The sequence below is a fragment of the Streptomyces sp. NPDC059816 genome (genome assembly GCF_042732055.1).
In the GTDB taxonomy this organism is placed as follows: domain Bacteria; phylum Actinomycetota; class Actinomycetes; order Streptomycetales; family Streptomycetaceae; genus Streptomyces.
Window position 1 is genome coordinate 1 of sequence record NZ_JBHWIQ010000015.1, and the last position, 113,832, is coordinate 113,832.

General features: G+C 71.2%; 105 protein-coding genes, 1 tRNA gene and 1 pseudogene (1 of these 107 only partly in view). 65 read left to right on the forward strand and 42 right to left on the reverse strand.

The window, feature by feature from the left end:
* Positions 1 to 86 precede the first annotated feature (86 nt).
* Positions 87 to 1,292 (forward strand): MFS transporter, encoded by a 1,206-nt coding sequence (locus ACFV88_RS20220; protein ID WP_385493234.1) that lies wholly within the window; start codon positions 87 to 89, stop codon positions 1,290 to 1,292.
* Here ACFV88_RS20220 and ACFV88_RS20225 read toward each other — a convergent pair.
* The gene (locus tag ACFV88_RS20225; RefSeq protein WP_385493025.1) at positions 1,289 to 1,954 is read right to left on the reverse strand and encodes a TetR/AcrR family transcriptional regulator; all 666 of its coding nucleotides are present in this window, start codon (positions 1,952 to 1,954) and stop codon (positions 1,289 to 1,291) included. The two genes, ACFV88_RS20220 and ACFV88_RS20225, sit on opposite strands and share 4 nt — an antisense overlap.
* Positions 1,955 to 2,094: 140 nt before the next feature.
* On the opposite strand from ACFV88_RS20225, the gene ACFV88_RS20230 reads away from it, so the two are divergent.
* The gene (locus ACFV88_RS20230) at positions 2,095 to 2,382 is read left to right on the forward strand and encodes a YiaA/YiaB family inner membrane protein (protein WP_385493026.1); all 288 of its coding nucleotides are present in this window, start codon (positions 2,095 to 2,097) and stop codon (positions 2,380 to 2,382) included.
* Between the two features lie 113 nt (positions 2,383 to 2,495).
* Positions 2,496 to 3,122: a TetR/AcrR family transcriptional regulator gene (locus tag ACFV88_RS20235; protein ID WP_385493027.1), complete on the forward strand. Its 627-nt coding sequence runs from the start codon at positions 2,496 to 2,498 to the stop codon at positions 3,120 to 3,122.
* Between the two features lie 16 nt (positions 3,123 to 3,138).
* On the opposite strand, the gene ACFV88_RS20240 is transcribed toward ACFV88_RS20235, so the two are convergent.
* Positions 3,139 to 3,600, reverse strand: a complete 462-nt coding sequence (locus ACFV88_RS20240; RefSeq protein ID WP_385493028.1) for a MaoC family dehydratase — start codon at positions 3,598 to 3,600, stop codon at positions 3,139 to 3,141.
* A 125-nt stretch (positions 3,601 to 3,725) separates the two neighbouring features.
* On the opposite strand from ACFV88_RS20240, the gene soxR reads away from it, so the two are divergent.
* On the forward strand, positions 3,726 to 4,271 hold the full coding sequence (gene soxR, locus ACFV88_RS20245; protein WP_385493029.1) for a redox-sensitive transcriptional activator SoxR: 546 nt from the start codon (positions 3,726 to 3,728) through the stop codon (positions 4,269 to 4,271).
* A gap of 157 nt (positions 4,272 to 4,428) precedes the next feature.
* Here the strand turns inward: soxR and ACFV88_RS20250 are convergent, their stop codons facing one another.
* Positions 4,429 to 5,031, reverse strand: a complete 603-nt coding sequence (locus tag ACFV88_RS20250; protein WP_385493030.1) for a hypothetical protein — start codon at positions 5,029 to 5,031, stop codon at positions 4,429 to 4,431.
* 258 nt (positions 5,032 to 5,289) lie between these two features.
* Positions 5,290 to 6,570, reverse strand: coding sequence for an exo-beta-N-acetylmuramidase NamZ domain-containing protein (locus ACFV88_RS20255; RefSeq protein WP_385493032.1), 1,281 nt, complete (start codon positions 6,568 to 6,570; stop codon positions 5,290 to 5,292).
* A gap of 572 nt (positions 6,571 to 7,142) precedes the next feature.
* Between ACFV88_RS20255 and ACFV88_RS20260 the strand changes: the two genes are divergently transcribed.
* A complete protein-coding gene (locus ACFV88_RS20260) occupies positions 7,143 to 7,736 on the forward strand; it encodes a TetR/AcrR family transcriptional regulator (RefSeq protein WP_385493033.1) in 594 nt (197 codons plus the stop codon).
* A 12-nt stretch (positions 7,737 to 7,748) separates the two neighbouring features.
* Here the strand turns inward: ACFV88_RS20260 and ACFV88_RS20265 are convergent, their stop codons facing one another.
* The 4 genes from ACFV88_RS20265 to ACFV88_RS20280 all read right to left on the reverse strand — a co-directional run bounded on the left by ACFV88_RS20265 (position 7,749) and on the right by ACFV88_RS20280 (position 9,987).
* On the reverse strand, positions 7,749 to 8,063 hold the full coding sequence (locus tag ACFV88_RS20265) for a DUF202 domain-containing protein (RefSeq protein ID WP_385493034.1): 315 nt from the start codon (positions 8,061 to 8,063) through the stop codon (positions 7,749 to 7,751).
* Positions 8,060 to 8,473, reverse strand: coding sequence for a YidH family protein (locus ACFV88_RS20270; RefSeq protein ID WP_385493036.1), 414 nt, complete (start codon positions 8,471 to 8,473; stop codon positions 8,060 to 8,062). The genes ACFV88_RS20265 and ACFV88_RS20270 overlap by 4 nt, the downstream gene beginning before the upstream one ends.
* A complete protein-coding gene (locus ACFV88_RS20275) occupies positions 8,470 to 9,012 on the reverse strand; it encodes an NUDIX hydrolase (RefSeq protein WP_385493037.1) in 543 nt (180 codons plus the stop codon). The genes ACFV88_RS20270 and ACFV88_RS20275 overlap by 4 nt, the downstream gene beginning before the upstream one ends.
* A 63-nt stretch (positions 9,013 to 9,075) precedes the next feature.
* Positions 9,076 to 9,987 carry a DMT family transporter gene (locus ACFV88_RS20280; protein WP_385493038.1) on the reverse strand — a complete coding sequence of 304 codons (912 nt, stop codon included), beginning with the start codon at positions 9,985 to 9,987 and terminating at the stop codon, positions 9,076 to 9,078.
* Between the two features lie 235 nt (positions 9,988 to 10,222).
* On the opposite strand from ACFV88_RS20280, the gene ACFV88_RS20285 reads away from it, so the two are divergent.
* From ACFV88_RS20285 to ACFV88_RS20295, 3 genes are all read left to right on the forward strand, one after another.
* The gene (locus ACFV88_RS20285) at positions 10,223 to 11,878 is read left to right on the forward strand and encodes an FAD-binding dehydrogenase (RefSeq protein ID WP_385493039.1); all 1,656 of its coding nucleotides are present in this window, start codon (positions 10,223 to 10,225) and stop codon (positions 11,876 to 11,878) included.
* Positions 11,879 to 12,384: 506 nt separating this feature from the next.
* Entirely contained in the window at positions 12,385 to 13,335 is a 951-nt protein-coding gene (locus ACFV88_RS20290; RefSeq protein WP_385493040.1) for a hypothetical protein, read from the forward strand.
* A gap of 352 nt (positions 13,336 to 13,687) precedes the next feature.
* Positions 13,688 to 15,247: an APC family permease gene (locus ACFV88_RS20295; protein ID WP_385493041.1), complete on the forward strand. Its 1,560-nt coding sequence runs from the start codon at positions 13,688 to 13,690 to the stop codon at positions 15,245 to 15,247.
* Positions 15,248 to 15,316: 69 nt separating this feature from the next.
* On the opposite strand, the gene ACFV88_RS20300 is transcribed toward ACFV88_RS20295, so the two are convergent.
* Together ACFV88_RS20300 and ACFV88_RS20305 are read right to left on the reverse strand one after the other, a co-directional pair.
* The gene (locus ACFV88_RS20300; protein WP_385493042.1) at positions 15,317 to 16,714 is read right to left on the reverse strand and encodes a gluconate:H+ symporter; all 1,398 of its coding nucleotides are present in this window, start codon (positions 16,712 to 16,714) and stop codon (positions 15,317 to 15,319) included.
* A 111-nt stretch (positions 16,715 to 16,825) separates the two neighbouring features.
* Complete coding sequence (locus ACFV88_RS20305; RefSeq protein WP_385493235.1) at positions 16,826 to 17,341, reverse strand: gluconokinase; 516 nt, start codon at positions 17,339 to 17,341, stop codon at positions 16,826 to 16,828.
* Between the two features lie 259 nt (positions 17,342 to 17,600).
* On the opposite strand from ACFV88_RS20305, the gene ACFV88_RS20310 reads away from it, so the two are divergent.
* The gene (locus ACFV88_RS20310) at positions 17,601 to 18,302 is read left to right on the forward strand and encodes a FadR/GntR family transcriptional regulator (protein ID WP_385493043.1); all 702 of its coding nucleotides are present in this window, start codon (positions 17,601 to 17,603) and stop codon (positions 18,300 to 18,302) included.
* A gap of 27 nt (positions 18,303 to 18,329) precedes the next feature.
* Here the strand turns inward: ACFV88_RS20310 and ACFV88_RS20315 are convergent, their stop codons facing one another.
* The gene (locus tag ACFV88_RS20315) at positions 18,330 to 18,794 is read right to left on the reverse strand and encodes a YchJ family protein (RefSeq protein ID WP_385493044.1); all 465 of its coding nucleotides are present in this window, start codon (positions 18,792 to 18,794) and stop codon (positions 18,330 to 18,332) included.
* A gap of 327 nt (positions 18,795 to 19,121) precedes the next feature.
* On the opposite strand from ACFV88_RS20315, the gene ACFV88_RS20320 reads away from it, so the two are divergent.
* Positions 19,122 to 19,682 (forward strand): hypothetical protein, encoded by a 561-nt coding sequence (locus ACFV88_RS20320; RefSeq protein WP_385493045.1) that lies wholly within the window; start codon positions 19,122 to 19,124, stop codon positions 19,680 to 19,682.
* A 3-nt stretch (positions 19,683 to 19,685) separates the two neighbouring features.
* Complete coding sequence (locus ACFV88_RS20325) at positions 19,686 to 20,531, forward strand: Gfo/Idh/MocA family oxidoreductase (RefSeq protein ID WP_385493046.1); 846 nt, start codon at positions 19,686 to 19,688, stop codon at positions 20,529 to 20,531.
* Between the two features lie 369 nt (positions 20,532 to 20,900).
* Here ACFV88_RS20325 and ACFV88_RS20330 read toward each other — a convergent pair whose 3' ends face one another.
* Positions 20,901 to 21,164 carry a hypothetical protein gene (locus tag ACFV88_RS20330; protein WP_385493047.1) on the reverse strand — a complete coding sequence of 88 codons (264 nt, stop codon included), beginning with the start codon at positions 21,162 to 21,164 and terminating at the stop codon, positions 20,901 to 20,903.
* A gap of 822 nt (positions 21,165 to 21,986) precedes the next feature.
* On the opposite strand from ACFV88_RS20330, the gene ACFV88_RS20335 reads away from it, so the two are divergent.
* Both ACFV88_RS20335 and ACFV88_RS20340 read left to right on the forward strand, forming a co-directional pair.
* Positions 21,987 to 22,892 (forward strand): transcriptional regulator, encoded by a 906-nt coding sequence (locus tag ACFV88_RS20335; protein ID WP_385493048.1) that lies wholly within the window; start codon positions 21,987 to 21,989, stop codon positions 22,890 to 22,892.
* Between the two features lie 15 nt (positions 22,893 to 22,907).
* Positions 22,908 to 23,627, forward strand: a complete 720-nt coding sequence (locus ACFV88_RS20340) for a 5-formyltetrahydrofolate cyclo-ligase (RefSeq protein WP_385493051.1) — start codon at positions 22,908 to 22,910, stop codon at positions 23,625 to 23,627.
* 69 nt (positions 23,628 to 23,696) lie between these two features.
* Here the strand turns inward: ACFV88_RS20340 and ACFV88_RS20345 are convergent, their stop codons facing one another.
* The 5 genes from ACFV88_RS20345 to ACFV88_RS20365 form a co-directional block, all read right to left on the reverse strand.
* Positions 23,697 to 25,031 (reverse strand): DUF3987 domain-containing protein, encoded by a 1,335-nt coding sequence (locus ACFV88_RS20345; protein WP_385493052.1) that lies wholly within the window; start codon positions 25,029 to 25,031, stop codon positions 23,697 to 23,699.
* A gap of 409 nt (positions 25,032 to 25,440) precedes the next feature.
* Positions 25,441 to 26,172 carry a histone-like nucleoid-structuring protein Lsr2 gene (locus ACFV88_RS20350; protein ID WP_385493053.1) on the reverse strand — a complete coding sequence of 244 codons (732 nt, stop codon included), beginning with the start codon at positions 26,170 to 26,172 and terminating at the stop codon, positions 25,441 to 25,443.
* Between the two features lie 499 nt (positions 26,173 to 26,671).
* Positions 26,672 to 27,583: a hypothetical protein gene (locus ACFV88_RS20355; RefSeq protein WP_385493054.1), complete on the reverse strand. Its 912-nt coding sequence runs from the start codon at positions 27,581 to 27,583 to the stop codon at positions 26,672 to 26,674.
* A gap of 15 nt (positions 27,584 to 27,598) precedes the next feature.
* Positions 27,599 to 27,961 (reverse strand): hypothetical protein, encoded by a 363-nt coding sequence (locus ACFV88_RS20360; protein ID WP_385493055.1) that lies wholly within the window; start codon positions 27,959 to 27,961, stop codon positions 27,599 to 27,601.
* 911 nt (positions 27,962 to 28,872) lie between these two features.
* On the reverse strand, positions 28,873 to 29,031 hold the full coding sequence (locus ACFV88_RS20365; protein ID WP_385493056.1) for a helix-turn-helix domain-containing protein: 159 nt from the start codon (positions 29,029 to 29,031) through the stop codon (positions 28,873 to 28,875).
* A gap of 367 nt (positions 29,032 to 29,398) precedes the next feature.
* On the opposite strand from ACFV88_RS20365, the gene ACFV88_RS20370 reads away from it, so the two are divergent.
* Both ACFV88_RS20370 and ACFV88_RS20375 read left to right on the forward strand, forming a co-directional pair.
* Entirely contained in the window at positions 29,399 to 29,773 is a 375-nt protein-coding gene (locus ACFV88_RS20370; RefSeq protein ID WP_385493057.1) for a hypothetical protein, read from the forward strand.
* Positions 29,774 to 29,778: 5 nt separating this feature from the next.
* Positions 29,779 to 31,050 (forward strand): tyrosine-type recombinase/integrase, encoded by a 1,272-nt coding sequence (locus ACFV88_RS20375; RefSeq protein ID WP_385493058.1) that lies wholly within the window; start codon positions 29,779 to 29,781, stop codon positions 31,048 to 31,050.
* 88 nt (positions 31,051 to 31,138) lie between these two features.
* On the opposite strand, the gene ACFV88_RS20380 is transcribed toward ACFV88_RS20375, so the two are convergent.
* Positions 31,139 to 31,226, reverse strand: a tRNA-Leu gene (locus ACFV88_RS20380).
* A 230-nt stretch (positions 31,227 to 31,456) separates the two neighbouring features.
* Between ACFV88_RS20380 and ACFV88_RS20385 the strand changes: the two genes are divergently transcribed.
* Together ACFV88_RS20385 and ACFV88_RS20390 are read left to right on the forward strand one after the other, a co-directional pair.
* Complete coding sequence (locus tag ACFV88_RS20385) at positions 31,457 to 32,791, forward strand: M20/M25/M40 family metallo-hydrolase (RefSeq protein ID WP_385493059.1); 1,335 nt, start codon at positions 31,457 to 31,459, stop codon at positions 32,789 to 32,791.
* 152 nt (positions 32,792 to 32,943) lie between these two features.
* Positions 32,944 to 33,177, forward strand: a complete 234-nt coding sequence (locus ACFV88_RS20390; RefSeq protein ID WP_385493060.1) for a chaplin — start codon at positions 32,944 to 32,946, stop codon at positions 33,175 to 33,177.
* 301 nt (positions 33,178 to 33,478) lie between these two features.
* Here the strand turns inward: ACFV88_RS20390 and ACFV88_RS20395 are convergent, their stop codons facing one another.
* Positions 33,479 to 33,667: a DUF5703 family protein gene (locus tag ACFV88_RS20395; RefSeq protein ID WP_351242684.1), complete on the reverse strand. Its 189-nt coding sequence runs from the start codon at positions 33,665 to 33,667 to the stop codon at positions 33,479 to 33,481.
* A gap of 48 nt (positions 33,668 to 33,715) precedes the next feature.
* Between ACFV88_RS20395 and ACFV88_RS20400 the strand changes: the two genes are divergently transcribed.
* A complete protein-coding gene (locus ACFV88_RS20400) occupies positions 33,716 to 34,516 on the forward strand; it encodes a hypothetical protein (protein WP_385493062.1) in 801 nt (266 codons plus the stop codon).
* Between the two features lie 36 nt (positions 34,517 to 34,552).
* On the opposite strand, the gene ACFV88_RS20405 is transcribed toward ACFV88_RS20400, so the two are convergent.
* Positions 34,553 to 36,910, reverse strand: a complete 2,358-nt coding sequence (locus tag ACFV88_RS20405; RefSeq protein ID WP_385493063.1) for a helix-hairpin-helix domain-containing protein — start codon at positions 36,908 to 36,910, stop codon at positions 34,553 to 34,555.
* On the reverse strand, positions 36,907 to 37,890 hold the full coding sequence (locus ACFV88_RS20410; protein WP_385493065.1) for an aldo/keto reductase: 984 nt from the start codon (positions 37,888 to 37,890) through the stop codon (positions 36,907 to 36,909). The genes ACFV88_RS20405 and ACFV88_RS20410 overlap by 4 nt, the downstream gene beginning before the upstream one ends.
* A gap of 211 nt (positions 37,891 to 38,101) precedes the next feature.
* Between ACFV88_RS20410 and ACFV88_RS20415 the strand changes: the two genes are divergently transcribed.
* Both ACFV88_RS20415 and ACFV88_RS20420 read left to right on the forward strand, forming a co-directional pair.
* Positions 38,102 to 39,157, forward strand: a complete 1,056-nt coding sequence (locus tag ACFV88_RS20415; protein ID WP_385493066.1) for an LLM class F420-dependent oxidoreductase — start codon at positions 38,102 to 38,104, stop codon at positions 39,155 to 39,157.
* A 289-nt stretch (positions 39,158 to 39,446) separates the two neighbouring features.
* Entirely contained in the window at positions 39,447 to 40,235 is a 789-nt protein-coding gene (locus tag ACFV88_RS20420; protein WP_385493067.1) for a ferritin-like domain-containing protein, read from the forward strand.
* 64 nt (positions 40,236 to 40,299) lie between these two features.
* Here ACFV88_RS20420 and corA read toward each other — a convergent pair whose 3' ends face one another.
* The gene (gene corA / locus ACFV88_RS20425; protein ID WP_385493068.1) at positions 40,300 to 41,298 is read right to left on the reverse strand and encodes a magnesium/cobalt transporter CorA; all 999 of its coding nucleotides are present in this window, start codon (positions 41,296 to 41,298) and stop codon (positions 40,300 to 40,302) included.
* A gap of 58 nt (positions 41,299 to 41,356) precedes the next feature.
* On the opposite strand from corA, the gene ACFV88_RS20430 reads away from it, so the two are divergent.
* From ACFV88_RS20430 to mshC, 4 genes are all read left to right on the forward strand, one after another.
* On the forward strand, positions 41,357 to 42,088 hold the full coding sequence (locus ACFV88_RS20430; protein ID WP_385493069.1) for a histidine phosphatase family protein: 732 nt from the start codon (positions 41,357 to 41,359) through the stop codon (positions 42,086 to 42,088).
* A gap of 92 nt (positions 42,089 to 42,180) precedes the next feature.
* Entirely contained in the window at positions 42,181 to 42,771 is a 591-nt protein-coding gene (locus ACFV88_RS20435) for a DUF3090 domain-containing protein (protein ID WP_385493070.1), read from the forward strand.
* On the forward strand, positions 42,735 to 43,562 hold the full coding sequence (locus ACFV88_RS20440; protein ID WP_385493071.1) for an SCO1664 family protein: 828 nt from the start codon (positions 42,735 to 42,737) through the stop codon (positions 43,560 to 43,562). The genes ACFV88_RS20435 and ACFV88_RS20440 overlap by 37 nt, the downstream gene beginning before the upstream one ends.
* 49 nt (positions 43,563 to 43,611) lie before the next feature.
* On the forward strand, positions 43,612 to 44,841 hold the full coding sequence (mshC, locus tag ACFV88_RS20445) for a cysteine--1-D-myo-inosityl 2-amino-2-deoxy-alpha-D-glucopyranoside ligase (RefSeq protein WP_385493074.1): 1,230 nt from the start codon (positions 43,612 to 43,614) through the stop codon (positions 44,839 to 44,841).
* A 72-nt stretch (positions 44,842 to 44,913) separates the two neighbouring features.
* On the opposite strand, the gene ACFV88_RS20450 is transcribed toward mshC, so the two are convergent.
* From ACFV88_RS20450 to ACFV88_RS20485, 8 genes are all read right to left on the reverse strand, one after another.
* Positions 44,914 to 46,221, reverse strand: coding sequence for an RNA polymerase sigma factor (locus ACFV88_RS20450; RefSeq protein WP_385493075.1), 1,308 nt, complete (start codon positions 46,219 to 46,221; stop codon positions 44,914 to 44,916).
* A gap of 25 nt (positions 46,222 to 46,246) precedes the next feature.
* The gene (locus ACFV88_RS20455; protein WP_385493076.1) at positions 46,247 to 46,597 is read right to left on the reverse strand and encodes a YciI family protein; all 351 of its coding nucleotides are present in this window, start codon (positions 46,595 to 46,597) and stop codon (positions 46,247 to 46,249) included.
* A 259-nt stretch (positions 46,598 to 46,856) separates the two neighbouring features.
* Entirely contained in the window at positions 46,857 to 47,963 is a 1,107-nt protein-coding gene (locus ACFV88_RS20460) for a PAC2 family protein (protein ID WP_385493077.1), read from the reverse strand.
* A 198-nt stretch (positions 47,964 to 48,161) separates the two neighbouring features.
* Entirely contained in the window at positions 48,162 to 49,220 is a 1,059-nt protein-coding gene (locus tag ACFV88_RS20465; protein ID WP_385493078.1) for an LLM class flavin-dependent oxidoreductase, read from the reverse strand.
* A 165-nt stretch (positions 49,221 to 49,385) separates the two neighbouring features.
* Positions 49,386 to 51,002, reverse strand: coding sequence for an FAD-dependent oxidoreductase (locus ACFV88_RS20470; RefSeq protein WP_385493079.1), 1,617 nt, complete (start codon positions 51,000 to 51,002; stop codon positions 49,386 to 49,388).
* A 65-nt stretch (positions 51,003 to 51,067) separates the two neighbouring features.
* Positions 51,068 to 52,612 (reverse strand): glycerol kinase GlpK, encoded by a 1,545-nt coding sequence (gene glpK / locus ACFV88_RS20475; protein WP_385493080.1) that lies wholly within the window; start codon positions 52,610 to 52,612, stop codon positions 51,068 to 51,070.
* 82 nt (positions 52,613 to 52,694) lie between these two features.
* Entirely contained in the window at positions 52,695 to 53,465 is a 771-nt protein-coding gene (locus ACFV88_RS20480; RefSeq protein ID WP_385493081.1) for an MIP/aquaporin family protein, read from the reverse strand.
* Positions 53,466 to 53,996: 531 nt separating this feature from the next.
* Positions 53,997 to 54,764, reverse strand: coding sequence for an IclR family transcriptional regulator (locus ACFV88_RS20485; protein WP_385493082.1), 768 nt, complete (start codon positions 54,762 to 54,764; stop codon positions 53,997 to 53,999).
* Between the two features lie 584 nt (positions 54,765 to 55,348).
* On the opposite strand from ACFV88_RS20485, the gene metH reads away from it, so the two are divergent.
* The 4 genes from metH (at position 55,349) to ACFV88_RS20505 (ending at position 63,514) form a co-directional block, all read left to right on the forward strand.
* A complete protein-coding gene (gene metH / locus ACFV88_RS20490) occupies positions 55,349 to 58,870 on the forward strand; it encodes a methionine synthase (RefSeq protein WP_385493085.1) in 3,522 nt (1,173 codons plus the stop codon).
* A 256-nt stretch (positions 58,871 to 59,126) separates the two neighbouring features.
* Positions 59,127 to 59,825: an HAD family hydrolase gene (locus ACFV88_RS20495; RefSeq protein ID WP_385493086.1), complete on the forward strand. Its 699-nt coding sequence runs from the start codon at positions 59,127 to 59,129 to the stop codon at positions 59,823 to 59,825.
* A gap of 477 nt (positions 59,826 to 60,302) precedes the next feature.
* Positions 60,303 to 61,907: an ABC transporter substrate-binding protein gene (locus tag ACFV88_RS20500; protein ID WP_385493087.1), complete on the forward strand. Its 1,605-nt coding sequence runs from the start codon at positions 60,303 to 60,305 to the stop codon at positions 61,905 to 61,907.
* A 26-nt stretch (positions 61,908 to 61,933) separates the two neighbouring features.
* Positions 61,934 to 63,514: an ABC transporter substrate-binding protein gene (locus ACFV88_RS20505; RefSeq protein WP_385493088.1), complete on the forward strand. Its 1,581-nt coding sequence runs from the start codon at positions 61,934 to 61,936 to the stop codon at positions 63,512 to 63,514.
* Positions 63,515 to 63,595: 81 nt separating this feature from the next.
* Here ACFV88_RS20505 and ACFV88_RS20510 read toward each other — a convergent pair whose 3' ends face one another.
* Positions 63,596 to 64,267, reverse strand: coding sequence for a response regulator (locus ACFV88_RS20510; protein WP_385493089.1), 672 nt, complete (start codon positions 64,265 to 64,267; stop codon positions 63,596 to 63,598).
* 14 nt (positions 64,268 to 64,281) lie between these two features.
* Positions 64,282 to 65,229 (reverse strand): RecB family exonuclease, encoded by a 948-nt coding sequence (locus tag ACFV88_RS20515; protein ID WP_385493090.1) that lies wholly within the window; start codon positions 65,227 to 65,229, stop codon positions 64,282 to 64,284.
* Positions 65,230 to 65,337: 108 nt separating this feature from the next.
* Here ACFV88_RS20515 and ACFV88_RS20520 point away from each other — a divergent pair, with 108 nt between their 5' ends.
* The 3 genes from ACFV88_RS20520 to ACFV88_RS20530 all read left to right on the forward strand — a co-directional run bounded on the left by ACFV88_RS20520 (position 65,338) and on the right by ACFV88_RS20530 (position 68,756).
* Entirely contained in the window at positions 65,338 to 66,924 is a 1,587-nt protein-coding gene (locus ACFV88_RS20520) for a site-2 protease family protein (protein WP_385493091.1), read from the forward strand.
* 67 nt (positions 66,925 to 66,991) lie between these two features.
* Positions 66,992 to 67,894 carry a tRNA (adenine-N1)-methyltransferase gene (locus ACFV88_RS20525; RefSeq protein ID WP_385493092.1) on the forward strand — a complete coding sequence of 301 codons (903 nt, stop codon included), beginning with the start codon at positions 66,992 to 66,994 and terminating at the stop codon, positions 67,892 to 67,894.
* Between the two features lie 283 nt (positions 67,895 to 68,177).
* The gene (locus ACFV88_RS20530; RefSeq protein WP_385493093.1) at positions 68,178 to 68,756 is read left to right on the forward strand and encodes a hypothetical protein; all 579 of its coding nucleotides are present in this window, start codon (positions 68,178 to 68,180) and stop codon (positions 68,754 to 68,756) included.
* Positions 68,757 to 68,811: 55 nt separating this feature from the next.
* On the opposite strand, the gene ACFV88_RS20535 is transcribed toward ACFV88_RS20530, so the two are convergent.
* The gene (locus ACFV88_RS20535; RefSeq protein WP_385493094.1) at positions 68,812 to 69,144 is read right to left on the reverse strand and encodes a ferredoxin; all 333 of its coding nucleotides are present in this window, start codon (positions 69,142 to 69,144) and stop codon (positions 68,812 to 68,814) included.
* A gap of 520 nt (positions 69,145 to 69,664) precedes the next feature.
* Between ACFV88_RS20535 and arc the strand changes: the two genes are divergently transcribed.
* From arc to prcA, 6 genes and pseudogenes are all read left to right on the forward strand, one after another.
* The gene (arc, locus tag ACFV88_RS20540) at positions 69,665 to 71,428 is read left to right on the forward strand and encodes a proteasome ATPase (RefSeq protein WP_385493095.1); all 1,764 of its coding nucleotides are present in this window, start codon (positions 69,665 to 69,667) and stop codon (positions 71,426 to 71,428) included.
* A gap of 234 nt (positions 71,429 to 71,662) precedes the next feature.
* Positions 71,663 to 73,174 carry a depupylase/deamidase Dop gene (gene dop, locus ACFV88_RS20545; RefSeq protein WP_385493096.1) on the forward strand — a complete coding sequence of 504 codons (1,512 nt, stop codon included), beginning with the start codon at positions 71,663 to 71,665 and terminating at the stop codon, positions 73,172 to 73,174.
* 182 nt (positions 73,175 to 73,356) lie between these two features.
* A complete protein-coding gene (locus ACFV88_RS20550) occupies positions 73,357 to 73,575 on the forward strand; it encodes a ubiquitin-like protein Pup (protein ID WP_385493097.1) in 219 nt (72 codons plus the stop codon).
* A gap of 123 nt (positions 73,576 to 73,698) precedes the next feature.
* Positions 73,699 to 73,944 (forward strand): annotated as a pseudogene (locus tag ACFV88_RS20555) (endonuclease domain-containing protein); the annotation flags it as partial.
* On the forward strand, positions 73,899 to 74,744 hold the full coding sequence (prcB, locus tag ACFV88_RS20560) for a proteasome subunit beta (protein WP_385493098.1): 846 nt from the start codon (positions 73,899 to 73,901) through the stop codon (positions 74,742 to 74,744). The pseudogene ACFV88_RS20555 and the gene prcB, both read left to right, overlap by 46 nt.
* 49 nt (positions 74,745 to 74,793) lie before the next feature.
* The gene (prcA, locus tag ACFV88_RS20565) at positions 74,794 to 75,669 is read left to right on the forward strand and encodes a proteasome subunit alpha (protein WP_385493099.1); all 876 of its coding nucleotides are present in this window, start codon (positions 74,794 to 74,796) and stop codon (positions 75,667 to 75,669) included.
* Between the two features lie 80 nt (positions 75,670 to 75,749).
* On the opposite strand, the gene ACFV88_RS20570 is transcribed toward prcA, so the two are convergent.
* Positions 75,750 to 76,838, reverse strand: coding sequence for a LacI family DNA-binding transcriptional regulator (locus tag ACFV88_RS20570; RefSeq protein ID WP_385493100.1), 1,089 nt, complete (start codon positions 76,836 to 76,838; stop codon positions 75,750 to 75,752).
* A 144-nt stretch (positions 76,839 to 76,982) separates the two neighbouring features.
* Between ACFV88_RS20570 and ACFV88_RS20575 the strand changes: the two genes are divergently transcribed.
* The 10 genes from ACFV88_RS20575 to tatC all read left to right on the forward strand — a co-directional run bounded on the left by ACFV88_RS20575 (position 76,983) and on the right by tatC (position 85,678).
* Positions 76,983 to 78,242 (forward strand): MFS transporter, encoded by a 1,260-nt coding sequence (locus tag ACFV88_RS20575; RefSeq protein WP_385493102.1) that lies wholly within the window; start codon positions 76,983 to 76,985, stop codon positions 78,240 to 78,242.
* A 9-nt stretch (positions 78,243 to 78,251) separates the two neighbouring features.
* Positions 78,252 to 79,613 (forward strand): Pup--protein ligase, encoded by a 1,362-nt coding sequence (gene pafA / locus ACFV88_RS20580; protein ID WP_385493103.1) that lies wholly within the window; start codon positions 78,252 to 78,254, stop codon positions 79,611 to 79,613.
* Positions 79,614 to 79,851: 238 nt separating this feature from the next.
* Positions 79,852 to 80,850, forward strand: a complete 999-nt coding sequence (locus tag ACFV88_RS20585) for an FKBP-type peptidyl-prolyl cis-trans isomerase (protein ID WP_385493104.1) — start codon at positions 79,852 to 79,854, stop codon at positions 80,848 to 80,850.
* A gap of 42 nt (positions 80,851 to 80,892) precedes the next feature.
* A complete protein-coding gene (locus ACFV88_RS20590) occupies positions 80,893 to 81,264 on the forward strand; it encodes an FKBP-type peptidyl-prolyl cis-trans isomerase (protein ID WP_385493105.1) in 372 nt (123 codons plus the stop codon).
* A 132-nt stretch (positions 81,265 to 81,396) separates the two neighbouring features.
* Positions 81,397 to 82,374 (forward strand): helix-turn-helix transcriptional regulator, encoded by a 978-nt coding sequence (locus ACFV88_RS20595; RefSeq protein WP_385493106.1) that lies wholly within the window; start codon positions 81,397 to 81,399, stop codon positions 82,372 to 82,374.
* Between the two features lie 78 nt (positions 82,375 to 82,452).
* Positions 82,453 to 83,454 (forward strand): helix-turn-helix transcriptional regulator, encoded by a 1,002-nt coding sequence (locus tag ACFV88_RS20600; RefSeq protein WP_385493236.1) that lies wholly within the window; start codon positions 82,453 to 82,455, stop codon positions 83,452 to 83,454.
* A 167-nt stretch (positions 83,455 to 83,621) separates the two neighbouring features.
* On the forward strand, positions 83,622 to 83,897 hold the full coding sequence (locus ACFV88_RS20605; RefSeq protein WP_385493237.1) for a hypothetical protein: 276 nt from the start codon (positions 83,622 to 83,624) through the stop codon (positions 83,895 to 83,897).
* Between the two features lie 9 nt (positions 83,898 to 83,906).
* Entirely contained in the window at positions 83,907 to 84,107 is a 201-nt protein-coding gene (locus tag ACFV88_RS20610) for a hypothetical protein (RefSeq protein WP_385493107.1), read from the forward strand.
* A gap of 282 nt (positions 84,108 to 84,389) precedes the next feature.
* Positions 84,390 to 84,674, forward strand: a complete 285-nt coding sequence (tatA, locus tag ACFV88_RS20615; RefSeq protein ID WP_385493108.1) for a Sec-independent protein translocase subunit TatA — start codon at positions 84,390 to 84,392, stop codon at positions 84,672 to 84,674.
* Positions 84,675 to 84,721: 47 nt separating this feature from the next.
* Positions 84,722 to 85,678 carry a twin-arginine translocase subunit TatC gene (gene tatC, locus ACFV88_RS20620; RefSeq protein ID WP_385493110.1) on the forward strand — a complete coding sequence of 319 codons (957 nt, stop codon included), beginning with the start codon at positions 84,722 to 84,724 and terminating at the stop codon, positions 85,676 to 85,678.
* A 129-nt stretch (positions 85,679 to 85,807) separates the two neighbouring features.
* On the opposite strand, the gene ACFV88_RS20625 is transcribed toward tatC, so the two are convergent.
* Positions 85,808 to 86,305 carry a hypothetical protein gene (locus tag ACFV88_RS20625; protein ID WP_385493111.1) on the reverse strand — a complete coding sequence of 166 codons (498 nt, stop codon included), beginning with the start codon at positions 86,303 to 86,305 and terminating at the stop codon, positions 85,808 to 85,810.
* Between the two features lie 183 nt (positions 86,306 to 86,488).
* Between ACFV88_RS20625 and ACFV88_RS20630 the strand changes: the two genes are divergently transcribed.
* The 7 genes from ACFV88_RS20630 (at position 86,489) to ACFV88_RS20660 (ending at position 95,624) form a co-directional block, all read left to right on the forward strand.
* Positions 86,489 to 87,409 carry a diacylglycerol kinase gene (locus ACFV88_RS20630; protein ID WP_385493113.1) on the forward strand — a complete coding sequence of 307 codons (921 nt, stop codon included), beginning with the start codon at positions 86,489 to 86,491 and terminating at the stop codon, positions 87,407 to 87,409.
* Positions 87,410 to 87,499: 90 nt separating this feature from the next.
* Entirely contained in the window at positions 87,500 to 90,316 is a 2,817-nt protein-coding gene (locus ACFV88_RS20635; protein WP_385493114.1) for a DEAD/DEAH box helicase, read from the forward strand.
* Between the two features lie 581 nt (positions 90,317 to 90,897).
* Positions 90,898 to 92,559: an ATP-binding protein gene (locus tag ACFV88_RS20640; protein WP_385493115.1), complete on the forward strand. Its 1,662-nt coding sequence runs from the start codon at positions 90,898 to 90,900 to the stop codon at positions 92,557 to 92,559.
* On the forward strand, positions 92,556 to 92,963 hold the full coding sequence (locus ACFV88_RS20645; RefSeq protein ID WP_385493116.1) for a roadblock/LC7 domain-containing protein: 408 nt from the start codon (positions 92,556 to 92,558) through the stop codon (positions 92,961 to 92,963). The genes ACFV88_RS20640 and ACFV88_RS20645 overlap by 4 nt, the downstream gene beginning before the upstream one ends.
* Positions 92,960 to 93,334: a DUF742 domain-containing protein gene (locus tag ACFV88_RS20650; protein WP_385493117.1), complete on the forward strand. Its 375-nt coding sequence runs from the start codon at positions 92,960 to 92,962 to the stop codon at positions 93,332 to 93,334. The genes ACFV88_RS20645 and ACFV88_RS20650 overlap by 4 nt, the downstream gene beginning before the upstream one ends.
* Complete coding sequence (locus tag ACFV88_RS20655) at positions 93,315 to 93,965, forward strand: ATP/GTP-binding protein (protein WP_385493118.1); 651 nt, start codon at positions 93,315 to 93,317, stop codon at positions 93,963 to 93,965. Before ACFV88_RS20650 ends, ACFV88_RS20655 begins: the two co-directional genes overlap by 20 nt.
* Positions 93,966 to 94,106: 141 nt before the next feature.
* Entirely contained in the window at positions 94,107 to 95,624 is a 1,518-nt protein-coding gene (locus ACFV88_RS20660) for a cytochrome P450 (protein ID WP_385493119.1), read from the forward strand.
* Positions 95,625 to 95,651: 27 nt separating this feature from the next.
* Here the strand turns inward: ACFV88_RS20660 and ACFV88_RS20665 are convergent, their stop codons facing one another.
* On the reverse strand, positions 95,652 to 96,608 hold the full coding sequence (locus ACFV88_RS20665; protein WP_385493120.1) for a pseudouridine synthase: 957 nt from the start codon (positions 96,606 to 96,608) through the stop codon (positions 95,652 to 95,654).
* 144 nt (positions 96,609 to 96,752) lie between these two features.
* On the opposite strand from ACFV88_RS20665, the gene ACFV88_RS20670 reads away from it, so the two are divergent.
* Positions 96,753 to 97,352, forward strand: a complete 600-nt coding sequence (locus tag ACFV88_RS20670; RefSeq protein WP_385493121.1) for a GNAT family N-acetyltransferase — start codon at positions 96,753 to 96,755, stop codon at positions 97,350 to 97,352.
* 98 nt (positions 97,353 to 97,450) lie between these two features.
* Here the strand turns inward: ACFV88_RS20670 and ACFV88_RS20675 are convergent, their stop codons facing one another.
* Positions 97,451 to 98,287: a siderophore-interacting protein gene (locus ACFV88_RS20675; RefSeq protein ID WP_385493122.1), complete on the reverse strand. Its 837-nt coding sequence runs from the start codon at positions 98,285 to 98,287 to the stop codon at positions 97,451 to 97,453.
* 46 nt (positions 98,288 to 98,333) lie between these two features.
* On the reverse strand, positions 98,334 to 99,242 hold the full coding sequence (locus tag ACFV88_RS20680) for a 5'-3' exonuclease H3TH domain-containing protein (protein ID WP_385493238.1): 909 nt from the start codon (positions 99,240 to 99,242) through the stop codon (positions 98,334 to 98,336).
* A gap of 367 nt (positions 99,243 to 99,609) precedes the next feature.
* Here ACFV88_RS20680 and ACFV88_RS20685 point away from each other — a divergent pair, with 367 nt between their 5' ends.
* The 4 genes from ACFV88_RS20685 (at position 99,610) to ACFV88_RS20700 (ending at position 104,132) form a co-directional block, all read left to right on the forward strand.
* The gene (locus tag ACFV88_RS20685; protein ID WP_385493123.1) at positions 99,610 to 100,734 is read left to right on the forward strand and encodes a glycine betaine/L-proline ABC transporter ATP-binding protein; all 1,125 of its coding nucleotides are present in this window, start codon (positions 99,610 to 99,612) and stop codon (positions 100,732 to 100,734) included.
* Positions 100,727 to 102,535: an ABC transporter permease/substrate binding protein gene (locus tag ACFV88_RS20690; protein ID WP_385493124.1), complete on the forward strand. Its 1,809-nt coding sequence runs from the start codon at positions 100,727 to 100,729 to the stop codon at positions 102,533 to 102,535. The genes ACFV88_RS20685 and ACFV88_RS20690 overlap by 8 nt, the downstream gene beginning before the upstream one ends.
* Before the next feature lie 240 nt (positions 102,536 to 102,775).
* Positions 102,776 to 103,354 carry a helix-turn-helix domain-containing protein gene (locus ACFV88_RS20695; RefSeq protein ID WP_385493125.1) on the forward strand — a complete coding sequence of 193 codons (579 nt, stop codon included), beginning with the start codon at positions 102,776 to 102,778 and terminating at the stop codon, positions 103,352 to 103,354.
* A 46-nt stretch (positions 103,355 to 103,400) separates the two neighbouring features.
* Positions 103,401 to 104,132: a helical backbone metal receptor gene (locus tag ACFV88_RS20700; RefSeq protein ID WP_385493126.1), complete on the forward strand. Its 732-nt coding sequence runs from the start codon at positions 103,401 to 103,403 to the stop codon at positions 104,130 to 104,132.
* Between the two features lie 56 nt (positions 104,133 to 104,188).
* Here ACFV88_RS20700 and ACFV88_RS20705 read toward each other — a convergent pair whose 3' ends face one another.
* A complete protein-coding gene (locus ACFV88_RS20705; RefSeq protein WP_385493127.1) occupies positions 104,189 to 105,337 on the reverse strand; it encodes a C4-dicarboxylate ABC transporter in 1,149 nt (382 codons plus the stop codon).
* Positions 105,338 to 105,407: 70 nt separating this feature from the next.
* Between ACFV88_RS20705 and ACFV88_RS20710 the strand changes: the two genes are divergently transcribed.
* Together ACFV88_RS20710 and ACFV88_RS20715 are read left to right on the forward strand one after the other, a co-directional pair.
* Positions 105,408 to 106,334, forward strand: a complete 927-nt coding sequence (locus ACFV88_RS20710) for a LysR family transcriptional regulator (protein ID WP_385493129.1) — start codon at positions 105,408 to 105,410, stop codon at positions 106,332 to 106,334.
* Between the two features lie 10 nt (positions 106,335 to 106,344).
* The gene (locus tag ACFV88_RS20715; RefSeq protein WP_385493130.1) at positions 106,345 to 106,908 is read left to right on the forward strand and encodes an AAA family ATPase; all 564 of its coding nucleotides are present in this window, start codon (positions 106,345 to 106,347) and stop codon (positions 106,906 to 106,908) included.
* A 20-nt stretch (positions 106,909 to 106,928) separates the two neighbouring features.
* Here the strand turns inward: ACFV88_RS20715 and ACFV88_RS20720 are convergent, their stop codons facing one another.
* Positions 106,929 to 107,612, reverse strand: coding sequence for a gamma-glutamyl-gamma-aminobutyrate hydrolase family protein (locus ACFV88_RS20720; RefSeq protein ID WP_385493239.1), 684 nt, complete (start codon positions 107,610 to 107,612; stop codon positions 106,929 to 106,931).
* Between the two features lie 207 nt (positions 107,613 to 107,819).
* Between ACFV88_RS20720 and ACFV88_RS20725 the strand changes: the two genes are divergently transcribed.
* The 3 genes from ACFV88_RS20725 to ACFV88_RS20735 are packed head-to-tail and all read left to right on the forward strand — an operon-like array spanning position 107,820 to position 111,436.
* Complete coding sequence (locus tag ACFV88_RS20725) at positions 107,820 to 109,193, forward strand: glutamine synthetase family protein (protein ID WP_385493131.1); 1,374 nt, start codon at positions 107,820 to 107,822, stop codon at positions 109,191 to 109,193.
* A 44-nt stretch (positions 109,194 to 109,237) separates the two neighbouring features.
* On the forward strand, positions 109,238 to 110,617 hold the full coding sequence (locus ACFV88_RS20730; RefSeq protein ID WP_385493240.1) for an aldehyde dehydrogenase family protein: 1,380 nt from the start codon (positions 109,238 to 109,240) through the stop codon (positions 110,615 to 110,617).
* A gap of 3 nt (positions 110,618 to 110,620) precedes the next feature.
* Positions 110,621 to 111,436, forward strand: a complete 816-nt coding sequence (locus ACFV88_RS20735) for a 3-oxoacyl-ACP reductase (protein WP_385493132.1) — start codon at positions 110,621 to 110,623, stop codon at positions 111,434 to 111,436.
* Between the two features lie 16 nt (positions 111,437 to 111,452).
* Here the strand turns inward: ACFV88_RS20735 and ACFV88_RS20740 are convergent, their stop codons facing one another.
* Positions 111,453 to 111,881 (reverse strand): pyridoxamine 5'-phosphate oxidase family protein, encoded by a 429-nt coding sequence (locus ACFV88_RS20740; protein WP_385493133.1) that lies wholly within the window; start codon positions 111,879 to 111,881, stop codon positions 111,453 to 111,455.
* Positions 111,882 to 112,064: 183 nt separating this feature from the next.
* On the opposite strand from ACFV88_RS20740, the gene ACFV88_RS20745 reads away from it, so the two are divergent.
* A complete protein-coding gene (locus ACFV88_RS20745) occupies positions 112,065 to 112,685 on the forward strand; it encodes a TetR/AcrR family transcriptional regulator (RefSeq protein WP_385493134.1) in 621 nt (206 codons plus the stop codon).
* A 40-nt stretch (positions 112,686 to 112,725) separates the two neighbouring features.
* On the opposite strand, the gene ACFV88_RS20750 is transcribed toward ACFV88_RS20745, so the two are convergent.
* Positions 112,726 to 113,832, reverse strand: partial view of an amino acid deaminase/aldolase gene (locus ACFV88_RS20750; RefSeq protein WP_385493136.1) — the 3' portion only. The gene runs 93 nt beyond the window's last position; the window shows 1,107 of its 1,200 coding nt (coding positions 94–1,200); the start codon falls outside the window, past its right edge; it ends in the stop codon at positions 112,726 to 112,728.

Sequence of the window (113,832 nt, forward strand, 5' to 3'; positions counted from 1 at the left end):
GGTACTGCCACCCCCGGCGCCCGCCCGCCGCCCCTGTTGTGGCCCGCCCGACGGCGGTGGGCACCGCCCCGGGAGGCGCCTTGCACATACCCACCGGTACGTCCGGCGGACCGCAGCGGCACTGGCTGCTGCGCCTCGTCATCGCCTTCGCCTTCGCGCAGGCGGCGGTGTCGATGGCCCGGCCCGCCGTGTCGTACCGTGCGCTGGCACTCGGCGCCGACGAACGCGCCGTCGGCGTCATCGCCGGTGTCTACGCCCTCCTCCCGCTGTTCGCCGCCGTCCCCCTCGGCCGCCGCACCGACCACGGCCGCTGCGCCCCCCTGCTGCCCGCCGGGGTGGTCCTCATCGCCGCGGGGTGCGCACTCAGCGGCACGGCCGACTCCCTGACCGCGATCGCCGCCTGGAGCGCGGTCATGGGACTCGGCCACCTGTGCTTCGTGATCGGCGCCCAATCGCTGGTCGCCCGGCAGTCGGCGCCCGAGGACCAGGACCGCAACTTCGGGCACTTCACCATCGGGGCCTCCCTCGGCCAGCTGATCGGCCCGATCGGCGCGGGACTCGTCGTCTCCGGCCAGGGCGCCGAACTGGCCCGGACCAGCGCCCTCGCCCTCCTCGTGGCGGCGATCACCGGAGCCGTCGGCCTCAGCTCCCTGTGGCGGGTGGAGCACCGGGCGCCCGCCGGGCCGGCCCCCGCGCGCAGCGCGCCGGTCCCCGTCCACCGCATCCTGCGGACCAGGGGGGTGCCCGGCGGCATCGTCATCAGCCTGGCGGTGCTGTCGGCCACCGACGTGCTCACCGCCTTCCTCCCCGTCGTCGGCGAAGAACGGGGGATCAGCCCGCTGGTCGTCGGACTGCTGCTCAGCCTGCGGGCCGCGGCGACGATCGCCTGCCGACTGGTGATCACGCCGATGATCCGGCTCGTCGGCCGGACCGCCCTGCTGGTGACGAGCTGTCTGCTGGCGGGCGTCCTGTGCGCGGGCGTGGCGCTGCCCGTTCCGGTGTGGGGGCTCGCCCTGATGCTCGCGCTGCTCGGCTTCTGCCTCGGGGTCGGGCAGCCCCTGTCGATGACCACCGTCGTCCAGGCCGCCCCGCCCGAGGCCCGCTCCACCGCACTCGCCCTGCGACTCACCGGCAACCGGCTGGGTCAGGTCGCCGCGCCGGCCGCCGCGGGCCTGGTGGCCGGGGCCGCGGGGACGGCGGCCCCGTTCGTCCTCCTCGGCGTCCTGCTGTTCGCCTCGGGGGGCCTGGCCCTGCCGCCGCGCGGCAAGCCCGGACCGGGGCCCGGTCGCTAGCCCTCCTGCACCCGTACCCGCGCCTGCGGCGGCACGGCGAACCGGAGGGCCAGCCCGTCCAGCAGGGCGGCCAACCCCGCCTCGAAGGCCCGGTCGTCGACCGACCGCTGCCGCTCCGCGAGCAGATGGGCCTGCCCGAGCCGGGAGCGGGCCGCCGGGTCGTGGGCGACCTCCGTCGGGGAGTCGACGACCCCTCCGGCGAACGAGCCGAGGGCCGCCCCCATGACGAAGTACCGCATCGACGCCCCGACGGAGGTCGCCTGCACGGGGGGCCACCCCGCGTCCACCAGCGCGCCGAAGACCGCGTCCGCGAGACGCAGCGCGGCGGGCCGCCGGCCGGGGCCCCGCGCGAGCAGCGGTACGACGTGCGGATGGGCGGTGAGGGCCCGCCGGTACGACAGCGCCCAGTCGTGCAGGGCGGTGCGCCAGTCCCGGTCGTCCTCGAACATCGACAGGTCGACCTGCGCGCTCACCGAGTCCACCACCGCGTCGAGGATCTCGTCCTTGGTCCGGAAGTGGTTGTACAGCGAGGGGCCGCTCACTCCCAACTCCGCGGCGAGCCGACGCGTCGACAGGGCCGCCAGCCCCTCCGCGTCCACCAGGCCGAGTGCCGTCTCGACGATGCGGTCCTTGCTGAGGAGGGGTCTGCGGGGTCTGCCCATGCGCCACATCGTAGAGCCGTGGACGCGTCCCGGCGCTCACCCCGACGAGGGTGCGCGAGCGCAGGCCGGGGCGGGTGCTGAGTACGGATCTGAGTACCCGTACGGAGGTGGTTCCGGCCGCCCGGGGCGAGGGTGGGGCCATGAGTGAATCATCGGTCAAGCAGCAGTCGACGGCCGCGTTCTACGGCCAGGCCGTCGTCTCGTTCGCGGTCGCCCTCGGGGCCACCGGGGTCGGCATCGCCCGACTGGACGCGGACTCCTGGGTCCGGGCCTTCCTGGCCATCGCCGTCCTCTACCTCGTCACGTCGAGCTTCACGCTCGCCAAGGTGATCCGGGACCGCCAGGAGGCGGACCGCATCGTCAGCAGGGTCGACCAGGCCCGGGTGGACAAGCTGCTCGCCGCGCACGACCCGTTCGACAAGCTCTGAGCCGGCTGCGCGCCCCGCCTTCCTCCGCTAAGCGCTTGCTCACCTTCGGGGTATCGTTGCCTCCCGGTCAGGGGCCCGACCAGGGGCCCGGCCGGCGAGAAGAGGAGCGCGTGATGACTGCGGCGGACGAGACCGGCTGCGACACCCCGCCCTGGGGCCAGGTCACGCCGGACGCGGCCCGACGGCTGCTGGTGGCCGCCGTGGAGGCGTTCGCCGAGCGCGGCTACCACGCGACCACCACCCGGGACATCGCAGGCCGGGCCGGCATGAGTCCGGCCGCGCTGTACATCCACTACAAGACCAAGGAAGAGCTGCTGCACCGGATCAGCCGGATCGGTCACGACAAGGCCCTCGCCATCCTGCGCGAGGCGTCCCGTGCCCCCGGCACCCCCGCGGAGCGGCTCGCCGGTGCGGTGCGGTCCTTCGTCGGCTGGCACGCCGCCCAGCACACCACCGCACGGGTCGTGCAGTACGAACTCGACGCCCTCGGCGAGCAGGCCCGGGCGGAGATCGTCGCCCTGCGCCGCCGTACCGACGGCGTGATCCGCGACCTCATCGAGGAGGGCGTGCGCACGGGGGAGTTCGACGTCGAGGACGTCCCCGGGACCACCGTCGCCGTGCTGTCGCTCTGCATCGACGTCGCCCGCTGGTTCAACGTCGCCGGGCGTCGCACCCCCGACCAGGTGGGTGCGCTCTACGCCGACCTCGTCCTGCGGATGGTCGGGCACCGGACGCCCTGACACCGCGCGGGCGCCTTCAGAAGGAGTAGCGGGAGACCGACTCCGCGACGCAGACCGGCTTGTCGCCGCCCGCCCGCTCCACCGTCACCGCGGCGGTCACCCGGACGCCTCCGTCCACCTCCCGGACTTCGCGCAGCACCACCGACGCCCGGACCCGGGAGCCCACCGGGAGCGGGGCCGGGAACCGCACCCGGTCGGTGCCGTAGTTGAGGGCCATCCGCACGCCGTCGACCCGCATGACCTGCGGCACCAGCACGGGCAGCAGGGCGAGGGTGAGGTACCCGTGCACGATGGTGGTACCGAACGGACCTGCCGCCGCACGGTCCGGATCGACATGGATCCACTGGTGGTCCCCGGTCGCCTCGGCGAAGAGATCGACGCGATCCTGGTCGATCTCCAGCCACTCGCCGGGGCCCAACGGCTCGCCGACGGCGGCACGCAGCTCCCCGACGGAGGTGAAGATCCTCGGCCCTGCCACTCCCTGACCTCCCCGACCGTGCCGTTGCGACGACCTCCGGGCGCCCGCTCAGCATCGGGGGGCCGGCGGACCGTGTCAACGCGCACGCGACCGGTTGCCCGGCGAGGTGGATTAGGCTGCGAAGGGTGCCCCAGATCCCGGTCAAGGTCCATGAACTCACGGTCGGCCAACTCGCCGCCCGCAGCGGAGTAGCCGTCTCCGCACTGCACTTCTACGAGTCCAAAGGGCTCATTTGTAGTCGGCGCACCTCCGGCAACCAGCGCCGCTACCACCGGGACGCGCTGCGCCGGGTCGCCTTCGTCCGGGCCGCCCAGCGGGTCGGCATTCCCCTCGCCACCATTCGGGACGCCCTCGCGGAGCTCCCCGAGGAGCGCACCCCGACCAAGGAGGACTGGGCCCGGCTCTCCCGGGCGTGGCGCGCGGAGTTGGACGAGCGGATCAAACAACTGGGACGACTGCGCAACCACCTCACCGACTGCATCGGCTGCGGCTGCCTGTCCCTGGAGACCTGCGTCCTGTCGAACCCGGACGACGTCTTCGGCGAGGAGAACGCGGGCTCCCGGCTCCTCCCGTCCCGGCTGGACAAGCCCGCCCCGCCGGCGACGGACCCGGCGGACGACTGTTCCGGATCCCGGCCCGGGGACCCGACCGTCTGCGAGCCGTCGAACTGACGTCCGTCGTCCGGTGAACCGTGCGGGCGGCTCCGGACGTCTCCCGGCAGCTCCTGCCGTGCGCCCGGGGTGCGCCCGTGGTGCTCGTCGCCCCGACAACCGGTCGACGCACCGCGGGGCCGGCCCCGTGTGGAACCCCCGGCCCCAAAGTGACCGCCTACACGCCCACCAGGGCCCGGGCCCGCCGCGCCCTGGCCACCGCCGCCGTGGTCAACACGGGCCGCGGCACGACGATCCCGCACCTCTGGCACACCGCACCGGCCGAGGGGGCGTGCGCGAGGTCGTGCCGCCACACCAACTGCTCGTCCCCGCAGACGGGACAGCCGTCGCCCGCTTTCCGTTCCAGCGCGGCGATCAACCGCCGCAACACCTCGCCCAGCGGGGCCCGCGGGTGCAGCTGCGGGTCGTGGCACCAGGCGACCCCGAAGCCGCCCCAGGTCAGCCGGTGCCAGTCGTCCACGCTGCCGGGCCGGCGCAGCCCCCCGTGCTTCTCCCTGCGCCGTCGCGCCGCGAACTCCGACTCGTACGCGAGCCACACCGCACGGGCGTCCTCCAACTCGTCGAGCGCCGCCACCAGCCGGAGCGGGTCGGGCGACCGGTCCTCGGGACCGAACCCGGCCCGGGAGCACAGGTGGTCCCACGTGGCACGGTGCCCGTAGGGCGCGAACCGTTCCAGACACTTCCGTAGGGAGTACCTCCGTAGCGCCAGGTCGTTGCGGGGGTCCCGCACCTGTCTGGCGAGACTTCGGAATCCGGCCATCGTCCTGCACCTCCGTCACTTGTGCGGTAGCACTCGTTCGACGTCGTTCGGGCGTTGTCGAGTAGACGAATGAGGACCCGGATTGGCTCCCTCTCATCTTCGGAGGGTGTGTTCATCTGGCCGAAACTCGACGCTTCTGCCCGCATCGCCGCCGGATGGAGCCTTGGCCGCGAGCGCAAGTTGACCAATGTTCACCATCGAAGATGAGAGGCCGCCTTCACCAGCTGTTCACCAACGGTCGCCATCGCTCACGTTCGGTCAGCTGTAGCTCAGGTAGCGCCGTCGCAGGGTGCGGAACGCCGACAGTTCCCCCTGCCAGGCCCCCACGACCGCATCCGTGTCCGCGCCCGCGTCGATCATCGTGCGGACCCGGGACGATCCGGTGAGGTGGTCGACCCAGTGCGTCGCCGTGCCGTCGGGCCGGCGGTCGAGCCGCCAGGAGAAGTCGTCCCAGGTCCGCTTGGCGGTGACCAGCAGCCCGATCCCGGTGCGGACCGGGTCGAACGCCGCCCGGTCGTGGACGTGCAACTGCACGCCCCCGACGGTCTTGTTGACGAACTTGCCGAACGTCGGGGTGAAGTACGCCTCGCGCAGGTGCACCCCGGGCAGGTCCAGGTCGTTCGCGGCGGCGGCCCAGCGGCCGTCCAACCCCTCGGCGCCCAGCAACTCGAAGGGGCGGGTGGTCCCGCGCCCCTCGGAGAGGTTGGTGCCCTCGAACAGGCACGTGCCCGCGTAGACGAGCGCGGTGTCCGGGGTCGGCATGTTGGGGCTCGGCGGCACCCACGGCAACCCGGTCGCGTCCGGGAAGTCGGCGCGCCGCCAGCCGGACATCAGGACCGTGTCCAGCTCCACGGGGCGCTCCAGGAACTCCGCGTTGAACAGCCGGGCCAGTTCGGCGACGGTCATGCCGTGGGCCTGCGCGATGGGCTCGCGGCCCACGAAGGTCGCGAACTCCTTGCGCAGCGACGGCCCGAGCGCCGCCCGGCCGGTCACCGGGTTCGGACGGTCGAGCACCACGACGCGCCGGCCCGCCAACTGCGCGGCCACCATGCAGTCGTAGAGCGTCCAGATGTAGGTGTAGAAGCGGGCGCCGACGTCCTGGATGTCGAAGACGACGGTGTCCACCCCGGAGGTCCGGAAGACCTCCGCCAGCGCCTCACCGGTCAGCCGGTACGTGTCGTAGACGGGCAGTCCCGTCGCCGGGTCGTCGTGGCGGCCCTCCGAACCGCCGGCCTGCGCGGTGCCCCGGAAGCCGTGCTCCGGGCCGAAGACCGCGGTCAGGTCCACCCGCTCGTCCAGATGCATGACGTCCACGATGTGCCGGGCGTCGCGGGTCACCCCGGTCGGATTGGTGACGATGCCGACCCGGTCGCCGCTCAACTGGGCGTAGCCGCCCGTGGCCAGGCGCTCGAAACCGGTGCGGGTGGGGCGGCGGCCCCGCGGGGTGTGGGCGAGCGCGGGCGGGGCGGACGCGACCGCGCCGCCCGCGGCCACCGCGCCCCCGGTGACGGCCAGGAGTCCTCGACGGGAGAGAGTCATCGGCCGACCTCCGTCATCGCACACTCTCGAACGGAACACGTCATATTCGATCCCTTCCGCAGGCGGAAACGGTCATGATCGCGCACGCTAGCGTGTGGTCCGCTCCTGCGGAATGTGTCGGACACGGGCGATCCGCGCCACCCCCGGTTCCCCCGGTGGACCTGCCCGCGCTCGTGCGGCGCGCCCGGGGGTAAGGTCCAGGCCGATGGGGGCGAACCGGTGCACGACGCACCGCCCGCACGGCCGGCGTCGAAACACGGGGCGATGCGGTGCGGTGGGGTGCGGTGGGCCGGTGCCGTTCCCGGGCACCGTGCGATCACCGACGCTCCTGCGGACCCGCCCGATCGACGACGCGACGGTCCCCCCACCCCACGCGTCACGGGCGTCACGGGCGGCGCGTGTGGACCTCCTCCGCACCCCCTCGTACATGCCCGCACGCCCGCGCGGCGGCCGAGGACGGGGTGGGAAGATCCTCGGGCCGCAGCCGCAGCCGCAGCCGCAGCCGCAGCCGCAGCCGCCATTGATGCCGGCGCCCGGACGACGACCCACGACACAGGAAGGCGGGTGCCCACGTGCCCAAGACGAAGGACGGAGACGGAACGACCGTCCCGCAGCGACTCCTGGCGGCGGCCACCCGCCTCTTCGCCGACCGGGGCTACGACCGCACCTCCGTACAGGAGATCGTGGAGGCGGCCGGGGTCACCAAGGGCGCGCTCTACCACTACTTCGGCTCCAAGGAGGACCTGCTCCAGGAGGTCTACTCGCGGACGCTACGGCTCCAGCAGGAACGCCTCGACGCCGTTGCCGGGGCCGACGCCCCCGTGACGGACCGGCTGCGGGACGCCGCCGCCGACGTCGTGGTCACCACCCTGGAGAACCTCGACGACGCGGTCATCTTCCAACGCTCCATGCACCAACTGAGCCCCCAGAAGCTGCGGCAGGTACGGGCCGAACGCCGGCACTACCACGAGTGCTTCCGCGCGCTCATCGAAGAGGGCCAGACCAGCGGGGTGTTCTCCACCGCGACCCCGGCCGACCTCGTGGTCGACTACCACTTCGGCTCGGTCCACCACCTACCCGCCTGGTACCGGGCGGACGGCCCCCTGAGCCCCCGGCAGATCGCCGACCACCTGGCCGGCCTGCTGATGCGCGCCCTGCGCCCCTGATCACCGCGCCGGTCAGAACACGACCACCGCGGCGCACGCCGCGAGGACGACCGTGCCCAGGGCCGTGACCGCAGCCAGCCGCGGCGGCAACGGCGGCGGGGGCACGGCCCCGGAGAGCTGCCACGTCCTGCGGTGCGCCACCGCCAGGAACCCCAGCCACACCAGGACGCACAGCCCGCCGGCCACCGTGCAGACCACGGCCGACCCCCCGTCCGCGGCGGCCCGCACCGCGAGCACGGCCACCACCGTGGCGGTCAGCGTGGTGCGCCGCCACGCCAGCCTGGTCCGCTCAGGTTGCAGTCCCGGATCACGGACCCGGCCGGTCATTCCGCCCAGCCCGCGAGCACGATCACGACCATCGCCACGGCCACTATCGCCACGACGAGGCTCAGCAGGGCGGGGAAGCGCGACACGGGCAGGTCCTCGCCGCGTCGCATCGCGCGCTCGCAGCGCACCCAGTGGTTCACCGCGCGCAGGGCGCACAGCACCCCCGCGCCGAGGAGCGCGAGGGCCAGCCCCACGCGCCAGCCCCACCGCAGGTCGGGAAGGAACTGGTCCACCGCGAAACCGCCGCCGATCAGGGCCAGCGCGGTCCGCAGCCAGGCGAGGAAGGTGCGCTCGTTGGCGAGCGAGAAGCGGTAGTCCGGGGTGTCGCCCTCCTCGGCGATCCGCTGCGGCGCGAACCAGAGCCGCAGGGACGACAGGGCCCCGGATACGCGCCCCCCGCCCCCGCTCACCCGGACGCCCGTCCGGCCGCCCGGTGCTCCCGCAGCAGGCGGTACGCCTCCAGGCCGTCCGGCACCCAGGTCCAGGTGTCGAGCACGGCCAGCAGGTCCTCCTCGGGCAGGAAGGCGTGCCAGTCGACCTCCTCGACCTGCGGCCGGACGGGCCCGGTGCAGCGCACCTCGTGGACGGCCGACCACCAGCCGTTCCCCGTCTTGGGGTCCCGGTACAGGAAGGTGAACAGGGGCGTGGGCGCAGGGAGTTCCGTGACCCCCAACTCCTCCTCCGCCTCCCGCAGCGCGGCCGTCGCGTAGCTCTCCCCGGTCCCGACCACCCCGCCGACGAACATGTCGTACTGGGAGGGGAAGGCCAGCTTGGTGGCGGTGCGCCGGTGGACGAACACCCGGTCCTGCGGGTCCCGGACGAACACGAACACGCAGCGGTGCAGCAGTCCGCGCGCGTAGACCTCGCCCCGGGACGCGCGCCCCACCACCCGGTCCTGTTCGTCCACGACGTCGAGGACCTCGTCCGCGGCCGTGCCACCGTCACTCATCCCCCCATCCAAGCACCACCCCCGCGGCGCCGCCGATCGGGTCCCGTCGGAGGTCGGCGCAGGTCAGGGCGAGCCGGGGACCGTCCCGTGGTGCAGGTCGCCGGCCCGGGCGTACTTCTCCGCGCCCCGGGGCATGGCCGGGTGCAGCCCGAGCAGCACGATCCCCCCGACCACCGCCGCCAGGCCCGCCGCCTCCCAGGCCAGCGCGGCGGAGTCGGTGCGCAGTCGGTCCCCGAGGAACCCGACCCCGCACAGGATGCCGGCCAGCGGCTGCGCGGCGGTCAGTGCGGGCAGCGACATCCGCAGCGGCGCCGTCTCGAAGGCGCTCTGCACGAGCAGCAGCCCGGTGACGCCGAGCGCCAGTACCGCGTACGGCTGCCAGGAGGTGATCACCGAGCCGATACCGGAGTCGGCGAACCGCAGCCCGGTCACCCGGGTCAGCGCGTCCTGTACGCCGTACAGCAGCCCGGCCGCGCCCCCGAGCAGCACCGGCGCCATGACCAGCCGGGCCCGGAGCGCCAGCCCGACGAGCAGCGCCGCGGCCCCCAGTACCAGTCCGATGATCAGCCACTGTCGGAACGGGTCGGCGACCGCCTCCCCGGCCCGGGGGCTCCCCGCCACGATGAAGGCGCTCACCCCGCCCGCGAGCAGGGCCAGCCCCGTCCACCCCTGGGCGCCGAGCGGCTGCCCGGTCAGCCAGCGGGACAGGGCCAGCGCGAACAGCAGATGGGTGGCGAGCAGGGGCGCCACCAGACTCAGCTGCCCGTGCCCGAGGGCCAGGGCCCCGAGCACCATGCCGCACACCATCAGCCCGATGCCGGCGAGCCAGCGCGGCACCCGCACGAGGTCCAGCAGCAGCCGGAAGGAGAGGAAGTCGCCGAGCGGCGCCCGCTGGGCCGCGTCCTGTTGGAGGACGAACCCGAACCCCAGGCAACAGGCCGCGCCGACGGCCAGGACGAGCACGAGTACCGACACGCCGCAGACCACCTCACGACCGTCCGGCCCGGAGCGCCGGGCACCGTGATCCGTGGCCGGTGCGTTCCGGCCACGCCCGCACCGGAGGCCGCACCGAGCGAGGATCCCCGTCACGAGAGGTTGACGCGGGTCACCCCGCCCCCCAAGGATCTGACTCACCAGTAACCCCAGTATCCCACCCGGGCGCCGAGCCGCCGGTGCAACGGGGGGTCCCGGTGGACCGGAGGGACGGCGCATGGCGTACGACGCAGACGCGATCGTGATCGGCGCGGGCCTCGCGGGCCTGGTGGCGACCGCGGAACTCGTGGCCGCGGGCCGCAAGGTCATCCTCCTCGACCAGGAGCCCGCGCAGTCGCTCGGCGGCCAGGCGCACTGGTCCTTCGGGGGCCTCTTCCTCGTCGACTCCCCGGAGCAGCGCCGCATGCGCGTCCGCGACAGCCGGGACCTGGCCCTCCAGGACTGGCTGGGAAGCGCCGGCTTCGACCGCCCCGAGGACCACTGGCCCCGCCGGTGGGCCGAGGCGTACGTGGACTTCGCCGCGGGGGAGAAGCGTTCCTGGCTGCACCGGCGGGGGGTGCGCTTCTTCCCGGTCGTCGGGTGGGCGGAGCGCGGCGGCTACGACGCGACCGGCCACGGCAACTCGGTGCCCCGCTTCCACCTCACCTGGGGCACCGGCCCCGCCCTGCTCGCCCCCTTCGCCCGCCGGGTCCGCGAGGGTGCCGCCCGGGGCCTGGTGGACCTCCGGTTCCGGCACCGGGTGACCGCCCTGTCCGGCCCGGCCGCGGCGGTGGACACGGTGGGCGGGGAGGTCCTCGACCACTCGGAGGTGGCCCGCGGCAGGCCCAGCAGCCGCACCGTGACCGGTTCGTTCGAACTGCGCGCCCAGGCCGTGATCGTCACGTCCGGCGGCATCGGCGGGAACCTGGGGCTGGTCCGCCGCAACTGGCCCGCCCGGTTGGGCACCCCGCCCGCGCACATGGTCCGCGGGGTGCCCGCACACGTCGACGGGCTGATGCTCCAGATCACCGAGGCGGCCGGCGGCCACCTGGTCAACGGCGACCGGATGTGGCACTACACCGAGGGGCTGCACAACTGGAACCCCATCTGGGACGGCCACGGCATCCGCGTGCTGCCCGGCCCCTCCTCGCTGTGGCTGGACGCGCGCGGCAACCGGTTGCCCGTTCCGCTGTTCCCCGGCTTCGACACCCTGGGCACCCTCGACCACCTCATGCGGACGGGCCACGAACACAGCTGGTTCGTCCTCAACCGGCGCATCATCGGCAAGGAGTTCACGCTCAGCGGCTCCGAACAGAACCCCGACCTCACGGGTCGTTCCGTGCGCGGGGTGCTCGCCCGGGCCCGCGCACAGGTGCCCGCCCCCGTCCAGGCGTTCCTGGACCACGGTGCGGACTTCGTGGTCGAACGCGAACTCGGCCGACTGGTACGCGGCATGAACGCCCTTGCCGGGGAAGACCTCATCGACGAGGGGGAGTTGCGCCGGGTCGTCGTCGCGCGTGACCGCGAGGTCGCCCATCCGTTCACCAAGGACCTCCAGCTCACCGCGATCCGGGGGTCCCGTGCGTTCCTGGGGGACCGGCTGGTGCGCACGGTCGCCCCGCACCGCCTGCTGGACCCGGCGGCCGGCCCGTTGATCGCGGTGCGGCTCAGCGTCCTGACCCGCAAGAGCCTGGGCGGACTGGAGACCGACCTCGACTCTCGGGTCCTCACCGAGAGCGGCGAACCGCTCGGCGGGGTGTACGCCGCGGGCGAGGCGGCGGGTTTCGGCGGCGGGGGGATGCACGGCTACCGCGCCCTGGAGGGCACCTTCCTCGGGGGCTGCCTCTTCTCCGGCCGTGCGGCGGGCCGGGCCGCGGCTGCGGCGGTCGGCTGACCGATCCGCCGGCACGGCGTACGGCCGGCTTGGTGGGCGGCCCGCGCGGTGTGCCGACCGGCGTCGCGCGCGGGGTTGCCCGCAACCGCCCCGCGCCCCGGAAGTCGGGCCGTCGACGCCCGCCCCCCCAAACCGGTCCGTAGGTACCGGCTCCGGAAACCGGGCCGTCGGTACCGCCGCCCCGGAACCGGCCGCCCGCAGGCGTGCCGCCGAGGACCGGCGGGTAGGACGTCCTACGAACCGCACGTCAATCCCGTACGACCTCCCGCTCATTCGCCCGCGTCGACCCGGATCGTTCCCGAACGATCAAGGAACCAGCAGGTCGTTGAACCCGACCCGGCCCAAGTCGACTGGGGATGAAGCGGCATCCAAGGGACAACTCGACCGTCCGAACGGGTACTTGACACGTGTAGGTGATCCGGCCGCTCTTGACTCGGGGCACCTGGTGCCTGTTTGCTGTCCGTGATCATTCGCTCAACACACCGTGTCGGGGAGGAAGTCCCGCGGTGACGCCACCCCCACCGCCTCTGGGCCGCTCGCGCAAGCGCGGCCCGCACGTCTTCGACGCGGCCCTCGATGACGCACCCTTGGCCACTGCGCGTACCGCGCTCACCCAGGGCCGCTGGTCCGTGGTCCGCGGTCTGCTCGTCGACACCGGCGACGACTGGGACCGGCGGGGCCACCGCATCTCCGTACTCGCCCAGGAGGGCAGCACCCTGGCCTGGGCCCAGGACTGGAAGATCGCCGAGCCGGAGTCCGTCGACGCCGCCGTGCTCATCGGGTTCGCCACCGTTCAGCGCGCGCTGAACGGCAAGGCCCGCCCCGATGCCGCGCGCGCCGCCTGTCGCACGGCCACCGGTCTCGTCCCCGACGACCCCACGCCCTGGCTCGCCCTGCTGACGCTGGAACGCGCCTTGGGCACCGAGGACGACGTCGTGCGGCTCTTCGACGAGGTCAGGCACCGCCACGCCGAGCACCACCAGGCCCACCACCTGATGATCGCCCGGCTCGCCGAGCGTCGTGCGGACGCCGGCCAGGACCCCATGCACGAGGTCTACGACTTCGCGGCGTGGGCCGCCGAACAGGCCCCGGCGGACTCCCCCTTAGCGATCCTCCCGGTCGTCGCGCACGCCGAGCGGTACCGCGTCCTCGCCGCGGCCGGCAGCGAGCCCGCCGATCCCCTCTCGTCCGGACACTGGGTCGGTCGCCGCGCGCGGCAGGTCATGAAGGCCGCGTTCGACTGGTGGCTGGAGTGGGAGCGCGAGGACCACCCGCGCAACCGGGTCGACCTCAACTTCCTCGCCCACGCCAAGTACTGCGGAGGCAGGGGCGCCGAAGCCGCCGCCCTCTTCCACCGCATCGGCAACCACATCACCCCCGCCCCCTGGTCGTACCCCGACCGGGACCCGTTCGAGGCGTTCCGGGAAGCGCGCGGCGCCTCCCTGGGCACCGTCTGACGGCGCCGTTCCCCCGCGCCCGGCCGGTCGGCGCGGACCGCACCACCGAGCACCATCAGCACGGCCCCAGCAGCACCGGGGCACCGAGGCGGCGCGGGTCACCGGGCAACCACCCGGGACCCCGCGCACCTGCGGCACCGGCGACGCCGCCGCACGACGCGTCCGCACCATCCGCACACCCCCGCTCGACCAGCACCACGGCACCACCGCACCATCGGGCCGCACGCGAGTGCGACGCACGTACGGACGTACGGGCACGCGACGACCCGCCGGCCCGGAGCACACCGCAAGAGCCGCACCAGCAAGGCCCGCACCACGCTCAGAGGACCCACGCGAAAGGACCATCCCCGCCATGAAGACGGGCAGTTCGAGTTCCAGCGACACCAGATCCGCCCCCGGTGACAAGCCCGGTGGGATCAACACGTTCAAGGGCCACGACCGCGCGCTGCGCGCCGACCGGCTCGGTACGGCGGGTCTCCTCCTGTCCGTGCTGGCGGCGACCGGACCGCTCATGGTCGTCGCGGGCGTCATGCCCACCACCTTCGGCGTCATGGGCATCGTCGGGCAGCCGTTGCTCTTCGTCCTGCTGGGCGTCGTCCTGATCCTCTTCTCCTTCGGATACGCGGAGATGAGCCGTCACGTTCACAACGCGGGCGCCTTCTACGCCTACATATCGCGCGGCCTCGGCGGCACCGCCGGAGCGGGCGCGGCGCTGGTGGCGCTGGTCGCCTACAGCGCCCTCCAGGTGGGGCTCTACGGGCTCTTCGGCTTCGAGGTCTCCCTGCTCGTCAACGAGCACCTCGACGTCGAACTGGTCTGGTGGGTCCCGGCCATCGCCTGTGCCGCGGTCGTCGGCTTCCTCGCCCTGATGAAGATCGACGTCAATGCGCGCGTCCTCGGCGTGCTGCTGCTCATCGAGGTGGCGCTGGTCGTGGTGTTCGACATCGCGGCCATCGCGGACCCCTCCAAGCAGGGCGTGTCCCTGGAGGCGTTCAACCCCGACACCCTCACCGGCGCGGGCATCGGTACCGCCCTGTGCTTCTGCATCGCGGCCTTCACCGGCTTCGAACAGGCACCCGTCTACGCCGAGGAGACCAGTCGTCCGCAGGTCGTCGTGGCCCGGGTGATGTTCCTCGCCGTCGGCTTCGTGGCGGCGTTCTTCGCCTTCAGCTCCTGGGCGCTGACCGTTGCGGCCGGGCCCGACGGCGTCGTCCCCGCAGCCCGTGAGCACTCCGCGGGGATGCTCTTCTACCTCACCGAGAGCCGGCTGGGCGAGACCTTCACGGACATCATGCACGTCCTCCTGGTGACCGGTGTGTTCGCCGCGACGCTCAGCTTCCACAACGTGGTGTCCCGCTACGCCTTCGCGATGGGCCGCGAGGGCCTGCTGCCCGCCGCGTTCGGACGGACCAGCAGCGCCAGCGGCGCCCCGGGCACCGGAGCCCTGCTCCAGAGCGGCGTCACCATCGTCGTGCTGCTGACGTTCGCGCTCACCGACGACAAGCCGGTCGGCGACCCGACCGCGCCGATCCTGCGCCTGTTCACCTGGATGGGCAACATCGGCGCCTTCGGGGTCACCCTGCTGATGGCCGTCGCCTCGCTCGCCGTGATCGTCTTCTTCGTCCGGCGCGGCGCCGCCCGGGCCCAGCTGTGGCGCCTGATCGCCTCCGGCATCGCCGGCACGGCCCTGCTGGTGATCGCCGGGTACACGGTCAAGGACTTCTACGTCCTGGTCGGCACCGGCCCCGACTCGCTGCTGCGCTGGGTGCTCCCCGGCATCATCGTCCTCGCGGCCGTCGTCGGCCTGGCCGTCGGAGCCTTCCTGAAGTCCCGCAACCCCGAGGCGCACGCCCGGATCGGCCTCGGCAACGAGGCGTTCCAGTTGGAGAAGGCGGCCGAGGGCGAGTCCTGACCCCGGCGCCCACGCCGACGGGGCGGTCCGTCATCCGACGGACCGCCCCGCGTTGGTGTTCGGGGGTGGCTAGATCACCAGGGACAGCAGCATCACGAGGGCACCGGCGACGACCGAGATGATCGTCTCCATCACCGACCACGTCTTGATCGTCTGTCCGACGTTCATGCCGAAGTACTCCTTCACCAGCCAGAAGCCGGCGTCGTTGACATGGCTGAAGAAGAGGGAACCCGCTCCGATCGCCAGCACGAGCAGCGCGAGGTGCGTGCTCGACATGTCGGCGGCCAGCGGAGCGACGAGGCCCGCGGCCGACACGGTCGCAACGGTCGCCGAGCCCGTCGCGAGACGGATGACCACGGCGATCAGCCAGGCGAGCAGCAGCGCCGGGATCGACCAGTTCTCGGAGATCTCCAGGACCATCTGACCCACGCCGGAGTCGATCAGCGTCTGCTTGAAGCCGCCACCCGCACCGACGATCAGCAGGACGCCCGCGATCGGGCCGAGGGACTTCTCCACGGTGCTCGACAGCCGGCCCTTGGTGAACCCGGCCGCCCGGCCCAGCGTGAACATGCCGACGATGACCGCGGCGAGCAGCGCCATCAGCGGCGAGCCGATCACGTCGAACACCCGCTGCACCATGTTGGTGGGGTCGTCGACGATGATCTCGACCAGGGCGCTACCGAGCATGAGCACCACGGGCAGCAACACGGTGAAGACGGTGGCGCCGAAGCCGGGACGCTTCTCCAACGCCTCCGAGGGGCGCGTCGGGATCATGTTCTCCGGCACCGGCACGTCGACCCAGCGGGCGGCGTACTTGGCGAAGACCGGGCCCGCGATGATCACCGTCGGGATGGAGACGAGCACACCGAGCGCCAGGGTCAGACCGAGGTTCGCCTGCACCGCGTCGATCGCGACCAGCGGGCCGGGGTGCGGCGGTATCAGACCGTGCATCACGGACAGACCGGCCAGGGCGGGGATGCCGATCCGCATCAGCGAGTAGTTGCCCCGCTTGGCGACCATCAGCACCACGGGGATCAGCAGCACGATGCCGACCTCGAAGAACAGCGGCAGACCGATCACCGAGGCGATCAGCACCATGGCCCAGGGCATGGCGCGTCCGCTGGCCCTGGCCAGGATCGTGTCGACGATCTGGTCGGCGCCGCCGGAGTCCGCGAGCAGTTTGCCGAGGATCGCGCCGAGCGCGATCAGCACACCGACACCGGCGACGGTGTTGCCGAGCCCACTGGTGAAGCTGGGGATCACCTTGTCCAGCGGCGCTCCGGCGAAGGCGCCGAGGGCGAGCGAGCCGATGGTCAGTGCGAGGAACGCGTGGACCTTGAACTTGGTGATGAGCAGGACGATGACGGCGATGCCCGCGAGCACGGCGATCCCCAGCTGGGCGTGGCCCGCGGAGGTGATCGGCTCGATGGGGTCCGCTGCCAGCATCTCGACGCTGAGTCTGGTCACGGTCGGTTTCCTTGGGGTACTCGGTCGTACGGGAACGTACGGAAGCGATGGGGACGGAGGGCTGTGGGGCGCGTGCCCCGAGCGCGGGCGGCCCGCCGGGCGCCCGGCGGATCAGGTGGTCGGCGCAGGGGTGGGCGCCGGTGGCGCACCGCCCGCGGCCGTGAGCGCGACGACGGACCGTCCGGTGATGTCCCCGGGGTCTCCCGCCACGTCGACGACCACCCCCGCCTCGTCCGGCTCCAGCGGCTGGAGGGTCGCGAACTGGGAGTCGAGCAGCGCGGTCGGCATGAAGTGGCCCTCGCGGTGGGACATGCGGTCCTCGATCAGCGACCGGTCGCCCGCGAGGTGCAGGAACACCAGGTCCGGTGCGGCGGTGCGCAGCCGGTCGCGGTAGCTCCGCTTCAGCGCCGAGCTGCTGACCACCCCGCCCAGCCCGGTCCGCCCGCGGGCCCACTCCCCGATGGCGTCCAACCAGGGCCAACGGTCCTCGTCGGTGAGGGGGGTGCCCGCGGACATCTTGGCGATGTTCGCGGCCGGGTGGAAGTCGTCGCCCTCGGCGTACGGGACGCCGAGCCGGTCCGCGAGCAGCGGGCCGATCGTCGTCTTGCCGGTCCCCGCCACGCCCATGACCACGATGACATGGGGCGTCGGAGCTGTGTTCTTCACGTTCTGGAGTCCTCGTGTCCGGGGGCGTCCCCGGGGCCGGGGCGCCCCGTCGGCTCGACGTCCGGGGGGCCGGACGCCGTCAGGGGGTGCGTGACATCGAGGTGTCACGACGCCGAACGACACTGAAACTCATAAGGTCTGATGAATTCAAGTGGGTGTGACATAAAAGTCTGACTTTTCGAGTTCGTGTGGGGGCACCACAGCTCGTAGGCTGAGCGCCATGACCTCATCGGGCCGCGGCCTGCACGCCCATGTCCTCGACACCCTCGGTCCGGCGATCACCGCCGGCGAGTACCCGCCGGGCAGCGTGCTGCGCACCGATGAACTGGCCGGACGGTTCGAGGTGTCCCGGTCGGTGATGCGGGAGGCCGTCCGGGTCCTGGAGTCGATGCGCCTGGTCGTGTCGCGTCGCCGGGTCGGCGTCACGGTCCGCCCCACCGAGGAGTGGAACGTCTACGACCCCCAGGTCATCCGCTGGCGCCTCGCCGGCGCCGACCGGCCCCGTCAACTCCGCTCGCTGACCGTCCTGCGGTCCGCCGTGGAACCGGTGGCCGCGGGGCTCGCCGCCCGCAACGCGACCGCCGCGCAGTGCGCCGAGCTGACGGAGTGCGCCCTCGGCATGGTCGCCACCTCACGCGGACGCCAACTGGAGGCGTACCTCGTCCACGACATCGCCTTCCACCGGGTGGTCCTCAAGGCCTCCGGCAACGAGATGTTCGCCCGCCTCGGCGACGTGGTCGCCGAGGTCCTCACGGGCCGCACCCACCACCAGGTCATGTTCGAGGACCCGGACCCGGCAGCGGTCACCCTGCACGTCCAGGTCGCGGAGGCGGTGCGCGAGGGTGACGCGGCCCGGGCCGAGGAGCTGACCCGACAGATCGCGGTCGGCGCGCTCCAGGAACTCGACGTCCTGGTGCCCTGAACCACCCCGGCCGCCCCGCCGCTCACCTCACGGACGGCCCCCGGCACCCTCGGTCAGGTCACCCGAGTCCCGCACCGTCCCGTCCACGTACACCCAGATCCCGTCCACCCGGTCGAACCGGCTCCGTTCGGTCAACGTGCCGGGCCGCCCGGCGTCCGTGTACGAAGCCCGGAACGTCACCGTTCCCGTCCGGTGGAACACGGACCCCTCGGTCACCTCGACGATCTCCAGCCCCGTCCACTGCGGACCGCCGGCCAGCTCCAGGACCGGCGGCCGGGTCGCCGGATGCCAGGTGCGCACCAGGTACGCCGCGTCCCGCACGACATAGGCCGCGTACCGGGACCGCATCAGCGCCTCGGCCGTCGGCGCGGTCGACGCGCCCCGGTGGAACGGCCCGCAGCAGCGGTCGTACCGCTCGCCCGACCCGCACGGGCAGTCCACGGGGACCTGCGGGGAACGGGGCGTACGGGAGGAACGGGCACGTCGCGACATGCCCGCCATTGTGCCGGACCCCCCGGACCCGGCTCTCCCTGCCTGCGCCCCTGCACGGCCGCCGACACCCGGCCCGGGGATCCCGCGGTGATCCGTTATCGCACCACCCGCGCGGTGGGTAGGTCCTCGCGGACCCTCCGGGAAGACCCGCACGACGTCCGCTTGAGGAGATCCAGATGGCACGGGTGAACCCCGGTCGCCGATCGCCTCCAGGGTCGTCGCAACGTCCTGACCTTCTACGGCGTCGGCGGCATAGGCAAGACGACGCTCTCCCAGGAACTGGAACGCCGGCTCCTGGCCGAGGCGGCGGCCGAGGATCGCGACGACGTGGTCTCCGTGCGGATCGACGTCTCCGAGGACGGGGCGTGCGACCTCGAAGGCATGCTGCTGCGCCTGCGCGCGGGACTCGGGCAACTGGGCAGCCGCTGGCCCGCCTTCGATCTGGCGCTCGCGTCCTACTGGGCCCGCGCCCACCCCGGAGAGCCGTTGCAGGAGTTCCTGGACGCGTCACCGGCCGTGCGACGCGCCTCGCGGAGCATCGGTCTGGGCGAGCAGATCGCCGCTACCGTCGGGCAGGTCGTCCCCGCCGGTGCGGGCGGGCTGGTGGGGCTCGCGCACCACGCCGCCCTGGCCACCTACCGGGCCATCCGCGAACGGGTGCGTGAGGGACGACTCCTGTCCGAGTGCGACCTGTTCGCCGAGCTGGTCGAGGCGGACGCCGACTACGAGACGCTGTCGTACTTCCCCTATCTGCTGGCCTGGGACCTGGAACGCCAGCCCCGCCGCGGACGGGCCGGCCACCGGCCGCAGGCGTGCGTGTTCCTCGACACCTTCGAGGTGCTCGGCAACCGGGCCGACCGGACCGTGGAACAGTTCGTGCAGCGCTAGTTCGTGGTGGACCCGCACGTCGAAGCACCGCCCGCGTTCCGCGGAGCCACACCGCCCCACTACGGCAGCCTCGCGGACGCGCTGGCCGTGCACCGATCCGACCTGATCGTGATCGCCACCCCCACGGACACCCACACCGACCTCGCCGTCGAGGCCCTCACCCGGTCATCGGCCCGCGTCCTGGTGGAGAAACCCCTCGTCGGCGACCTCGCCTCCCTCATCCGACTGCGGTCCCTGGGCGGGTCGGTGGACGTACGGGGCCGCCTCTTCACCGCACACCACTTCGCCTTCTCGCCCGAGGTGGACTGGGCCGCGCAGCAAGTCGCCGAACACCCCGAGTGGGGTCCCGTCACCGCAGTCACCTCGGCGTTCCACGACCCCTACGTCCTCCGGGGCGGCCAGGCGTTCGCCTCCTACACCTCCAGTTGGACGGACTCCGGCGTCAACCAACTCAGCATGCTCTCGCGCTTCGTCGACCTCACCGAACTCGTCTCGGGCGACCGACGACTCGACGATGGCGCGAGTGCCTGGGCCACGTTCGCCCACCACTCCCGGGGCGCGGTCGGTACGGCCCGGCTGCGCAGCAGTTGGCTGACCGGTTCCAGCAGCAAGGAGACCGTCCTCACCTTCGGCCGGTCCGGCGTGGAGGTCTGGATGGACCACACCTCCATGACCGGGTTCGCCGCCCGGGACACGGAACTCCTCGCCACCCACGGCAACGACGGCCGCACCCCCAGGAAGGTCGCCCACTACCGGCCGCTCTACGCGAGCCTGCTCTCCGGGCGCCCCGACCCGGTGCTCGGCTTCGACACCGCCGAGACCGTCACCGAACTCCACAGCGCCCCGTGAACCAGCCGGTCCCCGGTACGGGGCAGCGGCCGGTCGGGCGCAACGAAAAAAGCCCCAGCGCAAGCGCTGGAGCCTGTTCCCGTAGTACTGGTGTCCGAGGGGGGACTTGAACTCTCCACTCGGGCACCAGCCCCGTAGCTAGCTGAACTGCGTAAACGTACCCTCTCAGGCCCCTTCGAGCCTGCGAGGGTTGGTCATGCTCACCTGCTGTTTCCGCCCACTTCCGACCGCTGTTGGTCATGCGTTGGTCACGTGACCATCCGGTTAGGAGCACCAGGAAGACCCCGCCCGCGCACCAGGGGGAAGAGGCACACAGACGGGGCAGCCGACGCGCTGAGCCCTGCTCGGGCCGTCCTCAGCGCGTCGGGGTCACTCGTCCCCCTCGCCGGTCAGCCACCGGAACACGTCCACTTGGGCGGCGACCTGGGCGCGCAGTTCGGGCAGAGTGGCAGCGTCGACCGTGTGACAGAGCCCTGCCGCCGCCTCCCCGTACTCCCTCTTGAGAACTCCGACGGGGTAGGGCGATGTCGCGTACCAGTGCGTCGCGTTCTGGCTGTCCGGGCGGGACGCGAAGGAGGTCCAGCCCTTCGGCAACGTCGCGGACTTGCTCGTGTGCTGTTGACCCGAGGTCACCGCCCCGCCTCCTTCGGAGCGCAGTCGGCGTGCCAGTAGGCCACGATCGGAGAAGCCTCCGGGCGGGCGAGCATCGCGCGACGGCAACTCTCAAGGCTCCTGATCACCACACCGCATTCGGGGCAGGTCTCGCCGTGCGGGGCGTAAGTCGTGTACTCCCACCGCCGCGCGTCGGTCTCGTTCTCCGCCCGCTGATGACTGTCTACGACCCCGGCTGTAACTTTGGGCACTGTCGTCAACCCCTTGCTGGTTGGTGGCCACGCCCCCGGACGTTCGCGCGTCGCGGGGGTCTCGCGTTGGGCGGCACGGCTTGGTGCCGCCCGAAGAGCTTCGACCCAGCACGGAGCGCAAGGAACAGCGAACGGGGTTCCCCACAAGGCTGTTTGGGGAACCCCGCTGGGGTACGGGGCATACTCTTGAGTGGATCACTTCCGCTCTTACTAGGTGGCGTCCATGGTCGATCGATTGGCTAGCCGAACCGGCTACGTTCTGACGATCTCCGATGCTTTGTTAGAAAGCGACGCAATGCGCCGGGCCTGCGCAGCTCGCGACTTCCAAGAGGTGTTCCGCCTCGTAAACAGGCGCACCGGCTCCAGCTACGCGGTAATCGCTTCGGCGGTTGGGAAGATGACCAGTGGCCGGGTAAGCGACATCATTCGAGGCGTCCGCAGCATTCGAGGCCAAGCAGTTATCGAGCGAGTGTGTGACGGATTCGGAATCCCCGGCGAGATGCTAGGTGTCTCTGAACGGCCCTGGGAGCGTTCTGTTCCGTCATCGGATTGTGACTCAAACCGGGCGGAGGGATACCTAGAGAATAGTTCGATGGAGAGTCCCAGTCTGGTCAGCGTCGCCACCTTGAGAGAACAGATCCAAACGCTGGATTCGCGCTACGCAACCGAGCCCTCCACTCTGCTCGTCGCTGAAACCGGAAGGTTTCTAGGAACGCTTGCGCAATGGCGCAGCCATAGTGTTCCCTACTCGGTGAAACGCGACTTGCAAGCAGCTATGGCCGAGACATCAACTCTCATGGGTCAACTCGTTTGGGATGCATCGGGAAGAACTGATCACACCACAGCACGTGGCTATTTTGACCAGGCCATCGCTTTTGCACGGGAACTGGGCGACCCGGTCGCGGAAGGGCTGGCGATGCTTCGCACATCATTTGTAGCCCTGTATGGAGAGAAGAACCCTTCCGTAGGGCTCCACTTGACCCAAAAGGTTGCCACCCTGGTAGGGGCTTCCAGTAGCGCTCTTAGCGGCCTCGCTTTCCTCCATTCCGCCGAGGCTTATGCGATGCTCCGCCAGTCGAGCGAATGCAAAGAATCGCTCCGTAATGCGGAAAGGTCACTTGAACGCACAAGGGAACACGACGCGGGAGCCTCCCTGCTGTCCCCTGGACAGTTCGGCCGCCTAGCGGGCTCCTGTTTTCTGTTTCTAGGCGATGCCCCCAAGGCCGAGATTCTTCTACAGGAAACGGTGACCCGAGTCCGAGACGGGTCGAAGTCTCAGGCAATCGTTCTGGGAAATCTAGCTCTGGCGCAGATCAGACAGCGGAAGGTCGATGAGGCTGTCGGTGCAGTTCACAAGGCCATCGCTGTTGTTGAGGAGAATCGAGGGGGAGGCGGATTGAGTCTTATCTTCAGGGCCGGGAAAGAACTGCAAGATTGGAACGACTCTTCAGATGTAAAGAACCTCAATAGTCGACTCTTTGAACTGATCGCGGCCTGAGAAAGGAAATGGCGAATGAGTTCTGATGTCATCCGAAGCGAAAAGCAGAAGATTCGAGAAAGCGTCTGGAGACTGCTCGATAGCCAGAACGTCGTTTCCGGAAGATCAGTCGGACGCATCCCCTCTTTTGACGGTTCCGTGGCTGCCGCCCTACGTCTCACCGAACACCCGGCGTGGGAAGCTTCCCGGGTCATAAAGGCCGTTCCGGACAAGGCCCAGACGCCGGTACGGGAGTTCGCGTTGGAAGCGGGGAAAAAGGTATACATGGCTGCACCGAGACTCGCAACCATCAAGCCCTTTTACTTCCTGAATCCTGAAAACCTTTCCGTCAGCCCCAAGGAGGCAGCGGAAAGACGTGCGATAGAAGACTATGCAACACTCGTGGACGTACAAGAAATGTCGCCAGTGGATCTTGTTATTTGTGGCAGTGTGGCCGTCAATGCCGAAGGGGTGCGACTAGGAAAGGGGGCCGGATATGCGGATATTGAGGTCGCCCTGCTGCAAGAGGCTGGATTGATTGGGCGAGACGTGCTGATTGTCACTACGGTGCACGATCTTCAGGTCGTCGATGTGGAAATTCCGGAAGCTCCCCATGACTTTCGAGTTGACCTGATCGTCACGCCAGAGCGAATCATTGAGTGCCCTCCCCATGCGCGGCCTCAAGGAATCCTCTGGGATTCAGTGAGGCCGGAAATGATTGCAGAGATTCCGGCTTTGGCGAACAGGAGACCGTGAACCCGGGAACCTCCGACTCTGGCCAAGCATGGTGGCCCCGGCCTTCCAGCCGGGGCCTGCTTTCTTTACTTAGAGGAGCGCGAGGAATGGGTTGCTGTGAGCTACCGGTGCGGGGGCGGCAGCGGGCCGGTAGTCGTCGATCTGAACCACGGTGGCGCGGTTCTCCTCGCTCTCCGGGCTGGCCGGCTCCGGTGTGGGTTCCGGTGCCTGTGTGTGAACGGGAGTGTCACTGCGGAGAGTGAGGACCGTTCGTGGTCGGCCGGTCTTGCCTTCCCGCTCAACGGTGGTGACGATTCCGGGCAGTGCCTTGACCTCGGCGGCGGTCGCTCCGACGAACGGGAGTACCTGGGAGGAGGTGGCGCGTCCGCCGTGCATCTCGATCCGGGCCCGAACCTTGTCAGCGAGGCTGGGCGCCTGCCGCTTCACCTTCGGGGAGGTGCCTCCCTTGATAATCCTCACCGTGTCGTGAACGGAACGGCGTACGAGGGTGAACGCTGCCGACAGCATGTCACCGGTGATGGTTCCGGAGCATTCGGAGGCTGCAAGGCACGCGGCGGTACGCAAAGTCTGTTCCGCCGTGCGCTCGATGAAGACTGCCTGCGATTCGGGCAGGGTCTCACCCATGATGCGGGCATAGCGGCGCACGATGCGCCACAGGGGCCGGGCATCGTCGGCAAGGGTGATGACACGGGGGCGGGCGGTGGCCCATCCGTATGCGTCGGACAGTTCCGAACCGTCCATCTTGGGCAGGCTGATTCGGTCGTCATCGAGCATGGGGACCGATCCGAGGAGGAAGGGAAGGATGCGGTTGTAGGACCCTCCGGCCGCTTCCGATTCTCCGACGTACTTGGTCCAGTCGGAGGGCGTGACGTGGGAGTGCAGGACCATGGCGGGGTCGCGTACCTCCTGCGCTTCTTCCTTGGTCGTGTTGCGCAGGGTGGCCCCGTCCCACGCGGCCCGGAGCTTGGTCGTGAACGACGCGTCCCGCTTCACCCGGCGGAGCACTTCCGACCATTCCTCTTCCACCACAAGGGCCCGGACGTCCCGCCCGTGCTCGGTGTCGGCGGTCGCTTCCTGCTGCTGCCACAGATGGTTGACCATGCTGGCCCCCGAGGTGATCCCGGAGGTGGTGTGTGTGGCGAGGAACCGGCCCAACGGCCGGTCAAGGACGTGATGCGCGGCCCGCAGTGCCGTTCCCTTTCCCCGTCCCGTTCCCGCGACCAACGCGGACCACAGGAGCACGGGCCGTCCACTGCCCCGGGACGACACGGTGACCGTGCCGCCGATCGCGGCCGACCACATCGAGAGAACGGCAACATAGATGCCGATCGGATCGGTTTCCGCGAACGGTGCGATCCTGCGGACCGCGCGCCCGATGGGACCGTACAGAACAGGGGTGTTCATGCTGCCGCCGCTTCCTGGGAGTTCGTCCGTTCGTGCCGGGCAAGGACGGGGCGCCACCGGCCCCCGTCCTTGACCACTGCATGGGGGTGCTTGTGGGTGGCGGGGCACATCGGTAGGGCGTCGCCACCATCGGCCGGTACAACCACGGCCTTGCAGCGCACTTCCTTGGCCTGCCCTACCTGCGCCGATCGCCTCACGGTGGCCAGGGTGAACAGGTCGTTGCTGACGACGCCCGCGCGCCGCTCCCCGTTCGGGGCCGTCCACACCACCCAACTACCAGGGGCACAGTCACGCTTGCTGGGTTTGGACCCTGCCCCGTAGCCGGTGGCGTTCTTCCAGACGCTCAGGTCTCGGGGTCCGGGGTGCCGCCCGCCACGGCGAACGGTCGGCCCGGCCGGGGGCGCGGCGCTCAGGCCGCTGCCGCTTTTCCCTCCGTGGCGTCCCGGTGTGCCGTCTCGTACGCGTGCCGCACGTTCATGGGGATGCGTCCCTGGGAGGGAACGTTGTAGCCCTGTTCCCGCGCCCATGAGCGGATCAGCCGGTTTCGCTCCCGTTCACTCGGGCCCGACCGGTCCGCCTTGGCAGGCCGGGGAAGCGGGTCAGTTCCCGTGAACTGTCCCGCCCGCACTGCGTCACGGAACCGTCCCGGGGTCCGCACGTCCATGCACGGGATGCCACGCTCGGACGCGTCCCGCAGCTTGACACCGTTGCGCTCCCCACCCTCACCCAGGATCAGCAGGACCGTGCTGTCGTCCGCGCGCCCCACCACCTCGTACCCCAGGTTCCGCACCGCCTCACGGGCCGTGTCCCACCCGTACCCGGGAACCTCACCGGCGATCATCACGGACCGCACCGGTTGCGCCCTGGAGTCATCCGGGCCCGCCTCACACACGGCCGTGTCCGTTTCCGTCACGGTCTCGATGGCAGGTTCCGGCCCGGCGGTGGCCGTGTCGTCATCGTCCACTCCCGCCCCCAGCGCATCCGTCAGGTAGCGGTCGAACGTGCTCCGGTGCTCGCCGCACAGGTCCCAAGTGCGCTTGCCCAGGGTGAGTGTCGCCGTGGCGTCCTGTTCGCTCCCGTCCCGCGCTATGTGCGCGTCGCACAGGGTCTTGAGAACGGGCACCAGAACCGTTTTGCGCATGATGCTGCATTCCTTCGTTCATGAGAGACAGGGGGTCTCTGATCCGACCGGAGCGATGCGCTCTGACGGCCGACCGCATTCCCTTCTGCGGTGCGAGATCAACACTGTCCGCAATCAATCACGAAACTATTACGCACAGATAAATGATGCGTAACTCACAAGAATGTGAAGGGTGGGGGTAATGGATTAGTTGACTGCAATGGGGACCGCCGGGGGCGCCTTCCTTCCACCGTGTACGGGTTTCAAATTTTCCGATTCATCAGCTCGATTCGACGCAAATCCCAATGGAATTACCCTGAAGCTCACCTGATTGCTCACTGGACGTGACAATCATGCCCTTGGGGTACCGATTCAGTGAGATTCGCGTCAATCTTGAAGGTTATTGTCCGTGTTTCATCGAACGGACATGTAGTCGAGGCTGGGTTTTCTCTCTTGCGCTCGAAGAAACAAAAAAAGAGGGGCCTCCGCCGAAATGGCGAAGGCCCCCGTTTGGGAAATGTCAGGCAGGCCACGCTACGGTGGCCTTAACGATTCCCTTCGTCGGCTTAGTCTCATCCCAGGTATTATCCGCCTTCCTGGTGTCCAGGTCGGGATAGCGAATGATCTTACCTCCGTACAGGTGGAGCGTGTCTATGTAGTCGGCTCGGAAATTCTCACTCTGCCCCTGCCGGAAACCGGTGAACTGGCTTGCGTACGTGGCAAAGTCCGGATGCCCTGCCACGAGGTCAACGCCTGGGGGCATAGCGGTTGTAGAGGACACTGTGAAACCGGCAAGGCGAGCAATAACGCCATGGGCAGTCGCGCCACTCTCGCCGTAAGCGGCGGCATTTGCAATCGAGGGATGCTCGATCAAATGCCGCTTGACCTTCGGAGAGACCACGACATATCGACTAGCCTCCGGGATGTCGTTCTCGTCAAGGTGAAGCATCATGTCCAGGATCGCAGTGTAAAGGGTCGCCGGAAATGTTCCCGCGGTGGGGGCGATCCGTGGAAACTCGGTGGCCTTGCCAGCTATCACGCCTCCCATAAAAGTATCGGCCTCGCGGGCAATAGCCCGGATCATCTGCCGGTTGATCGGAGAGTTCAGATCCTTTGAGGCGAGCTGTACCCGCTGTGCATCTTCAATCAAAATTTGCAGATACTTCGCCTGGTTGATGGGTAGCTCCTGATCCACAGTCTCCGGCCGCTGCGCCGTCATGCCGTCAGTCAGCTTGTAGTCACCGACAGTCGGGCGCAGAAGGCTGTTGATGTGGACGACATCGCCCTTCTTCCTGATCTCGCCCTCGTACTTGCGGTTGCTGACGAGGCGTGAGGCCCAGACGAGGAGCGGGTCGAACTGTTCAATCAGCTCAGCGTCAAAAAGCTCCGGAGTGAAGGTATCGGTTCCGGCGTGCTGGTACGGAAAAGGCATAGGCGGTTCTCCTTCTTACTTTCGGCTGCGGGCGTCTAGCGAAGTTCGGGGCCGGGGATTGTATGAGCCTTCGCCCCGTGGGCCCAGGCCGATATCCTGGGCATACAGCGGAGCCCTGGGGCGGAACGACTGGAGAACTTCGGAGATCGCTTCGCTCGACGGCTCTCCGTCTTCCCCGACGAACGCCGGAAGGTTCAGGTGGCGGATGAACGTGTCAGAAATCTTGACGCCGGCCCTGGCTGCCTGAATGGAAATCTCAGCCTTCACCAGGCGCTCAGCGTACTCACGATGAACCTCTGCCCGGATTGCCTGGGCAGGGTCCGGTACCGCCTCGGCATTTTCCGCCTGCCCCTCCGGGGCTATGTTGTTATCGCTCATGGGAACCTCACAAACTAGTAAACAAATGCAGAATTACAGAAGCGTGTTGATCTATAGTCGCCTTTAAGGGCGACCTAGAACGTAAACGTTCACAACAGGACAACGTATGAGCAGACAGGCCCCTTTCCCCAAACAATCGAGTTCAGGGATAGGGGCTATCTCTCCGTTGTCTGCTGTGTCTCACAGGCAGGTATCCGCAGAGCCGCATTCGAGCACTCTCGTGCTCAGGACTTCGAACAGGCCCGGACTCTCGTCCGCGTCAGGGGACCGCCGCCCAGCGGTCATGACTCCAAGGGGAAATGTCCCCTCACCAGTAAGAAAAAACGGACTACCAAACAGGACACCCAGCGTGCCCCGGGCTGTCGGACTGCCACCACCAGGGTCTCGCCGATCCGATCACCCGCAGAGGGCGATCGACACACGTCCGGCCGGTCTCAGGTCCCGTCTTCGGCTGCTTGGTGTCGAGGAACCATAGGCTGACAGCCTTGCGGTCCTCCGGTGTCGAGTACGCGATGTCAGGGTGAACCTTTTTCTCGATCTCTTGTCGGATGTCGTACGGCTTGGGCGGTTCCTCAAACTGTCGGACCTCCTCCAGCAACCCCCCACCGCGCCAAGCGATGTCCAGGGCATCGGTGCCGATCTTCTTCTTCGGCTCGGACCCCGTCCGCTCCCTCTCTCTGGAGGCTGCACGGTTCCGGTTGTCCCGCTTCCTGGTGCACCACGGATGATCGGGATTAGTTACCGGGTTGCGTCCGCCTTTCCCTTTGGGCCGGAGATGGGTCCACGGCTCACGGCACGTCGCGCAAATCAACTCAACGTGCTTCATCTCCACTGCTACCAATCAGTCCCCCAGACAACAGAAAACCCCGAGTCGCCTCGGGGGCTTCAATAGAGTCTCGATCGAACGGATCTCAGTTGGATTTCTGCTCATCCAGCCAACTATCAAGATCGCTCATCCGGCAGCGGAGCGCCTGGCCCACCTTCCGGAACGGGATCTGTTCGGTCTTCCAGTTCCCGTACACCCAGGAACGAGGCTTGTTCAGATACTCGGCCACGTCGTCAACGGTCATCAGCTTTGCGTGCACGAAACCTCTCAACTGGCCGGTGGGCGACCATTTCGCCTGCTGCCATCCGGCCTACTTTTCAGCATGCCTGCGCCGAACAGGTTGCGCCACGTTCGGAAAGGTGACGATCATCACACCCTCCGAACTTGCTGCCTCATGTTCGGACGCTGTTAGTCTCGATCTTGTGAACACACCAACACCACACGAGGTAAGTCATGAGTGGCACCGCGACGGAGACCAACTGGTCTGGTGGCGCGCCTATGGCCCCTGGCTTGTCACCGCGCGCTGCCCTGTCGCAGCTCCCTTCACCGGCCCTTCTGAGCTCACTGTTCGCCTCACGGTAGGGGGGAGCAGTGAGGACATCGATCGGGGCATGAGTGAGGCACTGGAAACGGATGGCATCCCGGCCAACCTTCTCCGCCAGATCCCGATGGCGGAGATCAAGGCGGGGGCCCGCGCTGCGCTTGCCAGGCAAGAAGACAGGGTCATGCGCGGCCCGTACCCGGTGCCCTCACGCTGTCGCTCAGATGAGGACTACACGCTTCTCGTGGCCGAGCTGGCCCGGATGCGGGCCACGGGCACCACAGCTCCCCAGGGGGAGTTGGCCGGCCGTTTGGGCATCGGCAAGGCCACGATGTCCGAGCGCATCAAGCGATCTAAAGAACTCGGCCTGTGGGACGGGCAGAGGCTCACCGACAAGGCGTCGGCCATCCTCGCTCAGTGGCGGCGTGAGCAGGAAGGGAACTGACCCACGTGACGAAGCGCGGTAACGGGCTCGGGGGGACTCCCAAGGAGATCCCGCGCAAGGGTCGCCCCAACACCTGGGGCGTGCGCACGCCCCTCCACTTCGACAAGGCGCAGGGCAAGAAGGACCGCTACTGGATCGGTCGGGAGTACCCGACCAAGACCGCAGCGGAAAGAGCCCTGCGAGAGTGGCTCAGCAACTACGAGGCGGGCAAGATCACGGCTCGCTCAGACATGAAGTTGGGTGACTGGCTCGACAAGTGGCACGCCAACCTGCGGAAGGAGGGAACGACCGTGGCCGGGTACGAGACGAAGATCCGTCTGCACATCAAGCCACACATCGGGGACGTCAAGTTGTCCGAAGTCACGGACGACACGCTGAACGATCTGTACCGACTGCTGGAGACTGCGCCTTGCTTGACGAACAAGGGAAAGCCCCTGGGGGCCAAGAGCGTTCGGCACGTGCACAACATCCTGTCCGGGGCTCTCGGTGCGGCCGTGCCGAAGCTGATCCCGTCCAACCCGGCCGCCGCAGCCAACCCGCCCACCGGGCGGGAGATACGGGCGCAGGAACGCGACTTCCCGACGCTGGACGACGGCCAGACGGCCCGTTTCCTGGGGGCGGTGTGGGAGCCCTGCGGCAACCGAGCGTGTGACGGAGGGCTGACGCACCACTGCCTTCGGGACGCCCCTCTGTGGACCGTGTACGCCGCAACCGGCCTCCGGCGCAGTGAAGCACTGGGTATGAAATGGTCGCTCATCCACTGGGATGAGGGCTTCATCGAACTGGGCTGGGTAGTGGTCGAAGAAGGCAACGGCTACCGGCTGCGGAAGCTCACGAAGGATGGTGACGCCAACGCGCGGATCTACGTGGACCAAGCCGTGATGACCGTTCTGAAGCGGCAGAGGGAGCGCCAGGGCGCCGAGCGTGAACGACTCGGCCCCGCGTGGGCTGATGGCGATCTGGTGTTCGCTCGGGACGGCTTCAAGCTGTACCGAGGTGAAGCAGGGGGCCCGCAGGACCCCGAGAAGGTCTCGGCTCGGTGGCGCACCCTTCGGAACCGGCTTCACCTGCCGGACAACTTCCGGATTCATGACTGGCGCCACAGCAAGGTCACGAACGACCTGGAGGCCGGGGAGAACCCAGTAGAGGTCTCCGCGAACGTCCGGCACCATTCGCCGGGCTACACCATGGCCCGATACGGCCACTCGCGTAAGGACGGAGCGCGGCGACTGGCCGCCTCCGGCGCGGGCCGCCTCGGCTTGTCATCCCTGGTCTGACCTGGGGAATCTCTGGGCCGTTGGTCACGTGGTTGGTCACGCCACAGCCCGGTAAAGCAAAAAACCCCACGTGAAGTGGGGTCTCAGCTGGTGTCCGAGGGGGGACTTGAACCCCCACGCCCGATAAAGGGCACTAGCACCTCAAGCTAGCGCGTCTGCCATTCCGCCACCCGGACCGGTGGTCTGTCGCGGTTTCCCGCGGCGACGTGGGAAACCATAGCAAAGATTCCGTCCCCTGATCACGCCCACCGGCCCTGCTCCCCGCGCCCCGCGCGCACCCCCCGCCCACGCCCGGTCCCGGCTGCGTGAACGGTGCATGTCGGGCGGGGTCCACCCTTGGAGGCGGAGGGGAGGAGGGAGAGTATGGGGAGAGGAACAGCAGGCAGCGACAGTGGGAGGAACCGCCGTGAGCGAGTCGAACAGGGCCGCCGGACCTCGGGGTGTGACCGGGGAGGACGAGGTCGTCGACCTCTGTCGCGACCTCATCCGGATCGACACGAGCAACTACGGCGACCACTCGGGTCCCGGGGAGCGCAAGGCCGCCGAGTACGTGGCCGAGAAGCTCGCCGAGGTCGGACTGGAGCCCCGGGTCATCGAGTCGCACCCCGGCCGCGCCTCCACGGTCGCCCGTATCGAGGGCGAGGACCCGTCCCGCCCGGCGCTGCTCATCCACGGACACACCGACGTGGTGCCCGCGAACGCCGCCGACTGGACGCACGACCCGTTCTCCGGCGAGATCGCGGACGGTTGCGTGTGGGGGCGGGGCGCCGTCGACATGAAGGACATGGACGCGATGACCCTCGCGGTCGTCCGCGACCGGCTGCGCAGCGGGCGCAAGCCCCCGAGGGACATCGTGCTGGCCTTCCTCGCCGACGAGGAGGCCGGCGGCGCGTACGGCGCCCGGTACCTCGTCGACAAGCATCCGGACCTCTTCGAGGGGGTCACCGAGGCCATCGGCGAGGTCGGCGGGTTCTCCTTCACGGTCAACGAGAAGTTGCGGCTCTACCTGGTGGAGACCGCCCAGAAGGGCATGCACTGGATGCGGCTCACCGTCGAGGGCACGGCGGGTCACGGGTCGATGACCAACAACGACAACGCCATCACGGAACTGTGCGAGGCCGTCGGGCGGCTCGGCCGTCACCAGTGGCCGGTGCGGGTCACCAAGACCGTGCGCTCGTTCCTCGACGAGCTGTCCGACGCGCTCGGCACCCCGCTCGACCCGGAGGACATGGACGCCACGCTCGCCAAGCTGGGCGGCATCGCCAAGATGGTGGGCGCGACCCTGCGCAACTCCGCGGCCCCGACCATGCTCGGCGCCGGCTACAAGGTCAACGTCATCCCGGGCGAGGCGACCGCGCACGTCGACGGCCGGTTCCTGCCGGGCTACGAGGAGGAGTTCCTCGCCGACCTCGACCGCATCCTCGGCCCGCGCGTCAAGCGGGAGGACGTGCACGGCGACAAGGCGCTGGAGACCAGCTTCGACGGCGACCTGGTGGACGCCATGCAGACGGCCCTCAGCGCCGAGGACCCCATCGCCCGGGCCGTCCCCTACATGCTGTCCGGTGGCACCGACGCCAAGTCCTTCGACGACCTGGGCATCCGCTGCTTCGGCTTCGCCCCGCTGAAGCTGCCGCCGGAGCTGGACTTCGCGGGCATGTTCCACGGCGTGGACGAGCGGGTGCCGGTGGACGGTCTCCAGTTCGGCGTACGGGTGCTCGACCGGTTCATCGACGCGTCCTGACCGGCGGCCCCACCGGGCGACCGAATCGGTAGTTCGTACGAAAGTGACTGAATAGGGTGAATGCGAAGATACGCTCGTAGCTCCATTGCTTCCCCCTCGTTACTGGTCATGCGGCCCGAGGTCGGGGCCGTACTGCCCAACAAGGAGGAACAATGATCAAGAAGGTTGTCGCCGTCGCGGCTGCCGCTGGTGGCCTGATGCTCGCGGGTGCGGGCCTCGCCTCTGCCGACGCCGGTGCCCAGGGCGCCGCCGTGGGTTCCCCGGGCGTGCTGTCCGGCAACGTCATCCAGGTGCCCGTCCACGTTCCGGTGAACGTCTGCGGCAACACCGTGAACGTGGTCGGTCTGCTGAACCCCGCCTTCGGCAACACCTGCATCAACGGCTGACGCCACGCCTGCCCCGAGGCCCTGAGGCTGAGGTACCGGCCCCGGAGTGCGAGCCACGCACTCCGGGGCCGGTGTCGTTCCCGTTTCGCCCCGTCCGCCGGGAGTTCCGGGCGGACCGGGCCGGGCGGGTCCCCCTCGGCGGAGGCTGTCGCGTAGATCACAGACAGCCGGTTCCGTCGAGCACACGGGGCCAGCGGGTGGCCGTGTCGAGGCGGTGGCGCATCACTCGGTCGTGCGACTGTCCGTCACCGCGCAGGGGGTCCGGCCCGGGCCGGACCCCCTCCGTGTGGGTCGTGGTGCGTCACCAGGTCGCGCGCAACTGGCGGATGATCCGTCGACGAAGCCGTACCCGTCGACTCCCGTCAGGGTTCAGTCGCAAACGCTCCAACTCCCAGTGTCCGTACTCTGCGTGGTCGGTCAGCAGGCGGGTGGTGTCCTTGCGAGTCACCCCGCGCGGCACGTACACGTCGACAAATTCGTATTCCGGCATCGCCATCTATTGTGCGGGCACCGGCCGGGTACGGATAGCGTCTGCACTATGTCTGATGCTGCGCAGCCCACGGTTGCCGAGGTACGCGCCGCCGCCGAGGCGGTGAAGGCCGCTCTGGACCGTCACCTTGCGGCGGTCGAGAGCAGGTCGGGTGAGGACGACCCGGCCGTCTACGAGGCGTTCAACGAGTTGGCGGTGGCCGCCGAGGAGTACGACGAGCTGCTCTACGACCGCTACGACGAGGTCACCCCCTTCGAGATCCCCGGTTCCGAGGACACCCTTCCGCCGTACACGGGGCCCGAGGACCCCAACGCGCTCAGCGTGCTGATCCGCCGTGACTACGTGGTGGTGGAACCGCAGCGCCTGATGGCCCAGGCCCAGCGGGTGGAGGCCGCCGAAGCGGACGGTGCACCACTCACCGACTCGGCGGGCAGCACGGTGCACGGTGCGCTCGGCGTCCTCTTCGGCGAGTTCGAACCCGACGAGATCGCCTCCCGGCACAAGGAGTTCGGCTTGGAGGAGGGGGACTCCACCCTCTGGGTGACCGCCGCCGACGACCCCGCCGACCCGGGGGAGTGGCTGGAGGGCCCGTTCGACCAGGCGGACCCGCAGCGGGTGGTGTGCCGCTTCGACGTCAGTGCCGTCTTCGACGAGGAGTACGACGACGGTGACGGTGACGGCGATGACGGTGAGGAGGACGATGACGGCGAGGACGGCGAGGGCCACGGGGACCCCGACGGCGACGACTCCGACGCCCGGTCCGACCTCGTCGCCGAGTCCGACGAGGACCTGGACACCGACCTCGACGGGCCACCCGACCGGGCGCGCGGCGACGCACGCAGACGGTGACCCGTCGGCCGGGGCCCACCAGGCCCCGGCCGACCGCTACCCGGCGGTGGTCGGGGCCTGGCCGCGCAGGAGCACCGGCAATCTGGTGGTGCGGGGCTTCGGCGCGCCCTCCGCGACCGCCTGCGGCAGCGCCTGTTCCACCCCGTGCACCACGGACAGGTGCTGCTCCCCGCGCCCGAACGCGGTGTACACCCAGGGCCGGCTCAACGCCTGCGCGGCATCCCCGGGCAACACGACGACGGCGGCCGGCCAGCGCCGCCCCACCGCCTGGTGCGCGGTCATCGCCCAGCCGTGCCGCACCGTCCGTTCGACCTGCTCCCGGGGGACCAGGACGGGGACGCCGTCACACTCCAGGCGCAGTCCCTCGGCATCGGCGCCCACGACCCGCCCCGGCGCCGACCGCCCGGGCACCGGTGACCACACGATCCGGTCGCCCGGGTCGAAGCCGCCGAACCTGCCGGGCCCGGGATTGAGACGTTCCTTCAACGCGGAGTTCAGCGCGCGGGTGCCCGCCGCCCCGCCGTGACCCGGGGTGATCACCTGGGTGCCCTCGGGCGGGACGCCCAGGGCCCTGGGCAGCGAGTCGGCGACCAGTTGCACGGTGCGGTGCACGGCCTCGCCCGCGTCCCGCACGGGGACGATCACGACCTCCTTGCCCGGGGCCTCCACCTGGGGCAGCTCACCGAAGGCGACGCTGCTGGTCAGCTCCCCGATCGGACCCGGATCCGGCGTCCGGGACGCGATCTGCGGGCACACCCGGGCCGCCAGCAGATCGGCGAACACCCGACCGGGACCGGCTGACCACAGCAGCGCGGGGTCACCGCTCAGGACGAGCCGCGCGCCGTCCGCCAGCGACTCCACCAGCATCGCCGCGCTCTCCACGTCGAGCTGGGGGGCGTCCAGCACCACCAGGAGGTCGACGGCGAGCGCGCCCTCGGCGTCGCGGCCCGGCCCCTCCGTCCCGGCCAGCAGCCCCGCGACCGTCACGACCGCAGCCGCCGGCACCGGGGCGGTCGGCTCCGACGCCGTCAGGAGCTTCGCGAACCGGTCCCGGCCGTCGGCCGTGTGCGTGGCCGCCACCACCCGCTGTCCCTGTGCGAGGGCGCCGGCGACCAGGGCGGCGGGCTCGGCGCGGGCCGCCTCGCCGCCGGTGTGCAGCACCAGGGCGTGCGTCGCCGAGGCGCGGATCAGTTCGGCGGCCGAGCCGCCCGCCCCGCCGCCCCGGGTCTCGTCCGGCCCGTCGCTCTGCCCGGCCGGGGCGTTCACCAAACGGGAGAGGCCGTCGGCCAGGCTCTCCTCGGCCAGTGCGAAGCGCTCAAGGCCGATCAACACCCGTACCGGAAGCTCAGCCTCCTCGCCCTGAGCCTCCTCGTCCGGGGTCCCGTCGGCCACGGGGGCCGGTGTTCCGTCGGCCTGGGGGGCCGCGTCCAGGGCGTCCTGGAACACCAGGACCTCACCCTCGGCGACGGCGCTGCGCACCGCCTCGTCGGCGGCCGGTACCGACTGCTGGGCCAGCGCCGTGCTCAGGGCGGGCGCGTCCAGCGCGGTGTGTCCGGCGAGGGCCGCCTGGCCCAACAGCCACACCGTGACGGCGCGACCGCGCCGCTCGTCGTCCGGGCGGCAGTCCGGGCCCAGCAGCGCCCGTGCGAAACCGTCGGCCTGCTCGGGCCGTACGCCCGCGACCTGGAGCAGCTGCCACGGGTCCGCGCGCAGTACGGACCCGGCGTCCTCGCCGAGCGCCGTGGACACCTGGGGGGCGAGGGACTCGGGAGCGCCGCCCTCGGTGAGCACCGTCCGTACGGCGCTCACCGTCGAGGGCGCCGGACCCGGGGCGGGGGCCGGCACCGAGGCCGTGACGGGGCGGGGCGCGGGGGCGGCGGCCGGGGCGGGCCTGCGGGGGGCCTCCGTCGGCTCCGCGAACGTCCGGGCGGGCCGTTCGCCGCTCTCCACCGCACGGACGGCGGCGAGCAGTTCGGCCGCCGTGCCGCTCAGCTTGGCGCCACTGTCGATCGGCGCCTCCCGTTCGGCCTTGCGCCGCTCGATGCGTTCCCGCACCTCGCGCTGCGCGGCGAGCTCGGCTTCGGCCTCCGTGGGGCTCTGAGCCCCGTCGGCGCTCCCGGCGGTGTCGCCGCGCTCGGACGCGACTTCCCCCGCATCCGGTTCCCCGGCATCCGGTTCCCCGGCATCCGGTTTCCCGGCGTCCGCTTCGCCGCCGTCCGGGCTGGTGCCGTCCGCGCTGGTGTCGTCCGTGTCCGTATCGGGGGTCGCTCCGGGCTCGGAGCCGTCGCCGTCCTGGGCCGCCTCCGGCCGGGCGTCCGCACCCGCGGGAGCGTCCGCCGGCTCCGCGGCGCCGGTCTCCGCGCTGGGCGCCCCGGCTTGGGGGTGCGTGCTCACAACGTGCTCCAGTCCTGGTCGGGATAGCGGTGGATGGGCGCCGACACATCGTCGAGTGCCCGACAGATCTCGTCAGGAAGATTAAGCGTCTCCACTGACAACGCGGCCGCGAGCTGCTGCGCGTTGCGCGGACCGATGATCGGCGCGGTCACCCCGGGCCGGTCCCGCACCCAGGCCAGGGCCACCTGGAGGGGCGTGACGGCCAGTCCGTCCGCAGCGGTCGTCAGGGCGTCGACGATCCGACCCGCCTCCTCGTCCAGGTAGGGCTCCACGAACAGCGACAGGTGCTCGGAGGCGCCGCGCGAGTTCGGCGGAGTGCTGTGCCGGTACTTGCCGGTGAGTACCCCGCGCCCGAGCGGGGACGAGGGGAGCAGCCCCACCCCCAGGTCCACCGCCGCCGGCAGCACCTCGCGCTCCACTCCGCGCTGGAGCAGGGAGTACTCCATCTGCGTACTGGCCAGCCGGGCGCGGGTGCCCGGGGCGGCCAGCTGCCAGGTGGCCGCCTTCGCCAGCTGCCAACCGCAGTAGTTGGACACCCCCGCGTACCGGGCGCGCCCGCTGCTGACCGCGATGTCCACGGCCTGGAGGGTCTCCTCCAGCGGGGTCGTCGGGTCGAAGGCGTGGAGTTGCCACAGGTCGACGTGGTCCGTGCCGAGTCGGGCCAGCGAGGCGTCGAGGGCGCTCAGCAGATGCCCCCGCGAGCCGTCGAACCGACGCTCCGGATCGGGGACGCTGCCGGCCTTCGTCGCGATCACCAGGTCTCGACGGGGCACCAGGCGTTCTATCAACTGCCCGAGCAGGTACTCGGCCTCCCCACCGCCGTACACGTCGGCGGTGTCGACGAGGGTGCCGCCCGCCTCCCAGAAGGTCTTCATCAGGTCGGCGGCGTCGCTCTCGTCGGTGTCACGGCCCCAGGTCAGGGTGCCGAGCCCGATGCGGGACACGCGCAGGCCGGTACGGCCGAGATACCTCTGCTCCATGGGCGTCGACATTACTGGCCAGATGTCCACGGGTGCGGAAGCCTGTGGATAACTGGCGACAACCGGTGCCGAACCGACACGGCGGCCCGTCGCGGACGACCTGCCGTGCGGGGTCCGGCCGCCGCCCCCGTCCCGTCCCCTGACGGATCGCCCGCCGCGCGCTAGGGTTCGCCGCACAGGGAACGTTACTGACCAGTAAGGGGCATCGGTCATGCAACTCGGGATCAATCTCGGCTACTGGGGCGCGGGGATGGACGGCGACAACCTCGCGGTGGCCAAGGAGGCGGACCGGCTCGGCTACGCGGTGTGCTGGGCCGCCGAGGCGTACGGCTCGGACGCCCCGACCGTGCTGGCCTGGGTCGCCGCCCACACCGAACGCATCGACGTCGGCTCCGCGATCCTCCAGATCCCGGCCCGACAGCCCGCGATGACCGCGATGACCGCCGCCACCTTGGACTCGCTGTCCGGTGGTCGGTTCCGCCTCGGCCTCGGGGTGTCGGGCCCGCAGGTCTCCGAGGGCTGGTACGGCGTGAAGTTCGACAAGCCGCTCGCCCGCACCCGCGAGTACGTCGAGATCGTCCGCCGGGCCATGACCCGCGAACGCCTCTCCTACGAGGGGCGGCACTGGACGCTCCCGCTGCCCGACGGACCCGGGAAGCCGCTCAAGCTGACCGTGCACCCGCAGCGCGCCCACATCCCGCTGTACATCGCCGCGATCGGCCCGAAGAACCTGGAGCAGACCGGGGAGATCGCCGACGGCGCCCTGCTGATCTTCCCCTCCGCCGACCACCTGGAGGAGACCGCGGTCCGCCATCTGCGCGCCGGCCGGGAGAAGGCCGGTCTGACCCTGGACGGCTTCGATGTGTGTCCCACCCTGCCGTTGGCGGTCGGTGCGGACCGGGACGTCACCGCGCTCGCCGACACCTTCCGCCCCTACACCGCGCTCTACGTCGGCGGCATGGGCAGCCGTCAGCAGAACTTCTACAACCAGTTGGCCGGGCGCATGGGGTACGAACGGGAGGCCGCCGAGATCCAGGACCGCTACCTGTCCGGCGACAAGGCCGGCGCCGCCGCCGCCGTTCCGCACGAGTTGATCGACTCCACCACGCTGCTCGGTTCCGTCGACCGCATCGCCGACCGGATGAAGGCGTACGCCGCCGCCGGAGTCACCACGCTCACCCTGGCCCCCGCCGGGTTCACCCTCGAAGAGCGCCTCGCCGCGCTGCGCGCCGGCACCGAGGCCCTGGAACGCGCGGGACTGGCCTGACCCGACCCGGTCGCCGTTCGCCGGTGGCAGCTCCGACGGCGCACCGGCCCCCGGCGCATCCACGCCGGGGGGCGGTTCCTGAACAGGGGCCCGCGGCCGTGGTGGGGGCTCGGGGGTCTTCCCCGCCACGGCCGTCACCCAGCACAACGCGGCACCGCCCGCACGGTTACGCACCGGACCGTGCGGTGCGCGTCCTTCGTTCGGCCGAGCCGACGCCCACACCTGTTGCCGTCGGGCAGGTCCCGCACTTGACTCGTTCTGCGCGGACCCCTGCACGGAGGTGGCAGTCATGCTCTCGGCCAAGAGTCTGTTCGAGGAGATCCTCGACAACGACGAGTCGTTCCGCCTGTTCTGCTCCATCGCGGCCAGCGGCGAGTCCCAGGGCGGGTGGGAGAACGCCCGGATCGCGGCCCTCGTCCCCGCCGTCGAACGGGACCTGGCCCCCAAGGTGGTCCGGCACGGCGCCGACGAGGACAAGCACGGGCGCATCTTCAACGCGCTGATCAAGAAGCGCGGCCTCACCCCCGTGGAGGTGCCGGGGGACACCGACTACACCATGCTGCTGGAACGGCGGGGCATCGGCCTCGCCCACGACAAGCTCCACCGGGACGAGCCCCTGACCGTCCAGGACCTCGTCACCTACCTGGCCCACAGCCGCGTCACCGAACAGCGCGCCTCCGAGCAGATGGAACTGCTGCGGCGCCTCTTCGGCGACCATCCCGACATCGGCCGGGCGGTGAAGATGATCTCCCACGACGAGGACAACCACCTCGCGTACTGCCACGAGGAACTGCTGCGGTTCGCGTACGCGGGACACGGCCGGGACATCCAACGCACCCTCCGCGAGTGCGCGCACGTCGAGATCCGGGTCTACCGGGACGTCAGCCTCGCCGTGATGGCCCACATGGGCCGCATCCTGGGCTGGTCCCGGGCCAAGGCGGCGGTCCTCGCGGCCTCCATCCACGCCGTGTACGCGTACGAGCGGGCCCACGGTTGGCGGCGGATGGTCTCGCTGGCGATGCCCGACCGCCGCAACGCGCTCGGCGGACCCGCCGCCTCCGCCGCCGAGTTCGCCTGACCCTCAGCAGCTCAGCAGCTCAGCAGCTCAGCAGCCCGACACCGCCCTCCGGTGCAGTTGGCACTCACAGCCAGCCGCGCCGCTTGAACGTTCGGTACAGCGCCACCTCCAGCGCCACCATCAGCCCGATCACCGCCGGATACGACCAGACCCAGTGCAACTCCGGCATGTGGTCGAAGTTCATGCCGTAGATGCCGGCGATCATCGTCGGGACCGCCGCCATCGCCGCCCACGCCGAGATCTTCCGCATGTCGTCGTTCTGCCGCACGCTCATCTGTGCCAGGTGCGCCGACAGGATGTCCGACACCAGTCGGTCCAGGCCCTCCACGGACTCGTTCACCCGCAGCAGATGGTCGTTGACGTCACGGAAGAAGGGCTGCGCGGACTCCTTCACGAACGGCACCGCCACCGCGAACGGCCCCGTCCCCGCCAGCCGCCCGAGCGGTACCGACAGGGGCACCGTCGCCCGCCGGAACTCCAGGATCTGCCGCTTGAAGGTGTAGATCCGCATCGCCGTGTGCCGTGACCGACCGCCCTCCGGCGAGAAGACCTCGGCCTCCAACTCCTCCAGGTCCGTCTGGAGTTCCGTGGCCACCTCCAAGTAGTGGTCGACCACCGCGTCCGCGATCGCGTACAGCACCGCCGTGGGGCCCTTGCGCAGCAGGGCGGGCTCCGTCTCCAGCCGGCGCCGCACCTCCCCGAGCGGCGCCCCCTCGCCGTGCCGGACCGTCACCAGGAACGAGTCGCCGAGGAACACCATGACCTCGCCCGAGGACACCGTGTCGCCCTCCGGCTCGTACACCACCGGTTTCAGCACCACGAAGAGCGAGTCGTCGTACACCTCCAGCTTGGGCCGTTGGTGCGCCTTCAGGGCGTCCTCCACTGCCAGGGGGTGCAGCCCGAACTCCTCCCTGACGTGCGCGAACTCCTCCTCCGTCGGTTCGTGCAGTCCCATCCAGACGAAGGCGTCCGCGCTCGCGCGGGCCCGCGCGAGCGCATCGGGCAGGTCGACGGGCCCCTCGACGCGGCGTCCGTCCCGGTAGATGGCGCAGTCCACGATCACGCACCACCTGTTCCCCTCCGACCCCGGGGGCACACCCCCCTCGTCCTAGGCTGTCGGCATGCCCACGCTGATCCTCGTCCGACACGGACGCTCCACCGCCAACACCGCGGGCCTGCTCGCGGGCTGGACCCCCGGTGTGACCCTCGACGACCGCGGCACCGCCCAGGCCGCCACCCTCCCCGGCCGTCTCGACGGCGTCCCCCTCGCCACGGTCGTCAGCAGCCCCCTCGAACGCTGTCAGCAGACCGTGGCGCCCCTGCTCGCCGCCCGGCCCGGACTCACCCTGCACACCGACGAACGGGTCGGCGAGGCCCACTACGGCGAGTGGACGGGTCGCAAACTCTCCGAGCTGAACGGGGAACCCCTCATGGCTGCCGTCCAGCAACACCCCTCCGCCGTCGAGTTCCCCGGCGGCGAGTCGATGCGGGCCATGGCCACCCGGGCCGCCGAAGCCGTCCGCGAATGGAACGCCCGGATCGCCGACGAGCACGGCGCGGACGCCACCTACCTGGTGTGTTCGCACGGCGACATCATCAAGGCGCTGGTCGCCGACGCCCTCGGTCTCCATCTGGACCTCTTCCAACGGGTGTCCGTGGAACCCTGCTCGGTGACCGTCATCCGCTACACACCCGTGCGTCCCTTCCTGGTCCGGCTCGGGGACACCGGGGACTTCGCCTCGCTCGTCCCCCGCGAGCACGCCGAGGACGCCGAGCACGCTGCCGCGGACACCGGCGGGGCCGACGGGGCCGACGGGACCGCGACGGTGGGTGGAGGCGCGGGCGCGCCGTGATCGCGGACCGCAGTAGGGTGAAGCGGTCGGAGCAAAGCAGCAACCCCCGGGCGATCCTGTGATCGACCCGTCGATTCCAAGGGAGACAGGACGTGTCCCGTCAGGTGTTCCTCTACGACCCGCCGGAGCGTTTCGTGGCCGGCACGGTCGGCTTGCCAGGGCGCCGTACCTTCTTCCTCCAGGCATCGTCCGGCTCCCGGGTCACGAGCGTCGCCCTGGAGAAGGCCCAAGTCGCCGCCCTCGCGGAGCGCATGGACGAACTGCTGGACGAGGTCGTCCGGCGTAGCGGGGGCAGCGCGGCCGTGCCGGCCGTGGCGCCCACCGAGATCTCCGACACCGCGCCCCTCGACACCCCGGTCGAGGAGGAGTTCCGGGTCGGCACCATGGCGCTCGCCTGGGACGGCGACGAGCAGCGGATGGTCGTCGAGGCGCAGGCCCTCGTCGAACTCGACGCGGACTCCGAGGAGGACCTCGCCGAGGCCGAGGAACGGCTCCTCCAGGACGAGGAGAACGGCCCGCCGATGTTGCGCGTCCGCCTCTCCGGAGTGCAGGCCCGGGCCTTCGCCAAACGGGCCCTGGACGTCGTCAACGCGGGTCGCCCGCCCTGCCCGCTGTGCAGTCTGCCGCTCGACCCGGAGGGACACGTATGCCCGCGCCAGAACGGATACCGCCGCGGGGCGTGACCGTCACCGAGCTGCTCGCCCACGGTGAGCTGACGATCCGCGGCCGGATCCGGGAGGCGTCCAACACGGCCCTGTACTGCACGGTGGAGCACGAGGGGGAGCGCGTCGCCTGCGTCTACAAGCCCGTCGCCGGTGAACGCCCGCTGTGGGACTTCCCCGACGGCGACCTCGCCCGGCGCGAGGTCGCCGCCTACGAGGTCGCCGAGGTCCTCGGCCGGGACCTGGTGCCCCCCACCGTGCTCCGGGACGGTCCGCACGGCGAGGGCATGTGCCAACTGTGGATCGACAGCGACCCCGAGGCGTCCGGCGACGGTCTGCTCGCCCTCCTGGACGCGCGCGAGCCCGGGCCGGGCTGGAAGGCCGTGGGCTTCGCCGAGGTCGGCGAGGGGCGCACCGCCCTGCTGGTGCACGCCGACGACGACCGGCTGCGCCGCCTCGCGGTGCTCGACGCCGTCATCAACAACGCCGACCGCAAGGGCGGCCATCTGCTGCCGACCGCCGACGGCCGGCTCTACGGCATCGACCACGGCGTGACCTTTCACACGGACGACAAGTTGCGCACCCTCCTGTGGGGCTGGGCGGGCGAGCCGCTGACCACCGGAGCGCTGGCCGCCCTCACCGCGCTGCGGGCCGCCCTGGAGCCCGAAGAGCCCCTGGCCACACGGCTCGCGGAACTGATCACCGGGCCGGAGATCGACGCCACGCGGGCCCGGGTGGCCGCGTTGCTGGCCTCCGGCGTCCACCCGCGGCCCGGCGGGCAGTGGCCCGCGATTCCATGGCCACCGGTTTAAACCCCTGGCCACCGGTGTAGCGGACGCACCGTCCGGTTACGCTCATGTCATGCATGCCTGGCCCGCTTCTGAGGTCCCCGCCCTGCCCGGACGGGGCCGCGACCTTCGGATTCACGACACCGCGACCGGCGGCCTCGTCGATCTCGCCCCCGGTCCCGTCGCCCGTATCTACGTCTGCGGCATCACGCCGTACGACGCGACCCATCTGGGTCACGCGGCGACCTACAACGCGTTCGACCTCGTTCAGCGCGTGTGGCTCGACACCAAGCGCCAGGTCCACTACGTGCAAAACGTCACCGACATCGACGATCCGCTCCTGGAACGGGCGGAACGCGACGGTGTCGACTGGGCAGGGCTCGCCCACCGCGAGACCAACCTGTTCCGCGAGGACATGACCGCCCTGCGGATGCTCCCGCCGCGCCACTTCATAGGGGCCGTCGAAGCCATACCGGGGATCGTCCCCCTGGTCGAACGCCTCAGGGACGCGGGCGCCGCCTACGAGCTGGAGGGCGACGTCTACTTCTCCGTCGAGTCCGATCCGCACTTCGGCGAGGTGTCCCGCCTCGATGCGGCCGCGATGCGGCTGCTGTCCTCCGAACGTGGCGGCGACCCCGACCGTCCCGGCAAGAAGAACCCGCTCGACCCCATGCTCTGGATGGCGGCCCGCGACGGCGAGCCCCACTGGGACGGCGGTTCCCTCGGCCCCGGTCGGCCCGGCTGGCACATCGAGTGCGTGGCCATCGCCCTGGACCACCTCGGGATGGGCTTCGACATCCAGGGCGGCGGCTCCGACCTCGCCTTCCCGCACCACGAGATGGGCGCCTCCCACGCCCAGGCGCTCACCGGCGAGTACCCCTTCGCCCGGGCGTACGTCCACGCCGGGATGGTCGGCCTGCACGGCGAGAAGATGTCGAAGTCCAAGGGCAACCTGGTCTTCGTCTCCACCCTGCGTCGCGAGGGCGTCGACCCGGCCGCGATCCGGCTGGCCCTGCTGGCGCACCACTACCGGAGCGACTGGGAGTGGACCGACACGGTCCTCGGGGACGCCGTGGACCGCCTCGGGCGCTGGCGCGCCGCCGTCTCGCGCCCCGACGGCCCCTCGGCGCAAGCCCTGGTCGAGGAGGTCCGCCAGGCCCTTTCCCAGGACCTGGACGCTCCCGCCGCGCTCGCCGCGGTCGACCGCTGGGCCGCCCGCCAGGCCGCGCAGGGCGGCACCGACGAGGGTGCGCCCGGTGTGGTGTCCCGCACCGTGGACGCCCTGCTGGGCGTCGCCCTGTAGCGCGGCACCACGGTCGACGCACGGTGCCCCCGGGCCCTCCCGCCACGACGGGGGAGGGCCCGGGGGCACCGCTCATTCGGGGGGCGCGTCGTCCGCGGCCAGGGCGGCGTCCAGTCGGCGCCGTAGATGGGCCTGCTCGGGCGCGGTGCCGGCGAGGGCGAGCGCCGCCCGGTAGGCCACGACGGCTTCGGCCCGCCGGCCGAGCTGGTGCAGCAGCTCGGCCCGGGCCGCCGCGTACGGGTGGTGGCCGCGCAGCCGAGGTTCGTCGGCGAGGGCGTCGAGCAGGGCGAGCCCGGCGGCGGGACCGTCCCGCAGTGCCACCGCCACCGCCCGGTTCAGTGCGACGACGGGGGACGGGGCGATCGCGAGCAGCACGTCGTACAGGGCGACGATCTGCGGCCAGTCGGTGTCCGCCGGGTCCGCGGCCTCGTCGTGCAGCGCGGCGATCGCCGCCTGCACCCCGTACGGTCCGGGCGGGCCCGGTGCCAGCGCCGGGGGCACCAGGGCGAGCCCCTCCTCGATCATCGGCCGGTCCCAGCGGCCGCGGTCCTGGTCGGCCAGGAGGACCAGGGCGCCGTCCGGCCCGGTCCGGGCGGCGCGGCGGGCGTGGACCAGCAGCATCAGCGCGAGCAGCCCCGTGACCTCGCGTTCCGCGGGCAGCAGCCGGTGCAGCAGGCGCGTCAGCCGGATCGCCTCCTCGGCGAGGTCCAGCCGCTGCAACCGCGGCCCCGCACTGGCCGCGTACCCCTCGGTGAAGATCGAGTAGAGGACCTGGAGCACACCGGGCAGGCGCCGCGGCAGTTCGTCGGGGCCGGGGACGCGGAACGGGACGCGCGCCTCCCGGATCTTCTTCTTCGCCCGGACGATCCGCTGGGCCATGGTCGCCGCGGGCACCAGGTAGGCCCGGGCGACCTCGGGCGTCGTCAGTCCCGCCAGGCAGCGCAGCACCAGGGCGCCCCGGGCGTCCTCCGCCAGCGCGGGGTGGGCGCAGGTGAAGAACAGCTGGAGTCGTTCGTCGGGCAGGTCCCGGGTGGTGTCGGCGGGCGGGGCGGGGGCCGCCCGGTCCGCCTCGGCCTGGAGGACGGCGAGCCGGGTGGCGTACGTCTGGTCGCGGCGCAGCCGGTCGACGGCCTTGCGCCTGGCCGTGGTCAGCAGCCAGGCGCCCGGTCGTGCGGGCACGCCGTCCACGGGCCAGTGCCGTAGCGCCGCCTCCACGGCCTCCGAGGCGACCTCCTCGGCCAGGTCGAGATCGCCGAACCGGCCGACGAGCGAGGCGAGCAACCGTCCGCGCTCCTCGCGGAACACCTGTTCGACCGCTCGGTCGGCGGCACTCGCCTCGTCCCCCTCGTCGGCGGGGTGCGGCCGGCCCGTGTCCGTCATGGTCCGTTCCTCGGGTCCCGGAGCCTCAGACGGTGAAGTCGGCGATCGGCCGCACGACGACCGCGCCGTCGCCGAGCGCGCCCGGACAGCGGGCGGCCCAGTCCAGTGCGGCGTCCAGGTCCGGCACGTCGATGACGTAGAAACCGCCCAGGAACTCGCGCGTCTCCGCGAACGGGCCGTCGGTCACGGTCCGCTCGCCCTCGGCGGAGACCCGCACGGTGGTCGCGGTGACCAGGTCGGCGAGGGATTCGCCCGAGACGTAGATGCCGGCGTCCTGCACCGCCTTGGTGTACGCGATCCAGTCCGAGACCTCGCAGCCGGCGGAGCTGCCCGATTCCTCGGCCGAGCTGGTCTGGATCAGCAGCATGTACTTCATGGTTCGACTCCTGTCGTCAAGGTGTGTCAGCGGCGGTGATCCGCCGTACACCCTGACGACGAACGGACCACCGACGGATCGACACCGCTGCCGAGGATTCTTCTCCAGATCGGTGACATCCGGGCGGCGAGGGCTCGGACTCCCCCTGATGCCCTAGGTGAATCCGCAGGTCAGCGACGGTTCGGGGGGCGAAACGACGAACGGGCCGTCGCACGGGGGATTCCTCCCGTGCGACGGCCCTTTCCCGCGTTCCAGCGGTTCAGTCCGTCTCCCGCTCCGGTCCGTCCCCCGCAGACCCGTCCTCGGAGTCGGAGCCCGGGGGCTCCTCCTCGGAGGGTGCGCGGCGTTCTCCGGACGGGCCCTTGGCCTCGGCTGCGGTGCCGTCGCCCTCCCGCGCCTCGGCGCCGTCGGCCGCCCGCTGCGGACGGGGCGGACGGGTCCGCTCACTCGGGGACTCGCGCAGGTACGCCGCGGCCTCACCGCCGTCGGAGGTGAGCCCCGTCGCAGTGGCCGCGGGGCCGTTCCCGCCGTCCCGCCGCCGGAGGTAGCGCTCGAACTCCCGTGCGATGGCCTCCCCGGACGCCTCCGGGAGCTCCGCGGTGTCCCGGGCTTCCTCCAGGGTCTGGACGTACTCCGCGACCTCGCTGTCCTCGGCGGCGAGCTGGTCCACGCCGAGCTGCCACGCCCGGGCGTCCTCCGGCAGCTCACCGAGCGGGATGCGCAGGTCGATCAGGTCCTCCAGCCGGTTGAGCAGGGCCAGGGTCGCCTTCGGGTTCGGCGGCTGCGACACGTAGTGCGGAACGGCCGCCCACAGCGACACCGCGGGCACACCGGCGTGGGTGCACGCCTCCTGGAGGATGCCGACGATGCCGGTCGGGCCCTCGTACTTGGTCTCCTCCAGGTCCATCGTGCGCGCCAGGTCCGGATCGGAGGTGACCCCGCTGACCGGTACCGGACGGGTGTGCGGGGTGTCGCCGAGCAGCGCCCCGAGGATCACCACCAGCTCGACGCCCAACTCGTGCGCGAAGCCGAGCAACTCGTTGCAGAACGACCGCCACCGCATGGACGGCTCGATGCCCCGGACCAGCACCAGGTCACGCGGCTTGTCACCGCCGACCCGCACCACGGACAGTCGCGTCGTCGGCCAGGTGATCTTCCGCACTCCGCCGTCCAGCCACACCGTCGGCCGGTTGACCTGGAAGTCGTAGTAGTCCTCCGCGTCCAACGCGGCGAAGACCTCGCCCTTCCACTCCCTGTCGAGGTGCGCGACCGCGGTGGAGGCGGCGTCACCGGCATCGTTCCAGCCCTCGAACGCGGCCACCATGACCGGGTCGATCAGCTCGGGAACCCCGTCGAGCTCGATCACCCAGCGCCTCCTTCCGACAAGCCCTCACGTACGCCCCAACCTTACGGCCATCGGGGCGACCCGCCGCAGCCCCCTCGCACGGGGGAGTGAACGGACACTGCCCCGGTCAACGCCCGGTGACACCCCCGACCGGCGACCGATGATCCTCGGGCCCGACCGGCGGGGGCGGTCCGTGCGGACGGCGGCGCCCGGGCCCGCTCAGCTCCAGAGCGTGGACGGAGCCGCCCGGCGGACCACGGGCGCGACCTCCTCGGCGAAGCGCTGGAGCGTGTCGACCTGCTCGGCGGCCGACAGCCCGAAGCCGTCCACGGTCACCGACTGGAGCTGGTGGCGGTACGCGGCGTGGTAACCGAGGATCTTGTCGATGATCTGTTGCGGCGAGCCGATGAGCTGGGGCCCGTCCGCGATGGCGTCCTCGATGGTCGTGAACGGGGTGTTGTAACCCGGTCGACCCACCAGATGGGGCTTGAAGCTCTGCCGCACCCGCGCCTCGTACAGCTCCTTGTACCGGGCGACGGCCTGCTCGTGGGTGTCCGCGATGAGGAGCCCGCCGGACCCGGCACCCACGTACGCCCGTGCGGGGTCGTGCCCGTGCGCCTCGAAGCGCTCCCGGTAGTGGTCGATGAGCCGGACGTAGGCCGCGCGCGGCTGGACGGCGTTGGCGGTGAACAGCGGGTCCCCGTGTTGGGCCGCCAGTTCGGGGGAGTTGAGGCTGGTGGCCGAACCGTGCCAGACGCGCGGGGCACCCGCGAAGGGGCGGGGCACCGTGGTGACGGCCTTCAGCGGGGGCCGGAACTCGCCCTCCCAGTCGACGCCCTCCTCGCGCCAGAGCCGCCGCAGCAACTCGTACTTCTCCTTCTGGAGGTCCCACTGCCGCGCCTCGTCCAGCCCGAACAGGTCGAAGTGACCGGCCTCCGCCCCCTTGCCGATGACCAGTTCGATCCGGCCCCGGGACAGCTGGTCCAAGGTGGCGTAGTCCTCCGCGACCCGCACCGGGTCGAGGATCGCCACCACCGTCACCCCGGTCAGCAGCCTGATCCGGCGGGTCCGTGCGGCGAGCGCGCCGAGCAGGGCCGTGGGACTGGAGGAGAGGAACGCGCCCGCGTGCCGTTCCCCAATCGCGTACGCGTCGAAACCGAGCCGTTCGGCGGCGACCCCGGTCTCGATCACCTCCTGGAGACGGTCCGCGGTGGAGGGGAGCCGACCGGTCAACGGGTGGGGCGCGTGGCCCACGATGGAGAGCACCTGGAACCTCATGCGTCCACTGTCCCGGCGCCGTGTTGCCGGGGTGTGTACGCGGCGTGGCGGCGGTCGCACGGCCGTTCGTGTCCGGAGCGTGCACCGCACCGGACGCACGAGGGCCGCCGGGCGGCTCCCCACGGGGGCCACCCGACGGCCGTCGTGCGTCCGGTCGGAGCGGGATCAGCGCCGGGCGTCCAGCAGCTGCCGGGTCCGCGCCCGCACCTCGTCGGTGTCCAGCCCGCGGACGGTCAGCGTGGTGCGGCGGCGCAGCACGTCGTCGACCGTCTCGGCCCACTCGTGGTCCCGGGCGTACACCACCTGGGCCCAGACCTCCGGGGCGTCCGGGTGGACGCGCTCGGCGAGCTGCGGGTCCTCGTTGGCGAGCCGGGCGATGTCGAAGGCCAGCGAACCGTAGTGGGTGGCCAGGTGCCGGGCGGTGTCGGCGGCCATCCGCGGACCGGGGGTGCCGCCGTCGACCAGCAGCCGGTGCGCCACGGCCTGCGGGTTGGCGATGCCCGGCAGGGGCAGTCGGTTCGGCAGCGCGGACATGGGCTCCATGTCCTCACCGAGCGGACGGCCCGGCAGCGCGGCGAGCTTGTTCATGATGGTGCGGCCGATGTGCCGGAAGGTCGTCCACTTGCCGCCCGCGACGGACAGCATCCCGCCCCGGCCCTCGCTCACCACCGTCTCCCGCTTGGCCTTCGACGTGTCGCCGGGGCCACCGGGCAGCACCCGCAGCCCCGCGAAGGAGTAGGTGATCAGATCCCGGTCCAACTGGCGGTCCCGCACCGAGAACGCGGCCTCGTCGAGGATCTGCGCGGTGTCCTTCTCGGTCACCGTCACCTCCGACGGGTCGCCCTCGAACTCCTCGTCGGTGGTGCCCAGCAGGAGCATGTCCTCCCAGGGCAGCGCGAAGGTGATGCGGTACTTGTCGATGGGCGTGGCGAGCGCCGCCCGCCAGTGCGAGGTGCGCTTGAGGACCAGGTGGGCGCCCTTGGACAAGCGTATGGACGGGGTAGAGCCGGCGTCCTCCATCCGGCGCAGGTGGTCCACCCACGGCCCGGTCGCGTTGAGCACCAGCCGGGCGTCCACCCCGAACTCGGTGCCGTCCATGCGGTCCTTCAGCTCGGCACCGGTGACCCGGCCCCGGGTGAAGCGCAGCCCCGTGACCTCGGCGTGGTTGAGGACCACCGCTCCCGCCTCGACGGCCGCGCGCACGGTCATCAGGGCCATCCGGGAGTCGTTCATCTGGCCGTCGCCGTAGACCGCGACCGCCTTCAGGTTCTCCGTGCGCAACTCCGGCACGTCCCGCTGGGCCCGCGCGGGCGACAGCAGGTGGCCCACGCCGTCGCCGAACGCGGAGAGCGCCGAGTACGCGAAGACGCCCGCCCCGAGCTTCGCCGCGCCGTGCGGGCCGCCCTTGTACACCGGGAGGTAGAAGGTGAGCGGGTTCGCGAGGTGGGGCGCCACCTCGCGGGAGACCGCCCGCCGCTCGACGTGGTTCTCCGCGACGAGCTTCACGGCTCCGGTCTGGAGGTACCGCAGTCCGCCGTGGAGCAGCTTGGACGAGGCCGACGAGGTAGCGCCGGCGAAGTCGGCGGCGTCCACCAGGGCCACCCGCAACCCCGACTGGGCAGCGTGCCAGGCCGTGGAGATGCCGAGGATGCCGCCCCCGATGACCAGGAGGTCGTACGTCGCCCGCGACAGCTGCTCCCGGGTCTCGGCGCGGCTCGGCTGCGAACCGGTACCGGGGTGCAGCCCGAGCGTGGGGTAGGCGGCGCCTGGCTGGGTGGTCATGGTGTCGTGCTCCTCGTCAGCTCTCGAAGTCGGCGCCGCCGGTGGACCCGGCGGCGCCGCGGGGGTCAGTTCTCTTCGTCGTCGATCCAGCCCATGGACCGTTCGACGGCCTTGAGCCAGTTCTTGTACTCGCGGGTCCGCTTGTCCGCGTCCATCCGGGGGGTCCACTCGGCGGCCCGGCGCCAGTTGGCGCGCAGCGCGTCGGTGTCCGGCCAGAAGCCGACGGCGAGGCCGGCGGCGTAGGCCGCGCCGAGACAGGTCGTCTCGGCGACCATGGGGCGCACCACGGGCGCGTCCAGGACGTCCGAGAGGGTCTGCATCAGCAGGTTGTTGGAGGTCATTCCGCCGTCGACCTTGAGCGCGGTCAGTTCGACCCCGGAGTCCTTGGTCATCGCGTCCGTGATCTCCCGGGTCTGCCACGCGGTGGCCTCCAGGACGGCGCGCGCGATGTGCGCCTTGGTGACGTACCGGGTCAGGCCCGCGATCACCCCGCGGGCATCGGAGCGCCAGTACGGGGCGAACAGTCCGGAGAACGCCGGCACGAAGTAGGCGCCGCCGTTGTCCTCGACGGAGGACGCCAGCGTCTCGATCTCGGCCGCGGAGTTGATCAGGCCCATCTGGTCGCGCATCCACTGGACCAGCGAGCCGGTGACCGCGATGGAGCCCTCCAGCGCGTACACGGGCTCCTGGTCGCCGATCCGGTAGCCGACCGTGGTCAGCAGCCCGGAGTAGGAGTTGATGAGCTGGTCGCCGGTGTTCATCAGCATGAACGTGCCGGTGCCGTACGTGGACTTGGCCTCGCCGACGCCGAAGCAGGTCTGTCCGAACAGGGCCGCCTGCTGGTCGCCGAGCGCCGAGGCGACGGGGATGCCGCCGAGCAGTTCGCCGAGGGCGCCGCCCTTGACCTCGCCGTACACCTCGGACGAGGAGCGGATCTCGGGGAGCATCTTCAGCGGGACGCCGATGGAGGCGGCGATCTTCGGGTCCCACTGGAGGGTGTGCAGGTTCATCAACATGGTGCGGGAGGCGTTGGTGACGTCGGTGACGTGGTGGCCGCCGTCGACGCCGCCCGTCAGGTTCCAGATCACCCAGGAGTCCATGGTGCCGAAGAGGATGTCCCCGGCCTCGGCCCGGGCCTCCAGGCCGGGGACGTTGTCGAGCAGCCAGCGGGCCTTGGGGCCGGAGAAGTAGCTCGCCAGCGGGAGTCCCGTCTCCCGGCGGAAGCGGTCCTGCCCGACGTTGCGGCCCAACTCCTTGCAGAGCCCGTCGGTGCGGGTGTCCTGCCAGACGATCGCGTGGTGCACCGGCTCGCCGGTGTGCCGGTCCCACAGCAGCGTGGTCTCGCGCTGGTTGGTGATGCCGATGGCGAGGACGTCCTCGCGGGTGATGCCGGCCTTGCGGATCGCCCCCGCGACGACCTCCTGCACGTTCGTCCAGATCTCGGTGGCGTCGTGCTCCACCCAGCCCGGCTTAGGGAAGATCTGTTCGTGCTCCTTCTGGTCGACGGAGACGATCCGACCGTCCCGGTCGAAGACGATGCACCGGCTGGAGGTGGTGCCCTGGTCGATCGCTGCGATGAACGGGCCGGTGGGGGTGGTGGCGTCGGTCACGGGTCTGCTCCTGGGGTCCGGGATCCGGGCGGTCGCCCGGGGCCTGCGAGTCTCGCTGGTCGTGGTGGGGGGTCGGCGGTGACTACGTGAAGGCGATGTTGTAGATACCGCCCGCGACGGCCCCGCCAATCAGCGGGCCCACCACCGGGACCCATGCGTAGCTCCAGTCGGACCCGCCCTTGTTGGGCAGGGGCAGCAGGGCGTGGACGATCCGGGGGCCGAGGTCGCGCACCGGGTTGATGGCGTACCCGGTGGGACCGCCCAGGGACAGGCCGATGCCGACGACGACCAGCGAGGTGATCAGGGCGCCCAGGACGCCGAGGCCGTCGCCGTCGGCATTGAGGCCCTGGGTGAGGATCGCGAGGACCAGGACGACTGTGGCGATGACCTCGGTCGTGACGTTCTGCACCGCGTTGCGGATCTCGGGTGCCGTGGAGAAGATGCCGAGCACCGGACCGGGGCCCTTGGTGTCCTGGGTGCCGGGTTCCCCGACGAGGTCGCTGTCCGTCAGGTGGGCCCGGAACTGGCCGTAGTACGTGAGCCACATGAGCACGGTGCCGAGCATGGCGCCCAGGAGCTGTGCGGCCAGGTAGGCCGGGACGTCGCCCCATTCGGTGCCGCCCTGGACGGCGAGGCCGAGGGTGACCGCGGGGTTGAGATGGGCGCCGGAGACGCCGCCGGCGAGGTAGGCCGCGGTCAGGACCGCGAAGCCCCAGCCGAAGGTGATGGCCAACCAGCCCGCGTTGAGGGCCTTGGACCGCTTCAGCGTCACGGCGGCGCACACGCCGCCGCCGAGCAGGATGAGAACGGCGGTTCCTATGGTCTCGCCGATGAAGATGTCGGAGGTGGACACCCGCGACTCCTTTGTTGCTTGTGTCGCCACACTCTAGCGCGTATTGCCGTTAGGTGTTCGACAATGCCGACCGATGGACGGGAGTCTTGCCCCGTTGTTACCGGTGAGTCAAGGGTTCTGTCATCGGGAACGCGATCGTTACTGATCGGGGGTGCCTATCGATCGGCCGTCGCCACCGTCGTCCGCCGCGGCCCGTCGGTGCCCGCGCTCCCCGCGTGGCGGGGTGGTGGGGTGTGTCGGCGGGGCCGGGCGTGCGGATGCGGCCCGCGGCGGTGCGGCCCGCGGCGGTGCGGCCCGCGGCGATGGGTGCAGGGTGCCGGGGCGGGGGTGCGTGGAACCGGGTGGGCGTGTGCCGTGGTGGGGCGCCGGGTGGCGGGCGCCCGGCGGGGCGGGTGCGGGCAGGATGGCGGGCGCCCTGCCGGGCATCGGTGCACCCCGCAGCGGCCCCGCGGAACTCCGGGGCGGGCCGCGTTGCAGGCAGCCCGCTACCGTCAGCAGGGGCCAGCCGCCGTCAGTGGCGGCTGGCCCCCGTCAGAAGCGGCTCGCGCCCAGGTCCCGGGAGACGGACCGCGCGCACTCGCGGACCGCGGCGATCAGCTCGGGCCGCAACTCGCCGTCCTCGCGGCAGACCCGCTCCACGGCCCCGGTGATCCCCACCGCGCCGACCGGCATCCTGCGCCGGTCGTGGATGGCGGCGGCGACGGAGGCGACGCCCTCCCAGGTCTCCTCCACGTCGGAGGCGTACCCCCGGGCGCGGGTCAGCGCCAGCACCGCCTCGAATCCGTCCGGGTCGCAGACCGTCCGGCCGGTGTACGCCTTGCGGTCCCCCTCCAGCGCCTCGCTGTGCGCCACCGGGTCGTAGCCGGCGAGCACCTTGCCCAGCGCGGTGGAGTGCAGCGGTTGCATCGCCCCCACCTCCAGCACCTGGCGGCTGTCGTCCGGCCGGAACACGTGGTGCACGATCAGCACCCCGTGCTGGTGGAGCACGCCCAGGTACACGCTCTCGCCGCTGGACCGGGCCAGGTCGTCCGTCCACACCAGGGCGCGCGCCCGCAGTTCGTGGACGTCGAGGTACGTGGTGCCGAGCCGCAGCAGTTCGGCGCCGAGCTGATAGCGGCCCGACGCGGGGTCCTGCTCGACGAACCCCTCGGCCTGGAGGGTGCGCAGGATGCCGTGCGCGGTGCCCTTGGCGAGGTCGAGCGAGGAGGCGATGTCGGAGAGGCCGAGCCGCCGCTCACCGCCGGCGAGCAGCCGCAGCATGGCCGCGGCCCGTTCGAGCGACTGGATGTTCTTCGCCATCGCAGCGCGTCCTCCGTATCTCTCGATCTCTCGATCTCTCGATCCCTGCGCCACTACTCGCCGTCCACCGCATGGCGTTCGGTAATGCTGAACAGTAGCCGTCTTTGTCGACCCGGGACTTCCGACAGTCAGCGTATGTTTCCACTCGTTCGGACACCGTGGTGACACCAGTGGAGTTCTGGGGCCCACGGGAGCCACCGAAAGGCGTACGCACCTCGCGTCCGCGCCGATCCGCGCCCATCTGCACCGATCCACGCCCATCCGCACTGATCCGCACCCATCCGCGCCGGACCCGAGGTCGCGGACTCCGGTCGCGGCCGACTCCACCCGAGCGGCCGAGGGAAAGCCCCCGGACGGCCCACCGGGCACCCCGTCCCGGCCCACCCCGGCCGAACACGGGGACCCGTCCACCGGCGACGACCCCGTCCCGCACGGGGGCGCCCGACCCGCACCGTGCGCGTCCGTACCCCCGTCCGCCCCATGGACGCCCCCGCACGCCGCCCGGCGACCCGGCTACCCTGGGCGGATGCGCCTTCCCCGCGGAGCCGCAAAGCCGACAGCCGTCGCATCTCAGGGAGCCCTACATGGCCTCGTTGCCCACCCCGTCCACCGTGTCCCCCGAAAGTCGCGCCCGCGTCGACGCCCTGCGCGAGGCCCTCGCCAGCCGGGTCGTGGTCGCCGACGGCGCCATGGGCACGATGCTCCAGGCCCAGGACCCCACCCTGGAGGACTTCCAGGACCTGGAGGGCTGCAACGAAATCCTGAACGTCACCCGGCCCGACATCGTCCGCACGGTCCACGAGGCGTACTTCGCCGTCGGCGTCGACTGCGTGGAGACCAACACCTTCGGCGCGAACTACTCCGCCCTCGGCGAGTACGACATCCCCGAGCGCACCTTCGAACTGTCCGAGTCGGGCGCACGGATCGCCCGCGAGGTCGCCGACGAGTTCACCGCGTCCACCGGACAGCAGCGCTGGGTGCTCGGCTCCATGGGCCCCGGCACCAAGCTCCCCACCCTGGGGCACGCCCCGTACCCGCTGCTGCGCGACTACTTCCAGCGCAACGCCGAGGGCCTGATCGCGGGCGGCGCCGACGCGCTCATCGTCGAGACCACCCAGGACCTCCTCCAGACGAAGGCCGCCCTGCTCGGCTCGCGCCGCGCCCTGGAGGCCACCGGCACCCATCTGCCGCTGATCTGCTCGGTGACCGTCGAGACCACCGGAACCATGCTCCTCGGTTCGGAGATCGGCGCCGCGCTGACCGCCCTGGAGCCGCTGGGCATCGACATGATCGGGCTGAACTGCGCCACGGGCCCCGCCGAGATGAGCGAGCACCTGCGCTACCTCGCCCGCAACTCCCGGGTGCCGCTGTCCTGCATGCCGAACGCGGGTCTGCCCGTCCTCGGCAAGAACGGTGCCCACTACCCGCTCGGCGCACCCGAACTCGCCGACGCCCACGAGACGTTCGTCCGCGAGTACGGCCTCTCGCTGATCGGCGGCTGTTGCGGCACCACGCCCGAGCACCTGCGCCAGGTGGTGGAGCGGGTGCGCGGGGTGACGCCGCCCGCCCGTGATCCCCGCCCGGAGGCCGGCGCCGCCTCGCTCTACCAGACGGTGCCGTTCCGGCAGGACACCGCGTACCTGGCGATCGGTGAGCGCACCAACGCCAACGGCTCCAAGAAGTTCCGCACGGCGATGCTCGACGCCCGCTGGGACGACTGCGTGGAGATGGCCCGGGACCAGATCCGCGAAGGCGCCCACATGCTCGACCTGTGCGTCGACTACGTGGGTCGGGACGGCGTCGCCGACATGGCCGAACTCGCCGGACGCTTCGCCACCGCCTCCACCCTGCCCATCGTGCTCGACTCCACCGAGGTCGAGGTGCTGCGCGCCGGCCTGGAGAAGCTGGGCGGCCGGGCCGTCATCAACTCCGTCAACTACGAGGACGGCGACGGCCCCGAGTCCCGGTTCGCCAAGGTCACCGCGCTGGCCCGGGAGCACGGCGCCGCCCTGATGGCCCTCACCATCGACGAGGAGGGCCAGGCCCGCACCGTCGAGCACAAGGTCGCGATCGCCGAGCGCATCATCGCCGACCTCACCGGCAACTGGGGCATCCTCGAATCCGACATCCTCATCGACACCCTGACCTTCACCATCTGCACCGGTCAGGAAGAGTCGCGGGGCGACGGCGTCGCCACCATCGAAGCGATCCGCGAACTCAAGCGCCGCCACCCGGACGTGCAGACCACGCTCGGCCTCTCCAACATCTCCTTCGGTCTCAACCCGGCCGCCCGACTGGTCCTCAACTCCGTGTTCCTGGACGAGTGCGTCAAGGCCGGTCTGGACTCGGCGATCGTCCACGCCTCCAAGATCCTCCCGATCGCACGGCTGGACGAGGAGCAGGTCAAGGTCGCCCTCGACCTCATCTACGACCGCCGGGTCGAGGGCTACGACCCGCTCCAGCGACTCCTGGAACTCTTCGACGGCGTCGACACCAAGTCGATGAAGGCGGGCAAGGCCGAGGAACTCGCCGCACTGCCGCTGGAGGAGCGTCTCAAGCGCCGCATCATCGACGGCGAGCGCAAGGGCCTGGAGCAGGACCTCGAAGCCGCGCTCGTCGAGCGACCCGCACTCGACATCGTCAACGAGACCCTGCTCGACGGCATGAAGGTCGTCGGCGAACTGTTCGGCTCCGGTCAGATGCAGCTGCCGTTCGTCCTCCAGTCCGCCGAGGTCATGAAGAACGCGGTCGCCTACCTCGAACCCCACATGGAGAAGTCCGACGCCGAGGGCAAGGGCACGATCGTGCTCGCCACCGTGCGCGGGGACGTCCACGACATCGGCAAGAACCTCGTGGACATCATCCTGTCCAACAACGGCTACAACGTCGTCAACCTCGGCATCAAGCAGCCCGTCTCCGCGATCCTGGAGGCCGCCGAGGAGCACCGCGCCGACGTCATCGGCATGTCCGGCCTCCTGGTGAAGTCCACCGTGATCATGAAGGAGAACCTCCAGGAGCTGAACCAGCGGGGGATGTCCGCCGACTACCCCGTGATCCTCGGCGGCGCCGCCCTCACCCGGGCCTACGTGGAACAGGACCTCCACGAGATCTACGAGGGCGAGGTCCGCTACGCCCGCGACGCCTTCGAGGGCCTGCGGCTGATGGACGCGCTGATCGCGGTCAAGCGCGGGGTGCCCGGAGCGAGCCTGCCCGAGCTGAAGCAGCGCCGGGTCCGCGCCGCCGCCCCGGTCGCCGCCCCGGACCGCCCCGAGGAGGGCGCCGTCCGCTCCGACGTGTCCACCGACAATCCGCTGCCGACCCCGCCGTTCCTGGGCACCCGGGTCATCAAGGGCATCCAGCTCAAGGAGTACGCCTCCTGGCTGGACGAGGGCGCCCTGTTCAAGGGGCAGTGGGGACTGAAGCAGAACCGCGCCGGCGACGGCCCCGCCTACGAGGAACTGGTCGAGACCGAAGGACGTCCCCGACTGCGCGGCTGGCTCGACAAGCTCCAGCGGGAGAACCTGTTGGAGGCGGCCGTCGTCTACGGCTACTTCCCCTGCGTCTCCAAGGGCGACGACCTGATCATCCTGGACGAGCAGGGCAACGAGCGCACCCGCTTCACCTTCCCCCGGCAGCGCCGGGGGCGGCGACTGTGCCTGGCCGACTTCTTCCGCCCCGAGGAGTCCGGCGAGAGGGACGTCGTGGGCCTCCAGGTGGTCACCGTCGGTTCGCGGATCGGCGAGGCCACGGCCGAGCTGTTCGAGGCCAACGCCTACCGGGACTACCTGGAACTGCACGGGCTGTCCGTCCAGCTCGCGGAGGCGCTCGCCGAGTACTGGCACGCACGGGTCCGCTCGGAACTGGGCTTCGCCGGGGAGGACCCCGCCCAGATCGAGGACATGTTCGCCCTGAAGTACCGCGGTGCCCGGTTCTCCCTGGGCTACGGGGCCTGCCCCGACCTGGAGGACCGCGCGAAGATCGCCCGGCTGCTGGAGCCCGAGCGGATCGGGGTGGTCCTCTCCGAGGAGTTCCAGCTCCACCCCGAGCAGTCCACGGACGCCATCGTGATCCACCACCCGGAGGCGAAGTACTTCAACGCCCGCTGAGTCCGCACGCCGCCGAACGGGCGCCCGTACGCCGCACACCCGGCGCCCGTACGCCGCCGGCACCGTGACCGCACGCCGCCCGTACGCCGGCGGTGTGCGCGGAACCCGTACGGTGCCGGCCTCCGCAGCCGTTCCCGCGGAATTCGACCGGCGCTTTCCACCGCGACGTCGTACACTGGTCGGTCCAGTGCAGGCCGGCTGCCTCTTCTGCGGGAGGGGCGGTCGGCCTCTTCGTCCCTCATGGAGGTGTGCCCGGATGACCACCACGGTTCCCGCCCTCGGCGCCCGACCGGCCGACGGTTCCGCGCTCCAGGCGGTCCTCCTGGACATGGACGGCACGCTCGTGGACACGGAGGGCTTCTGGTGGGAGACCGAGGCGGAGGTCTTCGCGGGCCTCGGACACCGGCTCGACGACGCCTGGCGTGAGGTCGTCGTCGGCGGCCCCATGACGCGCAGTGCGGGGTTCCTGATCGAGGCGACCGGCGCCGACATCACCCTCGCCGAGCTGACCGTCCTGCTCAACGACGGGTTCGAGCGCCGCATCAGCCGAGCGCTGCCCCTGATGCCCGGCGCGGCCCGACTGCTCGCCGAACTGGCCGCCCACCGCATCCCCACCGCACTGGTCTCCGCCTCGCACCGCCGCATCATCGACCGGGTCCTGCACTCGCTCGGTCACCGGAACTTCACCCTGACCGTCGCGGGGGACGAGGTGGAGCGGACGAAGCCGTTCCCCGACCCGTACCTGCTCGCCGCCGCGGGACTCGACGCCGACCCCGGGCGCTGTGCGGTCGTCGAGGACACCGCCACCGGGGTCGCCGCCGCGGAGGCCGCCGGCTGCCGAGTGGTGGCCGTGCCGTCGGTGGCGCCGATCCAGGCCGCTCCGGGGCGTACGGTCGTCTCCTCCCTGGAACAGGTGGACCTGCCGTTCCTGCACGGCGTGATGAGCCCGAACTGATCCGTCGCCCCGACCGAGGCGCCGCCGGGGCGGGGTCCCTGTCCCTCCTTGACCGTTTGACGTCGCTCGCCCGTGCGCCCGGGCCGCCAACTGTGCGCCCGAGGCGCCCGGTTCGGGTGAATTGCCCCGAGGGCTCGACGGGCTGTCCGGCAGATGAACCAAGTCGCCCATGTGAGCTTTGCCACGCCGTTCGGGGTCGACAGTGGGCGTGGCCTATGTAGGTCGGCCCCGGCGCCGGTGTGAAGCCGAGTCCATGTGTCCCGATTGGTAGGAGGGTGCACGAAACCTTCCGTCGCGGGATTTCCGATCTGTCGGTAGCCGGTTTCAGAGCGTGATGGACGGGGGCGAGCGGCCCGGTCCGGGCATTCCGCCCCGCCGCACTAGTGTCATCGCGAGAACATCGCCGGAATCCCGGACACCGCCCTCACACCCCCGTTGCCGGTGTCCGGGGATCGACCGCTCTGGAGAACCCCGCCCATGAACCGCAAGACGTTGGTGCTGCCGGCCGTCCTCGGCCTGTTCACCCCGGTGCTCGTCGCCTGTGGCGGGGCCGGTGGCGGGGACCGGGCAAGTCACGCGATCACCGTCGGCACCACCGACTCCTTCGCGACGACCAAGGAGTCACCGGCTCCCCTCGACCCGGCGTACGCCTACGACGCGGGCTCCTGGAACCTGCTGCGGCAGACCCTCCAGACCCTGATGACCCTGCCGCGCGGCGGTGGCGAGCCGGTGCCCGAGGCCGCCGAGGAGTGCGGGTTCACCGACACCGGCAACGAACGGTACGCGTGCACCCTGCGCGACGGCCTCAAGTTCGCGGGTGGCGAGGCGGTCACCGCGACCGACGTCAAGTACTCCATCGACCGGGTCCTCGGCATCAAGGCGGCCAGTGGGGTCGCCAGCCTGCTGAACACCGTCGACACCGTCGAGACCCAGGGCTACAAGAAGGTCATCTTCCATCTCAAGACCCCCGATGCGACCTTCCCGTTCAAGCTCGCGACCCCCGTCGCCGGAATCGTTCACCCCGAGAAGTACCCCCGTGACCGGCTCCGCAACGGCTTCGAGATCGACGGTTCCGGCCCCTACACCCTGAAGGCCGAGACCGCGAACGGTGCCGTCACCAAGGCGGTGTTCACCAAGAACGACACGTACAAGGGTCAACACACCCCCAAGAACAGCAAGATCGAACTTCGCCCCTTCGCCGACGCGGCCGCCATGGGCGCCGCGCTCGACGCGGGCGAGGTCGACCTGATGACCCGCACCATGTCCCCGGAACAGATCAAGAAGCTCTCCAGCGGCGCCGACGAGGACATCAAACTGGTCGAGACCCCCGGTCTGGAGATCCGTTACCTCGGCTTCAACACCAATGCGCCCGTGGTGCGGGAGAAGGCCGTCCGTCAGGCCATGGCCCAGGTCGTCGACCGCGGCGAACTCACCTCCACCGTCTACGGCGAAGGCGCCGACCCCCTCTACTCCCTCGTTCCGGCCACCCTCACCGGACACTCCAGCGCCTTCTTCAACAAGTACGGCGCGCCGAGCACCGAGAAGGCCCGCGGAATCCTGCGGAAGGCCGGTGTCACCACACCGGTCAAACTCACGCTCCACTACACCACCGACCACTACGGCTCCACCACGGAGAAGGAGTTCGAGGTGCTCAAGAAGCAGCTCAACGCCAGTGGTCTGTTCGAGGTCGACATCAAGGGCGCGGAGTGGGTCGAGTTCCGCGCCGACGAACTCGACGGCAAGTACGCCGTGTACGGCCTGGGTTGGTTCCCCGACTTCCCCGACGCCGACAACTTCCTCGCCCCCTTCCTCGACAAGGGGAACTTCCTCGCGCTGCCCTACGTGAACAGTGCCATCCGCGACGACCTGATCCCCCAGTCGCGCCGGGAGGCCGATCGGTTGCGAGCGTCGGACAGCATCGAGGAGATCCAGAACATCGTCGCCGACGACGTGCCGGTACTGCCTCTGTGGCAAGGAAGGCAGTACGTGGCCGCGCGCGACGACATCCAGGGAGTCGAATGGGCACTCGACTCCTCGTCGAACCTTCAGCTGTGGGAGCTCAGTCGCGGAGTCAGCGACTGAACTCCCTTGGACCCCCAAGGTAGATCGTGAAGAAGCGCACCCAGTGGTCAGTCCTGTCCATAGCCACGGGACTGGCAGCCGCCACGCTGACCGGCTGCGGTACGGAGGACGGTGAGTCCGGCAGCGGAGGATCCGTGGTGGTCGGCATGTCCGACGACGTCACTGCGACCGACCCCGCATCGGGGTACGACCCCGGCTCGTGGCTGCTGTTCAACAACGTTTTCCAGTCCCTGCTCAGTTTCCCCATCGGTAGTACGGAGCCGGAGCCCGAAGCCGCCCAGGAATGCGGGTTCACCGACGCCCAGGCGAAGGTGTTCAAGTGCACCCTGCGCAAGGGCCTCAAGTTCAGCAACGGCAACGACCTCACCTCCGAGGACGTGAAGTTCTCCTTCGACCGCACGATGCGCATCAACGACGATGCGGGCCCGGCGATCATGTTCCCCATGCTCGACGAGGTGCAGGTGCCGGACCCCCTGACCGTCGTCTTCCGGTTGAACGTGCCCGACGCCACCTTCCCCAGCAAGATCGCCTCCGGCGCGGGGTCGATCGTGGACCACCGCGAGTACCCCGCCGACAAGCTCCGCACCGACGACAAGGCGGTCGGCTCGGGCCCGTACAAGCTCGACTCGTTCCGCAAGGACCGTGCGGAGTTCTCCCGCAACGGCTCCTACCAGGGCAACGCCAAGCTCCGGAACTCCAAGGTCACCCTGCGTCTCTTCGGCGGTGACCAGGGAGCGTTGAAGAAGGCGCTCACCGGGAAGGACGTCGACGTCGCCTACCGCGGTCTCGCGGCCAAGGACATCGCCGAGATCGAGAACGACACCAGCACCGGTTCCGGCATCGACATCGTGCCGGGCAGCAGCGCCGAGGTGCAGCACCTGGTCTTCAACGTGAACGACCCGGTGGTGGGAAAGCGGGGCGTGCGCAGGGCGATCGCCTATCTGATCGACCGGGAGGCGCTCGTCCAGCAGGTCTACGACTCCACCGCCGAGCCGCTCTACTCGATCATCCCGGCCGGGATCACCGCCCACAACACGGCGTTCTTCGACGAGTACGGCGCCCGCCCGGAGCGGGCCAAGGCCAAGGAGGCGCTCGAAGCCGAGGGCCACACCGGCAAGGTGAAGCTGACCCTGTGGTCGACGCCCTCCCGCTACGGCCCCTCGACGGACCAGGAGTTCCGGGCGATCGCCGAGCAGTTGAACGCCAGCGGGCTGTTCGACGCGCGGGTCCGCTCGGTCGAGTTCGACCAGTACGAGAAGGACATCGCCGCCGGCAAGTACGGTGTGTACGTGAAGGGTTGGGTGCCGGACTATCCGGACCCGGACAACTTCACCCAGCCGTTCTTCGGCAAGGGCAACGTCCTCGGCAACAACTACGAGAACAGCACCATCACGGAGGAGGTCATCCCCGCGACGGCGGCGGAGAACGACCGGTCCGCCACCGCCAAGGACTACGCCGAGCTCCAGGACATCGTCGCGCGCGACGTCCCGATCATCCCGCTGTGGCAGGCCAAGCAGTACGCGGTCGTCCGGGACAGCGTCTACGGGCTGGAGAACTGCCTCGACGCGTCCACGGTGTTCCGGTTCTGGGAGATCAACAAGGGCTGAGCCGGTCGGGGCCGGTGCGCACCGGCCCCGTACCCGGGGTGACCCGCGGGCCCGCGCCGATCCGGTGCGGGCCCGTCCATGTCACTGGGCGCCGGGGCGGACCAGACCGCTCTCGTACGCGTAGACCGCCGCCTGAACGCGGTCGCGCAGCCCCAGCTTCGTCAGGACGTGACCCACGTGCGTCTTCACGGTGGTCTCGCTGACGAACAGTTCCGCGGCGATCTCCGCGTTGGACAGTCCGCGCGCCACCAGCTTCAGCACCTCCACCTCACGGTCGGTGAGCGTGTGCAGGGTGTTCGGCACCGGTTCGTCCCCGGACGGGAGGTGGTCGGCGTACTTGTCGAGCAGCCGTCTGGTGATGCTCGGCGCCAACATCGCCTCGCCCGCGGCGACCACCCGGATCGCCTGGACCAACTCATTGGCGGGGGCGTCCTTCAGCAGGAACCCGCTCGCTCCCGCCTTGAGCGCCTCGACCACGTACTCGTCGAGGTCGAACGTGGTCAGCACGAGCACCTTGGCGGGGCCGTCCCGCCCGGGGCCGGTGATCTGCCGGGTGGCTTCGACCCCGTCCATCCGGGGCATGCGGATGTCCATGAGGACCACGTCGGGCTGGAGGGCGCGTACCTGGTCGATTGCTTGCAGGCCGTCTCCGGCCTCGCCGACGACCGCGAGGTCCGCCTCGGCCTCCAGAATCATCCGGAACCCGGTGCGCAGCAGCGGCTGGTCATCGACCAGTAGGACGCGGATGGCCACGTGTGTCTCCTTCGCTAGTCCGGCCCCATTCTGCCCTGCTCCGGACCGGTGGACCGCCCCGGGACGACCTCGGGCGCCGATCCGGTCGCCCCGGGGGCGATCGGCAGCGGGTACGGCGGGGGAGTGCCCCCGAACTCCGGGCAGAGCGCGCGGTGGTCGCACCACCCGCACAGCTTGGTGCGGCGGGGCCGCCACTCGCCGGTGTCGGTCGCCTGCCGGATCGCGTCCCACAGGGCGTGCACCTTGCGTTCCACCCGTTCCAGGTCGGCGACGACCGGGTCGTAGGTGAGGACGTCCCCGCTGCCCAGGTAGACCAGTTGGAGCCGGCGCGGGACCAGCCCCTTCAGCCGCCACACCACCAGGGCGTAGAACTTCATCTGGAACAGCGCGCCCTCCGCGTACTCCGGGCGGGGCGCCTTGCCGGTCTTGTAGTCGACGATGCGGACCTCACCGGTCGGAGCGACGTCCACCCGGTCGATGATCCCCCGCAGCCGGAGCCCCGAGGGCAGGTCCGCCTCCACGAACAGCTCGCGCTCGGCGGGCTCCAGCCGGGTCGGGTCCTCCAGGGTGAACCAGCGCTCGACCAGGCCCTCCGCCTCCGTCAGCCACCGTGCGAGCCGCTCCTCCTCGGTCTCCTCACGGCCGGGCCCGTTCGGCGTGGCGTCCGGTTCCTTGAAGAGGTCGGCCAGCTCCGGCTTCGCGGTCCGCAGTCGGTCCCACTGCCCCGGGACCAGGGCCTTCGCCCGCGGCGCGGTCCGCTCCTCGGCCGGAGAATCAAACAAACGTTCGAGTACGGCATGGACCAAGGTGCCCCGGGTCGCCGCCGCGCTGGGCTTCTCGGGCAGCCTGTCGATCACCCTGAAGCGGTAGAGCAGCGGGCACTGCATGAAATCGCTCGCGCGCGACGGCGACAGCGACCCCGGCCGTGCGGGCGCCACGGCTTCACCGGTACGGGTCTCCATGGGGACAGACCCTACGGCCCGCCACTGACACCCCGACGCATACCATCGACTGAAGACCCCCTCGCGCTGCATGATTCAGGGGCGGGGGAAACCGAACGAGGGGACACCGTGACTGAGAGCGGCGGGAGCGGTCAGCCGCAGCCGGACGACGATGCGGCGGCCGAGCGGCGCCCGCGTCCGGACGGGCCGGATCACCCCACTCCGGACGCCCGACCGGGCGCGCGGAGCGGCGACGCGCCCCCCGACGGGCCTTCCGACGCGCCCCCGCCGGACCACGCCGCCGAGGCAGCCGCCCCCACGGGCGAGCACGCCACCGGGGCGGACGCCCCCGCGCACCCCGGCACCCCGGCCCCCCAGGAACCGGGGGCCGACCGCCCCCGCACCCCGCTCACCAAGCCCCCCGTGCGCGCCCCTCAGCACCCGTACGCCGAATCCCGCAACCAGCCGCCCCGCGCGACCGGTACGGCGGGTGGCGGGCCGAGCCCGTTCGGCGCGGGCGACACCGAGCACCCCCCCGGCTCCGACCGGCCGCAGCGCGCCAAGGACCCCGGCGGCGGCATCCTCATGGGCCGACCCTTCGGCGTGCCCGTCTACGTCGCCCCCAGCTGGTTCCTGGTGGCCGCCCTGATCACCTGGGTCTTCGGCGGTCAGCTGGAACGCGTCCTGCCCGAACTGGGCAACGTCCGCTATCTGGTCTCCCTCTTCTTCGCCGTCGCGTTCTACGCGTCCGTCCTGGTCCACGAACTCGCGCACACGGTCGCCGCACTCCGCTTCAAACTGCCCGTGCGCCGCATCCAGCTCCAATTCTTCGGCGGCGTCTCCGAGATCGAGAAGGAGTCCGAGACCCCCGGCCGCGAGTTCGTCCTGGCGTTCGTCGGCCCGCTCCTCTCGCTCGTCCTCGCCGGTGCCTTCTACGGCGGCATGCTGCTCGTCGAACCCGGCACGGTGCCCGGCGTCCTGCTGGCCGGACTGATGATCTCCAACCTGATCGTGGCCGCCTTCAACCTGCTGCCGGGGCTGCCCCTGGACGGCGGCCGGATGCTGCGCGCCGTCGTCTGGAAGATCACCGGCAAGCCCATGAGCGGCACCATCGCCGCCGCCTGGGTCGGCCGGGCCCTCGCCGTCTCGGTCCTGATCGGCCTGCCGCTGCTCACCCAATCCGGTGTCCTCGGCCCCAAGCCGGGCGGCCTCGACGGCATGGATACCGTCACCGACGCCCTGCTGGCCGCGATCCTCGCCGCCATCATCTGGACCGGAGCCGGCAACAGCCTGCGCATGGCCCGGCTGCGGGAACACCTCCCCGAGCTGCGGGCCCGCGCCCTCACCCGGCGGGCCGTCCCCGTGGAGACCGACACCCCGCTGTCCGAGGCGCTGCGCCGCGCGAACGACGCCGGCGCCCGCGCCCTGGTGATCGTCGCCCCGGACGGCGAGCCCGTCGCGGTGGTCCGGGAGGCCGCCATCGTCGGGATCCCCGAGCACCGGCGCCCCTGGGTCGCCGTCAGTGGACTCGCCCAGGACCTCACCGACGGGATGCGCGTCTCCGCCGACCTGGCCGGCGAGGAACTCCTCGACGTGCTGCGCACCACCCCGGCCACCGAGTACCTCGTGGTGGAGGACTCCGGCGAGATCTACGGCGTACTCTCCGCCGCCGACGTGGAACGGGCCTTCGTCCGGGCCATGGCCCGACCCAGCTGACCCCGCCCCGGCCGGGCCCCGCCCCGCGGTGGTCCGAGGCCCCCGTCACGGACGGTAGGCTGGTCACATGTCCGAACCGACCGGTGCCGCCCGCCGCCGTGGGCCCTTCAAGGTCGGGGACCAGGTCCAGCTCACCGACCCCAAGGGACGCCACTACACGTTCACGCTCGAAGCCGGGAAGAACTTCCACACCCACAAAGGGTCGTTCCCGCACGACGAGCTGATCGGCTCCCCCGAGGGCAGTGTTGTCCGCACCACGGGGAACGTCGCCTACCTAGCGCTGCGCCCCCTGCTCCCCGACTATGTCCTGTCCATGCCCCGCGGCGCCGCCGTGGTCTACCCCAAGGACGCGGGGCAGATCCTCGCCTTCGCGGACATCTTCCCCGGCGCCCGCGTCGTGGAAGCGGGAGTGGGCTCCGGATCGCTGAGCAGCTTCCTGCTCCGCGCCATCGGCGACCAGGGCATGCTCCACTCCTACGAGCGCCGCGAGGACTTCGCGGACATCGCCCGGCAGAACGTGGAGCGCTACTTCGGCGGCCCGCACCCGGCCTGGCAGCTGACCGTCGGCGACCTCCAGGACAACCTGTCCGACACGGACGTCGACCGGGTCATCCTCGACATGCTGGCGCCCTGGGAGTGCCTGGAGGCCGTTTCCAAGGCCCTCGTCCCCGGTGGCATCGTCTGCTGCTACGTGGCGACGACGACCCAGCTCGCCCGGACCGTGGAGTCCATCCGGGAGATCGGCTGCTTCAACGAGCCGACCGCCTGGGAGACGATGATCCGCAACTGGCACATCGAGGGTCTCGCCGTACGCCCCGACCACCGCATGATCGGTCACACCGGGTTCCTCCTCACCGCCCGTCGGCTCGCCGACGGCGTCGAGCCCCCGATGCGCCGCCGCCGCCCCGCCAAGGGTGCGTACGGCGACGACTACTCGGGTCCCAACGCCGACGGCGGCGCCACCCGCTGACCCGTGCCACCCGCCCCACAGACGGCATCGCGTGCCAGCTGCGGGGCCCCTCGGGCCAACACGGCCGTATCGGCCACACCTTTCACAACGCGCGGATGCCGCCGCCGAGTTCCCGGTCCGTCCGGGAAACTCGACGGCGGCATCCGCGCGTTGAGCGCGTGCCGTGCCGGGTGACCCGCGACCCGCCGTTCCCGGAACCCCGGCCCCGCCGTTCCCCTGCCTCGCGCCGTGTGGCACGATGCTGGCCACCCCACCGGCACAGCCCTCACAGGAGACACTCCTCGTGCAGCACCCCGCCGTTCCGGAACTGGCGCACACCCGCACCCGGCCCATCCACTGGGTGGCCACCGCCGCGGCCCTCGCCGGTGTGATCGCGGCCTCGTCCCTCCTCCAGCCCGACGCGGCGACGGCCGTCCAGGAGGGCCGTCCCCGGGCCGACGCCCGGAAGGTTCCCGGCCCCGCACCCGATCCGGCCGACGTGACGCTCCCGCTCGACTGCGGTCCCGTCGGGGTGCGCGTCGTCCAGGAGGCGAGCGGCGACCTCGACGGGGACGGGACGCCCGAGACGGTCGCGGTGGCGCGCTGCGACACGGGCATGGGGACGCCGCCCAGCGGGGTCTACGTCCTCACCCGGGCCGGCGCCGAAGCGGCCCCCCGGGTGGTCGCCACCCTGGTCGAGCCCAAGGACCGGCTGAGCGTCACCGATCTCTCCGTACGCGGCGGGACCGTGCTCGCCACCCTGCTCGGCTACTCCTCGCCCGAGGTGCCCAACTGCTGTCCGGACGAGCGCAAGCGGACCACCTGGACCTGGCACGACGGCCGTTTCCACAGCGCCGACACCGGGCGTGCACTGAGCGCCTGACGGGCCCTGCGCCGGCCCGGCCGCTCGGACCGTGCGGACGGCACCGCGTGCCGTCTCAGGCCGCGTCCGGTCCGTGCACCTCGACCCGGTCGGTGATCCGCCGCACGTGGATGCAGTCCCCGGGGCACTCCTTGGCGGAGTCGGCGACGTCCTGCAACAGCGGCAGCGGCACCCGGGTCGTGGCCCCCGGAGCCTGGAGCAACTCGTCGTCGGCGCTCTTCACGTAGGCCAGACCGTCGATGTCCAGCTCGAAGACCTCCGGGGCGTACTGCACACAGATCCCGTCGCCCGTGCAGAGGTCCTGGTCGATCCAGACCTCCAGCTCGGGGCCGTCGCCCTCCCGCGTCCCGGACCGGTCCTCTTGCCCCACCGTCTTGTCTCCCACCATGAGCCGCGCAACTCGTGCACCCGCCGGGCCGGGCCGGTCGCCGGACGACTCCGAGGGCTCCGGGGCCTCGTGGACCCCGGCGGCCCCGGTCGATCTCCCGGGCGAACACCCGTCCCGCGCGCGTGCCGGACGTCTCGACGATACAACCGCCCGCACCGGCGCCGGTGCCCCGCCCACGGCACACGCAGCGTCACCGCCGGTCGCTGCTGCCGCTGGCCGAAAACCGGGTCGGAGCACCCGTCGTGCACACGTGGCGCCCGTCACATCAGAGGGGCCGATCCGCTCCCCGGACACCCGGACCACGGCACAAGTCGGCCGCCCGGTGATGGGTGTTGACCATTTCCTGAGCGGACCGGGCCGCTTTCAGACGTCATTCCGTGGGTATCCACCTGGCGTGAGGGAGAGCGCAAGGGTGAAGATCGGACACACCCCCACGGTCTTTGTGATCTAGGGGTTTCAATCGACACCCACCCAGGTAGGGTCAGGAAGCGTCCAGCTCCCCTTGGAGGAGGTGAGGACCGTGGCAGCCCACGACGACACGAACCGCGGCATCCGCCCGGGTCGGGGGTCCGATGACCCGGCCGGTCAGATCGCCTATCTTGAGCAGGAGATCGCCGTCCTGCGACGCAAGCTCGCCGACTCTCCGCGGCACACGAGGATTCTCGAAGAGCGGATCGTCGAACTCCAGACGAACCTGGCCGGCGTGTCCGCGCAGAACGAACGACTCGCGAACACGCTCCGTGAGGCCCGCGACCAGATCGTGGCCCTCAAGGAGGAGGTCGACCGGCTCGCCCAGCCGCCGGCCGGCTTCGGCGTCTTCCTCACCGCCAACGAGGACGGCACCGCCGACATCTTCACCGGGGGCCGCAAGCTCCGGGTGAACGTGAGCCCGAGCGTCGAACTCGACGAACTCCGGCGCGGCCAGGAAGTCATGCTGAACGAGGCGCTCAACGTGGTCGAGGCCATGACGTACGAGCGCGTCGGCGACATCGTCACCCTCAAGGAGATCCTGGAGGACGGCGAACGCGCCCTGGTCGTCGGACACACCGACGAAGAGCGCGTCGTCCGGCTCGCCGAGCCGCTCCTCGACGTGACCATCCGCCCGGGTGACGCCCTGCTCCTCGAATCCCGCTCCGGCTACGTCTACGAGGTCGTGCCCAAGAGCGAGGTCGAGGAACTCGTCCTCGAAGAGGTCCCGGACATCGGCTACGAGCAGATCGGCGGTCTGGGCAACCAGATCGAGCTGATCCGCGACGCGGTCGAGCTCCCCTACCTCTACCCGGACCTGTTCAAGGAGCACGAACTGCGCCCGCCCAAGGGCGTCCTCCTCTACGGCCCGCCCGGGTGCGGGAAGACCCTCATCGCCAAGGCGGTGGCCAACTCCCTCGCGAAGAAGGTCGCCGAAGTCACCGGGCAGGCGTCGGGCAAGAGCTTCTTCCTCAACATCAAGGGCCCGGAGCTGCTCAACAAGTACGTCGGCGAGACCGAGCGGCAGATCCGCCTGGTGTTCCAGCGAGCCCGTGAGAAGGCCAGCGAGGGCACCCCGGTCATCGTCTTCTTCGACGAGATGGAGTCCCTGTTCCGCACCCGCGGCTCGGGCGTCAGCTCGGACGTCGAGAACACCATCGTCCCGCAGCTCCTCGCCGAGATCGACGGTGTCGAGGGCCTGGAGAACGTGGTCGTCATCGGTGCCTCCAACCGCGAGGACATGATCGACCCCGCGATCCTGCGGCCCGGCCGGCTCGATGTGAAGATCAAGATCGAGCGTCCGGACGCCGAGGCGGCCAAGGACATCTTCGGCAAGTACCTCACCCAGCGGCTCCCGCTGCACTCCGACGACCTCGGAGAGCACGGCGGCGACCGCGGGGCCACGGTGCAGGGCATGATCCAGACCGCCGTCGAGCAGATGTACGCCGAGTCCGAGGAGAACCGCTTCCTGGAGGTCACCTACGCCAACGGTGACAAGGAGGTCCTGTACTTCAAGGACTTCAACTCCGGCGCCATGATCGAGAACATCGTGGGCCGTGCCAAGAAGATGGCGATCAAGGCGTTCCTGGAGCAGAACCAGAAGGGGCTGCGGGTCTCCCACCTCCTCCAGGCGTGCGTGGACGAGTTCAAGGAGAACGAGGACCTCCCCAACACCACCAACCCGGACGACTGGGCCCGGATCTCCGGCAAGAAGGGCGAGCGGATCGTCTACATCCGCACCCTGGTCACCGGGAAGCAGGGCGCCGACACCGGACGCTCCATCGACACGGTGGCGAACACCGGCCAGTACCTCTAGACGAACCGGGCGGCTGCGGGTGCCCACGGGTGCCCGCAGCCGACTGTTTCACCGGACGGCACACGGTGACACGGCAATGACGAGAATGATCTCCCCACCAGCGCAGAGGCGTCATAGGCTCTCCTGTACCGCCGCGTCACGCAGTGCGGGGACGGGCACCGCACACGGACCGGAGCACCAGCGGTACTTGAGCGCCGCCCCCGCCCGGGGGCGTCGTCGGGCAAGGAGGGCCGCATGACCGTACGGCGAGTAATGGGCATCGAGACGGAGTACGGCATCTCCGTTCCCGGCCACCCCAATGCCAATGCCATGCTCACCTCTTCCCAGATCGTCAACGCCTACGCGGCAGCGATGCACCGGGCCCGCCGGGCCCGGTGGGACTTCGAGGAGGAGAACCCGCTGCGTGACGCCCGGGGCTTCGACCTCGCGCGCGAGGCCGCCGACTCCAGCCAGCTCACCGACGAGGACATCGGCCTCGCCAACGTCATCCTGACCAACGGCGCCCGGCTCTACGTGGACCACGCGCATCCCGAGTACAGCTCCCCGGAGATCACCAACCCGCGGGACGCCGTCCTGTGGGACAAGGCGGGGGAGCGGATCATGGCGGAGGCCGCCGAGCGGGCCGCCCAGCTCCCCGGCGCGCAGCCCATCCACCTCTACAAGAACAACACCGACAACAAGGGCGCCTCCTACGGGACGCACGAGAACTACCTGATGAAGCGGGAGACCGCCTTCTCGGACATCGTGCGCCACCTCACGCCCTTCTTCGTCTCCCGGCAGGTCGTCACCGGGGCCGGTCGCGTCGGGATCGGCCAGGACGGCCACGAAGACGGCTTCCAGATCAGCCAGCGCGCGGACTACTTCGAGGTCGAGGTCGGCCTGGAGACCACGCTGAAGCGGCCCATCATCAACACCCGGGACGAGCCGCACGCCGACGCCGAGAAGTACCGGCGCCTCCATGTGATCATCGGCGACGCCAACCTCTCCGAGATCTCCACCTATCTGAAGCTCGGCACCACCGCACTGGTCCTGTCCATGATCGAGGACGGCTTCATCGCCGTGGACCTCGCCGTCGACCAGCCGGTGCGCACGCTGCACCAGGTCTCGCACGACCCCGGGCTGCAACGGCTCATCACGCTCCGCAGCGGACGCACGCTCACCGCGGTACAGCTCCAGATGGAGTACTACGAGCTGTCCCGCAAGTACGTGGAGGAACGGTTCGGGGCCGATGCGGACGAACAGACCCGGGACGTGCTCGCCCGGTGGGAAGACACGCTGAACCGGCTGGAGAACGATCCGATGAGCCTGTCCGGGGAGCTGGACTGGGTCGCCAAGCGGGAGCTGATGGAGGGCTACCGGCGGCGGGACGGCCTCGACTGGGACGCCGCCCGGCTGCACCTGGTCGACCTCCAGTACGCGGATGTGCGCGCCGAGAAGGGCCTGTACAACCGGCTGGTGGCCCGGGGCAAGATGCAGCGGCTCCTGGACGAGGAGGAGGTGGAACGGGCCCGCACCAAGCCCCCGGAGGACACCAGGGCCTACTTCCGGGGACGCTGTCTGGAGCAGTACGCGGACGACGTGGCCGCGGCCTCCTGGGACTCCGTGATCTTCGACCTGCCCGGTCGGGACTCCCTCCAGCGGGTCCCCACCCTGGAACCGTTGCGCGGCACGCGCAACCACGTCAAAGCGCTCCTCGACCGCTGTCGCACGGCCGAGGAACTCGTCAAGGTCCTGTCCGGCGGGTGACCGGCGCAGCGGGACCGGTACCGAAACCGGTCCCCGGAGCGGCTGAAGGGCACCGTCCCCGGGAATCATGATGATGATCCCCGGACGTTGTACGAACGCGGGGGCCGATGTCGGACCCAGCTTGTAGGGTCTGATCTTGACCGATCGAACTGAGTCGGGCGAACCGAGCGGGGTGAGGGTTGATGGCGACCAAGGACACCGGCGGCGGACAGCAGAAGGCCACGCGCACCAACGAGGAGACCGAGGAGCAGGCGCAGGACGCGCAGGCGTCCGAGGACCTCAAGGAGCGCCAGGAGAAACTGAGCGACGACGTCGACTCCGTTCTGGACGAGATCGACGACGTCCTGGAGGAGAACGCCGAGGACTTCGTGCGCTCCTTCGTGCAAAAGGGCGGCCAGTAACGAACGGGCCGGACCCGCGCGGTCCGAAGACGCCCTCGCGCGACCGCGGGCGGGTCCTGTGCCCGCGGTCGCGCGGCGGGTCGGCCCGCCCGCGCCGGTCCGGTGCGAACACCCGGGCGGGCGGTGGCGCGTCCGACCGCGCACCACCACCTCCCGCGCCGTTCCCGGCCCCGTACGTTCCGGCCCTCCACGCATGTGGATCACGGCCGCGAGGCGGGTAAGGTCCCTGGCGTACCGTGCTTCAACTGCAATTCGGCCGTCGGCAAGTTGGGCGCCGATCCCGACACCGTCCGCAGGGCTGCCGCTTATCTGGAGGGAAACTCGTGGAAGCCAACAACCGTGGCACCGGGCGTCTACCAGCTGCCTTCCTCACCCCCGGCTCGTCGTCCTTCGTGGACTTCCTCTCCGTGCACCAGCCGGACATGCTGCCGGGCAACCGGGCGCTGCCCCCGGTCCAGGGCGCCATCGCGGTGCCGCACGGCACTACGATCGTCGCCGTGACCTTCCCGGGCGGTGTGGTGCTCGCCGGTGACCGGCGGGCCACGATGGGCAGCATGATCGCGCAGCGGGACATCGAGAAGGTGTTCCCGGCGGACGAGTACTCGGCCGTCGGCATCGCCGGCACGGCGGGCCTCGCGGTCGAGATGGTCAAGCTGTTCCAACTGGAGTTGGAGCACTTCGAGAAGGTCGAGGGCGTCCAGCTCTCCCTGGAGGGCAAGGCCAACCGGCTCTCCACGATGATCCGTTCCAACCTCGGGATGGCCATGCAGGGCCTCGCCGTGGTGCCCCTCTTCGCCGGCTACGACGTCGACCGCGAGAAGGGCCGCGTCTTCAGTTACGACGTGACGGGCGGACGGAGCGAGGAGCAGGGCTTCGCGGCCACCGGCTCGGGCTCGATCTTCGCCCGCGGCTCGATGAAGAAGCTCTACCACGACGAGCTCACCGAACAGCAGGCGACGACGCTCGTGGTGCAGGCGTTGTACGACGCCGCCGACGACGATTCGGCGACCGGCGGCCCGGACGTGGCCCGGCGCATCTACCCGATCGTGACCGTGATCACCGAGAGCGGATTCCGCAGGCTGACGGAGGCCGAGTCCTCCGAGATCGCCCGCTCGATCCTGGAGCGGCGTCTGGAGCAGCCCGACGGCCCCCGTGCCGCCCTGCTCTGACCACCTGCCGAAACCGTAATCGCCACTCACAGAAAAGGACGGACAGCCGGTGTCTACGCCGTTCTACGTCTCACCCCAGCAGGCCATGGCCGATCGGGCGGAGTACGCGCGCAAGGGCATCGCCCGGGGGCGCAGCCTGGTCGTTCTCCAGTACACCGACGGCATCGTGTTCGTCGGTGAGAACCCGTCCCGCGCGCTGCACAAGTTCAGCGAGATCTACGACCGGATCGGCTTCGCCGCGGCCGGCAAGTACAACGAGTACGAGAACCTTCGGATCGGCGGGGTGCGCTACGCCGACCTGCGGGGTTACACCTACGACCGCGATGACGTGACCGCCCGCGGGCTGGCGAACGTGTACGCCCAGACGCTCGGCACGATCTTCTCCAGCTCGGCCGAGAAGCCGTACGAGGTGGAGCTGGTCGTCGCCGAGGTCGGTGACGCTCCCGAGGGCGACCAGATCTACCGGCTGCCGCACGACGGATCGATCGTGGACGAGCACGGCTCGGTCGCCGTCGGCGGCAACGCCGAACAGATCAGCACCTACCTGGACCAGCGCCACGAGGACGGGATGTCGCTCGCGGCGGCCCTGCGGCTGGCCGTGCAGGCCCTCTCGCGGGACACCAACGGCAGCGAGCGGGAGATCCCCGCCGAGCGCCTGGAGGTGGCGGTCCTGGACCGCACCCGCCCCCAGCAGCGCAAGTTCAAGCGGATCGTCGGGCGTCAGCTCGCCCGTCTGCTGGAGGAGGGCACCCGGCCCCCCGGCGAAGCGGCGGACTCCGCAGCGGACGACGCCGGGGCGGAGTCCGGCGCCGAGGAGACCGGCGCGCCGGCGGGCACCGCGAAGCCCGCGAAGTCCGGCAAGTCGAGCAAGCCCGCCAAGTCGACGGGCCCGGACACCGCACAAGAGGCGGACCCGGAGGCGTAGTGCACCCGGACGAGGGGCCCGACCGGTCGTAGCCGGTCCGGGCCCTTCGCCGTCCGCGGGGCGGGAGGGCAGGCGCGCCGTCAGGGCGCCCCGCGGCGGGCGGGGGCCGTCGCGGTGGAACCGCGGGACACGAGTTCCACGGGCAGGGTCACCGGCGGCGGCTGCTCGCCGTCGAGCAGCGCCAGCAGACCGCGCATCCCGTGTGCGCCGACGTCCTCGGCCGGCAGCCGCAGGGTGGTGAGTTCGGGTTCGACGGCGGTGGCGAGGGACAGGTCGTCGAAGCCGGTCACGGACAGGTCCTCGGGCACCCGCAGCCCCAGCCGCCGGGCGGTCTTCAGGACGCCGGCGGCGAGCACGTCGCTGTCGCACAGCACCGCGGTGGGCCGCTCCTCGACCGGCAGGCCCAGTACGTCGGCCACGGCGTCGCGGGCCGCGTCGACGCGCAGCGGGGCGGTGACCCGCCGGTGGGTCGCCGAGCCGTCCCGCAGTACCTCGGCGAGGGCGCTGGCCCGCACGCGGAAGGTCCACGAGTCGACGTCCGCGCCCAGGTGCAGGACGTCCCGGTGTCCGAGGGCGAGCAGATGGCGGGCCACCTGCCGCACCCCGTCGCCCACGTCGAGGTTGACGACGGCCGCGCCGTGCGCCGCCACGGGGTCGGAGTCCAGCATGACCAGGGGGAGTTCACCGCCCCTCAGGGCGGCGACCGCGTCCGGGGCCATGGAGGAGGCGATCACTCCATCCAGGGCGGCACGGGCCGACTCGAACGGGTCGGGAGCCGACCCGGCGTCGGTGGGGACGGGGTACAGGACGACGCCGAAGCCGTGCCGGGCGGCCACCCGCGCGGCACCCGCATGGACCCCGGCGAAGAAGTCGCTGTTGAGGACGGGCACCACCAGCAGCGCCGTGCGCGTGCGGCCGAGGCGCAGGTTCCGGGCCGCCAGGTTGGGGCGGTAGCCGAGGTCGCGCGCGGCGGCCCGTACCCGCTCCGCGGTGGTCGGGGCCACCCGGCCGCGCCACTTGTCGCCCAGGACGAGCGACACGGCCGCCTGGGAGACCCCTGCGGCGCGGGCGACGTCCCGACTGGTGGGCCGGGTGCCGTGGCCCCCCGTCGGCCGCCCGGCCCCCGATGACGATCCGTGACCACCGGGGTCGCCGCCCTCCGTCCTCACTGCTGCCCTCCATGTCGGTGTCCGGCCCCGGGCCGGTGGGTCCCTCGCGGTGCCCGCGGAAAGCGGGTGGACCGCCGAATGGCCCACATGGTACGTATGACGGCGACGTTATACGTAACACCTCAGGGAGTGGGAGGGCCGCGCATGGCCTCGGGGTACGGGGACATCTTCCGGGCGCGCTACGCGGCGAGGCTGCTGATCGGCACCCTCGTGGGGAGACTCCCCAGCGCCACCGCCCCCATCGCGATCGTGCTGCTGGTGCGCGCCGAGGGCGGCAGCTACAGCCTCGCGGGCGGCCTCGCGGCCGTGTACGGCCTGACCCACGCCGTCGGACAGCCCCTCCTGGGCCGTCTGGTGGACCTGCGCGGCCAACCGGGCGTCCAGGTCCCCGCCGCACTGCTGTCGGCGCTCGGCGCGAGCGTCCTCGCGTTCGCCGGGACCGACTCCCTCGCGGTGGCCTACGCGGCGGTGGCGTTCGCCGGAGTGTTCACCCCACCCCTGGAGGGCGGTCTGCGGGCACTGTGGCCGGACGTGCTGCCCCATGACGGCCAGGTGCACCGGGCGTACGCGATGGACGCGGTGGCCCAGGAGGTCATGTTCACGGTGGGGCCGCTGCTGGTGACCCTGTGCGTGTCGGTGTGGTCGCCGGCGGTGGCGCTGCTCGTCATCAACGGCCTCGGCGTGCTCGGCGCGCTGTCCGTGGTGACCACGAAGCCCTCACGGGCCTGGCGCTCCGCCCCGCGCGAGGCCCACTGGCTGGGCGCCCTGCGTTCGGGCGGACTGCTGACCCTGCTGGGCGCCTTCCTGTTCATCGGCGCGGCCCTCGGCTCCATCGCCGTGGCCGGGGCGTCCTACGCCGAGGGCCGCGGCGGGGACGTGGTGTACGGCGGGCTGATGGCGGCGTTGGGCCTGGGGGCGCTGGTCGGGGGACTGGGCTACGGCGCACGGGAGTGGGCCGGTGCCCCCGAACCGCGGCTGAGGGTCCTGGTGGCCCTGCTGGCGCTGTGTTACGTGCCGCTGGCCCTGGTGCCCGGGGTCGTCGGCATGACCCTGCTCAGCGTGCTCGCCGGGGTGTTCCTGGCGCCCGCGCTGGCCTGCGCCTTCGTGGTGGTGGACCGGCACGCCCCGCGCGGGACGGTCACCGAGGCGTTCTCCTGGTTGGTCACCACGTTCAGCGTCGGCGCGGCGGGCGGGACCGCCCTGGCCGGGCCGGTGGTGGAGTGGGGCGGCACCCGGGCGGCCTTCACGGTTCCGGCCGTGGTGGGGCTCGCCGCCCTGACCGTGCTGGTCGTCGCGAGGGCGGCGCTGGTGGTTCCGTTGCACACCGGCGTGGTGGCCGGGTCATCGGAAAATGATCGGAACGGTACGGTCGAACCCGGTTTCAGTACAGGGCATCAGGCGTAATGTTCAGTCATGGACCGCCGCATTTTCGGGCTGGAGAACGAGTACGGCGTCACATGTACGTTCAGGGGACAGCGCCGCCTGTCTCCCGACGAGGTGGCGCGGTACCTCTTCCGCCGTGTCGTGTCATGGGGCCGGAGCAGCAACGTCTTTCTGCGCAACGGCGCCCGCTTGTACCTCGATGTCGGATCGCATCCTGAATACGCGACCCCCGAATGTGACAACGTGACCGAGCTGGTCACCCACGACAAGGCCGGTGAGCGGATCCTCGAAGGGCTGCTCGTCGACGCCGAACGCCGCCTGCACGAGGAGGGAATCGCGGGCGACGTCTACCTCTTCAAGAACAACACGGATTCGGCGGGGAACTCGTACGGGTGCCACGAGAACTACCTGGTGGCCCGGCACGGCGAGTTCTCCCGACTCGCGGACATCCTCATCCCCTTCCTCGTCACCAGGCAGTTGCTCTGCGGCGCGGGCAAGGTCCTCCAGACCCCGCGCGGAGCGGTGTACTGCGTCAGCCAGCGGGCGGAACACATCTGGGAGGGCGTCAGCTCGGCCACGACGCGTTCCCGACCCATCATCAACACCCGTGACGAACCGCACGCCGACGCGGAGCGGTACCGCCGCCTCCACGTCATCGTCGGCGACTCGAACATGTCCGAGACGACGATGCTCCTCAAGGTCGGGGCCACGGACCTGGTGCTGCGCATGATCGAGGCGGGCACGGTGATGCGTGACCTGACCCTGGAGAACCCCATCCGGGCGATCCGCGAGGTCAGCCACGACATCACCGGGCAGCGCAAGGTGCGCCTCGCGAGCGGGCGCGAGGCGTCCGCCCTGGAGGTGCAGCGCGAGTACTACGAGAAGGCCGTGGACTTCTGCGAGCGCCGGGGCATCCGCACCGGCACGGTCGAGCAGGTGCTGGAACTCTGGGGCCGCACCCTGGACGCGATCGAGGCCGAGGACCTCGACCGCATCTCCACGGAGATCGACTGGGTCATGAAGTACCAGTTGATCGAGCGGTACCGGGCCAAGCACAACATGACCATGTCGAACCCGCGGGTCGCCCAGATAGACCTCGCCTACCACGACATCCACCGTCGCCGGGGCCTCTACTACCTGTTGGAGCGCCGCGGGCAGGTCGCCCGGATCTGCGACGACCTCAAGATCTTCGAGGGCAAGTCGGTGCCCCCGCAGACCACCCGGGCCCGGCTGCGCGGCGACTTCATCCGCCGTGCGCAGGAACAGCGGCGGGACTTCACCGTCGACTGGGTGCACCTCAAGCTCAACGACCAGGCGCAGCGCACCGTGCTGTGCAAGGACCCGTTCCGCTCCGTCGACGACCGGGTGGAGAAGCTCATCGCCGGCATGTGACCGGTCCGTGGGGCCGACCACGGCGGTCGCACCGATCTCCGTGAGCCGGAACCGACCCGGGGGTGTCGTACGTTCACCGTACGGCGCCCCCTCCTCGTGGGCCCGTGCTTCTCAGGGGCCACGCGTCCGTTGGGGGTCCGGCGGTGCCGGCCGGGGGCCGGAGCGCCGGAGCGCGGGGAAACCTCAGTAAGGTGGCGCGCACGCCAACCGCCAGAACGACCGATACGAGGCCCCCACCGTGCGCCGACGCTCACTCCTCTTCGCCGTGCCCGCCGGACTGTTGACGCTCGCCGCGTGCGGTGACGACAAGACCGACAAGGGCAGCGCCAGCAAGAGTTCCTCCCCCGTGCCGACCGATTCCCCCCAGCAGTCCGGGAAGATCGTGTCGGGACCCGTGCCGGACATCACCGCGGGGAAGAAGTGGGGTGAGAAGCCGACCGTGGCGAAGGGCAGCGGCACGCCGTCGTCGGACCTCGCGGTGAAGAACGTCCTGCCGGGCAGCGGTGTCACCGTCGCCAAGGGGGACCACCTCCAGGCGAACTACCTCGGCCAGATCTGGTCGTCCGCGAAGGTCTTCGACAACTCCTACGACCGTGGCGCCCCGGCCATCTTCCAGATCGGCGTGGGGCAGGTCATCCCGGGCTGGGACCAGGCCCTGGTGGGGAAGAAGGCCGGTTCCCGGGTGGAGCTGGCCATCCCGCCGTTGCTCGGGTACGGCGAACAGGGCAACGAACAGGCCGGGATCAAGGGGACGGACACGCTGGTGTTCGTCGTCGACATCGTCGACTCCTTCAACGCGAAGAGCTCCGCCCGGGGCAAGAAGATCGCCCAGGACGACAAGGCCCTGCCGAAGGTGGGGACCAACACCGACGGCAAGGCCCCCTCCGTCGACGTGCCGAAGACGGCCGCGCCGACGAAGCTCGTGTCGGAGTACGTCCTGGAGGGCGACGGCGAGGTGGTCAAGGAGACCGACTCGCTCCTCGTCCAGTACAAGGGCGTGCTCTGGGCCGACGGCAAGGAGTTCGACTCCTCCTACCAGCGCAAGCAGCTGGCCCAGTTCGCTCTGAGTCAGGTCGTCAAGGGCTGGGCGCAGGGACTCACCGGCAAGAAGGTCGGCAGCCGGGTGCTCATCGTGGTTCCGCCCGCCCTCGGCTACGGCGACAAGCCCCCGCAGGAAGGGCCGATCAAGAAGGACTCCACGCTGGTCTTCTCGGTGGACATCCTCGCGAAGATGTAACACTGGGACGGTTGCCCATCCACCTGAGCAGGAGCAATTGACGTGAGCATCGAAAAGCCCGAGATCGACTTCCCCGAGGGCGAGGCCCCCAAGGACCTTGAGATCGTGGACATCTGGGAGGGCGACGGCAGGGAGGCCAAGGCGGGCGACCTGGTCTCCGTGCACTACGTGGGCGTGGCCTTCTCCACCGGCGAGGAGTTCGACGCGAGCTGGAACCGCGGCAAGCCGCTCCAGTTCCAGTTGGGCGCCGGCCAGGTCATCAAGGGATGGGACCAGGGCGTCGAGGGCATGAAGGTCGGCGGTCGCCGCAAGCTGACGATCCCGGCGCACCTCGCGTACGGTGACCGTGGCGCGGGCGGCCGCATCGCCCCGGGCGAGACGCTGATCTTCGTGTGCGACCTCGTGTCGATCTGACGCGGTCGAATCTGATCATTTTTGATCAGCCACGGGTCCGCGCCCCCGGCGTGGGCCCGTGGCTTTTCCCGTGGCGCCCCGGGACGGTACGGTCGTCGGGCGGGTGGGCGAACGAGAGGACGTAAGGCGTCGATGGCCATCTCCAAGGCCGAGCGGCTGATGAATCTGGCGCTGTGTCTGCTCGGGACGCGGCGACCTCTCAGCAAGCGGGAACTACGGGGCTCCATCGAGGCGTACATCGAGGCGTTCGGCCCCGGTGAGGGCGCCCAGGGGACCGACGACTCGTTCAACCGGATGTTCGAACGCGACAAGGACGACCTGCGCGAACTCGGACTCGTCATCGAGACCGTCGAAAGCCTCGACGGCGACGTCGGCTACCTCGCCCGCCGCGACAGCAACCGGCTGCCGCCCATCTCCCTCGATGCGGAGGAGGCGGCGGCCCTGGGGCTCGCCGCCCGGGTGTGGCAGCAGGCCCGGCTCGCCGGAGCGGCCAGCGGCGCCCTCCAGAAACTCCGTGCGGCCGGCGTGCCCGAGACCGTCGACCCGCACGAGGGCCACGGCGCCCTGGAGCCCCGCATCCCCGTGCACGAGGCGGCCTTCGAGCCGATGATGCTGGCCTGCCGGGACCGGCGGCCCGTGCAGTTCGACTACCGCAAGGCGAACGCCGCCCGCCCGGAGCCCCGGCAGGTCGAGCCCTGGGCCCTGGAGTGCTGGCGCGGCCACTGGTACCTCGCGGGCTGGGACCGGGACCGGGAGGCGGAGCGGGTGTTCCGGCTGTCCAGGATCACCGGCCGGGTCCGCAGCCGCGTCGGCGCCTACCGCGAGCCCGTCCCCGACGTGGTCACCGTCCGGGAGACCGTCGCGCGCTGGGCCGGCGAGGGCGCGGAGCGCAGCGCCCGCATCCGACTGCGCACCGGCGCCGGCTACCCCTTGCGGGCGAAGGCGGAGACCGTACGGGAACTCGGTGACGGATGGGACGAACTGGAGGTTCCGTACGGGCACGGGCTCGATGCCTGGCTCGTCGAGTTCGGTCCCGACGTCGTGGTGCTGGAGCCCGCGGAACTGCGGGCCGACGTGGTCGATCGGCTCCGTGCCGTGGCCAAGGGCTAGAGGGGGAGACGTACCACCGTGGCAGGAAAGCCCGCCAGGCCGGCGCGCCCGGCGAACGCCATCGACCAGACCCGCCGGATGCTGTCCCTGGTCACATATCTGAGGGAGCGTCCCGGTGCCCGGGTGGAGGACGTGGCACGCGCCTTCGGGATCAGTGAGGACGAGCTGATCTCGGACCTCGACGTACTGCCGCTGTGCGGGACGAGCTTCCGCGGCGGCGACCTCCTGGACATCGACACGGACGGCGACCGCATCTGGTGGCGCAACCCCCAGGCGCTCAGCGCCGAGGCGGCGGCCCCGCTGCGGATCTCCGCCGACGAGGCCACCGCCCTGCTCGTCGCGGCCCGGGCCGTGGCCACGCTGCCGGGCCTGCGCGAGGGCGATCGGCAGGCGTTGCTGCGGGCCACCGCGAAGGTCGAGACCGCGGCGGGCGAGGCCGCGGCCCCCAGCGCCCGGCTGTCGGTCACCTTCGAGTCCGAGGGCGGCGTCTTCGCCGATGTGGACCGGGCGATCTCCGAGCGCCGCCGGCTCTGGATCAGGTACTACTCTCCCGCGCGGGACGAGGTCACCGAGCGGGAGATCGACCCCATCCGGCTGGTCAGCGTCGGTCACACCTACGTCGAGGCGTGGTGCCGCCGCTCCGAGGCCCGACGGACGTTCCGGCTGGACCGGGTCGCCGAGATCAAGGTCCTGGACGAGCCGTCGGCGCCGCCCGAGATAGAGCTGCGGGACCTGTCCGAAGCCCTGGTGCAGCCCGCCGCCGAGGACCCCGAGGTCGTCGTCGAGGTGGGACCCGGCGGTCGCTGGGTCGCCGAGTACTACCCGCACGACAGTGCCGAGGAACTGGGCGACGGGGGGCTGCGGATCTCCTTGCGCGCCCCCGACCCGGCGTCGCTGCGGCGCCTGGCGCTGCGGCTCGGGCGGGACGGGCGGATCGTCGCGCCCGAGGATCTGTCGGAGAGCGCCCGGCGTGCGGCCCGGGAGGCGCTCGCCGCCTACGACGGGCTCGACGGCGCGGACGATCCGGCCGCGCGCCCCGGCCCCGACGGGCCCGCCGACCGGCAGGAGCGAGGACTGTGACCACCCCCCCGGACTCCGGCCCCGGTTCCGTTCCGGTCGCCGGCCCCTTCGCCGTCCCGGCCCACGGAGTCCCGGCCCACGCCGTCCCGGCTCGCGGTGGAGCGGCCGAGGCCCCCGGCGCGCCCACGACCTCCACCACCGCGGAAGTTTCCGGCATATCGGATTCCATGGAGGAATCCGGGATATCGGGCGACCGGGAGTTCCCGGAGCTGGCGATGGTCACCCCCGTGGTCTTCCGCGCGGGCTGCCCCGACTGCCGCGCCCGGTTCGAACTCCCCGCCGCCGCACTGCGCCTCGCGATCGGCGGCTCGCCGCACACCACCTTCTACTCGTTCACCTGCCCCGAGTGCGACTCCGCCGTCCGCAAGCCCGCAGGTGAGCGCATCGTCGAACTCCTCACCGAGGGCGGGGTGCGGACCCTGCGCCTGCACTCCACCGTCTAGGCTCGCCCCATGTTCTGGGCCATGTTCGCGATCGCCGTCGGCTTCCTCGGTCTGCTGGTCCTCGGGATCCTCGCCGTCCGGGTCTTCGTGGCGGCGGAGCGCCTGGGGCGTGAGGTCTCCGAGGCCGCCCGCCGGATCGGCGGCGCCGCCGAAGACCTGGAGCGCGCCTCGGTGGGCGCCGCCCGCGCGGGACACGACGCGGGACTCTGACGCCAGCCGGACCGGTGACTGTGCGTACCAGATGGACCACCGGGGCGCCCCCGGTCCGCGCCAGTAACCCCCGGCTCCGATCTGTCCGGCGTCGAGGGTGGGCAGGTAGGCTGCCCACACGGTCCGGAGATTGAGGCACGGGCCAGAACGGGAGTACGTACGGGGATTGCCTCTGGTTCACCCCTGAGCGTTACGATCGCTGCTAGCACGGCGGTCGGACATCGGTCCGGCCGATCGGTCAGCAACCCGCCCCAAGCCGCCTCGGTGAGAAGGTAGACGTAGATGTTCGGTGGACGGATCGGCCCGCTTGAGATCACTCTGATCCTCGTCATCATCTTGCTCCTGTTCGGTGCGAAGAAGCTCCCCGACATGGCGCGCTCCCTCGGCAAGTCGGCCCGCATCCTCAAGAGCGAGGCCAAGGCCATGAAGTCGGAGGGTGAGCAGCCCGCGCCCACCGAGCCCCTGAACAAGGAGCAGCCGCAGGCCCAGCGCACCATCCAGGCCGCCCCCGGCGACGTGACCAGCTCACGCCCGGTGAACGAGCCCACGGACGCCCAGCAGCGCTGACGCAGCGCCGGGTCGCCCCGGTCTGCCGCACGAGATGAGGACGTGGGTTGCTCAAGTCTGCCCGCAAGAAGGAGAAGGACCCCGAGGGTCGGATGCCCCTCGTGGAGCACCTGCGCGAGCTGCGCAACCGCCTGGCGAAGGCGGTGGTGGCCATCGTGGTGGTCACGATCGTCGCCGCGTTCTTCTACAAGGACATCGTCGAGTTCGTCACCAACCCGATCCTGACGGCCGTCGGGTGTGAGGCGAGCTTCACGGAGCTGGCCGAACGCGAGGACGGCACCTGCGCCCGGATCGTGCTGAACGGTCTGCTGACGCCGTTCACCCTGGCCCTCAAGGTCTCCCTGACGGCCGGTGTGGTGTTCGCTTCGCCGATCTGGCTGTACCAGCTCTGGGCGTTCGTCGCTCCTGGCCTGCACCGGAACGAGAAGAAGTACACCCTCGGATTCGTCGCCGCCGGCGTGCCCCTGTTCATGGGCGGCGCCTTCTTCGCGTACCTCACGCTGCCGACGATGGCGACCGTGCTCCTGGAGTTCTCGCCAGCGGATCTGGACAACCAGCTGCCCCTCGACGAACTCCTGGACCTCATCACGCGCATGGTGCTGGTCTTCGGGCTCTCCTTCACCATGCCGCTGCTCCTGGTGATGCTCAACTTCACCGGCATGGTGACCGGCAAGCGGATGCTCGGCTGGTGGCGGGGGATGGTGCTGGGAGTCAGCATCTTCTCGGCGATCGTCACGCCCAGCACCGAACCGCTGACGATGCTGGCGCTCGCGGTGCCGATCTGGGTGCTCTACTTCGCCGCTTCGGTGATCTCGCTGATCAACGACCGTCGCCGGGCGATGATCGCGGCGTCCGGACCGGCGGACGACGAGGCGTCGGAACTGGATCTGACCCCGCAGGACATCGGCGAGATCGAGTCGGTCGGCGTCGGGGCGTCCGTGCCCGAACAGTCCGACGCAGGGCGCCGCACCCAGCGGGTGAACGGCTACGACGACGTCACCTGAGCCTGACCCCGGGGCTCAACGTGTGGTGGGCCCCGGGCACCCCAGGATGCCGGGTGGACGTTCGGCTTCACCTGATCGTGACGAGGGCCCCCGAAGCCTCTCGGGGGCCCTCGTCGTGTGCTGGACGGATCAGATGGAGGGGGAGCCTCCGAGCTGCCAGGTCTGGTCACCGGCGCCGTCGTTCTGGATGTTGTAAACGATCTTGCCGTCCGCGGTCCAGCCGCCCGCCGAACTGTTGGTGACCTTGTCGGTCGAGTGACTCATCGTGCCTGACCCGTCGAGGTTGATGGCGGCCGCGTAGCCCTTGGTCTTTTCCGCCTTGACCACGTTGTTGCGCTCCAGCCTCACCTGGACCTCCACCTTCTCCATCCCGCAACACACACCGCCGCCTCCGTCCGTCCAATTGACGTTGACGGACGCGTGGTACCGGTTGGAGGCGTCACGGTGGACGCACAGCTCGACCTTCAGGTCGAGGTTCGGGCCCACCGTGTCCAACTCCTTGGGCTGGACACCGGAGCACTTCTTGGCCGCGGCCGCCGAGGCGGTGGTGGGCAGGGCGACCACGCCGACGAGGGCGAGGGTTCCGACGGCAGTCGTGGCGGCGAGGCGTTGGGTCAACGAGCGCATGATGCCTACTTCCTGTGAGAAGTCTGTGAAAGGGCCGATGCTGCGGAATACTTCCGGCCGTGCGGAAGGTGCCGCAAGACGCGTCGGGGGTGTTGGCGTAGTCCCGCCGCCCGCCATGACCGCGGGGTCGGAGGTGGGCCCACCCGGGTTACGGAAGGCGTCGGACCCTTGTAAAGTCCGCCCGTGACCAGCGAGATCACCCTTTTCGTCAACCCCACCGCGGGCCGCGGGCGGGGCGCCCGGTCGGCCCGACCGGCCGCCACCGCGCTCCGGGCCGCGGGCCTGCGCGTGCGCACCCTCGTCGGTGAGACGCCGGCCGATGCACTGCGCCGGGCCCGGGAGGCCGTGCGCGGCGGCACCGGGGCGCTGGTCGTGGTCGGCGGTGACGGCATGACGGGGCTCGCACTCCAGGCCGTCGCCGGGACGGACACCCCCCTGGGGGTCATCGCGGTCGGCACCGGGAACGACTTCGCCCGCACCCTGGGCCTGCCGCTGCGCGACCCGATCGCCGCCGCACGGCTCGTCGCCGACGCACTGAAGCAGGGCCACACCCCCGCCGTCGACCTCGGCCGGGCCGGGGACCGCTGGTTCGGCACCGTCCTCGCCTCCGGCTTCGACTCCCGGGTCAACGACCGCGGCAACCGGATGCGGCTGCCGCTCGGCCGCTTCACCTACGACCTGGCGCTCCTCGCGGAACTGACCGCCTTCCGGCCGCTGCCCTACCGCCTCACCCTGGACCGGGGCCCCGCCCTGGAACTGGAGGCGACCTTGGTGGCGGTCGGCAACGGCACCTCCTACGGGGGCGGCATGCGGATCTGTGCCGGGGCCGACCCGACGGACGGCCTCCTCGACGTCACGGTGGTCGGCGACTGTAGCCGCACCACCCTGCTGCGGGTGTTCCCCCGGGTCTACCGCGGCACCCACCTCGACCACCCGAAGGTCACCGTCCACCGCGCCGTACGGGTCGAGCTGGCGGCCCCCGGGGTCACCGGGTACGCGGACGGGGAACCGCTGGGCCCCCTGCCGCTGGCCGTCACCTGCGTGCCGGGAGCCGTGCGGGTGGCCGGCGCCCGACCGTCCCTGCCCACGTCCGCAGCCGGCTGACCGCTCGGGCGTCCGGCTGACCAGCCCGGATATGACGATCCGGATAATGATCGCCCTCTGTCAGGGGTGGCGGGTAATCTCGAAAGCACGATGACTGAGGACCTCTCCCCGGCCGAGCGGTACGCGGCGTCACGGCAACGTGCCGCCGAGCAGGCCACCGCGCTCGCCTCCTTCCGCGAGATGTACGACTTCGGTCTGGACCCCTTCCAGATCGAGGCATGCCAGGCCCTCGAAGCGGGCAAGGGCGTGCTGGTCGCGGCCCCCACCGGCTCCGGCAAGACGATCGTCGGCGAGTTCGCCGTCCACCTCGCACTCCGCCACGGCAAGAAGTGCTTCTACACCACCCCGATCAAGGCCCTGTCCAACCAGAAGTACGCCGATCTGGCCAAACGGTACGGAGCGGACAAGGTCGGCCTGCTCACGGGCGACAACAGCATCAACTCCGACGCCCCCGTGGTCGTGATGACCACGGAGGTGCTGCGCAACATGCTGTACGCCGGCTCGCAGGCCCTCCTGGGCCTCGGCCACGTGGTCATGGACGAGGTGCACTACCTCTCCGACCGGTTCCGCGGCGCCGTCTGGGAGGAAGTGATCATCCACCTCCCCGAGTCGGTGACCCTGGTGTCGCTCTCCGCGACGGTCTCCAACGCGGAGGAGTTCGGTGACTGGCTCGACACGGTCCGCGGGGACACCGCGGTCATCGTCTCCGAGCACCGTCCGGTCCCGCTGTTCCAGCACGTCCTGGCCGGGCGCCGGGTCTACGACCTCTTCGAGGAGGGCGAGGGCCAGAAGAAGGCCGTCAATCCGGATCTGACCCGGATGGCGCGGATGGAGTCCTCCCGCCCCACCTGGGGACGGGACAAGCGCCGGGGCCGCGGCGTCCGGGAGGCCGACCGCGAGCGGGAGCGCCGACAGCGCACCCGGGTCTGGACCCCGGGCCGCCCCGAGGTCATCGAACGCCTCGACGCCGACGGCCTGCTGCCCGCGATCACCTTCATCTTCAGCCGCGCCGGCTGCGAGGCGGCCGTCCAACAGTGCCTGTACGCGGGACTGCGGCTCAACGACGACGAGGCCAGGGCCCGGGTCCGGGCGATCGTCGAGGAGCGCACCTCGTCGATCCCCAACGAAGACCTGCACGTCCTCGGCTACTACGAGTGGTTGGAGGGGCTGGAGCGCGGCATCGCGGCCCACCACGCGGGCATGCTGCCGACCTTCAAGGAGGTCGTCGAGGACCTCTTCGTGCGCGGCCTGGTGAAGGCGGTCTTCGCGACGGAGACCCTCGCCCTGGGCATCAACATGCCCGCCCGGTCCGTCGTCCTGGAGAAGCTCGTCAAGTGGAACGGCGAGCAGCACGCCGACATCACCCCCGGCGAGTACACCCAGCTCACCGGACGGGCCGGCCGCCGCGGCATCGACGTCGAGGGCCACGCCGTGGTGCTGTGGCAGCGCGGAATGAACCCCGAGCACCTCGCGGGCCTCGCCGGGACCCGCACCTACCCGCTGCGCTCCAGCTTCCGGCCCTCCTACAACATGGCCGTCAACCTCGTGGAGCAGTTCGGGCGCCACCGCTCCCGGGAACTGCTGGAGACGTCCTTCGCGCAGTTCCAGGCGGACCGCTCGGTCGTCGGGATCTCCCGGCAGGTGCAGCGCAACGAGGAGGGACTCGAAGGCTACAAGGCGTCCATGACCTGCCACCTGGGCGACTTCGAGGAGTACGCGCGACTGCGCCGTCAACTCAAGGACCGTGAGACGGACCTGGCCCGACAGGGCGTCTCCCAGCGTCGGGCCGCCGCGTCGACCGCCCTGGAGAAGCTCAAGCCCGGCGACGTGATCCACGTTCCGACGGGCAAGTACGCCGGTCTCGCCCTGGTCCTCGACCCGGGACTGCCCGCCGGACGCTCGAACGGACACCGCGGCTTCGACCACCACGACGGCCCGCGCCCCGTGGTCCTCACCGTCGAACGCCAGGTCAAGCGGCTCGCCGCGATGGACTTCCCGGTCCCGGTGGAGGCGCTGGAGCGGATGCGCATCCCCAAGTCCTTCAACGCGCGCTCCCCCCAGTCCCGCCGCGACCTCGCCTCGGCGCTGCGCACCAAGGCCGGGCACCTCGTACCGGAGCGCCACCGCAAGCAGCGCGCCGCCGCCGCGGACGACCGCGAACTCGCCCGGCTGCGCACGGAGATCCGCGCGCACCCCTGCCACGGCTGCGCCGACCGCGAGGACCACGCCCGGTGGGCCGAGCGGTACCACCGTCTGGTGCGGGACACCACACAGTTGGAGCGCCGCATCGAGGGGCGCACCAACACCATCGCCCGCACCTTCGACCGGATCGTCGCCCTCCTCACCGAACTCGACTACCTGCGGGGCGACGAGGTCACCGGGAACGGCAAGCGGTTGGCACGGCTCTACGGCGAACTCGACCTGCTCGCCAGCGAGTGCCTGCGGGCCGGCGTGTGGGAGGACCTCAACCCGGCGGAACTCGCCGCCTGCGCCTCCGCCCTGGTCTACGAGGCCAGGGCGGCCGACGACGCCACGGCGCCCAAGCTGCCCTCCGGCCAGGCCAAGGCGGCCCTCGGGGAGATGGTGCGGATCTGGGGCCGACTCGACGCCCTGGAGGAGGACTTCAAGATCAACCAGACGGAGGGCGTCGGCCAGCGGGAACCCGACCTCGGCTTCGCCTGGGCCGCGTACATGTGGGCCTCCGGCGCGGGCCTCGACGAGGTGCTGCGCGAGGCGGAGATGCCCGCCGGCGACTTCGTCCGCTGGTGCAAGCAGCTCATCGACGTCCTGGGGCAGATCGCGGCGGCTCCCGCCAGCGGTGGGGCGTCGTCGACGGTCGCCAAGAACGCCCGGCGGGCCGTGGACGGTCTGCTGCGGGGCGTGGTCGCGTACTCCTCGGTGGGGTGAGAGCCCCGCGGGTGGAGTTCCCGGTCCGCACGAGACGGCCCGTCCCTCAGGGGGCGGGCCGTCCGGCGTTGCCGGGCGGGGCGGAGCGCCGTTGAGGAATGTCCCGTCCGAGTGACCGGGCGAAGGGGCGTGGACGCCTCCGCGTCCGTCCTCCCCGGGCGGGCACCGTGGCCCCGCGGGACGTTCCGCTCCCGGCCCAACCCCCGTCCGACCTGTGCGATCGGCCCGGAACGGCCGCTCCGCATCCCCGAAATCCGTCACTCCACGTGTCGGTGGGATTCCCCTGCGTGTAAATCGCCCGAGTGTAGTGGCCCGCGCGCCCGGATTTCAGGTGCTTCCCGAATATGACACGGCGATGAACCGGCCGCACTAAGCTCGCCCGCAGCGCCCTGAGTTGAGGCGTAATAAGGCTGAATCGTGCGTTTGTTCTCCGGGATTCCCGTTGGTGGGAATCGTTCCGGACGCTCCCGCACGCCCAGCGCCCGGAACTCACACTGGAAACCCGCACCGATCCACGCGAAACCCCCGAGTTCCTCCGGACGTACCGACCATCCCCGAGCCGACTCCCTCAGAGGGCATACATGGTGAGTGTTCAAGCGCCTCCCGGTGGCCGAAAGATCCCCCAGCTACGCGTACTGCTGCTGCCGACCTTCCTGATGGCCGCCGTGACCGGAGGGTCCGTCGCCGCCGTCGCGGAACCGGCCCGGCTCGCGGTGGGCCTGTGCGGAGCGATCGGCACCGTACTGGTCCTCGCCTCGGCAGGTGAGGCCGCCCGCCGGGGCCGGCTGCTGACGGCCCTGCGCGCCGACTTCGCCCGCCGGGCCGCGTACCTGGAGAAGCGTCTCGCCACCCAGGACGCCGAACTGATCCACCTGGGCCAGCAGCTCCTGCCCGACGCCCTGTTCCGGCTCCGCCAAGGGGAGTCGCCGGCCGACGTGGTCCGGGCCGTCGTCGACTCCGACCCCGCCTACCGCGACCTGCCCGACACCCAGCGCGCCCTGCTGAAGGACGTCCTCGACATCGTGGACAACGAGGAGGCGGTCCGCGAATCGACCCAGCGCGCCTTCGTCAACATCGCCCGCCGCGTCCAGGCGATCGTCCATCAGCAGGCCGCGGAACTGCGTGAGATGGAGGAGGACCACGGACGCAACCCGGAGGTCTTCGACGACCTGCTGCGCATCGACCACGGCACCGCGCTGATCGGTCGCCTCGCCGACTCCATCGCGGTGCTCGGCGGCGCCCGGCCCGGCCGCCAGTGGCCCAAGCCCGTACCCCTGTTCAGCGTGTTGCGCGGCGCGATGTCCCGCATCCTGGAGTACCGCCGCGTGGACCTGCACTCCATCGCCAAGGTCGCCGTCCGGGGCACCCACGTGGAACCGCTGATCCACGCCGCCGCCGAACTCCTCGACAACGCCACCCGCTACTCGCCGCCCCAGACCCGGGTCCACGTCACCGCGGTGGAGGTGCAGACGGGCATCGCCATCGAGATCGAGGACGGCGGGGTGAGCCTCAGCGAGGAGGCCCGGCTGCGCGCCGAGCGGATGCTCGCCCAGGCCCAGGCCGGCATCGACCTCAAGGACCTCGGCGAGACCCCCCGGCTCGGCATGGCCGTCGTCGGTCGCCTCTCGCAGATGTACGACATGCAGGTCTCGCTGCGGCAGTCCGCCTACGGCGGCGTCCGCGCGGTGCTCATCGTGCCCCGCGACATGCTCACCTCCGGCCCCGCCCCCGGCGTCGCCCACGGCATCGGCGCCACCGCCGTCCCCCGGATCAACGACGACGGCACCCCGGTCCAGGAGCCGCAGCGCAAGGCCAAGAAGCGTCGCCCCACCACCGGTCCGCGCCGCCCCGACGACGACCTGGTGCCCGCGGGGCGCGGCGGCGAGGACCTGCCCGTCGTCACCGAATGGACCGCGGGCGGTCTGCCGCAGCGCCGCAGCAGGGTGAAGACCCCGCTCACCCAGCGCTACGCCGAGGCCGCCGCCGCGGAGGCCGCCGGGGACCCGGACCTCTGGCGCACGTCCGTCCCCGCCCCGGCGCAGCCCGACGAGCCCGAGCCGGGCCTGTGGGTCGAGGCGTTCATGAACGGCATCAAGGGACAGCCCGACCCGGACCCCACCGCCGGGGGCCACCCGGAGGGCGCCGCCGGCGTCGTGAACGGCACCGGCGTGGGGCACATCGGCTCGTACCCGCAGGCACACCCGCAGAACGACGACCTCATGGACGAGGGAGACCGCACGTGATCCAGCAGCGAGCCAACTTTGACTGGATGCTCAAGGACCTCGCGGACGGAGTGCCGCAGACCCGTCAAGTGGTCGTGCTGTCCGCCGACGGACTGCGCATCGCCCGGTACGGCGGAGAGCCCGACGCGGCCGACCGCCTCGCCGCGGCCTGCGCCGGACTCCAGAGCCTCGCCAGCGCGGTCGCCGCGGAGATCCCCGACAGCGACGGCCGGATGCGCATGGTCATCATCGAGGTCAGCGGCGGCTACTTCTACCTCATGGCCGCCGGCGCGGGCGCCTTCCTCGCCGTCCTCGCCGACGAAACCGTCGACGCGGGCCTCATGAGCAACCGCATGCGCGACCTCGTGGTTCGGATCGGGGCCCACCTCACCAGCCCGCCCAGGCGTGACGGGCAGACCGTATGACTCCTCCGCAACGCCAACGCCACACCCCCCAACCGGGCCAGGAGAAGGATCCGGAGCGCCTCTACGTCATCACCGGAGCCTCCCAGGAGGGCGATCGGGCCGAAGTCGACCTGGTCACCCTCATCGTCACCCGCGCCGACCCCTCGCCCACCGCCCAACCCGAACAGGCGGCGGTGCTCCGCCTGTGCCAGTCCCCCCTGTCCGTGGCCGAGATCTCGGCGTACCTCAATCTGCCGTTCAGCGTCGTGACCGTGCTGCTGTCGGAACTGCTGACGGCCGAACTGGTGCAGGCGCGCTCGCCGATCGTGCGGTCCGCACTGCCCGACCGTTCCCTCCTCGAAGCGGTGATGCATGGACTTCAAAAACTGTGAGAACGCGGTGGACGACCCGTCCGGCGAGGCCCCGGTCGTCCGACACGGCCCGCGCGCCGAGGACCACCTCCCCGACACCGCCAACGCGGCCGTCAAGATCGTGATCGTGGGCGGGTTCGGGGTCGGCAAGACCACCATGGTCCGCGCGGTGAGCGAGATCCGTCCGCTCACCACCGAGGAGACCATGACCCAGGCCGGGATCGGGGTCGACGACGACTACGGCTCCGACTCCAAGACCGCCACCACCGTCGCCATGGACTTCGGACGGATCAGCATCACCGAGCAACTGGTGCTGTACCTGTTCGGCACCCCGGGGCAGGAGCGGTTCTGGTTCCTCTGGAACGGCCTGTTCGAAGGGGCCCTCGGCGCCGTCGTCCTCGTCGACACCCGGCGCCTGGAGGTCAGCTTCGACGTCATCGGTCGCCTGGAGGAGCGCGGGGTGCCGTTCGTCATCGCGGTCAACGACTTCCCGGACGCGCCCCGCTATCCGACGGTGGAGCTGCGGATCGCGCTCGACCTGCCGGAGTACGTCCCCATCGTGAAGTGCGACGCCCGTCGGCGCGCATCCAGCCGTGACGCCCTGATGACCCTGCTGCACTTCCTGCACTCGCTGGCCGGCGCGCCCGCCTGAGCGAGCCGTGACCGGGCCCGTGCCCCGCACCGTCGACCGCGCCCCCGGCGCCCCCGAGCATCTTGCCCATCCCGGACCCCGGCACCCGTCGAGGCCGCCGACCTCACGGGCCACCGGCCCGGACTCCTCGGAGCGATCACCGTGACCACGCCACCCCGTCTGCCCGACAGCCCACCCGGCACCGACGATCCCGTCCCGTCCGCGTCCCCGCCGCCGGGCTGCCCCGCGCACGTCCCGCCCGCCCGGCGGCGGCTGTACGGTCCCGATGCCGACGCGGACCTGACCAGCCTCTACGGCAAGCTGCGCGCCGAACACGGTCCGGTAGCACCCGTGTTGATCCACAACGACGTTCCCATGTGGGCGGTGCTCGGCCACAGCGAGAACCTGCACATGGTGCGCACCCCCTCGCAGTACAACCGGGACGCCCGCGGCTGGAGCGCGGTCAAGGACGGCAGCGCCGGGCCGACCCACCCACTGGCGCCCGTCTACTCCTGGCAACCCATCTGCAGCTTCGCCGAAGGAGCCGAGCACCAACGGCTGCGCGGGGCCGTGACCGGGGCCATCTCCGCCATCGACCACCGCGGCGCCCGGCGTTACATCAACCGCTACAGCCAACGCCTCGTCAACGACATCTGTGAACAGGGCCGCGCCGATCTGGTCAGCCAGTTCGCCGAGCAGCTGCCCATGGCGGTGATGTGCGAGATCCTCGGCATGCCCGAGGAGTACAACGAACGCATGGTGCAGTCGGCCCGCGACATGATCAAGGGCACCGAGACCGCCATCGCCAGCAACGAGTACGTGATGAGTGCGCTGATGCTCCTGGTCGCGCGCCGTCGGGCGAAACCGGCGGAGGACTTCACCAGCGCGCTCATCGGCCACGAGTCGCGGCTCACCGACGACGAGGTGGCCCAGCACCTGCGGTTGGTGCTCATCGCCGCCTACGAAGCGACCGCCAACCTCATCGCCAACGTGCTGCGGATGGTGCTCACCGACCCGCGGTTCCGCGCCCAACTCAACGGCGGACAGATGACGGTGCCGGAGGCGGTGGAGCAGACGCTGTGGGACGAGCCGCCGTTCTCCGCGATGGTCGCCTACTTCGCCAAGCACGACACCGAGTTGGGCGGGCAGCGCATCCGCGCGGGCGACGGCCTCATCTTCGGGATCGCCCCGGGCAACCTCGACCCGGCCGTCCGCCCCGACCTGACCGCGAGCATGCAGGGCAACCGCTCGCACCTCGCCTTCGGCAGCGGGCCGCACGAATGCCCCGGCCAGGACATCGGCCGGGCCATCGCCGACACCGGGGTCGACGCCCTGTTGATGCGGTTGCCCGACATCCGGCTCGCCCTCGACGAAGCGGACCTGCGCTGGCGTTCGACCATCCTCTCCCGGCACCTGGTCGAACTCCCCGTCACCTTCGTCCCCAGGCCGCCGCAGGACGTGCGGGCCCGCCCGAGCATCGGCAAGCCCGTGGGCGGCGCCGGTGACTGGCAGGTCTCGTCGCCTGCTCCGCTGTCCGCCCCGAGTTCCACCGCGGTGAGCGAGTTGGCCGGGGTCGGCTCGGTGCCGCTGCCGCCGACCACCGAGCCGGTGTCCCCCGAACCCCGGCCCGCGCGACCGGGGCTGTGGGGACGCCTCGCCCGGTGGTGGCGCGGCGCCTGACCGGGAACCGCCCGGCGGGCGGCCCGATCAGGCAGGGGAGCCGCCCGGTGCCCCGGGCGGCTCCCCGGTGAGGTCGCGGGCGCTGGTGAAGCGGTGCTCCAGGCCGGTGACCGGGTCCCTGAACTCCAGTACCCGGGCCAACAGCTTCAGCGGCTCACGGAAGTCCCCGGGCTCGGTGGCGTCCCGGACCACCGGGTACAGCGGATCGCCGATGATCGGCACGCCGAGCGCGTTCATGTGCACCCGGAGCTGATGGGTGCGGCCGGTCAGCGGGACCAACCGGTACCGGGCGACGGGGGTCCGGGCCGGGGGGAGCAGGTCGAGGAGTTCGACACGGCTGATCGCGTTCGGTTCGCCGGGCACCTCCCGCGCGGTCAACACCCCGCGCTCCTTCTCGATCCGGCTGATGACCGTGCGCGGCAGCTCCAGCGCCTCGTCGAAGGGCGCCAGCGCCTCGTACTCCTTGTGGACGCGCCGGTCCCGGAACAGGTTCTGGTAGGCGCCGCGCTCCTGAGGTCGGACGATGAACAGCACGAGGCCCGCCGTCAACCGGTCCAGACGGTGTGCGGCGCCGAGCCCGGGGACGCCGAGCTCCCGCCGCAGTCGGGCCAGGGCGGTTTCGGTGATGTGACTGCCACGCGGCGTCGTGGCGAGGAAGTGCGGTTTGTCCACCACCACGATGTGCTCGTCACGGTGGACGACCGGCAGCGGGAACGGAACGGGCGGCTCCGGCCGCAGCTCCCGGTGGAACCAGAGGGAGGTGCCGGGGGCGTAGGGCGCGTCGGGGGCCACCGGGCTGCCGTCGGCCGTGACGAAGGCTCCCGAGCGCAGCATCGCGTCGATGACCTCGGCGGGCGGGGCCAGCCGGTCGACCAGATGGTCCCGGATCGTGGTCCAGGGGCCGCCCGTGGTGGGCAGCCGGAGACGGGACGGGTCCACCCCCTGGCGCTGGGGGAGGGGAGCGGGTGGTGATCTGCGGGGCATGGTGGTGCCGAGCGTAGTCCGTGCGCGGCCCTGGTCGGACGGGTGACCTGAGGGGTGACCTGCCACCCGCCGCCCGTCGTGGGCCGGCGGCGGCCGGACGGAAAACCGGTGTCCCGCGCGCCGGGCCGCTGCGAGGATGCGGCCATGCCTTGGTTCATCGAAGACGTGGTGGCGGCCGGCACCTTGGCGGGCTCGCCCCAGCCGACGATCCCGGCGTCCGGGGGCCTGACCCTGCGCCCCTGGCAGGACGACGACGCGCCCGCGGTACTGCGCGCCTTCCAGGACCCGGCCGTGCAGCGGTGGCACTGCCGCTCCGCCGAGTCGTGGGAGGAGGCGCTCGGCTGGATCGGTGAGTGGCGGGAGGCCTGGCGGGGGGAGCGGACGGCCACCTGGGCGGTGACCGGCACGGACACCGGCGCGGTACTGGGCCGGGTGGCGCTGCGGGAGATCGTCCTGGCGGACGGCAGCGCCGAACTCGGGTACTGGATGCTGCCCGACACCCGGGGGCGCGGGATCGCCCCGCGCTCCGTCACCGCACTGTCCCGCTGGGCCTTCGACGAGGTCGGCCTGCACCGACTGGAACTCCTCCACGCGCTCGCCAACGACGCCTCCTGCCGGGTCGCGGCCAAGACCGGGTTCACCCTGGAGGGCACCAAACGGTCGGCGCTGCTGCACGGCGACGGCTGGCACGACATGCACCTGCACGCCCGGGTGGCGGGCGACCCCGATCCGCGCACCGACTGAGCGGCCTGCGCGCGTGACCCCGTACGCGAACGCGAAGAACCCCCAGGGGGCTCCGGTCCCTGGGGGTTCCGTTCGGGGGGGGCGGGTCGCCCGGGAGGTCAGGCCGCCGTCTCCTGCTCGGCCTCCACCTGGGCGTTCCATTCCGGCTTGGACGCCTGCCAGCCGTCCTCGTTGTGACCGAGGCGCCAGTAACCGGAGATCGACAGGTCCTCACGGGGCATCCGGTGCTCCAACCGCAGGAGGCGACGGAGTTCCTTCACGAACCCGGCCTCGCCGTGCACGAACGCCTGGCAGCGACCCGCGGGGAACTCCAGGGCGCGCACCGCGTCGAGCAGGGCCTCGCCGATCGGGCGGTCGCCCCGGTGTAGCCAGACCACCTCGGCGTCCGTCGCGATCTGCTGCTCCTCCTCGGGGCCGGTGACCTCGATGAACGCATGGACCGTGGCGCCCGGGGGCAGGGCCTCCAGCGAGGAGGCGATGGCGGGCAGCGCGCTCTCGTCACCGGCCAGCAGGTGCCAGTCGGCATCCGGGGAGGGTGCGTACGCGCCGCCCGGGCCGAGGAGACGGACCTCCTCGCCGGGCTGGACGCGCGCGGCCCAGGGGCCCGCCAGCCCCGCGTCGCCGTGGATGACGAAGTCCAGGGACAGTTCCCTGGCCTTGGGGTCCCAGGCCCGTACGGAGTAGGTGCGCGGGACCGGCCACTGGTCCCGCGGGAAGTCCGCGCGCACCTGCTGCACGTCGAAGGGCTCCGGGTAGCTGACGCCGGGCGGGGTGAAGAGGATCTTCACGTAGTGGTCGGTCCACTCGTCCGCGGAGAACGCGGAGAGACCGTCGCCGCCGAGCACCACCCGCTGCATGTGGGGGGTGAGCCGCTCCGTGCGCACCACGCGCCCCACATGCGTCATCGGTGCTTTGCGTGCCGGTCGCTCGGCCATGCGGACTCCCTGATCGCGTTAACTTAGGCTTACCTAAGTTAACATCTCATGCGGTGAGCGTGGCAAGCAGGCGGTGGAGGGACCCGCCGAGGCCCCAGCGCTCGGCGAGCCGGTCGAGCGCCGCCGGGTCGCGCGGGGCGTGCGGCAGGGTGGAGTCCACCTCCGGTAGGGGGACGTCCTCGGCGACCCGGACCACCCGCGGCGCGACGGCGAGGTACGGGCGCGACTCGTGCAGGCGCCTGCGCTGCGTCGGGGTCAGCTTCGCGGCCGGTCGGTCGATCGCGGCCATGATCCCGGGGAGGTCGCCGAACTCCGCGAGCAGCTTGGCCGCCGTCTTCTCGCCGATGCCGGGCACCCCGGGCAGTCCGTCGGACGGGTCGCCGCGCAGCAGGGCCAGATCGGCGTACCCGGAGCCCCCGACCCCGTACTTCTCGCGCAGCACCGCCTCGTCGGTGAGCTGGAGGGTGCCGACGCCCTTGATCGGGTACAGCACCCGGACGCCCCGGGCGTCGTCCACCAGCTGGTAGAGGTCGCGGTCCCCGGTCACGATGTCGACGGGGCCGGTCGCGCGGGCGGTGAAGGTGCCGATGACGTCGTCGGCCTCGTAACCGGCGACGCCCACCCGGGCGATGCCGAGCGCGTCGAGGACCTCTTCGATCACGGGCACCTGCGGGGACAGCGTGTCCGGCACCTCTTCCTCGTCGGGCTGTTCGGGGCCGGTCTCCACCGCCACCCGGTGCGCCTTGTAGGAGGGGATGAGGTCGACCCGCCACTGCGGACGCCAGTCCGCGTCCATGCAGGCCACGAGGTCGTCGGGGTGGTGGTCCCGGACGAGTCGGTCGATGAACTCCAGCAGGCCGCGCACCGCGTTGACCGGGGTGCCGTCCGGGGCCCGCACCGACTCCGGGACGCCGAAGTAGGCCCGGAAGTACAGGGAGGCGGTGTCGAGGAGCATGAGTCGTCGGGTTCGCTGCGTCACGTCCGCATCATGCCCCACACCGCTGACAGGGGGCCGTTCCGCGGTCCCGCGTGGGCCCGGGTTCCTGCGTTCCGGCGGTCCGTGCGCGCCGGACGGTGGTCCGTGCCCGCCCCGGACTCGTGGTCCGTGCCCGCCCGGGACGAGAGGGGCGGATGCGGACGAACAGTGATCCGTGTCACTTACACGTTTGTGTGCGGGGGTCCCGGGCAGGCGCGCGGCCGGAGTGAACCCGGCTCCGCACGTCCTCGCCGACGTCCGGACCGGCCCGCGGGCCGACCCCGCCACGCTCCACGGCCCGCCCGGGGGAAGACGGGCCGTCGTTGGCCCTACCCGAGAGGTTTATGTGTCCAAGCTAGAGGCCGCGCACCTGTACAAGGTGTTCGGAAGACGACCCGAATCCGCCGTCGAGAGACTCCGTGGGGGCGCCGACCGCGAGGAGCTGCGCGCCGACGGGGTCACCGCCGCCGTCATCGACGCCTCCTTCACGGTCGACCCCGGCCAGATCTTCGTCGTGATGGGTCTCTCCGGCTCGGGCAAGTCGACCCTCCTGCGGATGCTCAACGGGCTCCTTGCGCCCACCGCCGGACAGGTGCTGTTCGACGGCCAGGACCTCACCGCGCTCAGCCCCCGTGAGCTGCGCGAGGTCCGGGCCCGCAAGATCAGCATGGTGTTCCAGCACTTCGCGCTGTTCCCGCACCGCAGCGTCCTGGAGAACGCCGCCTACGGCCTGGAGGTCCAGGGCGTGCCGCGGGCCGCGCGCGAGGAACGCGCCGCCGAGGCGCTGTCGCTCACCGGCCTCGCGGGCTGGGAGAAGAGCTGGCCCGACGAGCTGTCCGGCGGCATGCAGCAGCGCGTCGGCCTGGCCCGGGCCCTGGCCACGGACGCCGACCTGCTCCTCATGGACGAGTCGTTCAGTGCGCTGGACCCGCTGATCCGCCGTGACATGCAGGACCAGCTCCTCGAACTCCAGACCCGGCTGAAGAAGACGATCGTGTTCATCACCCACGACCTCAACGAGGCCATGCGGCTCGGCGACCGGGTCGCGGTGATGAGGGACGGCCGTATCGTGCAGACCGGAACCGCCGAGGACATCCTGCTGACCCCGGCGAACGACTACGTGGCCGCCTTCACCCAGGACGTCGACCGCTCCCGGGTGCTGACCGCGGCCTCCGTCATGGACGGCGACCCGGTCGGTGACGAGGCCGACTGCTCCTGCGTCACGGCTCACGTGGACACCCCGTTCGCCGAGCTGTGCGCGCTGAGCGCCCGCGTTCCGCACCCCGTCGCGGTGCTCGACGCCCAGCGACGGCTGGTCGGCGTGGTGCCGCGCCGACGGCTGCTCGGCGCGTTCGGTGATGCCGACGGGCCCCCGCCGCCCGCCGCGCCCTGCAACGCACCCCGGAACCCGGCCGCGGCCCACGGCGCCGCGACCGCCACCCGCACCGGGGCGGTGAGCACCGATGCCTAGGCTGCACCTCGGGGACTGGGTCGACAGCGGCGTCGACTGGTTGGTCACCCACATGGCCTGGCTCTTCGACTCGCTCAAGAGCGTGGTCGAGGGCCTGTACGACGGGGTCAACGCCGTGCTCGGCGCCCCCGAACCCCTGATCCTCGCGGGTCTGTTCGCCCTGTTCGCCTGGTGGCTGCGCGGTCTGCTGGCCGGTGTGCTCGCCTTCGGCGGCTTCGCGTTGATCGATTCGATGGAGCTGTGGGACAAGTCGATGTCGACGCTGTCCCTGGTCCTCGTCGCCACGCTGATCGCCCTGGTCATCGGGGTGCCGCTCGGCATCTGGGCGGCCCGTTCGCAGACCGTGAGCGCCGTCGTCAGGCCGGTCCTGGACCTGCTCCAGACGATGCCGTCGATGGTGCTGCTGATTCCGGCGATCCTCTTCTTCGGCATGGGCGTGCCGGCCGGCGTCGTCGCCACGCTGATCTTCGCCCTCGCCCCCGGCGTCCGGATGACCGAACTCGGCATCCGGCAGGTGGACGCCGAGCTCGTGGAGGCGGCCGAGGCGTTCGGCACCACGCCCCGCGACACCCTGCTGAGGGTGCAGCTGCCGCTCGCGCTGCCCACGATCATGGCGGGCGTCAACCAGGTCATCATGCTGGGCCTGTCGATGGTCGTCATCGCCGGCATGGTCGGCACCGGTGGCCTCGGCGGGGCCGTCAACGAGGCCATCGGCCAGCTCAACATCGGCCTCGGCTTCGAGGCGGGCCTGGGCATCGTCGTCCTCGCGATCTACCTCGACCGGATGACCGGTGCGCTGGGCGAACGCGTCTCACCGCTCGGCCGGCGCGCCGCCGCCAAGGCCCGGGCCGGCGGGAACCTGAAGATCTGGCAGCACCGTCCGCGGCCGGTCGTCGCCGTGGTCGGCGTCGTGGTCCTCGCCCTCGTCGCGGGCGGCATGGGCGTCTTCGGCCGCGGTGAGTCGAAGGGCGAGGTGGCCGCCGGCTCCGACGTGGGTCGGGGCGAGAAGATCGAGATCGGCTACATCCCCTGGGACGAGGCCATCGCCTCTACCTTCCTGTGGAAGGAACTGCTGGAGCGCCGCGGCTTCGAGGTGGAGGCCACGCAGTACGCCGCCGGGCCCCTCTACACGGGCCTGGCCCAGGGACAGATCGACTTCCAGACCGACAGCTGGCTGCCGATCACCCACGCCGAGTACTGGAAGAAGTACGGCGACCGGCTCGACGACCTCGGGTCCTGGTACAGCCCGACCTCATTGGAGATCACCGTCCCCTCGTACGTGAAGGGCGTGGACTCGCTCGCCGACCTCAAGGGCAAGTCCGACCTGTTCGACGGGCGGATCATCGGGATCGAGCCGAGCGCCGGGATGATGGGGCTGCTCAAGAAGGACGTCCTCGGGGCCTACGGCCTGGACGGGGAGTACGAGGTCGTGGACGGTTCCACCCCCGCGATGCTGGCCGAACTGAAGCGGGCGTACGCCAAGAAGGAACCCATCGCGGTCACCCTCTGGTCCCCCCACTGGGCGTACAGCGACTACGACCTCAAGAAGCTCGCCGACCCCGAGGGCTCCTGGGGCGAGGGCGACGGCGTGCACACCCTCAGCCGGGACGGCTTCGTCGAGGACCACCCGGAGGCCGGGCGCTGGCTGAAGGACTTCACGATGACCGAGGAGCAGCTGACCAGCCTGGAGGCCGACATCCAGAAGGCGGGCAAGGGCAAGGAGCAGGCAGCCGTCCGCGGCTGGCTGGACGAGCGTCCGGACCTGCTCGACACCTGGGCTCCGCTCCCCGCCGACAGCTGATCGACACCCGGGGCGTCAACACGACGCCCCGCCTCCCCGGGGGAACGGCGTACGGACGTGGACCCGAGCTGTCAGCGTTCGCCGTGGACGGGGCGGGCTTCGCCGTTCCGGCGGGGTCCGCCCCGTCCACGTGCTCTACTGGCGACGGCTGTTTGCCGAACATGCGTAGGGTGCAGAAACCCCACGGGGGGTCCGCAGCGGACCCCGGTGCCACGACGAGCGGGGGAGGGAGCTGTGACGATGGACGAAAAGGAATCCTTTCGGGTGGGTGCGGCCGTCCGACGACGGCGCCGTTCCCTGGAGCTGACGCTCGCCGCGGTCGCCGCCCGCAGCGGGCTGTCCGTCCCCTTCCTCAGCCAGGTCGAGAACGAGCGCGCCCGGCCCAGCCGGGCCTCCCTGGAGAAGGTCGCCGACGCGCTCGGCACCACCGCCGTGGAACTGCTGGCCGCCGCCGACCCCGCCTGCACGGTGGACGTGGTCCGCGACGAACTCCCGACGGACGACCCCCGCGCCGACGGGCCGTCCGGCAGCCGGGTCCGTTCCCTGGTCAGGGGCCATCAACAACTCCACGCCACCGAATTCACCGGCGACCACGACACGGCCCGCGAGTTCCAGCACCGCAACGACGAAGTGCTGTACGTCGCCGACGGCGCGGTGGAGATCGAGGCGGAGGGCCGGGCCTACCGGCTCGGACGCGGTGACACCCTCTACCTCACCGGGGGAGTGCGGCACCGCTGGCGTGCCACGGAACCCGACACCCGGGTCCTGGTGGTCGCCGTCGCGGAGCACATCGACGCCGTGCAGGACCGGAGGAGATGAGGTCGAGACGTCCGACGGGCGGCCGTGCGCTCACTAGGCTGATCCCGTGAATTCTGTCCGGATCGTCTCCCTGGTCCCCTCGCTGACCGAAGCCGTGGCGGTGACCCTGCCCGGCGCCCTCGTCGGCGTCACCGACTGGTGCACCCAACCCGACGGGCTGGACGCCGTGCGCCTGGGCGGCACCAAGAACCCCGACGTGCCGCGCATCATCGCCCTCGGCCCCGATCTGGTGGTCACCAACGAGGAGGAGAACCGCGCCCGGGACATCGCCGACCTGCGGGCCGCCGGCATCGAGGTCGTCGTCACCGAGATCCGCTCGGTCCAGCAGGCGTTCCGTGAACTCGACCGGGTCCTGCGGGCCTGCGGCGGCGACCGGCGGCCCGGCTGGCTGGACCTCGCCGAGTCGGTGTGGTCGGGGATGCCGGAGCCCTGGGAGCGCGTCACCGCCGTGATCCCGGTCTGGCGGCGGCCCTGGATGGTCATCGGCCGCGACACCTTCGCGGGGGACGTCCTCGCCCGCCTCGGCGTCGACAACGTGTACGCGAACCACCCGGACCGCTACCCCCACGTCCCGCTGGACGAACTGCGCGACTCGGGCGCGGAGATCGTGGTCCTGCCGGACGAGCCGTACCCGTTCGGCGCCGACGACGGACCCGAGTCCTTCACGATGCCCGCTGCCTGTGTGAGCGGACGCCACCTCACCTGGTACGGGCCGTCCATGGCGCAGGCGCCCGGCATGATCGGCGCCAGTCTGCGGGGCGTGCTGCGGGCCCTGTGAAGCCGCAGCACCCGCGCCTGCCTGGTGAAGCCGCAGCACCCGTGCGCACCGCCGGTTCAACGGGGCGGGGCCAACAGCCGTCCGTGCGCCAGCTCCAGGACCGTCCGCGCCGCGACCACCGTCCACGCCGCCGCCAGACCCGCGCCCAGCAACGCCGCCACCACCTCGTAGGCGCCCCACCCGGTCCGGTCCGCCAGCGCCGCCGCGCCCGTCACACAGGTGCCGACGGGGAAGGTGAACGCCCACCACGTCATCGAGAACCGCATGCCCCGGCGCCGGGCCCGCACCACCAGGGCGGTCGCCAGGGCCAGCCACAGCAACGCGAACCCCATCACCGGCACCCCGTACAGCACGGCGAGCACCCCGAACCCGTCCGCGAGCCCGGGCCCGGTCACCGCAGGCGCGGCGTCCGCGAGCCGACCGAGCGCGGTCGTCGACTGGCCGAGCGGCCCGAGCACCAGGAACAACGTCGGGGTCAGCGCCGGCGCCGGCGGACCGTCGGCCACCAGCCCGGCGAACACCGAAGGCAGCAGGACCAGCGTGCCGAGCAGCCCCACCCCGAGCAGCGCGAACGAGCCGAACAACAAGGTCTCCCCGGCCCCCGCCGGGAGGTGCGGGACGAACAGCGGCCCGGTCGCCGCGGACACCACCGGCGCCACGACGACCAGCAGCCACACCGGCGTCACCCGCACCGCGCCCCGCCCCACGATCAGCCGGTACGGGACGCCGACCGCGACCACCAGACCCACCGCCGTACCCACCACGAACAGCAGCAGCCCCAGGCCCACCGCGACGCCCTCGCCCAGCACGTCCCGTCCGACCCCCACCGCACCGCCGCCGACCGCCAGCAACGCCATCGAGAGGCAGCCGTAGAAGGGCGCCGTCGCCGGGTCGTCGAGGTGGACGAGGGCCCGGTCGCGGTGGTGGCGCCAGTGCAGGAACCGGGCCGCCGCCAGCAGCACCAGCACCACCAGCGACAGCGACCAGATCGCGACCCACCACGGGCGGAGCCCGGGCAGCCGCCCGGTGAGCTCGGCCCCCGCCGACGCCAGGATCGCGGTGCCCATCACCGTGGCGTACCAGTTCGGCCCGAGGTACCGGACCGCCCGGCGCACTCGGACCGCCAGCGCGGAACGCGGCGGGCGGGGCGCGGGCGCCCGCGACGGCAGGGGCGCTTCGGTCGGAGTGCGGGTGGCGGTGGCCATGGGACCACCGTCGCCCCCCGACCGGGCGCCCACCAGGGGTCTTCCCCCTATGAGGACATAAGCTGGATTGATGAGTGGACCGGACGGCGGCACGGGGCGATCGGTACCTCTCGCGCACCGCGTACCGGACCTCGGGGCGATGGAACTGCTGCTCGCGGTGGCGCGGCTCGGCAGCCTCGGCCGCGCGGCCAGGGAACTCGGCATCACCCAACCCGCGGCGAGCAGCCGCGTCCGGGCCATGGAACGGCGGCTCGGAGTGGCCCTGGTGGACCGCTCGCCCCGGGGCTCCCGGCTCACCGAGGCCGGGGCCCTGGTCACCGACTGGGCCCGTCGGGTGGTCGAGGCGGCGGAAGCGTTCGACGCGGGGGCGCAGGCCCTGCGCGACCGGCGCGACTCACGGCTGCGGGTCGCCGCCAGCATGACCATCGCGGAGTACCTGCTGCCCGGCTGGCTCCTCGCCCTGCGCGCCGCACGGCCCGACACGGCGGTGTCCCTGCACGCCGGGAACTCCACGACGGTCGCCGAGCGGCTGCTGTCCGGCGCGGCCGACCTCGGGTTCGTCGAGGGGGTGCGGGTGCCGTCCGGGCTGGACGCCACGGTGATCGGCCACGACCGGCTCCTCGTCGTCACCGCGCCCACCCACCCCTGGGCCCGCCGCCGCCTCCCGGTGCCGGCCGCCGAACTGGCCCGGACCCCGCTGATCCTCCGCGAGGAGGGCTCCGGGACCCGGCAGGTGCTGACGGCGGCCATCGGCGAGCCGGCCCGCCCCCTGATCGAGCTGTCCTCCACCACCGCGGTCAAGGCCGCCGCGGTCAGCGGGGCCGGGCCCGCGGTCCTCAGCGAACTCGCCGTCGGCGAGGAGTTGGCCGCCCGGCGGCTGGTCGCGATCCCGCTGCGGGACGTCACCCTCACCCGCGCCCTGCGGGCCGCCTGGCCCAAGGGCCCCCGCCCCACGGGCCCCGCCCGCGACCTGCTCGCCCTGACCCGGTCGCCGTAGACTCCGCCGCATGACCGGGCAGACGGAGCAGACGGAGCAGACGGGGCGGCTCATCGTCCTGACCGGGGGGCCGGGGTCCGGCAAGAGCACCCTGATCGACCACTTGCGGGAGCAGGGCTACGCCAGCTCGCCGGAGGCAGGACGCGGGATCATCCGGGAACAGGTCGCCATCGACGGACCCGCGCTGCCCTGGAAGGACCCGGCCCTGTTCGCCGAGTTGATGCTCGGTTGGGAGATGCGCTCCCACCGCATCGCCTCGGCGGGAGCGGCACCCGTCCTCTTCGACCGGGGCGTCCCCGACGTCGTGGGTTACCTGAGGACCCAGCAGCTGCCCGTACCGGGCCACCTCCACACCGCCGCACAGCGGTTCCGGTACCACCGCCGCGTGTTCATCGCACCCCCGTGGCCCGAGATCTACGGACGGGACGCGGAGCGCAAGCAGTCCTACGACGAGGCCGTGCGCACCTACGAGTCGATGGTCGAGACCTACCCCACCTACGGCTACGAGCTGGTGCGCCTGCCGTTGGCGCCCGTCGCGGAGCGTGCGCGGTTCCTCGTCGACGCCCTGCGCTGACCGCTGCGGGCCCGCCCCGATCAGACCCCGGCGCTCGCCGCGACCAGACCCCCCACGACCCGCAGGTCCTCACCCATCTCGGGGTGCCACTGCACCCCGAGCACCCACCGCGCCCCGGGCAGTTCCACCGCCTCCACCGTGCCGTCCGGTGCGTGCGCCGAGGCCACCAGCCCCGCACCCAGCCGCGCCACGGCCTGGTGGTGGTACGTCGGCACCTGCGACGCACCCGGAGCCAACGCCCCGTACCGGGTGCCCGGCACCGCGGTCACCGGATGCGTTCCGAAGACCCCCACCGCCTCGGCGTGCCCCTCCAGGTGCTGGACGAGGGTGCCGCCGAGGGCGACGTTCAGCAGCTGCATCCCCCGACAGATCCCCAGCAGTGGGGTCCCCGCGGCGAGCGCCGCCCCGATGAGGGCCAACTCCCAGGCGTCCCGGTCCCGGCCGGGCGCCCCGGTCCCGGGCTCCGGCTCGGCCCCGTACCGTGCCGGCTCCACATCGGGGCCGCCCGCGATGACCAGCCCGTCCAACCGGGCGACCGCCGCCACCGCGTGCGCCGGGTCGTCGGGCGGCAACAGCGCGGCGAGACCCCCGGCGGCCTGCACCAGCCGCGGATAGCCGGCCGGGAGCAGGGCGGCCGGCAACTCCCACACGCCCCAGCGCGCGATCTCCCGGTAGGTGCTCACTCCGATCAGCGGCCTGTTCACCACGCACACTCCTCACCCTCTGTGCCCCTCGTGCCCCTGTGTCCCTGAGGCCCCTCCCTCCCCACCAGTCACGGGGTCACTCCCCCTCCCGGTCGCGGACGACACCCGGTGCCGTGGCATCCGGATGCATTCGCCCGCACTCCCTTCCCCGCCCCTGTCCGGCAGGACTACCTTGCATGCGCCGGCTGACCCAAGGAGGCCCTTCCCGTGGCAGACCGCACACCCCCGCTCACCGTCGAGCGGCTGCGCACCCTCGTCGCCCACGGTGAGATCGACACGGTCGTCCTGGCCTTCCCCGACATGCAAGGACGGCTCCAGGGCAAACGGTTCGCCGCCGGCTTCTTCCTCGACGAGGTGGTGCAGCACGGCACGGAGGGCTGCGCCTACCTGCTCGCCGTCGACACCGAGATGAACACCGTCGACGGGTACGCCATGTCCTCCTGGGACCGTGGCTACGGCGACTTCGTGATGCGCCCCGACCCGGCCACCCTGCGCCGCGTCCCCTGGAACGAGGGCACCGCCCTGCTCCTCGCCGACCTCGCCTGGCAGGACGGCTCACCGGTGGTCGCCGCGCCCCGTCAGGTGCTGCGCCGCCAACTCGACCGGCTCGCCGACCACGGCTGGCGGGCCCGGGTGGGAACCGAGTTGGAGTTCATCGTCTTCACGGACACCTACGAACAGGCGTGGGACGCCGCCTACCGCGGACTGACCCCGGCCAACCGGTACAACGTCGACTACTCCGTGCTCGGCACCGGCCGCATCGAACCGCTGCTGCGCCGCATCCGCAACGAGATGGCGGTCGCCGGCCTCACCGTCGAGTCGGCCAAGGGCGAGTGCAACCCCGGGCAGCACGAGATCGCGTTCCGCTACGACGAGGCCCTCGTCACCTGCGACCAACACGCCCTCTACAAGACCGGGGCCAAGGAGATCGCCGCGCAGGAAGGCGTCTCCCTCACCTTCATGGCCAAGTACAACGAGCGCGAGGGCAACTCCTGCCACATCCACCTCTCCCTCACCGATGCCGAGGGCCGGCCCGCGATGGCGCCGGACGACCCGTCCCACCCGCACGGCATGGCGCCCGTGATGCGCCACTTCCTCGCCGGGCAACTCGCCGCCCTCCGGGAGTTCTCGCTGCTCTACGCCCCGAACGTCAACTCGTACAAGCGCTTCCGACCCGGCTCGTTCGCGCCGACCGCCGTCGCCTGGGGTCACGACAACCGGACCTGTGCGCTACGGGTCGTCGGTCACGGGCCCTCGCTCCGCTTCGAGAACCGGCTCCCCGGCGGCGACGTCAATCCGCACCTCGCCGTCGCGGGCCTCGTCGCCGCCGGACTGCACGGCATCGAGCAGGGGCTCGACCTCCCCGAGCCCTGCCCGGGCAACGCCTACACCGCCGACTTCCCCCGGGTCCCGGCCACCCTGCGGGAGGCGGCCGACCTCTGGGCGGGCAGTACGATCGCCCGCGCGGCCTTCGGCGACGAGGTGGTCGACCACTACCACCACGCGGCCCGCGTCGAACTCGACGCCTTCGACACCGCGGTGACCGACTGGGAACTGCGCCGCTCCTTCGAACGCCTGTGAGGAACGCCTTGCCGAACGCGTCCGACCCGCACCGCCCGCCCCGGCTGCCCGCGCCCGACGAGCCCTACGACCTGACCGTCCTCAACCCGAGCACCGAAGAGGTGGTCTCCACCGTCCCCGGCGCCACCGCCGTCGACGTGGACCGGGCCGTCACCCGTGCGGCCGCCGCCGGGCGCCACTGGGCGGGCCTGGCACCCGGCGACCGGGCCCGCGCCCTGCGCCGGTTCGCCGCCGCGGTCGACGCCCACCTCGAAGAACTCGCCGACCTGGAGGTCCGCGAGGCCGGCCACACGATCGGCAACGCCCGCTGGGAGGCGGGCAACGTACGGGACCTCCTCGACTACGCGGCCGGCGGGGTGGAGCGGCTGAGCGGGCGACAGATCCCGGTCGCCGGCGGACTCGACGTCACGATCCTCGAACCGCTCGGGGTCGTCGGGGTCATCGCCCCCTGGAACTTCCCCATGCCCATCGCCGCCTGGGGGACCGCGCCGGCACTCGCGGCGGGCAACGCGGTCCTCCTGAAACCCGCCGAGACCACTCCGCTCACCGCACTGCGGCTGGCCGAACTCGGTCGCGAGTCCGGGCTGCCGGAGCACCTGTTCCAGGTGCTGCCCGGTGCGGGGAGGATCGCGGGCGACGCACTGGTGGCCCATCCGGGCGTCGCGAAGATCGTGTTCACCGGCTCCACCGCCGTGGGCAAGGCGATCATGGCGAAGTGCGCCGACCGGGTGAAGCGGGTGACCCTCGAACTCGGCGGCAAGAGCCCCAACCTGGTCTTCGCCGACGCAGACATCGAGGCCGCCGCTGCCGCCGCGCCCCCGTCCTTCCTCGACAACAGCGGCCAGGACTGCTGCGCCCGGACCCGCATCCTGGTGCAGGACACGGTGTACGAGCGCTTCCTCTCACTCCTCGCCCCCGCGGTGGAGTCCGTGCGCGTCGGCGACCCGGCCGACGAACGCACCCAGATGGGGCCGTTGATCTCCCGGGCGCAACGCGACCGGGTCCGCGGTTACGTCCCCGACGACCTGCCCGGCATCCGGGGCCGGTGCCCCGACGGGCCGGGCTTCTGGTTCGCGCCGACCGTCCTCACCGGCCTCGCTCCCGACGCCCCCGCCGCCACCGAGGAGGTCTTCGGGCCCGTGGCCGTGGTGCTGCCCTTCCGCGACGAGGCGGAGGCCGTCCGGCTCGCCAACGCCACCGAGTACGGCCTGGCCGGCTCGGTGTGGACCCGCGACCTGGGCCGGGCCCTACGGGTCTGTGGCGCGGTCGCCGCGGGCAACCTGTCCGTGAACTCCCACTCCAGCGTCCGCTACTGGACCCCGTTCGGCGGGTTCAAGCAGTCCGGGCTCGGGCGTGAACTGGGCCCCGACGCGCTGGCGGCCTTCACCGAGACCAAGAACGTCTTCCTGAGCACGGAGGTCTGACCCATGACCGAAACCCCGGCGGCCGACCCCCGGCCGCCCGCCGCCGAGCCCGTCTGCCGACGACTGGTCGGCCGCACCGCCGTGATCACCGGAGCGGCCAGCGGGATCGGCCTCGCCACCGCGCGCCGGCTGGCCGCCGAGGGCGCCCACGTCGTCTGCGGCGACATCGACGAACGGGCCGGCACCGCGGTGGCCGAGGAGGTCGGCGGCACCTTCGTCGCCGCCGACGTCACCGACGCCGAACAGGTCGAGGCACTGTTCCGGGCGGCCCACGACACCTACGGCTCGGTGGACGTCGCCTTCAACAACGCCGGGATCTCACCGCCGGACGACGACTCCATCCTCGACACCCCACTTGCGGCGTGGCAGCGCGTCCAGGAGGTCAACCTCACCTCCGTGTACCTGTGTTGCAAGGCGGCCATCCCCTACATGCGCAGCCAGGGCAAGGGCTCGATCATCAACACCGCCTCGTTCGTGGCCCGGATGGGCGCGGCGACCTCGCAGATCTCGTACACCGCCTCCAAGGGGGGTGTCCTCGCCATGTCCCGCGAACTGGGCGTGCAGTTCGCCCGTGAGGGCATCCGGGTGAACGCGCTGTGCCCCGGGCCGGTCAACACCCCCCTGCTCCGGGAGCTGTTCGCCAAGGACCCCGAGCGGGCCGCCCGCCGGCTGGTGCACATCCCCGTCGGGCGGTTCGCCGAGGCCGAGGAGATCGCCGCCGCCGTCGCCTTCCTGGCGAGCGACGACGCGTCGTTCGTCAACGCCACCGACTTCCTGGTGGACGGCGGGATCTCCGGCGCCTACGTCACCCCGCTGTGAGCGCCCCGCGGCGCGCTCACACCGAGCCGAGATCGGCCGTCATCCAACGCTCCGGGCGCATGTGGACGATCAGTTGCTCGCCGTGCTCGCGTTCGGCGAAGTCGAGGTACCCGGAGACCTTGTCGGCGGGCAGGTAGCGGGCCGCCAGCTCCCGGATGTGTTCCCGGTCCGCGGGTGCCGTACTGATGACGGGCCCTTCGACGGAGACGTACCGCGTGGTCGGTTCCACCCGGTCCACCAACAGGGTGAACCGGCCAGCCGCCGCGATCAGTTCGGCCTTGCGCGAGGTGGTTCCGGTGAGGATCCAGAGGTCGCCGCCCGGCGCGTACTGGTACCAGATGGGGACGGAGACGGGGGCGCGGCCCGGGTCGCCCGAGTCCATCGAGATCGCCGCGACATGGGGCTCGGCGAGGAACTCTTCGCGTTCGTGACGGGTCAGCGGCATGCGGGATCTCCTGGGTGACGTGGGCCGCTCCTGGTCGGGGAGCGGGCGCGTTCGGGGGAGCACGGACACGGTTGTCGTACGACGGTACCGGTCGGTCATACGGTAGCCCACGCCGTACCGCCGTACCGGTCGGCTGTACAGTCGGCCGGTCCAGCGACCAACGAGCAGCAAAAGGGGCCGGTAGTGGACAACGAGCGGGGGCACCGCCGTCGGGCCGGTGGCGAACGGCGCGTCGAGGTGCTGCGGGTGGCCGCCTCCGTCCTGGCCGAACGGGGCTACGACCGGACCCGGTTCAGCGATGTGGCGAGTGCCGCGGGCGTGGCCGTGAGCACGCTCCAGTTCTACTTCGGCTCACGCGACGACATGCTCGTCGCGGCCCTCCACCACTCCACCGAGGAGGAGGTCCGGGTCATGGAACGCTGCGCCGCCCAGGAGGACGGGCCGTGGGAGCGCCTGCTCCGACTCCTGGAGCGCGGACTGGCCAGCCAGCCGGAACAGACCTGGCGGATGTTGCTCGAATTCTGGTACGCCGCGGTCCGCGACCCCGAACTGCGGGCCCACAGCGCCGATCTCCAGCGCCGCTACCGGCGGCCGTTCGTGGAAGCGGTCCACGAGGGCGTGCGGACCGGCCGGTTCACCACCGACCAGGACCCCGAGGACCTGGTGACGGTCGTCCTCGCCCTCCTCGACGGCCTGGTGGTGCCCCGCCTGTGCGCCCACGACTACGTTCGGGAGGAACGGGTCCGGGTGATCGCCGTCGACGCCGTCGCCGGACTGCTCGGCGTGGACCGCTCCACGGCGTGAGCGCCCACACCGCGGGGTGCCCGGCCCGCCGCACCGGGACTCACAGGAACGTCCGGCCCTCGCCCCGATAGGTCGGCACCGCGGCGGTCACCCGATCGCCCCGCACCAGGTGCAGCGCATCGAAGCGCTCACACAGCTCACCCGCCTTCGCATGGCGGAACCACACCTTGTCCCCGAGCAGCAGGTCGTCCGCCGGCGAGCCGAACAGCGGGGTCTGGACCTCACCGGCGCCCTCCGTCCTCGCGTACCGCAGCCCTTCGGGCAGGTACGGGACGGGCAGTCGGTCCGCCCCCGCCGGGCCCGACGCCGGGTAGCCACCGCCCAGCACGGTCACCACGCCGACCCCCGGGCGCCGGACCACCGGTTGGGCGAACAGGGCCGCCGGGCGCCCCGTGAACGACGCGTAGTGGTCGAACAGTCGGGGCACGAACAGCCCCGACCCCGCGGCGACCTCCGTCACCGCGTCCTCCGCCGCCGTGTGCTGCACACTGCCGGTCCCGCCACCGTTGACGAACTCCAGGTCCGGCGCGACCGACCGCACCGCACGCACCGCCTCCGCGCGCCGCACCGCCAACTCCCGCCTGGCCACCGACTGCATCAGCCGGACACCGCGCGACAGCACCGGACGGCCCGCCACCGCGTCACCGACCCCGGCGATGTGCCCCTCGTACGCCATCACCCCCACCAGCCGGAACCCGGGCGTCCCGGCCACCGCGCGGGCCACCTCCGCCAGTGCGGCGGGGGAGCGCAGCGGCGACCGGCGCGCCCCCACCCGGACCAGGCCGCCCGCCCGCCACAGCGAGGTGTCCCACTCCAGACACACCCGCACCTCCTCCCGACCCCCGCGCGCCGCGTCGATCAGCCTCAACTGCGCGGGGTCGTCCACCATCACGGTGACCGCCCGGGCCAGCTTCGGATCGGACGTGAGCTCGGCGAAGGCGGCGCGGTCGGTGGACGGGTAGGCGAGCAGGACGTCATCGAAGCCGGAGCGCGCCAGCCAGAGCGACTCGGCGAGGGTGAAGGACAGGACGCCGGCGAAGCCCTCCCGTTCCAGGACCCGCTCCAACAGCGCCCGGCAGCGCACCGACTTGGTGGCCACCCGGACCGGTGTGCCGCCCGCCCGGCGCACCAGATCCGCGGCGTTGGC

Coding starts and splice junctions, on each gene's coding strand:
- ACFV88_RS20225 (WP_385493025.1), bottom strand. CDS start 1,954: ATGGGCAGACCCCGCAGACCCCTCCTCAGCAAGGACCGCATCGTCGAG.
- ACFV88_RS20230 (WP_385493026.1), top strand. CDS start 2,095: ATGAGTGAATCATCGGTCAAGCAGCAGTCGACGGCCGCGTTCTACGGC.
- ACFV88_RS20235 (WP_385493027.1), top strand. CDS start 2,496: ATGACTGCGGCGGACGAGACCGGCTGCGACACCCCGCCCTGGGGCCAG.
- ACFV88_RS20250 (WP_385493030.1), bottom strand. CDS start 5,031: ATGGCCGGATTCCGAAGTCTCGCCAGACAGGTGCGGGACCCCCGCAAC.
- ACFV88_RS20255 (WP_385493032.1), bottom strand. CDS start 6,570: ATGACTCTCTCCCGTCGAGGACTCCTGGCCGTCACCGGGGGCGCGGTG.
- ACFV88_RS20265 (WP_385493034.1), bottom strand. CDS start 8,063: ATGACCGGCCGGGTCCGTGATCCGGGACTGCAACCTGAGCGGACCAGG.
- ACFV88_RS20275 (WP_385493037.1), bottom strand. CDS start 9,012: ATGAGTGACGGTGGCACGGCCGCGGACGAGGTCCTCGACGTCGTGGAC.
- ACFV88_RS20285 (WP_385493039.1), top strand. CDS start 10,223: ATGGCGTACGACGCAGACGCGATCGTGATCGGCGCGGGCCTCGCGGGC.
- ACFV88_RS20295 (WP_385493041.1), top strand. CDS start 13,688: ATGAAGACGGGCAGTTCGAGTTCCAGCGACACCAGATCCGCCCCCGGT.
- ACFV88_RS20305 (WP_385493235.1), bottom strand. CDS start 17,341: ATGGGCGTGGCGGGGACCGGCAAGACGACGATCGGCCCGCTGCTCGCG.
- ACFV88_RS20310 (WP_385493043.1), top strand. CDS start 17,601: ATGACCTCATCGGGCCGCGGCCTGCACGCCCATGTCCTCGACACCCTC.
- ACFV88_RS20315 (WP_385493044.1), bottom strand. CDS start 18,794: ATGTCGCGACGTGCCCGTTCCTCCCGTACGCCCCGTTCCCCGCAGGTC.
- ACFV88_RS20335 (WP_385493048.1), top strand. CDS start 21,987: ATGGAGAGTCCCAGTCTGGTCAGCGTCGCCACCTTGAGAGAACAGATC.
- ACFV88_RS20340 (WP_385493051.1), top strand. CDS start 22,908: ATGAGTTCTGATGTCATCCGAAGCGAAAAGCAGAAGATTCGAGAAAGC.
- ACFV88_RS20345 (WP_385493052.1), bottom strand. CDS start 25,031: ATGAACACCCCTGTTCTGTACGGTCCCATCGGGCGCGCGGTCCGCAGG.
- ACFV88_RS20350 (WP_385493053.1), bottom strand. CDS start 26,172: ATGCGCAAAACGGTTCTGGTGCCCGTTCTCAAGACCCTGTGCGACGCG.
- ACFV88_RS20355 (WP_385493054.1), bottom strand. CDS start 27,583: ATGCCTTTTCCGTACCAGCACGCCGGAACCGATACCTTCACTCCGGAG.
- ACFV88_RS20360 (WP_385493055.1), bottom strand. CDS start 27,961: ATGAGCGATAACAACATAGCCCCGGAGGGGCAGGCGGAAAATGCCGAG.
- ACFV88_RS20365 (WP_385493056.1), bottom strand. CDS start 29,031: ATGACCGTTGACGACGTGGCCGAGTATCTGAACAAGCCTCGTTCCTGG.
- ACFV88_RS20370 (WP_385493057.1), top strand. CDS start 29,399: ATGAGTGAGGCACTGGAAACGGATGGCATCCCGGCCAACCTTCTCCGC.
- ACFV88_RS20390 (WP_385493060.1), top strand. CDS start 32,944: ATGATCAAGAAGGTTGTCGCCGTCGCGGCTGCCGCTGGTGGCCTGATG.
- ACFV88_RS20395 (WP_351242684.1), bottom strand. CDS start 33,667: ATGCCGGAATACGAATTTGTCGACGTGTACGTGCCGCGCGGGGTGACT.
- ACFV88_RS20400 (WP_385493062.1), top strand. CDS start 33,716: ATGTCTGATGCTGCGCAGCCCACGGTTGCCGAGGTACGCGCCGCCGCC.
- ACFV88_RS20410 (WP_385493065.1), bottom strand. CDS start 37,890: ATGGAGCAGAGGTATCTCGGCCGTACCGGCCTGCGCGTGTCCCGCATC.
- ACFV88_RS20415 (WP_385493066.1), top strand. CDS start 38,102: ATGCAACTCGGGATCAATCTCGGCTACTGGGGCGCGGGGATGGACGGC.
- ACFV88_RS20420 (WP_385493067.1), top strand. CDS start 39,447: ATGCTCTCGGCCAAGAGTCTGTTCGAGGAGATCCTCGACAACGACGAG.
- ACFV88_RS20430 (WP_385493069.1), top strand. CDS start 41,357: ATGCCCACGCTGATCCTCGTCCGACACGGACGCTCCACCGCCAACACC.
- ACFV88_RS20440 (WP_385493071.1), top strand. CDS start 42,735: ATGCCCGCGCCAGAACGGATACCGCCGCGGGGCGTGACCGTCACCGAG.
- mshC (WP_385493074.1), top strand. CDS start 43,612: ATGCATGCCTGGCCCGCTTCTGAGGTCCCCGCCCTGCCCGGACGGGGC.
- ACFV88_RS20450 (WP_385493075.1), bottom strand. CDS start 46,221: ATGACGGACACGGGCCGGCCGCACCCCGCCGACGAGGGGGACGAGGCG.
- ACFV88_RS20455 (WP_385493076.1), bottom strand. CDS start 46,597: ATGAAGTACATGCTGCTGATCCAGACCAGCTCGGCCGAGGAATCGGGC.
- ACFV88_RS20465 (WP_385493078.1), bottom strand. CDS start 49,220: ATGAGGTTCCAGGTGCTCTCCATCGTGGGCCACGCGCCCCACCCGTTG.
- ACFV88_RS20470 (WP_385493079.1), bottom strand. CDS start 51,002: ATGACCACCCAGCCAGGCGCCGCCTACCCCACGCTCGGGCTGCACCCC.
- ACFV88_RS20485 (WP_385493082.1), bottom strand. CDS start 54,764: ATGGCGAAGAACATCCAGTCGCTCGAACGGGCCGCGGCCATGCTGCGG.
- metH (WP_385493085.1), top strand. CDS start 55,349: ATGGCCTCGTTGCCCACCCCGTCCACCGTGTCCCCCGAAAGTCGCGCC.
- ACFV88_RS20495 (WP_385493086.1), top strand. CDS start 59,127: ATGACCACCACGGTTCCCGCCCTCGGCGCCCGACCGGCCGACGGTTCC.
- ACFV88_RS20500 (WP_385493087.1), top strand. CDS start 60,303: ATGAACCGCAAGACGTTGGTGCTGCCGGCCGTCCTCGGCCTGTTCACC.
- ACFV88_RS20515 (WP_385493090.1), bottom strand. CDS start 65,229: ATGGAGACCCGTACCGGTGAAGCCGTGGCGCCCGCACGGCCGGGGTCG.
- ACFV88_RS20525 (WP_385493092.1), top strand. CDS start 66,992: ATGTCCGAACCGACCGGTGCCGCCCGCCGCCGTGGGCCCTTCAAGGTC.
- ACFV88_RS20535 (WP_385493094.1), bottom strand. CDS start 69,144: ATGGTGGGAGACAAGACGGTGGGGCAAGAGGACCGGTCCGGGACGCGG.
- dop (WP_385493096.1), top strand. CDS start 71,663: ATGACCGTACGGCGAGTAATGGGCATCGAGACGGAGTACGGCATCTCC.
- ACFV88_RS20550 (WP_385493097.1), top strand. CDS start 73,357: ATGGCGACCAAGGACACCGGCGGCGGACAGCAGAAGGCCACGCGCACC.
- ACFV88_RS20575 (WP_385493102.1), top strand. CDS start 76,983: ATGGCCTCGGGGTACGGGGACATCTTCCGGGCGCGCTACGCGGCGAGG.
- pafA (WP_385493103.1), top strand. CDS start 78,252: ATGGACCGCCGCATTTTCGGGCTGGAGAACGAGTACGGCGTCACATGT.
- ACFV88_RS20595 (WP_385493106.1), top strand. CDS start 81,397: ATGGCCATCTCCAAGGCCGAGCGGCTGATGAATCTGGCGCTGTGTCTG.
- ACFV88_RS20600 (WP_385493236.1), top strand. CDS start 82,453: ATGCTGTCCCTGGTCACATATCTGAGGGAGCGTCCCGGTGCCCGGGTG.
- ACFV88_RS20605 (WP_385493237.1), top strand. CDS start 83,622: ATGGAGGAATCCGGGATATCGGGCGACCGGGAGTTCCCGGAGCTGGCG.
- ACFV88_RS20610 (WP_385493107.1), top strand. CDS start 83,907: ATGTTCTGGGCCATGTTCGCGATCGCCGTCGGCTTCCTCGGTCTGCTG.
- tatA (WP_385493108.1), top strand. CDS start 84,390: ATGTTCGGTGGACGGATCGGCCCGCTTGAGATCACTCTGATCCTCGTC.
- ACFV88_RS20625 (WP_385493111.1), bottom strand. CDS start 86,305: ATGCGCTCGTTGACCCAACGCCTCGCCGCCACGACTGCCGTCGGAACC.
- ACFV88_RS20635 (WP_385493114.1), top strand. CDS start 87,500: ATGACTGAGGACCTCTCCCCGGCCGAGCGGTACGCGGCGTCACGGCAA.
- ACFV88_RS20640 (WP_385493115.1), top strand. CDS start 90,898: ATGGTGAGTGTTCAAGCGCCTCCCGGTGGCCGAAAGATCCCCCAGCTA.
- ACFV88_RS20650 (WP_385493117.1), top strand. CDS start 92,960: ATGACTCCTCCGCAACGCCAACGCCACACCCCCCAACCGGGCCAGGAG.
- ACFV88_RS20655 (WP_385493118.1), top strand. CDS start 93,315: ATGGACTTCAAAAACTGTGAGAACGCGGTGGACGACCCGTCCGGCGAG.
- ACFV88_RS20665 (WP_385493120.1), bottom strand. CDS start 96,608: ATGCCCCGCAGATCACCACCCGCTCCCCTCCCCCAGCGCCAGGGGGTG.
- ACFV88_RS20670 (WP_385493121.1), top strand. CDS start 96,753: ATGCCTTGGTTCATCGAAGACGTGGTGGCGGCCGGCACCTTGGCGGGC.
- ACFV88_RS20675 (WP_385493122.1), bottom strand. CDS start 98,287: ATGGCCGAGCGACCGGCACGCAAAGCACCGATGACGCATGTGGGGCGC.
- ACFV88_RS20680 (WP_385493238.1), bottom strand. CDS start 99,242: ATGCTCCTCGACACCGCCTCCCTGTACTTCCGGGCCTACTTCGGCGTC.
- ACFV88_RS20690 (WP_385493124.1), top strand. CDS start 100,727: ATGCCTAGGCTGCACCTCGGGGACTGGGTCGACAGCGGCGTCGACTGG.
- ACFV88_RS20695 (WP_385493125.1), top strand. CDS start 102,776: ATGGACGAAAAGGAATCCTTTCGGGTGGGTGCGGCCGTCCGACGACGG.
- ACFV88_RS20705 (WP_385493127.1), bottom strand. CDS start 105,337: ATGGCCACCGCCACCCGCACTCCGACCGAAGCGCCCCTGCCGTCGCGG.
- ACFV88_RS20710 (WP_385493129.1), top strand. CDS start 105,408: ATGAGTGGACCGGACGGCGGCACGGGGCGATCGGTACCTCTCGCGCAC.
- ACFV88_RS20715 (WP_385493130.1), top strand. CDS start 106,345: ATGACCGGGCAGACGGAGCAGACGGAGCAGACGGGGCGGCTCATCGTC.
- ACFV88_RS20735 (WP_385493132.1), top strand. CDS start 110,621: ATGACCGAAACCCCGGCGGCCGACCCCCGGCCGCCCGCCGCCGAGCCC.
- ACFV88_RS20740 (WP_385493133.1), bottom strand. CDS start 111,881: ATGCCGCTGACCCGTCACGAACGCGAAGAGTTCCTCGCCGAGCCCCAT.